Raw genomic sequence first — 97,171 nt, 5'->3', positions numbered from 1 at the left:
CAGGCGCCACAGATCCTCGGGCGAGGCCACCCCGCCCGGATAGCGGCAGGCCATACCCACGATCACGATCGGATCGTCCGCCACGGCCGCCGTGCGCTGTACGGCCTCCACCTCGACCTCGGTGCCGAGGAGTTCGTCCAGGATGTACGAGGCCAGGTGGCTGACCGTCGGGTAGTCGAAGACGAGAGTGGCGGGCAGGCGCAGTCCGGTGACCGTGTTCAGGCGGTTGCGCAGCTCGACGGCGGTGAGGGAGTCGAAGCCCAGCTCGCGGAAGGCGCGGCCGGCGTCGATGTCGGCGCCGGTGGCGTGGCCGAGCACCAGGGCGACCTGGCCGCGGACGAGGTCGAGAACCAGTTCGTCGCGGCTCTCGCGGTCCAGGCGGGCCAGGCGCTGGGCGAGGCCGCCGGCGGTGGCGGACCCGGCGACGGCGGCGCGGCGGGAGCGACCGCGGATGAGGGAGCGCAGCAGGGGCGGTACATCGCCCGCGGCGCGCAGGACGGAGAGGTCCAGGCGGACGGGGGTGAGCGCGGCGTCGTCGCCGTCGAGGGCGGCGTCGAAGAGAGCGAGGCCCTGCTCGACGGTGAGGGCGGGGGTGCCGATGCGGGCCAGGCGGCGCAGGTCGTCCTCGGAGAGGTCGCCGGTCATGCCGCCGGTCCGCTCCCAGGGGCCCCAGGCCAGCGACAGACCCGGCAGGCCGGCCGCACGACGGTGCTCCATCAGGGCGTCCAAGAAGGCGTTGCCCGCCGCGTAGTTGGCCTGACCCGCATTGCCGAAGACACCGGCGACCGACGAGAACACCACGAACGCGTCCAGATCCAGACCACGCGTCGCCTCATGCAGATTCCACGCCGCATCCACCTTCGGACGCAGCACGGCGGACAGCCGCTCCGCAGTAAGAGACGCGACCATACCGTCGTCCAGCACACCCGCCGAATGCACCACCGCCGACACCGGATACGCGGCCACCAACTCGGCCACCGCCCCACGATCCGTCACATCACACGCCACCACCGTCGCCCGCGCACCCGACTCCGCCAACTCCGCCACCAGCTCGGCCGCACCCACGGCCTCACCACCACGACGACTGACCAGAACCAGCTCACGCACCCCGTACCCGGCCACCAGATGACGCGCCACCACCGCACCCAGACCACCAGTACCACCCGTCACCAACACCGCACCCTCCCCACCGAACACCCGAACGGCCTCGGCAGTGGAAGCGGGACGACGGACCAGACGGGCGGCACGGAGCTCGTCACCGCGCACGGCGAGCTGCGGCTCCTCGGAGGTGAGCGCGGCGGCCGGGAGAGCGGGCAGGTCCTGCTCGGCGTCGAGGTCGACGAGGAGGAAGCGGCCGGGGTTCTCGGACTGCGCGGAACGCACCAGGCCCCAGACCACGGCGGCGGCCGGGTCGTGGCCGGTGGTGGCGCCCCGGGTGACCAGGGCAAGCCGGGAGGCGGCGAACCGCTCGTCCTGCTCGTCGAGCCAGGTCTGTACGGCGGCGAGGGCGTCGGTGGCGGCGCGGTGTGCGGCGGTGACGGGGTCGGCGTCCGGGCCGGTGCCGGTGAGCGGCAGCAGCACGGTGTCCGGGACGGCGCCGTCGGCGGCGGCGAGGGCCGCGAGGTCCTCGTGGACGGCGAGTTCGCCGAACTGCGGCAGGGCGCGCAGGCCGAAGGGGTCCTCGCCGACGAGGGCGGCGGTGCCGGAGGCGGCTACGGCCGTGACGGGTACCCAGTCGAGGCGGAACAGGGCGTCGCGGACCAGCGCGGCGGCGGCGTCGATCTCGCGGGCCGCGACCGCGCGCAGGATCAGCGAGTCGGCGGACAGGACGAGCTGTCCCGCGTCGTCGGCGACGGCGATCGCGACGGCGTCGCCGGCCGCCGGTGCGAGCCGCACCCGCAGCGTGGTGGCGCCGCTCGCGTGCAGGCTGACGCCTTCCCAGGAGAAGGGCAGTCCGCCGGCGGCGCGCTCGTCGAGGTCGACGAACGACGCCGCGTGCAGGGCGGAGTCGAGGAGCGCGGGGTGCAGGCCGAAGGACTGGGCGTCGGTGTGGCCGGACTCGGGCAGGACGACCTCGGCGAACACCTCGTCGCCGCGGCGCCAGGCGGCCCGCAGGCCCTGGAAGAGCGGGCCGTAGCCGAAGCCGCCCTCGGCGAGCCGGTCGTAGAGGCCGTCCACGGGGAGGGCCTCGGCACCGGCCGGGGGCCAGACGGTGGCGTCGAAGTCGGTGGCGGCGCGGGAGGGCGAGAGCACACCGGTGGCGTGGGACGTCCAGGGGGCGTCCTCGTCGGCGTCGGGGCGGCCGTAGATCGTGACGCTGCGGCGGCCGGACTCGTCCGGGTTGCCGATCCACAGCTGCACCTGGACACCGCCCTGTTCGGGCAGGACGAGCGGTGCCGCCAGAGTCAGTTCGTCGACCCGGTCGCAGCCGACCTCGTCGCCGGCGCGGACGGCCAGCTCCAGAAAGGCGGTGCCGGGCAGCAGGGTGGTGCCGCGGACGGTGTGGTCGGCGAGCCACGGGTGGCTGAGCAGGGAGATCCGGCCGGTCAGCAGGGCGCCCTCGGAGTCGGCGAGGGAGACCGCGGCGGACAGCAGCGGGTGGTGGGCGGCGCCGAGTCCGACGGAGCGCAGGTCGGCGGCGCCGCCCTGGACGGCGCGCGGCCAGTAGCGGCGGCGCTGGAAGGTGTACGTCGGCAGGTCGGTGCGGCGGGCTCCGATGCCGGTGAAGCAGGCGTCCCAGCGCAGCGTGGTGCCGTGGGTGTGCAGCGCGGCGAGCGCGGCGGTGAAGGTGTGGTCCTCGGGGCGGCCCTCGCGCAGCGCGGGCACGGTGACGGCATCGGAGCCGGCGGCGTCCAGGCAGTTCTGTGCCAGGGCGGACAGGACGCTGTCGGGGCCGAGTTCGAGGAAGGCGGTGACGTCGTGCCGGGCGAGCCAGTCGATGCCGTCGGCGAAGCGGACGGCGTGGCGGACGTGGTCGACCCAGTAGTCGGGCGAGGTGAGCTGGGCGACGGTGGCCGGCTCACCGGTGACGTTGGAGACGACGGGCAGCAGCGGGCTGTGCAGCGTGAGGCCTTCGACGACGCTCCGGAACTCGTCGAGCATCGGTGCCATGAGCGGCGAGTGGAAGGCGTGCGAGACGCGCAGCCTGCTCGTCCTGCGTCCGTCGGCGGCCAGGCGGGCCGCCAGCTCGGTGACGGTGGTCTCGTCGCCGGAGAGGACGACGGCGGAGGGGCCGTTGACGGCGGCGAGGGACACCAGGTCCTCGTGGCCGGCGAGCAGCGGGGCGACCTCCTCCTCGCTCGCCTGCACGGCGACCATCGCGCCGCCCTCGGGCAGCGCCTGCATGAGACGGCCGCGGGCGGCCACCAGGGTGGCCGCGTCGTCGAGGGAGAGCACGCCGGCGACGTGCGCGGCGGCGATCTCGCCCACGGAGTGGCCGGCCAGGTGGTCCGGCTTGACCTCGAAGGACTCCAGCAGACGGTAGAGGGCGACCTCGACGGCGAACAGCGCGGGCTGCGCGTACTCGGTGCGGTCGAGGCGGGCGGCGTCCTCGCCCCACAGCACCTCGCGCAGCGGCACGTCCAGGTGGGGGGTGAAGGCGTCGAGGGCGGCGTCCAGGGCGGCGGCGAACACCGGGAAGCGGGCGGCGAGTTCGCGGCCGGCGCCGAGGCGCTGGGCGCCCTGTCCGGTGAACAGGACGGCGAGGCGGGTCTCGGTGCGGGCGGTGCCGGTGACGGTGTCGGCCAGGGCGGCCGGGTCGGTGCCGTCGGCGATCGCGGTCAGCCGCTCGGTGAGGCCGGGCAGGCTCGCGGCGAGCAGGACGGCCCGGTGCTCGAACGCGGTGCGGGTGGTGGCGAGCGAGTAGGCGGTGTCCGTCAGCGCGGGCGGGGTGCCGGTGCCGAGGGTGGTGAGCAGGGCGGCGGCCTGGGCGCGCAGCACCTCGGGACCGCGGCCGGAGAGCAGCACGGGCACCACGCCGGTGACGGCGGCCGGGGTGTCCGGGGTGTCGTCCTCGGTGTCGGCGGGCTCCGGCTCGGGGGCCTGCTCGACGATGGTGTGGGCGTTGGTGCCGCTGATGCCGAAGGAGGAGACGGCCGCGCGGCGGGGGGCGCCGGTGGCGGGCCATTCGGTGTTCTCGGTGAGGACGCGGACGGCGCCCTGCGACCAGTCGACGTGACGGGTGGGCTCGTCGGCGAGGAGGGTGCGGGGCAGCACGCCGTGCCGCATCGCCATGACCATCTTGATGACACCGGCGACACCGGCGGCGGCCTGGGTGTGGCTGATGTTGGACTTCACCGAGCCGAGCAGCAGCGGCTTGTCCTCGTCACGGTTCTGCCCGTAGGTGGCGAGCAGCGCCTGTGCCTCGACGGGGTCGCCGAGGGTGGTGCCGGTGCCGTGCGCCTCGACGACGTCGATGTCGCCCGCGGAGAGCCGGGCGTTGACGAGGGCCTGCTCGATGACCGCCTGCTGCGAGGGGCCGTTGGGCGCGGTGAGGCCGTTGGAGGCACCGTCCTGGTTGACGGCGGTGCCGCGGACCACGGCGAGGATCTCGCGGCCGTTGCGGATCGCGTCGGAGAGGCGTTCCAGGACGAGGATGCCGACGCCCTCGGCCCAGCCGGTGCCGTCGGCGGTGTCGCCGAAGGAGCGGCAGCGGCCGTCGGCGGACAGTCCGCCCTGGCGGCCCATCTCGATGAAGGTGCCGGGGCCGGACATGACGGTGACGCCGCCCGCGAGGGCGAGGGTGCACTCGCCCGCGCGCAGCGCCTGGGTGGCGAGGTGGAGGGCGACCAGGGAGGAGGAGCAGGCGGTGTCGACGGTGACGGCGGGACCGACCGTGCCGAAGGTGTACGAGATGCGGCCGGACAGCACGCTGCCGGTGTTGCCGGTGAGCTGGAAGCCCTCGGCGCCGTCGGCGGGGCCGACCCGGTAGTCCTGGGCCATGGCACCGATGAAGACGCCGGTGCGGCTGCCCTTGACCGAGGTGGGGTCGATGCCGGCCCGCTCGAACGCCTCCCAGGCGGACTCCAGGACGACCCGCTGCTGCGGGTCCATGGCGACCGCCTCGCGCGGTGAGATGCCGAAGAAGTCCGCGTCGAAGTCCGCTGCGTCGTGCAGGAATCCACCGCGGGAGGTCGGCGAGGAGGCGAGCGCCTCCATGTCCCAGCCGCGGTCGGCGGGGAACGGGGTGACGCCGTTCTCGCCGGCCTCCACCATCCGCCACAGGTCCTCGGGGCTGCTGACGCCACCGGGGTAGCGACAGGTCATGCCGACGATGGCGATCGGTTCCTGGGCCGACGACTCCAGCTCGCTCACACGCCGCCGCGCGCGTCGCAGATCGGCGGTCGCCAGCTTGAGGTAATCCCGGAGCTTCTGTTCGTTGTCCATCTCAACCCATCCCGACGGCCGACGGCCGTACACGCATCGCCGAAATCTCTGCGCCGTGCTGCAGAACACCGACTCGCCACATGGCACTCCCCTTCGGGAGAAGCCATGAGGCGAGTCTGGAGGGAGGCCCGGCAGGAAATCCCTAGAACTTGGAGGGGCTTTCGCCCGTTACCAGCTGTGCGCCAGCAGAAGGTCGTCGAGTTCGTTCTGCCGGGAAACGAGCGCAAGGTCGGCGTCGACCATCATCCGCATGAGTTCCGGGAAATCGACACTCGGCTTCCAGCCCAGCTGGGCCTGCGCCTTGGAGCTGTCGGCGCACAGCACCTCGACCTCGGCGGGCCGCACGAGGTCGGGGTCGATGACGACGTGGTCCTCCCAGTCGAGGCCCACGTGCTCGAAGGCGTAGCGGACCGCGTCGCGCACGGTGTGCATCTCTCCCGTGCCGATCACGTAGTCGTCGCCGGCGTCCTGCTGGAGCATCAGGTGCATGGCGCGGACGTAGTCGCCCGCGTAGCCCCAGTCACGGACCGCGTCCATGTTGCCGAGGGCCAGTTTGTCCTGGAGCCCCAGCTTGATGCGCGCGACCGCGAGAGAGATCTTGCGGGTCACGAACTCCTGGCCACGACGGGGCGATTCGTGGTTGAACAGCATTCCGGAGACCGCGTACATACCGAACGACTCGCGGTAGTTGCGGGTGATGAAGTGCCCGTACGCCTTGGCCGCGCCGTAGGGACTGCGCGGGTGGAAGAGCGTGGTCTCCCGCTGCGGCGTCTCGGCGACCTTGCCGAACATCTCCGAGGAGGACGCCTGGTAGAACCGGATCTGGCCCTCGGGACCCGCGGTGCGGGACATGCTCAGTCCGCTCACCATGCGGATGGCCTCGAGGACGCGCAGCACGCCCATGCCGTTCACCTCGGTGACCAGCTCGGCCTGCTGCCAGGACATCGGCACGAACGAGATCGCGCCGAGGTTGTACACCTCGTCCGGCTGTACTCTGTCGACCGCCGAGACCAGGCTGGCCTGGTCCATGAGGTCGCCGTCCACGAAGGACAGTTCCGAAACGAGCCGGCTCACCCGGGACTTGCGGGGGTTGGCCTGGCCACGGATGAGACCCCACACCTGGTACCCCTGCGACAGCAGGTGCTCCGCCAGATAGGACCCGTCCTGGCCGGTAATTCCGGTGATCAGTGCGCGCTTGGGCATTTCATTCCCATCTCAACCGCAAAGAGACCGTCCAAACGCTGCGCTCGGTCGACGACCTGGCCTCGAGAAAGCTGTCCGGACGATAGACACCGGCACGTTCCCAAGCGGCGGAAGTCAATGTCAACGCTTCTCGAACTTACTAGGGAATTCCCGGGTGGGCCGATGCGGAGGGGGCGAACACTAGGGAAATCCGGGTGCGGTGCGGGATCCAATGACCGGGTCGGCGTGCCGGCCGACTCCGTTCCAACGGGCGGCTCCTGGCCGCCGTCAACCGGGGTGTCATTCCGTGCTGTTGAGACTCATGCGCACACGACTGCGCCCCTACGCGGGTTCCGTCGTCGCTCTGGTCGCCCTGCATCTGGTGCAGATCCTCGGCACGCTGCTGCTGCCGACGCTGGGCGCCGCGCTCATCGACGAGGGAGTCGTCCGCAAGGACAGCGATCGCATCGGCGCCATCGGCGCGGCGATGGCGGTGGTGGCGCTGGTGCAGATCGGCGCGGCGCTGGGTGCCGCGGCCCTGGGCGCGCGCACCTCCACCGCCCTCGGGCGGGACCTGCGCTCCGCGGTCTTCCGCCGCGTGCTGGACTTCTCCGCCCGTGAGATCGGCCGCTTCGGCACCCCGTCCCTGCTGACCCGCTCGGTGAACGACGTGCAGCAGGTGCAGAACCTCGCCCAGTCCGGGCTCGGCATCTTCGTCGCGGCCCCGCTGATGTGCCTGGGCAGTGTGGTGCTCGCGCTGCGCCAGGACGTGCCGCTGGCCCTGATCCTCGTCCCGATGGTGCTGGTGGTGGGCGTCTGCTTCGGTTTCCTGCTGGCCCGTATGGCCGCGCTGTACGCCCGGCTTCAGCGGACGCTGGACCGTCTGGGGCGGCTGCTGCGGGAGCGGATCACCGGGGTGCGCGTAGTGCGTTCCTTCGCCCGGGACTCCTACGAGAGCGAGCGTTTCACCCGCACCAACGAGAAGCTCTTCGGCCTGTCCCTGGGGGTGGGCCGGCTCATCGCGGTGATGCTGCCGTCGGTTCTGCTGCTGATGAACCTCTTCACCCTGGCGCTGCTGTGGGTGGGGGCACGGCGGATCGACGCGGGCAGCATGCAGATCGGCTCGCTCAGCGCCTTCCTCAGCTATCTGTCGCTCATCCTGATGTCCGTGGTGATGCTCGCCTTCGTGTTCCTGAACGTGCCGCGGGCCCGAGTGTGCGCGGAGCGGATCACGGAGGTCCTGGACGCGGAGACCGACGTCGTCCCGCCCACCGCGCCGCGGCCCATGACGGGTCCCGCCGGGCAGGTCGAGCTGCTGGACGCCGAGTTCCGCTACCCGGGCGCCGAGAACGCCGTGCTGCGGGACCTGTCGCTGACGCTGAAGCCCGGTGAGCGGGTCGCGGTCCTCGGCAGCACCGGCTCCGGCAAGACCACGCTGCTGCACCTGATCCTGCGGCTGGTCGACGCGACCGCGGGCGAGGTGCGGATCGGCGGCACGGACGTGCGCGAACTGGACCCGTCGGTGCTGGCCGGCGCCGTGGGCTACGTGCCGCAGCGGCCGTACCTGTTCGCCGGGACCGTCGCGACCAATCTGCGCTTCGGCCGACCGGACGCCACGGACGAGGAGCTGTGGGAGGTGCTGCGGGTCGCCCAGGCGGACGACTTCGTGGCCCGGCTCGGCGGCCTCGGCGCGGAGATCGCCCAGGGCGGCACCACCGTCTCCGGCGGCCAGCGCCAGCGGCTGGCGATCGCACGGGCGCTGCTGCGCCGCCCCGCCGTCTATCTCTTCGACGACTCCTTCTCCGCGCTCGACCAGAGCACGGAGGCGGCGCTGCGGGAGGCCCTGGTCCCCCACACGGCGGGCGCCACCGTGATCACCGTGGCGCAGCGCGTGGCCTCCGTGCGCGACGCCGACCGGATCGTCGTCCTGGACCAGGGCGGCATCGCCGCCACCGGCACCCATGACGCGCTGCTGCGCGACAGTCCCACGTACCGCGAGATCGCGCTCTCGCAGCGCACCCGAGAGGAAACCGCTCATGGCGCCGGACGTTCCTGAGGAGCACGAAGAGGCGCGAGAGGAGGAGGCGCGAGAGGAGGAGGCGCGTGAATCGGACCGGCCGGTCCGCCGGCTCGCCGGTCTGCTGCGCCCGCACCGCCGGTCCGTGGGCCTCGCCCTGGCGGCGGGTGTCGTCGGCATCCTCCTCAACGCGTTCGGTCCGCTGCTGCTGGGCCGCGTCACCGACCTGATCGCCGACGGCGTCCTCGGACACGGCGGACCGGCCCCGGGCGTCGACTTCGGGGCGCTCGGCAGGCTGCTGCTGATCCTGCTGGTTCTGTACGTGACGGCGTCGGTGTTCATGCTGGTGCAGAACTGGCTGGTGGCCTCGGTGGTCCGCCTGCTCATCCACGACCTGCGGCACCGGGCGCAGGAGAAACTGGCGCGGCTGCCGCTGCGCCACTTCGACCGTCAGCCGGCGGGCGAGACGCTCAGCCGCAGCACGGACGACGTCGACAACCTCCAGCAGACCCTCCAGCAGACCCTGACCGATCTGATCAGCTCCGTGTTCTCGCTGGTCATCATGCTGTCCCTGATGCTGATCATCTCGCCTTCGCTGGCCGGGGTGATGCTGCTGAGCGTCCCGGTGTCGGGGCTGCTCGCCGCCTGGATCGCCAAGCGGGCCCAGCCGCGGTACGCCGCCCAGTGGGCCGCGAGCGGCACACTGACCGCGCACGTCGAGGAGATGTGCGCCGGGCACGCGCTGGTGAAGGCCTTCGACCGGCGGGCGGAGGCCGAACGGCGCTTCGACGAGCGCAACGAGGCGGTGTACCGGGCGGGTTCGGGGGCACAGTTCGCGTCCGGCGCGATCGAGCCCGTGATGATGTTCGTCGCCAACCTCGGCTATGTCGCGGTCGCCGTCGTCGGTGCCTGGAAGGTCGTGGACGGCTCGCTGACGCTGGGCGATGTGCAGGCGTTCATCCTGTACGCACGGCAGTTCAGCCAGCCGATCGTGGAGATCGCCTCGGTCGCCGGCCGCCTGCAGTCCGGGGTGGCCTCCGCGCAGCGGGTGTTCACGCTGCTCGACGCGCCGGAGCAGGATCCCGAACCGCGCCGCCCGCTCGCTGTGGAACGCGCCGAGGGCCGGGTGGAGTTCCAGGACGTGTCGTTCCGCTACTCCCCCGACGTGCCGCTCATCGAGGGGCTGTCACTGTCCGTGGAACCCGGCAGCACGGTGGCGATCGTCGGCCCGAGCGGCGCCGGCAAGACCACGGTCGCCAACCTGCTGATGCGCTTCTACGAGATCGACTCGGGCCGCATCCTCCTGGACGGCACCGACATCGCCGCGATGAAGCGCGACGACCTGCGCTGCCGCTTCGGCCTCGTCCTCCAGGACACCTGGCTGTTCAAGGGAACCATCGCCGAGAACATCGCCTACGGGACCCCGGGCGCGACCCGCGCGGACGTCGTCGAGGCGGCCCGCGCCACCTGCGCCGACCGCTTCATCCGCACCCTGTCGCAGGGGTACGACACGGTCCTGGACGACGAGTCCGGCGGTGTCAGCGCCGGGGAGAAGCAGCTGATCACGGTCGCGAGGGCGTTCCTCGCCCGGCCCGCCGTGCTCGTCCTGGACGAGGCGACCAGCTCCGTGGACACCCGCACCGAGCTGCTGATCCAGCGGGCCATGAACACCCTGCGGGCGGGCCGGACGAGCTTCGTGATCGCGCACCGCCTGTCCACCATCCGGGACGCCGACGTCATCGTCGTGATGGACTCCGGCCGCATCGTGGAACAGGGCACCCACGACCAACTCCTCGCGGCCCAGGGCGCGTACGCCCGCCTCCACGCGTCCCGGGCCGACGCGCCGACGGCCGAGGCGACGATCGGCTGACCGGCTGACCGCGTTCACAGCCCCGGGAACCGCCGCCTGCGTTCGTCGCAGTAGTCGCGCAGGCCGTCCACCAGGGCGTGAAGGGCGGTACGGGCATAGTGCGAGGCGTCCCACCCGGCATACAGCGGGACCGTCAGTGGCCCGTCGGCGGTCCGCACGACCAGTTCCGCGAGGCCGAAGCGGGCGTCGTCCGTGACCAGGCACGCCCCTCGGCCCGCCGCGGCGAGCGCCTGCGCGAAGGCCGAGGAACCGGTCTCCGACACCCCGGCGGGCGTGAGGCCCGCACGGCTGATGGCCTCGTCCACCACGAGGCGGGCCACATTGGAGCGAGTCATCAGAATGAGCGGTTCGGTGACCAGCTCGGCGAGAGTGATCGTGGTGCGCTCGCTCCAGGGGTGACCGGACGGCACCTGCGCGATGACCGGCGTTCGGCCGAGGAACGCCGACTCCAGCGGCGCCGGCGCCGGAGTCGTGGAGATGCCGAGGTCGGCGTCGCTGCGCATCAGCGTGTCGAAGACCTTGCTCGGCTCCTCCTGAAGGGCGTCCCGCAACGTGGGCCCCGCGGTGGCGCCACCGGCCATGAACGGGGCCAGGAGATAGGCCACCGTGGAGGGGGAGGCGACCACGGTGAAGGCCGCGCCCTCACCCTGCCCGGCGGCCGCCATCGTCTCGGCGGCCTGCTCGGCACGGCGCACCAGGTCCTGGGCGATGGGCCGAAAGCGGCGGCCCGCGGCGTTCAACGTCAGGGAACCGGGGCGGCGCGTGAACAGCGAGACGCCCAGGTCCTTCTCCAGTGCGCTCAGTTGGCGCGACAGGGAGGGCTGGGCGACATGCACCTTGCGAGCCGCGGCAGTGACCGAGTCGGACTCGGCGACGGCGAGGAAGTAGCGCAGCACGCGCAGCTCCATGTTTGACCTCCGGGCCTTCGCGGGCTTCCATGCCTCAGAGGCATGGGGACCTTGCCCATCAAGTATTAGACGGCATGAGTGGCCGAATTCAAACTGAGGGCACGTCCTGTTCACCGCCTGGCCCGTCCGCCGGAGGCCCCATGAACGTCCCGTCCCCCGCCCTCGGGAGATCCCGTACTTCGAGCCGGGCCCGCCGTGCGGGTCTCGCCTCGTTCGTCGGCACCACCATCGAGTGGTACGACTTCTACATCTATGGAACGGCCTCCGCGCTGGTCTTCGGCAAGCTGTTCTTCCCCGACGTGTCGCCCGCCGCGGGTGTGCTCGCCTCGTTCGCCACCTTCTGGGTCGGCTTCCTCGCCCGGCCGCTCGGCGGGATCATTTTCGGCCACTTCGGCGACCGCATGGGCCGCAAGGGCACCCTCGTCACCACGCTGCTCCTGATGGGAGTCGCCACCTTCCTGGTCGGCGTGCTGCCCACGCACGCGCGGATAGGGGTCGCGGCACCCATCCTGCTCGCTCTCCTGCGCGCGGTGCAGGGCATCGCGGTGGGCGGTGAATGGGGCGGCGCGGTCCTCATGGCGTCCGAGAGCGCGCCCAGGGGACGGGCCTCCTTCTTCGCCATGATGGTGCAGCAGGGCTCGCCGGCCGGCGCGATCCTGGCCACCCTCGTCTTCCTCGCCGCGGGCACCCTGGACGACGCGGCCTTCCTGGCCTGGGGCTGGCGTGTGCCGTTCCTGCTCTCGGGACTGCTCGTCGTCGTGGGCCTCCTGATCCGGCTGAAGGTCGAGGAATCGGACGACTTCGCACAGGTCAGGGAGCGCGGCGACGTGGTGAAGCTCCCGATCGCCGAGGTGCTGCGCACCGGCTGGCGCGTGGTGCTGCTCGGCATCGGCGCCTCGGTCATGGGCATCTCCGCCGCGTACTTCACCAACACGTTCGTGCTCTCCTGGACCACCAACGAACTGCACATGAACCGGCAGACGATGCTCTACATCCTGCTCGGGCTCTCCGTGGTGCAGTTCGTGTGGCAGCCGATCGCCGCGCTGATCTCCGAACGGGTCGGCGAGGCCCGGTTCATGGTGTGCTCACTGCTCGCCAATGTCGTCGTCGCCGCCCCGATGTTCCTCATGATCGAGACGGCGCGGCCGCTCCTGGTGTTCCTCGGCATCGCGCTCGCCATGATCAGCGGCTCCGGGTACTACGCCGTCCTGGCCGGATTCCTCGCCCGTGCCTTCCCGTCCCGCGTCCGCTACACCGGTATCTCCCTCTCGTACCAGCTGTGTTCGACGCTCATCGGTGGCACGACCCCGCTGGTGGCGCAGGCCCTGCTGACGTCCGGCGGCGGCTCCGTCTGGCCCGTGGTCGCGTTCTACGCCGTCCTGCTGCTGCTCACCACGGCCTGCGTCGCCGTACTCGCCCGGGTCACCGACCGGCGGGCACCGCAGCCGCAGGCAGCTGCGGCGCCGGCCGCCTGACCCACCGACGTACCTCCTCCTGTCCTCTCCCAAGGAGTTGATCCCCGTGCGCCTCGACGCCCTGTTCCGCAACGGACGCTTCACCACCCTCGACCCGGACCGCCCCACCGCCACCTCGCTCGGCGTCTTCGGCGGCCGGATCGTGGCCCTCGACGAGGAGTTGGCGGGCTGTACCGCCGACACGGTCGTCGACCTCGGCGGCGCACACGCGGTTCCCGGCTTCAACGACGCGCACCACCACCTCAGTTACGTCGGCAAGGGGCTGCGCGAGCTGGACCTCTCGTACGCGGCCGCGCCCAGCCTGGACGCGCTGTACGCCGCGGTCGCCGAGCGGGCCGCGGACCTGCCCGAAGGCACCTGGGTGCTCGGCGCGGGCTACGACCAGAACAAGATCGGTGCCCACCCGACCGCCGAGGCCCTCGACAGGGCGGCCGGAGGCCGTCCGGTCTGGCTGGTACACACCTCCCACCACATGGCTGTCGCCAATACGGCGGCCTTCGCGCGGGCCGGACACACCGACCTGTCCGCGGTGCCCGACGTGCCCGGTGGTCATGTCGTGCGCGACGCGGAGGACCGGGCCGAAGGACTGCTCCAGGAAACCGCGATGCGCCTGGTCGAGCGGGTACTGCGCCCGGAGCCGGCCGAGGAGTGGATCGCCCACATCGCCACCGGCGCGCGAGCGGCCCTCGAGGTGGGTCTGACCAGTGTGACGGAGCCGGGCATCGGCGCCATCGACGGCATCGGCAACGGGCCCGCCGACCTGGACGCCTACCTCCGCGCACGCGAACGGGGCCTGCTCGGCGTGCGGATGACGGTCATGCCGTACATCACCACGTTGCACGACTGCGGCGCCTTCGAGCCGGGCGCCACCTGGTACGGCCTCGACCTCGGCCTGCGCACCGGGCTCGGCGACGAGTGGCTGCGGATCGGACCGACCAAGATGATGTCGGACGGCTCGCTCATCGGCCGGTCGGCGGCGATGTGCTGCGACTACCACGACGCGCCCGGCAACAGCGGACTGCTCCAGCACGAGCCCGAGGAGATCCGCCGTCATATCGTCGAGGCGCACCGCTGCGGCTGGCAGATCGCCACGCACGCCATCGGGGACGCCGCCCTCGACGTCGTACTCGACGCGTACGAGGAGGCACAGCGGCTGCACCCGCGCGCCGATGTCCGCCACCGCGTCGAGCACGCGGCCGTGACCAGCGACGCACAGGTCGCCCGCATCGCCGAGAACGGCCTGATCCCAGTACCGCAGGGCCGGTTCCTGTCCGAGACCGGCGACGGGCTCCTCGCGGCGCTCGGTCCGGTCCGCAGTCAACTCCTCTACCGTATGCGGTCGTTCCTGGAAGCGGGCGTGGTGCTTCCCGGCTCGTCGGACGCCCCCGTGGTCGCCTCCGACCCGCTCCTCAGCATGGCCGACATGGTCAACCGCCGCACCGCGTCGGGCGCTCCGATCGCCCCGCACGAGGCGGTCACGGCACGTCAGGCGCTGCACGCGTACACGGTCGGCTCGGCCCACGCCGTCCACGAGGAACACATCAAGGGCACCCTGGCCCGTGGCATGCTCGCCGACTTCGCGGTCCTCAGCGACGACCTTCTCGGCGTGGCCCCGGACCGCATCGCGGACCTGACGGTCGGGGCCACGGTCGTCGGCGGCCGGGTGGCGTACGACGCGGGGGCGCTGAAGGTCGTGGCCTGAGCACGCCCGGAGAGCAGCGGGAGGCGGCACCTCCCTGGGACTGCTGGTGGTGCGCCGGACGGAAGTTCCTCTGTGACGCAGATCGCCGCGCTCGCCTCCGCGCTCGCGGTCCTGGCGTTCACCCGGGTGTGGCACGCCGAGGAGACGTACCAAGAGAGCGACGAGGACGACGGTCTCGGCGGTGACCTCGGCGGTGTCGGCGGTGACTCCCGCCGGCCGAGGACCCCCGGCAACGAGGCGGACGCGGGCAACGGCGAGTCCGTGGACGCCCGGGTGCTGACCCGCGCCCGCGCGGACGCCGACCGCGACACGCACGACGGGCCGCTGGACGTCTTCAGGGCATACGCGCCCTACTTGGCCATCATCGTGGTCTTCGTGCTGGCCACCCGGGTCCCGGCGATCACCGGAAAGGCGCCGGCCAAGGTCGGCACGACCGGTACCGGACTGGAGTCGGTGACGCACATCGTCAGCTGGCCGGGCCTGCACAACCTCAAACCGAACGGCGACCCGGTCCGCGGTCCTACTTGATGAATCCGTCAGTATCGAATCTCGATGAGGCGGCCCTCCACGTCCGGCTCGGGCACCACGGGAACCCGCTCAGCGATCCCGAGCGCGATCCGGTGCGCCGACCAGGCGGCGGCAGCGGCGTCGAGTACATCGTCCACGGCGACGCGATCGGCCTCTCCGAGCTCGTCCGGGAGCACGAGTCCCGCCTCGGCCAGAAGTGCGCGGCGCAGGTTTTGGCCGCGCCAGGTCTTCTTGGCGTACGCCAGCGGCACCCCGTCGGCCAAGGCATAGAAGGACACCTCGGGGTGCACCTCGTGAATGCGCTCATCGGCAAGCCAGCACGTCCGAGCCTCGAGGAGTTTCGGTGCCAGCGCCCACGCCTGCTGGCTCAGCCGACTCCCGGTGAGCTCCTGGCACCGGTTTGCGGCTGCCGGATAATCAATCTCCTGCCATGCGGGTCTTGGCGCGATGAGGAAAACGCTGCTACGTCGCGTTCCCAGCAGCGCCTTGGCCGCGAGATCAGCGGCACGCCAGCCCTTCTCGCCAAGACCCAGCGGCATGTCCACCGCGATCGCCTCTACCGCACCGGCACGCTCGATCAGCGTAGCGAGGGATACGGCCACCAGACTTCCCGCGTACGCGCCGCCAGTGAGCCGGATACCCACCCACCCCTGCTTACCGCAGGCGTCGATCCCCAGCACGTCCATCCCATCCCCAGACCAACTCGGACCGAAAGGTACTGACCCGTCCACTGTCGGCAGCGGACGGGACGGCAGCTGTGGCAGGTCGAACACGCTGGCAGCACCGTCCAGCCGGCCAGACCAGCGACAGACCCGGCCCGGTCGCGGCACGGGACTCCCCTGCCGTTGCCTGCACGCCCATGGGCCTAGTTTGTACGGGACCCGTAGTCCGCCGAAGCCGACCGGCCGGGCGGGCCGCCCTGTGATGGGAGACCGCCCGGCCGGACTGCGTGGTTACCGCACGTCGTAGGCGCGCTTGATGGTCTGGGTGACCGCGTTGCCGTTGGCGTCGGTGAAGGTGGCCTTCATCGTGACCTGCTTGCCGGAGGCGCCGGTGTGGTCGAGGACGGCTGTCCACTTGCCGTCCTGTTGCTCGGTCGGCGCCTCGGTCCAGGTGATGCCGTCGTCGTAGGAGTAGGACAGCGAGGCTTCCTTGATCGCGCCCGGGGTGTACCCCGCGTGGCCCTCGACCGACAGGCCGACCCTGATGCCGCTCCGCGCGGGCAGGGTGTTCAGGCCGTCCACCGGCATGTCGTACGCCGGGAAGAGGATCGGCAGGCCGCGCGAGTAGACGTCCGGCTCCCGGTGGGAGCGGAAGCTCCAGGTGGTGGTGACGGCGGTAGAGCGCAGCCAGTTCCGGTCCGAGGACGGGATCTTCTCCAGGTTCTGCGTGAGCTCGTACGCGGAGTCCTCGTCCGGCACCGTGAACACGCCGTCCGGCCAGGCGCTGGTGGCGATCTGCTCACCGTTGCGCTTCAGCCTCAGGTTGCCGAGGTCGCCGAACGAGCCGCCGGAGGACCAGTGGTCGCCGGAACCGTCGAGCCAGAGTGCGGTCTGGATGCCGATCAGGTCGCCCTGCCGCTCGGCCGCCAGCATCAGGTTGCCGGCTGCATCACGTTGCGCGGCCGGCCGCAGGGGGCCGCCGTACCACTCCTCGGAGCTGCGCTGTCCGGCCTGGTAGGTGCGCTCGTGGTCACTCATGAACGCGGCGAACGGGAAGCTGGTCATCGCGCTGTGGTACCAGGCGCCGTCGCCGGTCGTGTAGTAGGCCGTGCGGGTACCGGGCACGTGGACCGTGCCGAACGGGCTCACGGGGAGGTAGGCGTTGCCGCTCCAGGAGGGGCGGATGAACATCGCGTCGAGGTAGTCGCCCTCCTTGCCCATGGCCTTCCACGTCTCGGTGACCTGGGCCAGCTCGGAGTCCTTGGGCTTGTAGACCTGGTCGGACTGCAGCGGACCCTGGGTCGGGAACGACAGGTTGTAGACGTAGGACGAGCCGTTCTCGGAGCCGGTCGCACGCCAGGTGGGCCGGAACTCGAAGGTGCCGTGCTTGGCACGTCCCTGGACGTCCGCGTAGAACTTCTGGACGGTGTTGGCGGCCGTGAGCGATCCACTGATCTGCCAGGTGTTGTCCCACGTGCGGGCGTAGCTGAACGTGGTGTTGTTCACCGTCGAAGGGCGGTCGGTGTGCAGGCTCAGCCGGTGGGCCTTGCGGGCGTCGAGGACGACGGTGGTGTCACGGGTGATCCGAAGCTGCGGGTGCGCGAGGTAGCTGACCGATTCGGCTGCGTTGTTCGTGTCGTACGTCGCCACGAAGCTGCTGAGGGCGTAGTCGCCCGGTCGCACCCGGTACGTCTGGTCGGTCGCACCCGAATTGCTGCGGCGCTCACCCTTGTTGATGTCGAGGCTCACGAGGTCCAGGGAGGAGGTGCCGTTCGCGGGCTTGCCGTTGCGGTCGATGGCCTCGACCCGGAGGGTGACCGTCTCCGGCTGGACGTAGAGCGTGACGGGCACGGAGACGTGCACATCGCCGCCGGTGGCCAGGATCCGGCCGGTGACCGCACCGTACTGGGCGTCCTTCAGACGGGCGGTGGGGTCGATCCGCAACGGCACCTGAGCGGTGGCCCCCGCGGGGACCCTCACCTTGCCCTCCTCCAGCTTGACGATGCCGGAGTTGACGTCGCTGCCGTCGTTCCCGTGCACGCCGCTGACCTTCAAGTTCAGGGTGAGGTCGCTGCCGCTGGTGTTGGTGAAGGGCACCTGCACGGTGGTGCGGTCCGAGGCATCCTGCGGCCAGTTGTAGCTGCCGGCCTGGACGGCGGGCGCGGAGAGCACCTTCTGGTTCACCGCGCCGAACACATCGAGGACCCCACCGCCGGTCTGGTCGGCGCCGGCGACCTTGCCGCCGGTGCGAGCTGAGGAGACCAGGGCGGCCTTGATCTGCTGCGCTGTCCAGTCCGGGTGGGCCTGGCGGACGACGGCCGCGGCGCCTGCGACATGCGGGGTGGCCATGGAGGTGCCGGACATCGTCTGGTAGGCGTAGATGCCGCGGCCGCCTGCGTTGGCCGCCGAGATGTCGACGCCGGGGGCGGCGATCTCGGGCTTGAGGGTGTGGGTGACGGCCACGGGACCGCGGCTGGAGAACCACGCGGTGGTGTCGTCGCGGTCGACGGCACCGACGGTCAGCACGCCGGGCACGCAGCCGGGCGAGGAGACGGTCTCGGTGTTCGAGCCGGCGTTGCCGGCGGCGATGACGAACAGGGTGTGGGTGTTCTGCGAGAGCTGCTTCGTGGCCTGGGCCATCGGGTCGCTGCAGTCGCCGATCGTGGGGTTGCCCAGGCTCATGGAGACGACGTCGGCCTGCTGGTCGACGGCCCACTGCATCCCCGCGATGATCCAGGAGTCCAGGCCGTAGCCTTGGTCGTTGAGGACCTTGCCGATGAGCAGGGAGCTACCGGGGGCGACCCCCTTCTTGCGGCCGTCACTGGCCGCTCCGGACCCACCGACCGTGGAGGCGGTGTGGGTGCCGTGGCCCACCCGGTCGTCGGTGGTCTTGGAATCCGTGAAGTTCTGCGAGGCGGCGACCCGGCCCACCAGGTCCGGGTGCTCGGCGTCCACCCCCGTGTCCAGCACGGCGACCTTGGTGCCCTTGCCGTCGTAGCCGGCCGCCCAGGCCTCCGGCGCGTGCACCTGCGCGGTGGACCGGTCCAGCGTGGCCTTGACCTTGCCGTCCAGCCACAGCTTCTTCACCGTGGAGCCTGAACGTGAGCGGGTGTTGGTGATGTCCTGCCAGAAGGTGGCGGCGGTGTCCTTGCCTGCCCTGAGCGCGACGCCGTCCACAGCCGGGAGGCTCAGGCCCCGCTCGGCCCCGCGAGGAGCCGCCGGCGCGCTGTCCGCAACGTTCACACTGTTCCGGTAGGTGGCGATGAGCGGCAGCGTGTCGGTGTGTGTGTCGTCGTACCCCTGGCGGATGAGCCCAGTGACGTTGAACAACTGCTCGTCGACCTTGCCCTCGGCGATCGCCTGGGCGGCGTCCTCCGGGTAGACGTAGAGGTCCTTGCCCATCTGATAGGTCTGGGCCATCGGTTGCGTACCGTCCTCGCGGGGCAGCACCGCCGCCGAACTGCGACCCGACCTGTCCGTGGTCACCAGTACCTTGTCGCCGGTGACGAGCGTGACCGTCACCTGACTGCCGCCCGTCGCTGCGGTCCCGCTGCCGATGACGGGTCTCTTCCCCGAGGTCCCGTCAGGCGGTGTGTCCACGGCCCCGGAAGGCGCGACCGCGGTGACGGCCAGGACGCCGGCGGTCGCCGAGCCCAAGGCCATACGCGTTATGAGGCGCATCGAATCTCCTATTTGACACTGTGAACATGCGCTGCTGCGGGCTGCACTCTGGCAGACATGCGGATTGCGTGGGGATGCCACGCGTGACGGGTTTCCCGCATGACGGATTTCCGTCACGCGGTCACATCAGCTGGCTCGTCGGCTCGGTGAGGCTTCGGGCCTGGGCGGTGGGGATACGCCCGGCCGACCCGACGTTCGCCCGGATGATCTCGCCGAAGAAGGCGCGAGCGCATTCAGACTCGGACCACGGGCCCGCCGGCGGTGAAACCGGAACCCGTCAGGAGTTGGCGACACCCCTCGCAGGTGATCACCAACGGACGAAGACTCCTCGGCCCTCGGGCCGAGGAGGTCAAAGCCAGCCGGCTCGGGCCGCATGCCACCCGAGTTGCAGGCGCGAATCCGCTCCGGCAAGGTCCATCAGACGGCGTGTCCTCCGCTCCACGGTGCGTATGGAGAGGTCGAGTTGAGAGGCCACCCGCCGGTCGGAGAATCCTGCCAACAGCAAGGAGAGCACTTCCAGTTCGCCCTCGGTCGGCTGCTGATCAACTGTCGGCTCCGCGTGCACACCCGTGTTGGTGGTGTGCAGCGGCCGGGCCTCGGCCCACTCCTTTTCGAAGAGATGGACCAGGGCCGTCAGCAGGCCGCTGCGGTGCACCACGATCGCGCTCGGCTCGCCGCCGGAGTCCATGTCCAGTGGCACCATGGCGCGCTCCCGGTCCGAGACGACCATCTTCAACGGCAGCGAGTCGACCAGGCGGAGTTCGACGCCTGCCGCGATGGCTGCCCGCACATCCCTCGCTACATCGGGACCATCGAGGTAGTCCTTGGCCGCCACGACCCGGAAGTCGACTCCGCGATCCAGCGCGAAACTCTCCGACATGTCGGCGTCATCGCGCGGCACCGCGACGGGCGCGCCGACGAGGAAGACGAGCAGCTCCCGCTGGGCCCCCCGCTCCAGTTGATGGAACCGGTGGGCGACCTGCTCCACGCCTACGACGACCTCCACGACACCGCCCGCGGAGTGAGCAGCGGTACTGCGGTACTGCTCGACGAGCATCGAAAACGCGCTCTCGGCCTGGTGCAGCGCATTGCGCTGCTCAACCAGGAACGGGGCCAGTGCCACCGAGGGCGGTGTGAGCCGGTAGCGGGCGGGCTGGAGGCCGGCCCCACAGTCAGCCGAGTCGGATGCCCCCCTCTCGGCTTCGGTGGCGACCGCCACCAGGCCGCGTGTCTCCAGGTCAAGCAGGATGCGGGCGGTTTCGGCCTGCTCGAGTCCGGTCTGCCGGGCGAGTTCCTGCGAGGCTGCCGGTCGGGCCAGCAGCGCCGTGTAGATGACCTCTTCGGCTGGCCCCAATCCCAGTGCCTGCAGCATCCAACTCCTCCTCGGGCGAACACCATGTCCGGCCCTGGCGCCGCTCGCATGGACCGAGCGGAATTCCCTCGGTCGAACCCTAACCCGCTGCCGAGTTGGTGCTCTGGGGGGCGGACCGGACCGGCCGAACAGTCTGCCTTGGCGAACTTGACCCGGATGTATCCCGCTCCTCCTCGAGAACCCCGGCGCGGAACCGGTCCCGGGCCTCAAGGTGAAATCGCCCGGTGCCCCGGCAGAGCCAGTCGATCTCGGAACTGCGGGTCGTCGTCACCGCCGGGACCCGCTCGGGCTCGAACCGGCGCGTCACAGTGCACGCTGAAGCTCAACACTGGTGCGTGCAACTGCCGTTGGCTTCGCTACTCTCCTTGCTGTGATCAGGAAGGAGTGCCATGAGCAGCAGTGTGCACACTGTTGAGGTTCCACTGGGGCAGGATGGCGGGGACGTCATCAGAGTGCAGATCCGTGAAGTGGACGAGTCCCTGGTGAGGGTCGGCAGGGGTGGGGGTCCGGCCGCACGGGCCTCGCGGACGTTCGGGGAGATGCTGGACACCGTGCGGCCCGTGGCGGAGAGCTTCGTGGGGAGACTGAGCGGACTGGCGAACGCCCCGGACGAGATCACGCTTGAGTTCGGGGTCTCCCTGTCGGCGGAGGCCGACGTCGTCATCGCCAGCACCGCGACGGAGGCCAATTTCTCCGTCAGCCTCACGTGGAACCGGAGTGACCGGCAGGGCGTCACGAATGATACAGCGCAAGAGAGTTGACCTCATGTGAGGGGCATGAGGACGGTTCGGCAACGGGGGCTCGATAGTGTTCGACACGGCGGCACACTCCAGAAGCCCTGAGACGGCCCTCGCGGCGGCGGTGGTCCGGGTGTCCGGGGCCGACGGGGGCACGGGCGGAGCGGGCTTCGTCATCGCTCCCGACCTGGTGCTCACCTGCGCGCACGTCGTCGCGGATGCCCTGAACCGGCCGCGGGGCGAGTCGCCGGCACCGGGTGCCGAGGTCCTGGTGGAGCTGGTGCTGGCCGGCGGTGCCCGATCCCGAGCCACGATCGAGCACTGGGTCCCCGTCAGGGACGACGGCACCGGGGACATCGCCGTACTGCGTGTGCGGACCCCGCTCCCGCGTGCGGAACCGGTGCGGATGGCGGGACCCGAGACCGCGTGGGGCCATGACGTACGGGTCTTCGGCCTGCCGGACCACTCCCCGGGCGGGATCTGGCATGTGGGTCGACTGCGTGGCGGGACCGCCGAGGGATGGGTGCAGCTGTCGGCCGCCGATGCGCAGGGGGCACCGATCGACCGAGGCTTCAGCGGCAGCCCCGTATGGGACGAACAGACCGCCGCCGTCGTGGGCATGGTCTTCGCCACTCAGCTGTCGGGATCCCAGCAGAGCTTCCTGATCCCCACCAGGACCCTGGTCGAGGAGGTTCCCACCCTCGCGAGCGTACTTCACCCCCCGTCGCCCTTCCGCAGTCTCGTCCCCTTCCAGGAAGCCGACGCGGGCGTCTTCTTCGGCCGTGATGCCGAGGCCGAGGCCGTCACCGCACTACTCGCGGGTCACGCCGATCACCCCTGCGTGACCCTCGTGGGTCCATCCGGCTGCGGCAAGTCCTCCCTCGCCCTGGCAGGGGTGGTGCCCAGACTTCGGGCCAGGGGATACGAGGTCATCACCCTTCGAGCCACGGAGTCCGGTTCGCTTCGGTCCGCCCTCGCCGCGGCGCAGGCGCGTACCGGCCGCACGGACGACCCGGATCACGCAGGCGGCACGAACGGCTCGGACCGCGAGGAGGGTCCGGACCGCACGGGCGACCTCGCCCCGCTGCTCCTCGTCCTCGACCAGGCGGAAAGCCTCCTCGCACGCACGGATCGGGACATGGGGGAGGCCGTGCGGTTCCTCTTCCCGGAGCACCGACGTCCTGGTGTGCAGGTGCTGCTCACGCTCAGATCCGACTTCCTTGAGACGGCGCTCTCCCATCCGGTCATCGGCCCCGCGCTCGGCCGCGGCGCGATGAGCCCGCTCGCCCCGATGAGCCGGGCACAACTCACCCAGGCCGTCAGCAGGCCGATCGAGGCCTTGCCGGCGGTCGACTATGATCCCGGGCTCGTTCGGCGCATCGTCGACGACGCCGACAACCAGCCCGGGGTGCTTCCGCTACTCGGCTTCGTGCTCGGCCGGCTTTGGGACGATCAGTCCGTCGGACGGTTGCGGTTCGCGACGTACGAGGCCACCGGCGGCGTCGGCGGTGCGCTGGGGCGGCACGCGCAGAACGTGTGGGACACGGCGGTCGGCGAGGGTGACCGGGACGATGCACTGCGGCTGCTGACCGCTCTGGTGCGGGTGCTGCCCGGCGGAGAAGCACCGCTGCGGGCCGTGCTCACCCGGGCGGAGACGGGCCCGGAGAAGTGGCGCATCGCCGATGCGCTGGCCCGCGGGCGGATCCTCGTCCTGGGCACGGACCCGGAGCACGGGCGGACCGTCGAACTCGCGCATGAGGCGCTGATCACCGTCTGGCCGACCCTGGCGGACCAGGTTGCCCGGAACAAGGAGTTCCTGGCCTGGCGAGCGGGGCTGCGGCACGCCATCGACAACTGGCGCAGCGCCGGACAGGAGACGGAGCAGCTCCTCGCCGGAGAGCGACTCGAAGTAGCCAGACGCATGCTGGACGAGCGGCCCGGTGAACTCACGCCTGATGAACGGAAGTTCGTCGAGGAGAGCGAGCGGCGGCGGGCGGCTGTGGCGCGAGCCGAAGCGGTGAACCGGCGGGTCAAGCGTGCACTGACCGGACTTCTGGCAACCGCCACCGCGATCGTGCTGGTCATCGCGCTCCTGTACGTCACCAAGAACAGCGAGCTCGACTCGCAGTTGCGGCAGGCAGCCTCCGAGCAGTTGGCCACACGCGCCGAAGAGCTCGACGACGTATCGCTGATCACCTCGGGGCTCTTCGCCACCGCGGCCTACGAGACCGCGGACGGGGCCGAGTCCAGGTCCGCCCTGGTCGCCCAGTACCTGAGGATGCGGAACGTCGACGACGTGGTACTCGAAGGCCGCGGCGAGGTTCAGGACGTCGTCGTGAGCGAGGACGGCAGACGGATGCACGCCCTGCTGCGCAGCGGCGAGACGATCGATCTGGATCTGGACGACAAAGGCGTGCAGACCGCCATGCGCTCGCTGGTGAAGGGCAATGGCACCGACCTGCTGGCGATCTCGCCCGACGGATCTGTCTCCGCCCGTGCCTCGAGCTGGGGCCATGTGTCCCTGGGCGTCCATGAGGGGGAGAAGAAACCTTGGCGCAACATCACCCTGCGCGGCAACGAGGACGTTCGCCGCAACCCCCGCGAGGCCACCGATCTGCGCTTCGACGCCACGGGGCGGCGCATCCTGGCCGCCGTCAGCGGCGAGGGGGTTCTCGTCTGGCGGACCGAGGACGGCCGGCGCCTCGGCAGGACCCTCACCGCCCCCGGCGGCTGGAAAGTGGCCCAGGCGTGGTTCGGCAGCGACGACGACACCGTCATCGGCCGACTCACACCGCAGAACGGAGGAGAGGACGCGGGTGCCCGACTGGTGACGTGGCAGCTGGACAGCGCGCGCCGGCAGACACCTTGGGGCACGGGGACGACCGGTCCCGTCACGGTCAGCGGCGACGGCACGACGCTCGTCCGGTGCACACCCCAAGGGGCTCTGGAAGCATGGCACCTCTCGGGGACGCCGAGGGTGTGGCGCTCCTACAGCAACCGGCAGTTCGGGTTGCTGTGCCCGCTGTACGCACCCCGCCTCGACCACACGGGCCGTTATCTGCTCAATCCCGTCCGGCGCGTCGGGACGAAGCTGGGCCGGTACCAGTTCTTGGTGCTCGACATCGACAAGGGCCGACCCCGGCTCCTCGACTTGCCCGCGCCCGCTCCGCAGGACCAGGCCGTCACCGGTCAGGCACAGCTGCCCGCCTTCGCGTTCACCGGGCCGCCGAACGCGCTGCGGGCCGCGGTGGCGATGGGAGGCAGCGTCGTCACGGTGCGAGTTCCCGTACCGACGGTCTTCGACAGCGACATGCTGCTGAGCCCGGTCAAGACTGTCGATGCCGACCACCGTCGCATCGCTTCGGTCAGCGCGGACGGCAAAAGCCTGCGCCTGTGGGACCTGACTTCGCACCGCTTCCTCGGGCAGGCACGTCCTTCGCGTCCCCTGGCACGGCAGTACGCGTCGTTCACGCCGGACGGCAGGCGGCTGCTGACCCTGTCCGCCGACGGCCGCTCCGTGCTCGTGTGGCGGCTGGCGGACGGCTCCGGGAACCCCGTCCTCGCCGAGGACGGCCGGCTCGATCTGCCGATGCCCCCGGGCATCGGCCCGGCCGGCCCCGACGAGAGGACCGGCCTCACCCCGGCCTGGGTGAACGTGTCCTTCCAGGACGACGACCACGCCGTGATCTCCGCGATGTCGTACGTCAGCCGATGGCGGCTGTCGACCGGGCGGATCGACGGTGCGGTGTACCGTCCAGCGCTCCAGGAGCCGGCCGAGGTCGCGAACGCCGCGGCGAACACGTTCGCATCGGCGCGTCCTGGACATGCACAGGCCGCGATCCGCACCGCGGGCGATGGACGGATCGAGATCTGGGACTTCGACAAGGGCGAGTCAGTCGAGACAATCCACAGGAAGCGCGGATACCGCTCGATCAAGCAGATTGATTTCGCGCCCACCGGAGACCTGCTGGCCGTCCTGGAATACGGCGGCGTGGTCGAGCTGTGGGACATGCCCAGGAAAGAATGGCGCCAACCCCTGACCTACGAGGGCGCTTACTGGCTCGGCGGCTTCTTCTCCGCGGACACCCTGGGCACGCAGGGTCAGACGAACGAGTTCACCGTGTGGGACGTCCGCAGCCGCAGCGAGCGGTACCACTTCATGCCCGGCTACGCTGCGACCAGCGACCTGACCTCGAACGGCGGACGGCTCGCCTTCGTCGACGGCGGCGACGCCCGGTTGATGTCCCTCGACCCCGGCGACTGGATCGACCGCCTGTGCGCACTCGCTGGCCGCGAACTGTCCTCGAAGGAGAAGGAGTTGGCGCCGCCAGGCAGCAGGTTGGACAACCTCTGCGACCGCGACCGCTGACAATGCGAGCGCTGCGAATTCAAAGACCAGGAAGCCGCTCGGGTGTGTGAGTCTCTGCGGTGCTTGCTGCGGCGCTTGCGAGGGTGAGTGGACGACTTGCCCGCTACCAAGAAGCAGCTCTCGAAGCCGGAGCCGACCCCTCGTCGTCACCCAGTGGATCAATGAGGCGCAGGAAGACAAGGATGCAGCGCGGAGAAAGAACTCGACGCGCCCCCACCCTCACTCCGAAGAAGGAATCCCCACTCGACGAACAACCGATCCGAGAGATCACTGAGAGTCTTGGAGGCATTGCACAGCGCATCCACGCAGCCGGCGCCGACAAGAAAGGCCCACCCTACGAAGCCCTGCGCATCACAATCAGCCACGAAAACGCAACAGGGACCCCGACCATAAGGCCGAGGTCCCACGCGATGGTGTCCGAGGGGGCAGTTGACCGCTGACGATACGCTCGCGGTGGCGCAAGGACGGCTCTGGTAAACACGGTCCACCCGCCCGGCCAGGTGGCGCGAGGCGAGGACAATGCTCACACGCCGGCTCCGCGCGTACCCGGGCCGCCATGCCGGTGTGGTCCGCGGGTCGGGCCCGCGGACTTCGGGGCCGGTGGTCCTGTCCCTACACCGTCGCTCTCACCTCCATGCCCAGTTCGCGTCGGGCGCGGGCGGCGGCGCCGACCGGGACGGCGTCGGAGGACAGGGCGGCCCGGACCAGGCGGACGGGGTGGCCGCTGACCGGGGGTTCGACGGCGAGGGCAGACAGGATGACGGGCTCCAGGAGGGGCCAGGCGCGGCTGACTCCGCCGCCGACGACCACCGTGGTGATGTCGACGACGCCCGCCGTGATCACGATCGCGCGGGCGATGCCCGCTCCCGCGGCGCGGTACACCGCGAGAGCGTCCTCGTCGCCCAGGGCTGCGGCCTCGGCGACCTCGCGGGCGGTGAGGTGGTTGCCAGTGCGGTCGGCGTAACGAGCCCCGATGGAGCGGCCGGAGGCCAGCGTCTCCAGGTGGCCGCGCCCGCCGCAGGAGCAGCGCAGGTCACCGAAGCCGGGGATGTGCCCGATCTCGCCGGCCGCGCCGTGCGGACCCGCGTACAGGGCGCCGTTGGTCCACAGAGCGCCGCCGACGCCGGTCCCCAGGGTCATGCCGAGGACATCGGCCTCGCCGCGCACCGCTCCGCCGCAGACCTCCCCGTAGAGGAAGGCGTTGACGTCGTTGTCCAGGAAGGCCGGGACGCCGAGGGCCTCCTCGACGGCGGCGGTGACGGCGAAGCCGGCCCAGCCGCGGAAGGAGTCGCTTGCGACCAGGATGCGGCCGTTCGCGGAGTCCACCACCCCGGCGGCGCCGATTCCGGCGCCCACCAGACGGCCCGGGGTGCGGGCCAGCAGCGGGGCGAGCGCGTCGAGCGCGGCGTCCACCATGGCCCGGCCGCCCTCGAGCGCCGGGGTGGCGGTCTCCGCGCGGTCGAGGACGGTCAGGTCGTCCGAGCAGAGCACCACCTGGGTGGTGGTGCCGCCGATGTCGATGCCGGCGAACAGTGGCCGGAGGGTGGTGGGAATGGCAGGGTCCTGCGGGGCGTAGGGAAAGAGAAGAGGTCCGGTCACGCCTGGGCCTCCGTACGGCCGGCCGCGAGGGTGGCCAGGCGTTCGGCCCTGCGGCCCCGCTGCACCACCGGGTCGGGCACCGGCACGGCGGCCAGCAGACGGCGTGTGTAGTCGGTCTCCGGACGCAGCAGGGTCGTCCCGGTGGAGCCCTGCTCCTCGATGCGGCCGGCGCGCATCACGACGACGCGCTGCGCGAAGTGCTGCACGACGGCGAGGTCATGGGAGACGAACAGGCAGGCGAAGCCGAGTTCGCCCTGGAGTTCGGTGATGACCTCCAGGACCGTTTCCTGCACGCTCACGTCGAGGGCGCTGGTGGGTTCGTCGGCGACCAGCAGCCGGGGTTCCAGGATCAGCGCTCGGGCCAGGCTGACCCGCTGGCGTTGTCCGCCGGAGAGTTCGCGGGGCGCGCGCCGGGCGAGTTCGCGTGGCAGCCGAACCCGGTCGAGGACGGCGGCGACCTTGGCCTGCCGGTCCTTGGCGGACAGGCCGCGACGGTGGACCCGGAGGGGTTCGGCGATGCACTCGCCGACGGTCATCCGGGCGTCGAGGGAGGCCACTGGGTCCTGGAGGACGACACCGATACCGGCCCGCAGGGCGCGGCGGGCCCGGGCGCGGGTGCGGCCGAGGTCGGCGCCGAACAGGGAGACGGTGCCGGAGGTGGGCGGGATCAGGCCGAGCGCGACCCGGGCGGCGGTGGACTTGCCGGAGCCGGACTCGCCGACCAGGCCCAGGGTCTCCGCCGGCCCGACCCGGAACGACACTCCGTCGAGGGCGCGTACGGCGGCCTTTCCGCGGCCGAACACCACGTTGATGTCACGCAGTTCGACCACCGCTTCGCCCTCGGGGCCGCCGGGCCCGGCAGGCGGGGCCGACGGCTCGGCCGCGGAACGGTGCGTCCGGGCCGGCACGGACGCGGCAAGCCGGCCGGTGCCGTCCGCGGCCTCGGCGACGGACAGCCGGGGCACCGCGGCCAGCAGGCGCCGGGTGTAGTCGTGGGCGGGGCGCAGCAGGACGTCCTCGACCGATCCGGTCTCCACGATCTCGCCGTGGTACATGACGGCGACCCGGTCCGCGAAGTCGGCGACGACGCCCATGTTGTGGGTGACGAGCAGCACGCCGGTGCCGGTCTCGACAGCGAGCCGGCGCAGCAGGTCGAGGATCTCGGCCTGCACGGTCACGTCGAGGGCGGTGGTCGGCTCGTCGGCGATGAGCAGGCCTGGCTCGTTGGCGATGGCCATGGCGATCACGACCCGCTGACGCTGTCCGCCGGAGAGCTGGAACGGGTAGGCGTGGGCGCGCTTCTCCGGTTCGGGGATGCCGACCCGGCGCAGCAGTTCGACGGCCTCGGCGGCGGCGTCCTTGGCGGACACCTCGCGGTGGTTGCGGATCACCTCGGTGATCTGCTTCCCGATCCGGGTGAGCGGGTCGAGCGCGGTGGCCGGCTCCTGGAACACCATGGAGACGGTCTTGCCGCGCAGCGCCGCGAGGCCGTTCTCCGAGGCGCCGACGATCTGGGTGCCGGCGATGACGGCGCTGCCGGTGGCGCGGGCGTTCCCGGCGAGCAGGCCCATCGCGGCGAGCGCGATGGTCGACTTGCCGGAGCCGGACTCGCCGACCAGGGCCAGCGTCTCGCCCGGCTCGACCTGGAGGGACACGCCCCTGACCGCGGGTACGTCGCCGGTCTCGGTGGTGAAGACGACGCCGAGGTCGTCGAGTTCGAGGATCGGGCCGGACGCCGCGGTGCGGGCGGCGGAGCCCTTGGTGGTGGCGGTCATCCGCGTCCCCTCACATCGAATGCGTCGCGGAGTCCGTCCCCGATCGCGTTGAACGCCCACACCACCAGGATGATGGCCAGGCCGGGCGGCAGGATGAGCCACCAGTAGCCGGAGTAGGCGGCGGTGAGACCTGCGGAGAGCATGCCGCCCCAGTCGGTCTGCGGCGGCCGGACTCCCATGCCCAGATAGGAGACGTAGGCGACCAGCAGGATGGCGTCGGCGACCTGGAAGGTCGCGGCGACGATGATGGTGGAGACCGAGTTCGGCAGGATGTGCCGCAGGATCGCCCGGGCGTGCGTGCCGCCGATGGCGCGCAGGGTCAGGACGTAGTCCCGGTTCTTCAGGGTCAGCGTCTCGGCGCGGACCAGCCGGGACGGCACCAGCCAGGACACCAGGCCCAGGATGAGGACGAGACCGGTCAGGCCGGGCGTGGTGATGGCGGAGACCACGAGCAGGATGAACAGCGCGGGGATGGCGATGCCGGCGTCGACGATCCGCATCATCACGGCGTCGATCCAGCCGCCCGCGTAGCCGGCGGCGGCGCCCCACAGCGTGCCGATGACGGTGGCGAGGACGCCCGCGGCGAGGCCGACGATCAGGGAGACCTTGCCGCCGTACATCAGTCGGCCCAGCTCGTCGTGGCCGACGGCGTCGGTGCCGAGCCAGTGCGCGCCGCTGGGGGCGAGGTTGACCTGCTGAAGCATGGTGTGGGTCTGGTCGGTGGAGTACACCAGCGGACCGGCGAAGCAGAACAGGAAGAAGAGGACCACGACGGCGAGTCCGACGACGGCCAGCTTGTTGCGCAGGAAGCGGCGGACGGCGAGTCGTGCGCCGGAGGCCTCGCGCGGCTCGGCGGCCTTCGTCGGGGCCATGTCCGGCTGGATGACGGCGCTCATGCCCGGCCTGCCTTCACTCGGGGGTCGATGATCCGCTGGACGATGTCGGCGAGCAGGGTGCCGACGACGGTGGCGACGGCGATCACCAGGACGCAGCCCAGCAGGACCGGGTAGTCGGAGGACTGCGCGGCGGTCCAGAACAGCAGCCCCATGCCGGGGTAGTTGAAGAGCTGCTCGACGACCAGGGCGCCGCCGAAGAGCACCGGCACGTAGTAGCCGAGCATGGCGACCACGGGCGTCAGCGAGTTGCGGAACACGTGCCGCCACAGGATGGCGCGGGCGCGGGAGCCGCCCGCCCTGGCCGTGCGGACATAGTCCTCGGAGAGGTTCTCCAGGGTGGCCGCCCGCATGTAGCGGCTGAACACCGCGACCATGGAGGCCGCGCCCGCGACCACCGGCAGTACCAGGGCCTGCGGTTCGGAGAACACCTGGCCCAGCGTCTCGCCCTGCGGAGCCTGCGACGGGAACCACGCCAGCGCCTGGCTGAAGACCAGTACCAGGATCAGCCCGAGGAAGTACACGGGCGTGGAGTAGGCGATGAAGCTCAGCGTGGTGATGACGTAGTCCACCGGCTTGTTGCGGCGCACGGCCTGCCACATGCCCATCGGGATGGCGAGGACGAGGCCGACGAGAGCCGACAGCACGGTGAGGACCAGGGTCTTCGGCAGCCGCTCGGTGATGAGCTGGGAGACCGGCTCGTTGAGGGTGTACGAGGTCCCGAGGTCACCGTGCAGCAGTTGGCCGAGGTAGTAGAAGTACTGCACGGGCAGGGGCTTGTCGAGACCCTGTTCGTGGTTGAAGTGGGCGATCTGCTGTGCGGTGGCCTGCGGCCCGAGGATCCCGCGCGCCGGGCCTCCGGGCAGGGCGTGCAGCAGGCCGAAGACGACGATCGTCACGATGACGATCACCGCGACGGCCTGGAGGACACGTCTGATCAGGTACGAGGAAGTACTCATGTGCTTTCCGGTCGCTTCGTGTCTGTGGCGCGCGCGGGCGTCACCTGGACATGGACGTCACTGGGACGTGGGTGCCGGCGTGGCGGGTGCCGGTGTGGCGCCGGCGCGCGAGGGGTGCGCGCGGGTCCCGGGGCGGCCCGGCCGGGTGGCCGGGCGGCTCCACAGGCCCGCGCGGGCACCGACCGGGCTTACTTGGTCCACTTCCACATGGCGGGGTGGAAGTTGGCGAGGGAGTCCTGGGCGAAGCCGCCGAGGCCGTCCTTGACCACGGAGATCTGGTAGTCGGGCTCCGGCAGCCAGACCACGGGGAGGTCCTTGGCGAGCGCGGCGCTGTACTTCTGCACCGCCTCGTTCGAGGAGGACGTGGTGGTCTCGGTGATCAGCTTGTCGACCTCGGCGTTGGAGTAGTTGCCGAAGTTGGAGCCGCCGCCGGTGGCGAACAGCGAGTCACCGCTCGGGTAGGCGGGGAAGTACCAGCTGCCGGCGGTGCCGAAGAAGGACAGCTGCCACTTGCAGCTCGACTGGTCGGCGGTGCACTGGCCGGCCTGCGACAGGACGGAGTTGACGGGGGCGGTCTTGATGCCGAACTTGATGCCGGTCTTCGCGAACGACGACTGCAGCGCGCTCATCATGTTGTCGGTCACGGTGGAGCCGGACTGGGACAGCACCTCCATCTCGAACTTGGTGCCCTTGTCGACGCCCGCGCCGCACTGGTTGTCGCCGGTGCCGGGGCTGGTGCACACCATGGTGCCGCCCTGCTCGGTCCAACCGTGGTCGGTGAGCAGCTTCTTCGCCTTGGCGGTGTCGAAGGGGTACGGGTTGTTCTTCTGCTCCGGGGAGACGAAGGACGAGGCCTGGCCCTGTGGGATCGGGCCGTAGGTGGAGACGGCGGTGCCGTTGAAGACCACCTTGGAGAGCGTGGTCTGGTCCACCGACATCTGGATCGCCTGGCGGGCGTACAGCTGCTTGAACACCGGGCCCATGGTGGGGTTGTTGAAGTTGTACGGCAGATAGGTGATCGCCCAGCCGGTCCACGGCTTCACCGAGTAGCCCTTGGCCTTGAAGGACGACTCCTGGCTCAGGTCGGTGGCGTTGATGTAGCCGTAGTCGACGGTGCCGGCGCGGAGGGCGTTCACCTCGGCCTCGGTGGTGGTGAACGGCAGCAGGTTGACGTTCTTGATGTTGGCCTTGCCGCCGCCGTCGTACTTCGCGTTGGCGGTCAGCTCGACCTTGCCCGCGGTGGAGAACGACTTGATGGTGTACGGGCCGCTGACCGTCTTCCACAGCGGGTCGGTCGCGTAGCCGCTGATCTTCTTGGCGGCGTTGTTGAGGTACGTCCAGACCTTCTTGGCCCCGGCGGCGGTGCGGTCCAGGTCGGAGACGGCGCCGGAGTCGCTGGTCTTGTCCCAGACGTGCTGCGGCATCGTGCGGATCATGCTCAGCTCGTTGGCGAGCATCCACTCCTGGTTGTACGCCTTGTCGAAGGTGATCGTGAAGTGCGTGTCGTCGATCGTCTTGAAGGAGGTCCAGTTGTCCGGCGCCTTGCCCGGGCTGTAGCTTGCCCAGTCCGCCTTGTTGGCCTTGACCAGGTTGAACCAGAACTCCACGTCGCGCGAGGTGATCTGCTTGCCGTCGCTCCAGTGACGATCGCCGAGGGTGATCGTCACGCTCTTGCTGTCCGCGGCGAACTTCGCGTCGGTGGCCAGCGAGTTGTCCTTGTTCCAGCCGACCTTGCCGGTGGAACCGTCGTACGCGATCAGCGGCTCCCAGACGGCCTGGGATATGGAGGAGTTGTTGGTGTTCAGGTGCGAGGCGGTGCCGACCGGGAGGATCCAGTTCGGCGTGAAGTTCGCCGGGAGGGCGTAGTTGATGGTGTCCGACGACGCCGAGCCCGAGGACGAGGTACCACCGCCGGAACAGCCGGTGAGCAGCGCGCCAGTGGTGACGGCGGCACCCGCGACGAGGGCCCAGCGGCGGCCGGCCGCCGTGTGAGCAAGGAACATGGCTCTCCTCAGAGTGAAAGGACCCGTCCCGGGAGACCGGGTCGGCGCCGCGGGGTCGGCGCTGTGTACGGCGACAGTCAACGACGGACGCGCCGAACAAACAAACAAGAATTAGTAAAAAGTAAGGTCCTGCGGACTCGATAAAAGTCACATCCATCCACTCCAGACGCCTCAGCCGATGTCTATGTGTCAATTTGAGGCGATTTCACCTGCTTCAACACTCTCCACTTTCTTCATGGAGCTGTTCCCCGCCCACCTGATCGGGCGTACTGTCTCCGTCACACCCACCGTTGCGGAAGTTACTTCGTACATGACTGAAATAAGTGCACGGGACCGCAAGACCACCAAGGGCGTGTTCCCGAAGGGCACGACCACCCTCGCCACGCGGGTCCTCGAACTCGTCGCCTCGGGCCAGGCGTCGTCCCGCGCCGAACTCGCGGAACTCCTCGGCACGGCCGCCTCCACCATCTCCCTGACCGTGGCTCAGTTGGTCGAGCGCGGGCTCATCGCCGAGGAGGGCACCCAGTCCTCCACCGGCGGCCGCCCCCGCAGGGTCCTCAGGGTGGGCAGCAACGACGAGTACGCCGTCGCCGCCGACGTCGGCGGCCGCCATGCTCGGATCGGTGTGGTGCTCCCTGGCGGCGGTGTCCGTGATGTCGCCAACGTCCCGTTCGAGGTCGCCGACGGTCCCGAGGCCGCCCTGCCGAGGCTCGTCGAGCACCTGGAGTCCCTCGTCGAGCAGCGTGGACGCGACGGGCTCCGGGGCGTCGGGCTCTCCCTGCCCGGGCCGGTGGACGTCGCCTCCGGCGCCGTCGTCCTGCCCTCCCGGATGCTCGGCTGGAACCGCTTCCCGGTCGCCGCTTGGCTGGAGGAGCGCTTCGGGGTCCCGGCCGCCGTCGACAACGACGCCAACTGCATGGCGGTCGGCGAGCAGAGCGTCAGGCCCGCCGAACACCGGCAGTCGATCATGGTGAAGATCGGCTCGGCGATCGGTGCCGGCGTCATCGCCGACGGTCGCCTCTACCGGGGCGCCACCGGAGCCGCCGGCGACATCACCCACATCCGCATCGACGGCGGCGCCGACATCCCCTGCTCCTGCGGCAACACCGGCTGCCTGGAGACGGTGGCGTCCGGCGCCGCGCTCGTCCGCATCCTGCGCGAACGCGGTCTCGACGTCGCCGGCCTGGAGGACGTGGTACGGCTCGCCACCGACGCCGACCCGGAAGCCACCCGCGCCGTCCGCAGGGCAGGCGACCACCTCGGCCAGGTGCTCGCCGCCAACGTCAACTTCTTCAACCCGGACGCCGTCTACCTCGGCGGCATCCTCTCCACCCTCGAACCGTTCGTCGCCGCGGTGCGCAGCAAGCTCTACGAGAGCTGCCACCCGCTGGTGACCCAACACCTCACCATTGAGCGGGCCAGTCTCGGCGCCGACGCCGGCCTGGTCGGCGCCGGACTCTTCGCCCTGCAGCGTGCCCTGACCCGCGCCCTCGGCGACATCGGCCGCACCACCCCCGGCGCCGACCGGCAGCACACCGCCGCGGGCCGCGGAGGGATCTGACGCCACTGCAAAAAGCCTGACAGTCACGGAAATTACTCCGCGCACGCGGCGACATACCTGCCCGGGAACCGCGGCCCGTACTCCGGCTCCCGGGCGATCCCCCGGTCCCGGCCCCCGAGCCCTGAAACCCAGGGACCTGTCCCGGGGCCACTCCACTCCCGAAGTCCCCGCACCCGCTTGGATACCGACGTCCGCGGCACGCCCCCTCGTGGCGGGCCGCGCAACGAGCCTCACGCACCACACCCCGTCCGAGGAGCCATGTCGCACACCCGCACCCCCGCCGCCCGCCCGGTCATCGCCGTCGCCGGGCTCGGCATCGAGTCCTCCACCTTCTCCCCCGCCCGCACCGAGGCCCCCGCCTTCCACCCCTCGCGCGGCGCCGAGATCTTCGACCGGTACCCCTTCCTCGCCCCTGGCGAGGAACTGCGTGAGGCCGCCGAATGGCACGGCGCTCTGGTCGGCAAGTCGCTGCCCGGCGGCACTGTCACCGCCGCCGCCTGGACCGCGCTCACCGAGGAGCTCATCGAACGCCTCGCCGCGCTGCCCCGGTTGGACGGCCTCTGGTACGACATCCACGGCGCCATGACCGTGGAGGGGATCGACGACGCCGAGGCCGTGCTGCTGGAGCGGATCCGCGCCACCGTCGGCCCCGACGTGATCGTCTCCACCTCGATGGACCTGCACGGCAACGTCTCCCGCGAACTCACCCACCGCAGCGACCTGATCACCTGCTACCGGATGGCCCCGCACGAGGACCACATGGAGACCAAGGAGCGTGCCGTCCGCAACCTGGTCGACCTGCTGGCGTCCGGCGCCCCCCGCCCGGTCAAGGCGTGGGTCCCGGTCCCGGTGCTGCTGGCCGGCGAGCAGACCTCCACCCGGATCGAACCCGCGAAGAGCGTGTACGCGGCGGTCGACGAGGTCGAGGCCGCCGACGGCGTGACGGACGCCGCCATCTGGGTCGGCTACGCCTGGGCCGACGAACCCCGCAACCGCGCCGTCGTGGTCGTCACCGGCGACGACACGGCGGCGGTCTCGGCCGGGGCCGAACGACTCGCCCGGGGCTTCTGGAACGCCCGCCACGACTTCGACTTCGTCGCCCCGACCGGCACGTACGACGATCTCCTCGACGAGGCCCTCGCCTCCGACCAGCGGCCGTACTTCATCAGCGACACCGGCGACAACCCCACCGCGGGCGGCGCCGGTGACGTCACCTGGGGCCTGACCCGGCTGCTGGAGCGCCCCGAGTTCCAGAAGGAGGACGGGCCGACCGTCATCTACGCCTCGGTACCCGGCCCTGCCGCGATCGAGACCGCCGTCGCCGCCGGGGTCGGCGCCACCGTCACCGTCAGCGCCGGCGCCGAGGTCGACGACCGGCACGCCGGTCCCGTCACCCTCACCGGCGTGGTCCACGCGATCCAGCACGGCGACCGGGACGCCGGGACCGAGGTCGTCATCCGGGTCGGCAGCGTGTACGCGATCCTCACCGGGCTGCGCAAGCCGTACCACCACGAGCACGACTTCACCGACCTCGACCTCGACCCGCGCTCCGCCGACATCGTGATCGTCAAGATCGGCTACCTGGAGCCCGAGCTGTTCGACATGTCGGTCGGCTGGAAGATGGCCCTCACGCCCGGCGGTGTCGACCAGGACCTGGTACGCCTCGGCCACCGCCGCATCCGCCGCCCGATGTTCCCCTTCGACCGCGACATGGCCGACCCGGACCTGACAGCCCGTATCATCCCGGCCTCCGACCAGCCGCTCACCGGGGACGACGAATGACCGACCACACCATCCGGCCCCTCGGCCCGCCCCGGGCCGGCGGCGCGGGCCGGGCCCCGGCACCGGTGGCGGCCGACGATGTTCCCGGACTCGGGCGGCCCGGCCCAGCCGGACCGGTCCGCCGGCCCACACTGGAGATCGCCGTCACCTCACCGGCCGGTGCCCGTGTCGCCCTCGACCACGGAGCCGATCGCGTCGAACTCTGCACCGGCCTGGAACTGGGCGGTCTGACCCCGTCGGCCGCCCTCGTCGAGGCGGTCGCCGCCGTAGGCCTGCCGGTGCAGGTCCTGGTCCGCTGCCGACCGGGCGACTTCGTCCACGACGCCGAGGAGATCGCCCTGATGGTCGCCGAGGTGCGGTCCGTGATCGACTCCGGCGCCTCCGGCGTGGTCGTCGGCGCGCTCACCGCCGACGGCGGCCTCGACACCGACGCCGTCACCCGCCTCGCCGCGGCGGCTCATGACACGGGCCGCCCCGTCGAGGTGACCCTGCACCGCGCGATCGACCTGTCCGCGGACCCGGTCGCCACCGCCGCGCTGTTGCCCGCCCTGGGGCTCACCCGGGTGCTCACCTCCGGCGGCGCCCCGGCCGCCGGAGAGGGACTCGCCGCGCTCGCCGCCATGGTCGAGGCCGCGCCCGGCGTACAGGTGATGGCGGGCGGCGGGGTGCGCCCCGCCGACATCCCGGCCCTGACCGCCGCCGGTGTCGCCGGCGTCCACCTCTCCGCGAAGCGCCGCGCCGAACCCCGGCGCGGGGGCGCGTGGATCCCCCTCGGCGCCTCCAGCGCCTCCGCCGAGCAGGACACGCACTTCGTCACCGACCCGGCGGTGGTCGCCGAGGCCAGGAGAATGCTGGAATCCCGGGCAACGGGCTGACCGGCCGTGCGCTCGCCTGCCGGAGCACGTCGCCCCGAGAGTCCGCGGTTCGCGTCGGACCGCGGACTCTCGGGGCGGGACATTCCGACCGATCCGTTCAGAGCCTCTGTCGTCTGAGTTTGCGTCCGCACCGCACTGGTGGTCGCAGAACAGACCTGCCTCGCCCGCCACGGGGCCGCCCTCACCGCCGGGGCCGGCCCCGCCATCGTCACCCAGTGGATCAACGAAGCCCAGAACGGCAAATGAACCGCCTTGGCAAAGCTCAAGGAAACCGAGGCGCAGCCGAGCAGCGCGCCGGAGGAGGAGCCACTCGCCAAAAAGGAGATCCTCAAGCTCGCGAAGAACCTCCACGAGGTCGCACAGCGCCTCCAGAGCGCCGATCCGAGCACGAACGCCTCACTCTACGAAGCCCTCGGCATCACAATCAGCTACGAAAACGCCACGAGGACCGCGACCGTTAGGTCGAGGCCCTCGATTCCGTATCGCTATAGCGAGTGCGAGTTGCGAGTTGCGAGTGTCCGAGGGGGGACTTGAACCCCCACGCCCGATAAAGGGCACTAGCACCTCAAGCTAGCGCGTCTGCCATTCCGCCACCCGGACCAGGTGTCTGCCGCCTGACCGGGGGTGTTCCCCGCGGCGACATGGACAACAATACCAAGGTTTCGGGGTGCGTTTCACCTGCGTATCCGCCCCCGGGAGGGGCCCCGGGGGCGCGACGGGATCATGCTCCTCGGGCCAGTTCCGCGGCGCGGCTCGCGGCCGTCTCCATGGTGGCGGCCTGTTCGAGCAGGGGGTGGGCGCGCTCGTCGAGGATCGTGCGGCCGCGGGCCGCGTTGTTGCCGTCGAGGCGTACGACCAGCGGTCGGGTGAGCCGGACGGTGTCCAGGGCCTGGACGATGCCCTCGGCGACGGTGTCGCACGCGGTGATCCCGCCGAAGACGTTGACGAGGACCGACCGCACGGACGGGTCGGAGAGGACGACGGACAGCCCGTCGGCCATGCGCCGCGCGGAGGCCCCGCCTCCGATGTCCAGGAAGTTGGCGGGGCGGGCGCCACGGTCGGCGACCATGTCCAGTGTGGACATGACCAGGCCGGCGCCGTTGCCGATGACTCCGACCTCGCCGTCCAGCTTGACGCAGGTGAGGCCGCGGGCCGCGGCCGCCGCCTCCAGCGGGTCGTCGTGCTCGGTGTGCTCCACCCCCCAGCGGGCCTGGCGGAACCGGGCGTTGCGGTCGAGGGTGATCCTGCCGTCGAGGGCGACGATCCGGCCCTGCCTCGTGCGTACCAGTGGATCGACCTCCACCAGCAGGGCGTCCTCGCGGACCAGGACCCGCCAGAGCCGGACCAGGGTGTCCACGGCCTGCGGAGGCAGGCCCGCCGCCGCGGCGATCCCGGCCGCCTTCGACGAGGTGACGCCCTCGGCCGGGTCGACGGGGACGCGCGCCACCGCCTCGGGACGGCTCGCGCCCGCCTCCTCGGGCTCCGTGCCGCCCCGGGCCGAGGCGATGGCGAGGAAGCCGCCCGTCGAACGGTCGAGGGCGTAGGAGACGCGGAACTCCTCGGCGGTGTCGACCGGTTCGGCCAACATCACCGTGCGCACCCGGTGACCCTTGATGTCCATGCCGAGGATCTGGCGAGCCGTCAGTTCGGTGGCCGCGGGGTCGGCGGCGAGTTTCACTCCGCCCGCCCTGCCCCGCCCGCCCGTCTTCACCTGGGCCTTGACGACGACCCGGCCGCCGAGCCTGCGGGCGATCTCACGGGCCTTCTTGGAGGAGTCGGTGACCTCGGCTCGTGGCACCACGATGCCGTACTCCTCGAAGAGTTGTCTTGCCTGGTGTTCGTAGAGGTCCATTCCGGCTCCCCTGCGGGACGGCTCCTGGCTGAGAAGTGCTGCGCAACCCCTGGACATCTTTGACGGGATGCGGGATAAGAAACTTCATACAGTATTCGTCGACTGTATGCAATGAGCGGGTCGGCGAGCAGATCGAGTCCGGGAACGGCCGGTGGTGGGCGCGGGCCGTCCCTGGACCGTACGCGCGACCGCACAGGCTGCACCGGACCCGCCCCGCGCCGTACCGGCGCTGTTCCGCAAGACTCCGGGCCGATCGAACGCCCGGCGCATCGTCCCCGATCCCCACCGACACGGCGAGGAGATGGCCAGACATGACCGCGGATCCCCTATCGACCAGAAGTACGCCGGGCGACACCCGCACGGCGCACGGCTCGTATCGCGAAGTGACCGACTCCCGGGGGCGGGTCTACCGCATCGGTGAGACCGACATCGACATCATGGGGCGTCGCCGCAGGTGGATGGTCATCCTCCCCTGGGTGGGCATGATGGGCATCAGCTCCGCCGAATACGCGTTCACCTCGGCGGAGGAGACGCTCCACAAGGCCCATCTGTGGAGCAGTGGGCACATCTTCTGGCTGATGGGCGTCTGGGTGTTCTTCCAGGCGGCCGTGGCCTTCCCGGCCGGACAACTGCGGGAGAGCGGCAGGCTCCCCGCCCGTTCAGCCATGCTGCTCGGCGCGGTCGGCACACTGCTGGGCTATCTGTCGCTGGCGTACGCGCCGCACGTGATCGTGGCGTACTTCGGCTTCGGCATGTGCAGCGGCATCGGCGCCGGTCTGGTGTACGCGACCTGCGTGAACATGGTCGGCAAGTGGTACCCGGAGCGCAAGGGCGGCAAGACGGGCTTCGTCAACGGCGGATTCGCCTACGGCTCCGTGCCGTTCGTGTTCCTGTTCACCTCGTTCATGGACCTGAGCAACTACCGGACGGTGCTCGCCTGCGTCGGTGCCGGACTGTGCCTCATGGTGGCGACGGCCGGCTGGTTCTTCCGGGACCCCCCGAAGAACTGGTGGCCCGCTCACGTCGACCCGCTGAAGCAGACCGACGACCCCAAGATCCGCCGGGCGCTGGCGAAGAACCCGCCGGCGGTCAAGCAGTACACCCCGGGCGAGGCCGCCCGTACACCCGTCATGTGGATGATGTGGTTCTGTCTGCTGTGCACTGCCGGCATCAACATCTTCGGCATCGCCTTCCAGGTGCCGTTCGGCAAGGACATGGGGTTCGCGGGCGGGATCGTGGCGACCGCGATGTCCCTGAAGGCGATCGTCAACGGCACCGGGCGCGGTGTCATCGGCTGGATCTCCGACCAGTGCGGGCGGCGCAGCACCCTGATCATCGTGTGTCTGGTGCTCGGCACGGCGCAGTTCGGTGTGCTGGTGTCCGGGCAGATGGGCAGCATGCCGTTCTTCCTGTTCTGCTCCATGGTGTCCGGGTTCGGCGGCGGAGCGATCTTCCCGCTGTTCGCGGCCATGACGGCCGACTACTTCGGGGAGAACCACAACGCCGCCAACTACGGCATCGTCTACAGCTCGAAGCTGATCTCCGGGCTCGTCGGTTCGGGTCTCGGGGCGGTCGTCGTCGCGGCCTGGGACTACAAGGGCGCGTTCGTCCTGGCGGGTTCGATCGGGCTGGCCTCCGCGGTGCTGGCGCTGTTCCTGAAGGCTCCGGGCAGGCCGCAGCCCCGGCGCGGTATCGCCGCCAACCCCCGGCCCCTGGGCGAGGACATGGCGTGAGCGTGTGAACCGCGTGCCGAGGGCCTCCCCGTGGATCTCCGGGGAGGCCCTCGGCGAGTGTGCGTTACTTGCGGCGCAGCGCGGCCATGTTCCGGCAGCCGATCCGCGCGTGCTCCAGCGACTGGCCCGGGTCGGTGGAGCTCGGGGCGTTGTCCTGCTCGACCATCGGGTTGTGGTAGTTCGGACTGCCGACCCGGGAGAAGAAGGTGGTGTAGTCGATGACACCGGTGCCGAACGGGACCATGTCGTAGCCCTGTCCGTTGGTGTTGTTGATGACGCCGTCCTTGGCGTGGAACAGCGGGTAGCGCTTGTCGTGGCGGGTGACGAGGCCGGCCGGGTCGAAGATGTTCTGCCGGGTGGCGCCGTCGTGGTCGGTGTAGGTGCGGAACTTGTACTGGGCCACGTGCGCCCAGAAGATGTCCATCTCCAGCCAGATCAGCTTGGGGTCGGTGATGGACAGGAAGTACTCCAGCTTGCGGATGCCGGAGCTGCGGGTCGGGCGGCCCTGGGCGTCGAGCGGGCCGCCGTCGAGCAGGAAGCCGTAGGCCGCGTCGTGGTTGTGGGTGTAGAGCTTGATCCCGGCTCTGCGGGCGATCTCGCCGAGGACGTGCCACTTCTCGGCGGCGACGTCCCAGTCGGCCTTGTAGTTGCTGCCGGTGGGGTCGTTGCCGGTCCCCATGTGCTGCATGCCGAGGATGTTGGCGATCTCCAGGTGCTTCTTGAAGGTGTCCAGGTCCCCGGTGGTCAGCGGCCACGAGCCCGGGATGAAGCCGTGGTTGCCCTGCGCCCGCAGCCCGTACTCGTCCAGCCAGCCGCGCAGCAGCCGGGCGCCCTCGACGGACTCCAGGTTGGCGCCGCCGGGGGCGTTGGCGTGCTGGCCGTAGCCCGCGAACTCGACCTGCCGGTAGCCGAATCGGGCCAGTTGCTCGAACACGGCGCGGAAGCCGGAGGGCAGGCTGGTGGAGAACGGGTCGCGGCCGGTGGCGTCGCGCACCGTGTAGAGGATGATGCCGCGCTTGTCCTCGGGGACGAGCAGGTGGCCCTTGGCCTTGCCGTTGGACTCGGCGGGGGCCGCCTGCACGGGGGCCGCGCCGAGGACGGGAGCGGCGATCGCCCCGGCCGCGACGGCGCTGCAGGTGCTGAGGAAGCCGCGGCGGCCGATGCCCAGGCTGCGGCGCAGCAGTTCGTCGGGGCCGTGGTCGGTTGCTTGGATGTCGTTCACGGGTGCCTCTCTTCGGGCTTGTGGTCTGCTTGGCCGAGACCGGCGAGGTGGAGCAGGAGGGACTTCACGTCGGTGGCCGCGATGCGGTCGCCGACGGCGCGGGGGGTGGAGCACAGGAGGAGCGGACCGTCGTCGTCGCTCGCGGGCAGGCGGCCGTGGCTGCCGCGGATGGGTGAGGCGTCGAGGGGTACGACCGCCATGCGGTAGCGCATCCCGAGTTTCTTGCGGGCCACCGCGGTCGCCGCCTTGACCTTCACATAGGGGTCGTGCGGGTCCATGAAGAGCTCGACCGGGTCGTAACCGGGTTTGCGGTGGATCTCGACCAGCTGCGCGAAGTCGGGCGCGCGCTCGTCGTCGAGCCAGTAGTAGTACGTGAACCAGGCGTCCGGTTCGGCGACGGCGACGAGTTCGCCGGAGCGCGGGTGGTCGAGGTGGTGGGCCTTCTTGCCCTCGTCGTCGAGGAGTCGCTCGATGCCGGGCAGTCCGTCGAGGGCGGCCCTGGTCGCGTCCATGTCCTCGGGGCGGCGCACGTAGACGTGGGCGATCTGGTGGTCGGCGACGGCGAAGGCGCGCGAGGCCATCGGGTCGAGGTACTCCATGCCGTCCTGGGTGTGCACTTCGAGCAGGCCGGCCCGGCGCAGGGCGCGGTTGATGTCGACGGGCCGGTCGGCGCGGGTGATGCCGTACTCGGACAGCGCGACGACGGTACGGCCCTCCGCACGCGCGTCGTCCAGGAGCGGGGCCATGGCGGCGTCGAGGTCGGCCGCCGCTTGCAGGGAGCGCGGGTCGTCGGGGCCGTAGCGTTGCAGGTCGTAGTCGAGGTGGGGCAGGTAGCAGAGCGTCAGGTCGGGTCGGCGGGTGCGCTGGATGTGGCGGGTGGCGTCGATGATCCACTGGCTGGAGACGAGGTCGGCGCCGGGGCCCCAGAAGTGGAACAGGGGGAACGTGCCGAGTTTCTCGGTGAGTTCGTCGTGCAGGGCCGGGGGGCGGGTGTAGCAGTCGGGTTCCTTGCGGCCGTCGGCGTAGTAGACGGGCCGCGGGGTGACGGTGATGTCGGTGTCGGCGCCCATGGCGTACCACCAGCAGATGTTGGCGACCGTGTAGCCGGGGTGGACGCGGCGGGCGGCGTCCCACAGCTTGTCGCCGGTGACGAGGCCGTTGTGCTGCCGCCACAGCAGGACGTCGCCGAGTTCGCGGAAGTACCAGCCGTTGCCGACGATTCCGTGCTCGGAGGGCATGGTGCCGGTGAGGAAGGTGGACTGGGCGGCGCAGGTGACGGCGGGCAGGACGGTGCCGAGCGCGGCGCGGGAGCCCGACTGGCCGAGGGCCTTGAGGCGGGGCATGTGGTCGAGGATGCGCGGGGTGAGACCGACGACGTCCAGGACGAGCAGGGGTGTCGGTCCCTGGGGCCGGGTCATGGCAGTTCCTTCAGGCCGAGGTCGGTCAGCAGGTCGCGGGTGAGGGCGAGTTCGGCGGCGATGCCGTCGGCGAGCCGGCCGCGGTCACGGGGGCGCAGCTCGGACGGGAGCGCCTGCCAGGTGTAGGTCTCGACCTCCAGGTGGCGGGTGAGCGGCCGCGGGCCGCCGACGAGCCGGGTCAGGGCGGCCTTGAGGACCGGGAGGGTGGAGGTGAGGGGCTCGGCGGGGGCCGCGTGCAGGGGGACGTGGAAGTGGGAGCGCCAGGGCGCGGCGTCGGGCAGGACGTCTCCGCCCAGTGCTTCCCCGAGGTCGTCGGTGCCGCGCAGGCCGGCGGCGGTGACGGTACGGGTCTGGTGCAGGAAGCGGGGTTCGTCGAAGGCGGCGAGGGCGTCGCGGACGTCGGGCAGGTGGGGGTGCTCGGCGTGCAGGGCGGCCGACAGCTGGGACTTGACGATGGGGACGCCGGCCTCGGTGAGGGCGTCCAGGGCGGTGTGCGGGTCCTCGAAGGAGGTGGCGAGGTGGCACGTGTCGACGCAGATGCCGATGCGGTCGTGGGCGATCGCGGTCAGCGGGGCGATGGCGTCGTGCGTGGTCTCGACGACACAGCCGGGTTCGGGTTCCAGGCCCACCCGGATGGAGCGGCCCGTCAACTCCTCCAGCGCGTCGAGGCGTTCGGCGAGGATGCGCAGGGCGGTACGGGCCCGCTCGGCGCGGGAGTCGTCGTACGCGGTGCGCCAGGCCAGGGGCAGGGTGGAGACGCTGCCCTCGCCGACGTCGTCCGGGAGGAGGCCGGCGAGGATGCGGGCGAGCGCGGTGGTGTGGTCGAGGCGTTCGGCGTCGGCCCAGTCCGGCTTGTAGACGCGGTACTTGACCTCTTCGGCGCCGAAGCCCTGGTAGGGGAAGCCGTTGAGGGTGACCACCTCCAGGCCGTGCCGGTCGAGTTCGGCGCGCAGGGCGCGCAGCGCTGACGGGTCGGTGTCGAGGGTGCGGGCGGCGTCCCGGGCGAGCCACAGGCCAATGCCGAGGCGGTCTCGGCCCAGGCGGCGGCGGACGGGCTCGCAGTGGTCGCGCAGTTGGGCCACGACGCCGTCGAGGGTCTCGGCGGGGTGGACGTTGGTGCAGTAGGCGAGGTGGACGGTGGAGCCGTCGGGGTGCCGGAAGCGCATCGATCACTCCCCGCCGCGCAGGATGCTGTTGCCCTCGTGGGTGGCGCCGGTCGCGGCGACGTCGAGGCTCAGCCGGCCGCTGAGACCGTAGAACTCGACGGGGTTGCGCCACAGCACGCGGTCCACCTCGTCCTCGGTGAAGCCCTCGGCGAGCATGAGGTCGGCCACCTTGCGGGTCTTGAGGGGGTCGCTTCTGCCCCAGTCGGCGGCGGAGTTGACCAGGACCCGTTCGGGGCCGTGGGCGCGCAGGATCGCGACCATCCGCTCCTCGTCCATCTTGGTGTCGGGGTAGACGGAGAAGCCGAGCCAGCAGCCGCTGTCCTTGGCCTCCTTGACGGTGGTCTCGTTGAGGTGGTCGACCAGGACGCGGTCCATGGCCAGCGCCGACTCCCGTACGACGTCGAGGGTGCGGCGCAGCCCGGTGAGCTTGTCGCGGTGCGGGGTGTGGACGAGGGCGGGCAGCCCGTGGTCGGCGGCGAGCTGCAACTGGGCGGAGAGGGCCGTGTCCTCTTCGGGGGTCATCGAGTCGTAGCCGATCTCGCCCACGGCGACGACCTGGTCCTTGACGAGGTAGCGGGGCAGTTCGTCGAGGACGGGCAGGCAGCGCGGGTCGTTGGCCTCCTTGGGGTTCAGGGCGATGGTGCAGTGGTGGGCGATGCCGTACTGGGCGGCGCGGAAGGGTTCCCAGCCGATCAGGGAGTCGAAGTAGTCGAGGAAGGAGGCGGCCGAGGTGCGGGGCTGGCCGAGCCAGAAGGCCGGTTCCACGAGGGCGCGGACGCCTGCGGCGTACATGGCCTCGTAGTCGTCGGTGGTCCTGGACGTCATGTGGATGTGGGGATCGAAGATGCGCATCAGGACTCCTTGCCGTGGGGGTCGACCGGGCCGTGCGGCGCGGTGTCGGGCTCGGACAGGGCCAGGACGCGGTGCAGGTCCTCGGGGACCTGGCGGCCCGCGGCGGTGCGCTCGGCGGCGTAGTCGCCGAGCATGCGGGCGAGTTCGGTGTCGCCGCGGGCGCGGCGGCCCAGGTCCGCGACGCTGTCCACGGGCACGCCGGTGAACAGGCACTTCAGCACGGCGTGCCGCCATGCGTGAGCAGCCAGGTGCCCGGCGGCGTACGGGCCCACGGCGGCGGCGAGCAGCCGGGTGTCGTTGGTGCGCAGCGCGTCCTCGACGAGCGGAAGGGCGTCGGGGCCGGCCACGAGGTGGGGCAGGGCGCGCAGGACGGCGCGGCGTTCGTCGGCGGTGCCCTGGCGGTAGACCCGGGTGAGGGCGTCGAGGTCGGCGCGGGCCGCGTGCAGGATGAGGACGCGGGCGGCGTCGGCGTGGGCGGGGCCGCAGCGGCGGCCCGCCTCGGCCAGGCGCAGCTCCCACACGGAGATCGGCCCGTGGGTTCCGGGGTGGGCGGCGGCCTCGTCGAGCGCCTGGTCGAGCCAGGCCCGTGCGGCCGGTGTGAGGCCGGTGTCCGTACGGGCGCGCAGCTCGTCCGTCGAGGTCGGAGCGGGGTCGGTGCCGGCCGCGGGGGTGCCCGCGGTGCCGGTGCCGTGCGGGTGGGTCATCGGGTGCTCCCTTCTGGGGTGACCGGATGCTCGGGGGCTGGAGGCGCGGAGGCGGGAGGCGCGGAGGCCGCGGGAGCCGGGGGCTCGCCCGTGGACGCGGCGTCGGCGGCCGCTCGGCGGAGGAAGGGCAGGGAGAGCTCGGCGTGGTGCGGGCCGGCGTGGGAGTGCCGGGGCAGTTCCACGACGGTCAGGCCCTGATAGCCGGTGGCGGCCAGGGCCGCGAGGACGGGCGGGAAGTCGATCTCGCCGTCCCCGAACGGGAGGTGTTCGTGCACGCCGCGGCGCATGTCCTCGATCTGGACGTGCCGCAGCCAGGGCGCGGCGGCGCGGACGCACTCGGCCGGAGGGAGGGGTTCGAGGCACTGACAGTGGCCGATGTCGAGGGTGAGGCCCAGGTTCTCCGGGTCGCCGAGGGTGCGGCGCAGGTGGTGGAAGTCGGCGAGGGTGGCGAGGAGGTGGCCGGGTTCGGGCTCCACGGCGAGGGGGACGCCGGCGGCGGTGGCGGCCTCCAGGACGGGGCCCAGGGACTCGGCGAGCCGCTTCCACGCCGTGTCCCGGTCGGTGCCGGGCGGGGTGATGCCGCTGAAGCAGTGCACGGCGTGGGCGCCGAGGTCGGCGGCCACCCGCACGGCCCGCAGCAGCAGGTCGGCGCGGCGGGCGCGGTCCGCCGGGTCCGCGTCCAGGAGGGAGGGGCCGTGCTTGCGGCGCGGGTCGAGCACATAACGGGCGCCCGTCTCCACCGTCACCCCGAGGCCCAGCGCGTCCAGCCGGTGCGCGACCCGGCGGGTGCGGGCGGCCAGGTCGGGGGCGAGCGGGTCGAGGTGCATGTGGTCGAGGGTCAGTCCCACGCCGTCGTAACCGAGGTCGGCGAGCAGGCCGAGGGCGTCGTCGAGGCGCAGGTCCGCGAGGCCGTTGGTGCCGTAGCCGAAGCGCGGGGCCGCGGCGGGGTCGGGGCTCATGTCACGCTCACCTTCCTCGCGAACCTTCGGGCCAGGGGGGCCAGAGCGGCCGTGCACAGGGCGGTGAGCGGTGCGCCCGCGCGGGCGGACAGCGCGGCCTGGAGCGGGATCATGGCGCGGATGCCGCCACCGACGGCCCTCTGGGTGAGCGGGGGCGAGGAGTTGAGGACGGCGTGGGCGAGGGGGCGGGCGACGGTGGCGGCGTAGCCGAGCGCGAGGGCCGCACGGAGCGCACCGACCGGTGCGGGGGTGAGGCCCGGCGGACCGAGGGGGGCTGCTCCACCTCGGTCCGCCGGGAGTCTGAGGGCCACGGCGGGCGGGGTCAGTGCGTACGCGACGCCGGAGGTGACCGCGAGGGCCGCGAGCGGGACGGCGGTGGAGCCGCCCTGGGTCTCGCGGCGCGATACGGCGGTGACGGCCAGGGTGTGGGCGCCGAGGGCGGCGGCGGACGGTACGGCGTCGCGAACCCGGCCGCCGCTCGCGGCGGCGCCGAGCACGAGGTCGAGGCTCCGGGCCGCCGCCATCACCGGCGGGCCCGCCCAGTTCCGCTTCAGACCGAGGTCGTACGCCCAGACCGTGGCGGCGAGCGGTACGGCGACGGTGAGCGCGGGCCGCCCGGCGCGGGCGGCGAGCGCGAGGCCCAGGGCGGTGAGCGCGCCGGCCGCGGCGAGCGCGGCGCCGGGGGCGATCCGCCCGGACGGGAGCGGCCGGTGCGGGCGCTCCACGGCGTCCTCGGCGCGGTCCGCCCAGTCGTTGAGCGCCATGCCCGCCTGGTAGAGGCACAGGGACGAGCCGATGGCCAGGAGGGTACGGGTCCCGGGGGCCCGCCCGGCCACCGCGGCCCCTGCGAGGGCGTCGCCGGGGACGGTGAACAGGGCGGGCAGCCGCAGCAGTTCGACCCAGTCGGCGGGGGTGCCGAGAGCTGGGCGGCGGGGTGGGAGCGGGGTGGAGGTGGGCGCGAGGGCCGGGTCCGTGGCGGTGGAGGCGACGGGATCGCCATCCGCCCGCGCCGGCCGGGGACCCCCCTCCGACGGCCCGGCCCCCGCCGGCTGTCCGGCGCAAGCCACGGGCGCGGCGGGGGTTGCCGTGGGGTTCTCCCCCGCCGGGCCGGTCGGATCCGCGGATCCGGCGGGTCTTGCGTCCGACCGCGTCCCCTGCTCCGCCTGCGGCGGTGGTGACGCGTGCTCCTCCTCCCGGCGCGGGCGGCCGCGGGACGCGGATCCGCGCGCTCCGACGACGGCGGCGACGGTCACCGCCAGGGCGACGGCCACCAGACCGTGGCGGGTCGTCACTGGTCCCCCAGCCGTCGGCCGAAGTCCAGGAGCGCCGCGTACTGCTCCCCCAGCGCGGCGGGGGCGCCCGGGTCGGGATCCTTGAAGTAGAAGCCGAGTTCGGGGCGCGGCCCGGTCAGTCCGCGTTCGTGGGCGCGGGCCAGCAGCCGGGCCAGGTCGAGGACCAGGGGCGCGGCGAGCGCCGAGTCGCAGCCCTGCCAGGTGGTCTGGAGGGTCATCCGGGAGCCGAGGAAGCCGTCGAAGGCGATGTGGTCCCAGGCGGTCTTCCAGTCGCCGAGCGCGGGCACGTCGTCGATGTGCACCTCTCCCTGGGGAACCGTGCCCAGGGTGTCGGCGAGGACCCGTTCCTTGCCGGAGTTCTTCGCCGCGGCGGCGGCGGGGTCGGCGAGGGCGGCGCCGTCACCGCCGCCGAGGAGGTTCGTTCCGGACCAGGCCAGCACTCGCAGCGCCCGCTGCGTGAACATCGGGCCGAGCACGGACCGCAGCAGGGTCTGCCCGGTCTTGCCGTCGCGGCCCGCGTACGGCAGGGCGGCCGTCTCGGCCTCGGCGGCGAGCGCGGGGTGGTGCAGCCCGGTCGACGGGGTGAAGTTGACGTACGGGCAGCCTGCCCGCAGGGCCGCTGCCGCGTAGAGCGAGCTGGCGGGCAGGGCGGTGCCCTCGGGGGCCGGTTCGGTGGAGGCGACGTTGACGACGACGGTGCGGGCGAGGTTGTGGCTGCGGGTGAAGTCTCGGATGTCATCGGCGAGGGCGTCGATGAGAACGTCCTCGCTCCGGGTGTCTCCGGGCAGCGGACCGCCTGGCCTGATCTCCCCGTCGGCGGTGGCGAGTTCACTGTGGACGGCGGACGGCAGGCCGTGCGGCAGGACACCGCCGGCGGCGAGGCTCTCGGCCCGTTTGGGCAGCGGGCAGTCCACGGTGTCGTGCCCGCCGAAGACGAGGGAGGACAGGGCGGGCAGGCCGCTCGCGGCGAAGGGCTCCGTCTCGGTGACGAGGCCGGCGGCGGGATGCAGTCCGGCGGCGACGGCGGCGCATCCGGTGATGGCGGTGGTGGCGACGGAGCCTCTCGCGCCGATCAGCCAGACGCCGGTGCGGGAGGGGGAAGCGGAAGGTTCGGCGGACATGGGCAGCCTCCTTGTCGTACGCGAACCGGAAGCCGGACGGGTGGTCGGGCGCCGGGCGGCCTGCGGGATACCGCCGCGGGTACCTGCGCCGGGTCTCCGGCCGGGCAAGGTCCCGACCTGAGCCGAAACCAAGCCCGGGACCGGATCCAGGACCTGGTCCCTGGGCCGGAGCCGGGACCGGATCCCGGACCGGCCCCGGAGCCCGGAGCGGACTCGCGGCCCGGACCGGACCCGGAGCCCGGAGCGGACTCGCGGCCGGAATCGGGATCCGGAACCGGAACCGGGATCCGAGACCGGAGTTGGAGCAGGGGTCCGGCGCCGCCGGCTCCGCCTTCCCGCCCCAGGTCGGGTTTCGGCCTGGGCCGGGGGCGGGGTGCCGGCGAGGGTGGGCCGGGGTCGTCGCGCCCCCGGTCGGGGGCCCGGGCCGGCCCGGTTGGGTTGGGGACGGCGGGCGGGAGTCCGGCGTCTCCCGCCCGCCGCCGTCTCAGGCACCCTCGGCGGGCGGCTCTCCTTGGATCAGGCGGTGCGCGGCTTGCAGTCGGCCTTCTCCTGGCCGGTGACGTACTTCAGCCCACCGAGCAGGTGACTGCGGAAGCCGTCCTCGGCGTAGGACTCCTTCGTGTGGCCGAGGCCGGTGTAGAAGGAGCGCCCGCCCTGGTAGGCCTGGCACCAGGCGATCGGGTGGTCGCCGTTCATCGTGCCGCCCTGGTAGGTGCTCTCGTCCAGGGTGGCCAGGACGCGGGCGTGGTCACGCGGGTTGGAGCGGTAGTTGTACCACTCGTCCGTGCGGTCCCACGCGTCGTCGAGGCCCTTGGTGGCCGGGTGGTCGTGCTCGGGGACCCGGACGGTGGCCTTCTGGATCTGCGGGTGCGAGTCGAAGTACGCGCCGACCAGGCCGCCGTAGAACGGCCACTCGTACTCGGTGTCGGCGGCCGCGTGGATGCCCATGTAACCGCCGCCGCCGGCGATGTACTTCTCGAACGCCTGCTTCTGGTCGGCGTTCAGGACGGTGCCGGTGGTGGAGAGGAAGACGACGGCGTCGTAGCGGGCGAGGTTGGCGGTGGTGAACTGCTTGGCCTCCTCGGTGGAGTCGACGGTGATGCCGCTCGGCCCGCCGAGGTCCTTCAGGGCCTGGACGCCGGTCTCGATGGAGTCGTGGCGGAAGCCGGCCGTCTTGGAGAAGACGAGGACCCGCTTGGCGTTCTTCGCCGGCTTCTTGTCCGAGATCATGAAGTCGTCGACGTCGTAGAGCGCTCCGTCACCGCCCTTGAAGACCAGGTACAGCTCGGTGGTCTTCTTCGGCAGCTTGCTGAGCGGGATGTCGATGTTCTGGAAGGTCTCCCAGCCGCCGGTCACGGGGACGACCCCGGAGCCGTGCAGGGTGCCGTTCGGCCCTCCGGTGCGGACCTCCAGGTACCCGCCGGCGCCACCGGAGGAGACCCGGGCGGTGAGCGTCTGGGCGCCTTCGAGGTTGTACGGCTTGAACGAGATCCAGTCACCGTTGTCGATGTCGCCGACGGTCTTGCCGCCGTGCGCCTCGGTCTTGTCGTAGGTGCGGATGCCGCTCTGGGCGTTGAAGTGCTCGGCCTGCCGGTGGCGGGGCTGGAGCACGATCCGGGCGTGGGTGGTCAGTGCTTCCTGGCCACCACCGCCGTTGTCGGTGTACTCGGCGTCGAGGACCCCGAAGATGTTGGCGTTGGGGTCGTGCTCGCCGTCGGCCGGCACGGCGAGGGTGCCCTCGCAGCCGTTGGCCGAGGTGATCGGGTGACCGTGGCTGTCGTGGCCGAGGATGTAGCGGACGGTGACCTTGGAGCAGTCGATCTTCTTGTCCTCGGCGTCGGTGACCTTCACCTTGAACGGGATGGTGTCACCGAACTCGAACAGGGCGCCGTCCGCCGGGTTCTGGAAGGTGACGATGGGCGCGGTGTTGCCGACGACCACGTGGACGTTGGCGGTGGCGGTGTAGCCGCTCGGGTCCGTCACGGTGACGGTGGCGGTGTACGTGCCGTTGGCGCGGTAGGTGTGCTGGGGCTTCGCGCCGGTGCCGGTGGTGCCGTCACCGAAGTCCCAGCTGTAGGTGAGCGCGTCGCCGTCGGCGTCCTCGCCGGTCGCGGAGAAGGACACCTTCAGGGGCGCCTTGCCGGAGGTCTTGTCCGACGTGGCGGTCACGGTCGGCGCGTGGCCGTTGGTGACGTTCTCGATGCGGTAGAGCGCGGAGTTCTCGTCGCCGCCGAACCAGGACAGGCCGTAGTCCAGGACGTAGAGGGCGCCGTCCGGGCCGAAGGCCATGTCCATCACCTGGGTGCCGGACCAGGGGAAGGGGTTGATGGACTTGACGGTGCCGTCGTCGTCCTGCTCGATCCGCTTGATCCACCGGCGGCCGAACTCACCGGCGAAGAAGTCCCCGTCGTAGGCCTCGGGGAACTTCGCGGCGGAGTTCAGGTCGGGGTCGTAGCGGTAGACCGGGCCGCCCATCGGGGACTCGGAGCCGGTGCCGAACTCGGGAATGGAGCCGCCGTCGTAGTCGATCCAGGCCGGCTGGGCCGGCGGGAGGTCGACCAGGCCGGTGTTGTTCGGCGAGGTGTTCTTCGGCGCCGAGCAGTCGAAGGCCGCGCCGGACTGCTTGGTGGCGAAGTCGTACTTGATGTACGCCTCGTTCTTGCCGACGCAGTAGGGCCAGCCGTAGTTGCCGGGCTTGGTCACGCGGTTGAACTCGACCATGCCGGAGGGGCCGCGGTTGGCGTTGGCGGAGCCGGCGTCCGGGCCGTACTCGCCGATGTAGATGGCGCCGGTGGGCTTGTCGATGCTGAACCGGAACGGGTTGCGGAATCCCATCGCGTAGATCTCGGGACGGGTCTTCGAGGTGCCCGGGGCGAAGAGGTTGCCCTCGGGGATGTCGTAGGAGCCGTCCGGCTTGACCTTGATCCGCAGGATCTTGCCCCGCAGGTCGTTGGTGTTGCCCGAGGTGCGCTGGGCGTCGAACGCCGGGTTCCGGGTCGACCGCTCGTCGATCGGGGTGTAGCCGTCGGAGGCGAACGGGTTGGAGTCGTCGCCGGTCGACAGGTAGAGGTTGCCGTCCTTGTCGAAGTCGATGTCACCGCCGACGTGGCAGCACATGCCGCGGGACGTCTTGACCTCGAGGACGTTCTTCTCGCTGGCCGTGTCGAGGGTGCCGTCCTGCTTCAGGACGAAGCGGGAGAGCCGGTTGACGCCGTCGAAGGGGGCGAAGTCGGCGGCGGTGCCGTTCTCGGGGGCGTCGCCGGGCGGGGTGTTCAGCGGCGGCGCGTAGTAGAGGTAGACGAAGCGGTTCTCGGCGAAGTCGGGGTCGATCCCGATGCCCTGGAGCCCTTCCTCGTCGTGGTCGTAGACGGCCAGCTTGCCCGCGACGGACGTGCTGCCCTGCGCGTCGGTCAGGCGCAGGGTGCCGTCGCGGGAGGTGTGCAGCACGCTGCGGTCCGGGAGGACGGCCAGCGACATCGGCTCGCCGACCTCGGGGGCGCCCTTGGCGAGGGTGACCTGCTGGAAGTCCTCGGCGGCCGCGGCGGCCGGCTTGGCGGCGCCGGGGTCGGCGGCGCTCGCCGGCGGCGCGGCGAGCGCGAGCGAGCTGCCCGCGAGGAGTGAACCGGTAAGAAGTGCGAGTGCCTTGTGGAATCTGGGACGTTTCCTGTGCACGAAGATCCCTCCGGGAGGGTGGGGGTCGTACGGGGCGGTTGCGATGTGTCGGGGTGCGCCGTCACCCCGGAGATGTGCGTGACCTGTACAACTCCGGGACCGTAGCTGGCTTTGTCGGAGTCGGATAGCCCTTGCACAACAGAGAAGTTGAACTTTTTCCAGCATCAGGACAAAGCGGTTTTCGGGCATGCCGAACCGACGGGTGGCGCCCCGCGCCACCCCCGAGGGGGCGCGGGGAACTGCGCGACCAGCCACAACGGACCCGCAGCCGCCGACGGACAAAGCCCGAAACGGCGCTCCGCTCCGCCGGCCGGCGGAGCTACTCGCTGCCGAAAGCCGCGTCGAACGACGCGCTCGGCGGGTCGAAGTCGAACTCCCTGAGCCTCCGCAGCGCCTCGGGGGCGCCCTGGAGCCGGTCCATGCCGGCGTCCTCCCACTCCACCGAGACGGGGCCGGTGTAGTCGATGGACCGGAGCATGCGGAAGACGTCCTCCCACGGGACGTCACCGTGCCCGGCGGAGACGAAGTCCCAGCCGCGCCGGGGGTCGCCCCACGGCAGGTGCGAGCCGAGGCGGCCGTTGCGCCCGTCGAGGCGCTTGCGGGCCTCCTTGCAGTCCACGTGGTAGATCCGGTCCCGGAAGTCGTACAGGAAGCCGACGGGGTCGAGGTCCTGCCAGACGAAGTGGCTCGGGTCGAAGTTCAGCCCGAACGCGGGCCGGTTGTCCACCGCGTCCAGGGCCTGCCGGGTGGTCCAGTAGTCGTACGCGATCTCGCCGGGGTGCACCTCGTGCGCGAAGCGGACGCCCTCGGCGTCGAACACGTCGAGGATCGGGTTCCACCGGTCGGCGAAGTCCTGGTAGCCGCGTTCGATCATGCCCGGCGGCACCGGCGGGAACATCGCGACCAGGTGCCAGATCGAGGAGCCGGTGAACCCGATGACGGTGTCGACGCCGAACGCCGCCGCCGCCCGCGCCGTGTCCTTGAGCTCGGCGGCGGCCCGCTGCCGTACGCCCTCGGGCTCCCCGTCGCCCCAGATCCGGGCCGGCAGGATGCCCCGGTGGCGCTCGTCGATCGGGTGGTCGCAGACCCCCTGGCCGACCAGGTGGTTGGAGATGGCCCAGCACTTGAGGCCGTACTTGTCGAGCAGCGCGCGCCGCCCGTCGAGGTAGGCCGGGTCGGCCAGCGCCTTGTCGACTTCGAAGTGGTCTCCCCAGCAGGCCAGTTCGAGTCCGTCGTAGCCGAAGTCGCGGGCCAGCCGGCAGACCTCCTCCAGCGGGAGGTCGGCCCACTGGCCGGTGAACAGGGTGAACGAGCGTGACATGACCGGGCCTCCCTAGACCGGGACGGGCGTGTAGAGGGAATTCTTCGCCGCGCTCTCCTCGACGGCGGCCAGGACCCGCTGGACCTGGAGCCCGTCGGCGAAGGACGGTTCGGGCGCGGTGCCCGCGGCGATCGCGAGCACCAGGTCGCGGGCCTGGTGGACGAAGCTGTGCTCGTAGCCGAGTCCGTGGCCCGGCGGCCACCAGGCCTCGAGGTAGGGGTGGTCGGGTTCGGTGACGAGGATCCGCCGGAAGCCGGCGCTGACCCCGGGTTCGGTGTGGTCGTGGTACGAGAGCTCGTTGAGCCGTTCCAGGTCGAACGCGAGCGAGCCGTCGGCCCCGTTGAGTTCGATGCGCAGCGCGTTCTTGCGGCCGGAGGCGAACCGGGTCGCCTCGAAGGAGGCGAGCGCGCCCGAGCCGAACCGGGCGGTGAACAGGGCCGCGTCGTCGACGGTGACCTCCCCCCGGCCGCTGCCGCCGATGCCGCTGAGCCCGGCCGCCGCCCCGGCCGGCAGCGGACGCTCCCGGACGAAGGTCTCGGTGACCGCGGACACCCCGGTGATCGGCTCGCCCGCGAGGTACTGGGCGAGGTCGACGATGTGGGCGCCCAGGTCGCCGAGGGCGCCGGAGCCCGCCGAGTCCTTGCGCAGCCGCCAGGTCAGCGGGAACTCCGGGTCGACGAGCCAGTCCTGGAGGTAACTGACCCGTACGTGCCGCAGGGTGCCGAGGCGGCCCTCGGCGACCATGCGGCGGGCCAGGGCGGTCGCGGGCAGCCGCCGGTAGTTGAAGCCGACCATGGCGACCTGACCGCGGGCCCGCGCCCGCTCGGCCGCCTCGGTCATCTCCCGTGCCTCCTCGACCGAGTTGGCGAGGGGCTTCTCGCAGAGCACGTGCTTGCCCGCCTCCAGGGCGGCCACGGCGATCTCCGCGTGGCTGTCGCCCGGGGTGCAGATGTCGACGATGTCGACGTCGTCGCGGGCGATCAGAGCGCGCCAGTCGGTCTCGGCGTCGGCCCAGCCGAGCCGGGCGGCCGCGCCCCGCACGGCCGCCCCGTCACGTCCGGCGACGACGGCCAGTACGGGCCGGTGCGGCAGGTCGAAGACGCGGCCCACGGTGCGCCATCCCTGGGAGTGGGCGGCGCCCATGAAGGCGTAGCCGACCATGCCGACACGCAGCGGAGGCTTTCCGGCCGCGGGCTCGCTCTCGGCCTGCTCCGACTGTCCCTTCAGGCCCATACCGATAACTCCTTCTCGTAAACGTTCGCAGCGGCGTTCCCGACGCCGTGATTGCGATGTGGGGGGTTGGCAGCGCCCATCACTTGAAGCCGGTGGGCATGTACTGGTCGATGTTGGTCTTGTCGACCACGGCCGAGTACAACGTGATGGACGCCGGGATCTCGAACTCCGCCATGCCGGACACGCCCTTGCCCTGGCCCAGCGCCCGGGCCAGGTCGATCGCGGACGCGGCCATGGTGGGCGGGTACAGCACGGTGGCCTTCAGAACGCCCTTGTCCTGCTTGATCTCTTCGAACGCGGAGAGCGCGCCGGCGCCGCCGACCATGAGGAACTCGTCGCGCCCGGCCTGCTCGATGGCGCGCAGCGCGCCGACGCCCTGGTCGTCGTCGTGGTTCCACAGCGCGTCGATCTGCTTCTGCGCCTGCAGGAGCTGGGCCATCTTCGACTGGCCGGACTCGACGGTGAACTCGGCGGCCTGGCGGGCCACCTTGGTGATGTTGGAGTAGTTCTTCAGCGCGTCGTCGAAGCCCTGGGTGCGCTGCTTGGTCAGCTCCAGGTTGTCGAGGCCGGCGAGTTCGACGACCTTCGCGTTCGACTTGCCCTTGAGCTTCTCGCCGATGTACTGCCCGGCGTTGAAGCCCATCCCGTAGTTGTCGCCGCCGATCCAGCAGCGGTACGCCTGCGGGGAGTTGAAGACCCGGTCGAGGTTGACGACGGGGATGCCCGCGCGCATCGCCTTCAGACCGACCTGGGTGAGTGCCTTGCCGTCGGCGGGCAGGATCACCAGGACGTCGACCTTCTTGTTGATGAGGGTCTCGATCTGCCCGATCTGCGCGGCGGTGTCGTTGGAGCCCTCGGTGATCTCCAGGGTGACGTCGGAGTACGTCTTGGCGCGGCTCTTGGCGTTCTCGTTGATCGCGTTGAGCCAGCCGTGGTCGGCCTGCGGGCCGGCGAAGCCGATGGTGACGGCCTTGCCGGGGGTGTTGTCGGCGGCGGGCTTGTCGTTCACCGCGGGCTTGTCGTTCTTGGGCTCGTTGCTGGTGCAGGCGGCGAGGAAGGCGGTGGCGCCGACGGCGGCGCCGCCGAAGAGCAGACCTCTGCGGCTCGGTATCTGAGGCATGGCGATGGCCTTTCCGTTGAGGGCCGTACGGAGCGGGCGGTTCGACTGGGCTACGTGGTGGAGGCGGTGCGCCGCTGCACGAGGACGGCGGCGACGATGATGGCGCCCTTGGCGATCTGCTGGACGTCGCTCTGGAGGTTGTTCAGGGCGAAGATGTTGCTGATCGTGATGAAGATGAGGACGCCGAGGACGGAGCCGACGATGGTGCCCCGGCCGCCGCTCAGCAGGGTCCCGCCGATGATCGCGGCGGCGATGGCGTCGAGTTCGTACAGGTTGCCGTTGGTGTTCTGGCCGGAGCCGGCCAGGACGATCAGCAGGAAGGCCGCGATGCCGCAGCACAGTCCGGACAGCAGGTAGAGGTAGAGGCGCTGGCGGCGGACGTCGATGCCCGCCAGGCGGGCCGCCTCCGCGTTGCCGCCGACGGCGACGGTGCGCCGCCCGAACGTGGTGCGGTTGAGCACGAGCCAGCCGATGACGGTGACGGCGGCGAAGACGAGGACCAGCGGCGGCACGCCGAGGACGTAGGAGTCGCGTTCGCCGAGGCTCAGGATGCCGTCGATGGTGACGATCTGGGTCTTGCCACCGGTGATCTGCAGGGCGAGTCCGCGCGCGGAGGCGAGCATGGCGAGGGTGGCGATGAACGGGACCATGCCGCCGTACGCGATGAGGACGCCGTTGACGAGTCCGCAGCCGACGCCGACGAGCACCGCCGTGAACAGCACGCCCACGAAGCCGTACTCCTGGGTGGCGACGGTGGTGGCCCACACGGAGGCGAGGCCGACGATCGCGCCGACGGACAGGTCGATGCCGCCGCTCATGATGACGAAGGTCATCCCGACGGTGACGACGCCGATGATGGACGCCTGGGTGAGCACCAGTTGCAGGTTGCGGGTGTCCAGGAACTGGTCGGGTTTGGTGATGCCGCCGATGAGGACGAGGACGGCGAGCACGCCGAGCAGCGACAGGGTGCGCACGTCGGCGCGCGCCCACAGGACGCGCAGCGGGCCGGCGCCGCCGGCCGGGGCGTCCGCGCGGGCGGTGGGGGGCGGCCCGGCGTCGGGTCCGCCCTGCTGGGCCGGGGTGGCGGGCTGCGTCATGACGTCGCGCTCCCTTCCTCGGTTACGGACTGCGTGGACACGGGGCTTCCTTCCATGACCAGGTCGAGTACGCGGTGTTCGTCCAGTTCCCGGGCGGGTGCCGTGTGGACGACGCGCCCTTCGCGGAGCACCAGGACGCGGTCGGCGAGGCCGAGCACCTCGGGCACCTCGCTGGAGACCAGGAGGACGGCCAGGCCCTCGTCGGCGAGTCGGCGCACCACCGCGTACAGCTCGGCGCGGGCGCCGACGTCGACGCCGCGGGTGGGTTCGTCGAGGAGCAGGACGCGGCAGCCGCGCAGCAACCAGCGGGCGAGGACCGCCTTCTGCTGGTTGCCGCCGGAGAGGGTGCGCACCGGGGCGTCGGGGTTGTCGGGGCGCAGGGAGAGTTCGCGGGTGGCCTGCCGGGCCGCGTTCCGTTCGGCGCGCCGGTCGAGCCAGCCGCCGCGGGCGAAGCGCGACAGCGTGGAGACGCTGACGTTGCGGGTGACGGACTCCAGCATCAGCAGGGCCTGGGCCTTGCGTTCCTCGGGGGCGAGCCCGAGTCCGGCGCGGACGGCGGAGCGCACGCTGCCGGGACGCAGCGGTGTGCCGTCGACGAGGACGCGGCCCGCGCTGGGCTTGCGGGCGCCGTAGATGGTCTCCAGGATCTCGGAGCGGCCGGAGCCGACGAGTCCGGCGAGACCGACGATCTCGCCGGGCCGCAGTTCGAGGTCGAGGGGGGCGAACTCGCCGTCACGTGCGAGACCTTCGACGGTGAGGACGGGCGCGGGGTACTCGGTGGAGAACGCGGGACGCGGCGGGAAGACGTACTCGACGTTGCGGCCCGTCATCAGGGAGACGATCTCGCGGGTCGGGGTGGATTCGGCGGGCAGGCCGCCGGCGACGGCGCGGCCGTCCTTGAGGACGGTGACCCGGTCGCCGATGCGGCGGATCTCCTCCAGGCGGTGGGAGATGTAGACGACGGCGACACCGTCGGCGGTGAGGTCGCCGACGATGCGGAAGAGGTTGTCGACCTCGTCCGGGTCGAGGGCGGCGGACGGTTCGTCCATCACGATGAGCCGGACGTCGTGGGAGAGCGCCCGGGCCATGGAGACGACCTGCTGCTGGGCCGCGGAAAGGTCGCCGACGAGCCGGGCCGGGTCGATCTCGGGGTGGCCGAGCCGCTTGAGGAGGCCGGCGGTGGCGGAGCGGGCCTCGCGGCCGCGGACGACGAAGCCGGCGGTGACGGGTTCGTGGCCGAGGAAGACGTTCTCGGCCACGGACAGGTGTCCCACCAGGTCGAGTTCCTGGTAGATGGTGGCGATGCCCAGGCTCATGGCCGCGATCGGGGACTTCAGGGTGATGGGCTCGCCCCGCCAGGTGATCTTCCCGTCGTCGGGCTGGTGGGCCCCGGCGAGGACCTTGATGAGGGTGGACTTCCCGGCGCCGTTCTGGCCGAGCAGGCAGTGGACCTCTCCGGCCAGGACCTCCAGGTCGACTCCGTCCAGGGCACGGACTCCGGGGAACGACTTGGTGATGCCGGACATGCTGAGCAGGGGTGGTTCTGGGGCCATGGTGGTTCCCCTCGGCGGATACGGCCGGTCTCAGGGCAGGGCTGACGTACGCGGGGCGTACCGGTGCCGGTGCGCGGTACGCGGCGTGTGCTGGGGTGTCGGGGTACGGAGAGGTGCGGGTACTCGGGGGTGTGCGGGGCTGGGGTACGCGGGGTGCGGGCGCGCCGATCGACGTGATGCGTGCCGGTGCTCGGAACGCGCTGGTGGTGTGCGGACGTAATGGTGCGCGGACGTGCTGTCCGCGGGACGTGTCGGTGGTGCCGAGGTGCGTGCTCTGGTGGTGCGGGACGTGCCGGTGGTGCCGTGCTGTGTGCCGGTGGTGCGGGACGTGCCGGTGGTGCGGGGTGGTGCGCGCCGGTCAGGCCGGCGAGAACAGGTGGTCGCTGATGAGCCGGGCCGCGCCGATGACTCCGGCGGCGGGCCCCAACTCGCCCAGGACGATGGGCAGGTTGCCGGTCGCCAGGGGCAGCGACTGGCGGTAGACCTGGGTGCGGATCGCGGCGAGCAGGGTGTGACCGAGGCCGGTGACCCCACCGCCGATCACCACCAGGCCGGGGTTGAAGAAGGAGACCAGTCCGGCGATGACCTGGCCGGTGCGGGTGCCGCCCTCCCGGATCAGGCCGAGCGAGGTGGCGTCGCCCGCGGCGGCCGCGGCGGCCACGTCGGCGGCGCTGAGGGTGCCGTTCGTCTCCAGCCGGGCCGCCAGTTCGGCCGACAGGCCCTGCTGGGCCGCCTCCAGCGCGTCACGGGCCAGGGCCGCCCCGCTGAAGTGGGCCTCCAGGCAGCCCCGGTTGCCGCAGACACAGGGGCGTCCGTCGGGCACGGCCTGGATGTGCCCGATGTCGCCCGCGCTGCCGGTCGTTCCGCGGTGGACCTCGCCGCCGACGACGATGCCGCAGCCGATGCCGGTGCCGATCTTGACGCAGAGGAAGTCGCCCACGGAGCGGGCGACGCCCGCGTGCTGCTCCCCCATCGCCATGAGGTTCACGTCGTTGTCGACCATGACCGGGCAGCCGAGTTCCTGGCTGAGCGCCTCCCGTACGGGGAAGCCGTCCCAGCCCGGCATGATCGGGGGTGCCACGGGGACGCCCTGGGGGAAGCGGACGGGACCGGGGACGCCGATGCCGGCGCCGTCGTAGCCCTCCGCGAGCCCCGACATCCGCAACTTCGCCGCCATGGCGAGGACTTGCTCGAAGACCGCGACGGGCCCCTCGCGTACGTCCAGCGGCTGGTTGAGGTGTCCGAGCACTTCCAGTTCGGCGTTGGTGACCGCGACGTCGACCGAGGTCGCGCCGATGTCGACGCCCAGGAACCGCAGTTCGGGGGCGAGCCGGACGTTGTGGGAACGGCGGCCGCCGCGCGAGGCGGCGAGTCCGTCGGCGACGACCAGTCCTGTCTCCAGGAGCCGGTCCACCTCCACGGCCAGCTTCGACCGGGACAGCTCGACGCGGTCGCCGAGCTGTGCCCGGGAGCTGGGTCCCCCGTCGCGCAGCAGCTTCAGCAGCCGGGCCTGGTGTGTGTTGGCGGGTCGTGCCGTCATACGTCTCACATGCCCCTCCCCGCCTCAATTCGGCCTGTGCGCAAGGGATTCCGGCCACTTGGCCGCTTGCTTGAGAGAGGAACGTAGCAGCGACTGCCAGAACTGGGAAGAAGTTGCGCATGGATTGCCGCCAACTTTCCCCACCGACAGGACAAAGTTGGCGGCGTCGAGCGGGACCCCGGGCCGGCCCTCATGAGGTCGGGGCGGGGCTCGTCGGGGCAGGGCGCGGCCCGTGGGATCAGGGCTCGACGGGTGGGGTCAGGGCTTGGCCTGGCCGTGGTACGAGCTGCGGGTGTGCTCCGTGTGCTCACGCATCAGACGGGTCGCGCGCTGCTCGTCGCGATCGGCGATCGCCTCGATGAGCTCGCGGTGCTCGACCCAGGACTGGCGGCCGCGCTGCCGGGCCACCGGCGTGTAGTACCAGCGCACCCGGCGGTCGACCTGGGCGGCCAGCTCGGCGAGCACCGCGTTGCCGGCCAGCTCCACGATCTTGGCGTGGAAGCGGGCGTTCAGGGCGACGGCCGTGTCCACGTCGTCGGCGGCGACGGCCTCGAACCCCTGCGCCACCAGCTCCTCCAGGGCGGTGACGCCGTCGCGGTCCGCGTTCGCGGCGGCGAGGCGGGCCGCCTCGGCCTCCAGGAGCATGCGCACACCGAGGAGCTGGTCGGCCTCCTCCTCCGTCGGCTCGTGCACGAAGGCGCCCTGGGCGGGCCGCAGATCGACCCACCCCTCGGTGTTCAGCCGCTGGAGCGCCTCGCGCACCGGCTGCCGGGAGACACCGAGGTGCCCGGCGAGTTCGCTCTCGACGAGGTGCCGGCCCGGCTGGAGGGCGCGGGTGGTGATGAGCTCCAGCAGGGCTTCGTAGACGCGCTCACGCAGTGGGCCGGGGCGCTCGAGCCTGGGCACCGCCCCCTGCGGCAGTCCTGTCGACACCATCGCGGTCCCCTCCTCGGCCGGGCGCGCGCAGCGGGCGGACACCCGGGTCCTTGACACTCGGGCGGAGCATCGATCGCCGTTCGTCTACAGTCTACGATGCACAGTCGCCACGGTCGGCGGATGTCGCGCGCGTCACCCCCACGCGCGACGCACACACGCGCGTGAGGCCCGCGCGCGTGAACCCCTCCCACCCACCGGGCGAGGACGGGGTCGCCGTTCACGGGCAGCGCACGACCTGCCCGGCGTAGGACAGATTGCCGCCGAAGCCGAACAGCAGCACCGGGTCGCCGGTGGTCACCTCGCCCCGTTCGACGAGCTTGGACAGGGCCAGCGGGATGCTCGCGGCCGAGGTGTTGCCGGACTCGCTGACGTCGCGGGCGACGACGGCGTTGACGGCCCCCAGCTTCGCGGCGAGCGGCTCGATGATGCGCAGGTTGGCCTGGTGCAGGACGACCGCGGCGAGTTCCTCGGGCGCGAATCCGGCCCGCTCGCAGGCCTGCCGGGCCAGTGGCGGCAGCTGCGTGGTGGCCCACCGGTAGACGCTCTGCCCCTCCTGCGCGAACCGCGGGGGCGTGCCCTCGATCCGCACCGCGTGCCCCATCTCGGGCACCGAGCCCCACAGCACCGGCCCGATCCCGGCCTCCTCGCCCGGCCGGCAGGCCTCGACGACGACGGCCCCGGCCCCGTCGCCGACGAGCACGCAGGTCGTGCGGTCGGTCCAGTCGGTCACATCGGTCATCTTGTCGGCGCCGATGACCAGGGCGCGGGTCGCGGCACCGGCGCGCACGGTGTGGTCGGCGGTGGCCAGGGCGTGGGTGAAGCCCGCGCACACGACGTTGACGTCCATCGCGGCCGGCCGCGGCACGCCGAGCCGCGCGGCGACGCGGGCGGCGGTGTTCGGGGAGCGGTCCGTGGCCGTGGAGGTGGCGACCAGCACCAGGTCGATGTCGGCGGGCGCGAGGCCGGCCGCCGCGAGCGCCTTGGCGGCGGCGTGCGCGGCGAGCTCGTCGACCGGCTCGTCGGGCGCGGCGATGTGCCGGGTACGGATGCCCACCCGGCTCCTGATCCAATCGTCGCTGGTCGCCACGATGCCCTCCAGGTCCTCGTTGGTGAGCACCTTGGCGGGCTGGTAGTGACCGACGGCGGTGATGCGCGAGCCGTTCATGGGTGATCCCCCTCGTGGCCGTGGGTAGCGGGATTCACCAGTCTGATCAGTGACTCACGGGTAACGCGGCAGGTGAAGTCACAGGATTGACGGTCCCCGCTTGTCGGCTTCTGTCAGAGGGACGCCCGCCCTCACGGCCGGGGGCCCTTGCCCCGGTGGCCACGTGCGGCAGACAATACATCGTCGACAGTATTCAGGCGGCTCTTTGGAGAGGTCACGGCCGCCATGGGCGGGGGCGGGGTTCTCCCGCCGAGATCCCCTGCCGCGCGTGCAGGACAATGAGATCGTCGGGGCCGCTTCGGCCGGAGAGCGCACAGAACCGGGGCTGATCAGGACATGGGACGAGTCACGGAACGACGCAAGGTGATCCGCATCCGGGACGGAGCCGTCTCGTCCCGTCCCGACACGCTGGTCGCCGAGGAGCCGCTGGAGATCCGGCTGAACGGCAAGCCGCTCGCGATCACCATGCGCACACCGGGCGACGACTTCGCGCTGGCGGCCGGTTTCCTGGTGAGCGAGGGCGTGCTGGCCGCCACGTCCGACCTGGTGAACATCGTGTACTGCGCGGGTGCGACGGCGGACGGCTCGAACACGTACAACGTGGTGGACGTGAAGACCGCGCCGGACGTCGTCCTGCCCGACATCACCCTCGAACGCAACGTGTACACGACCTCGTCGTGCGGCCTGTGCGGCAAGGCGAGCCTGGACGCGGTCCGTACGACGGCCCGCTGGCCGATCTCCGACACGCCTCCGCTGCGGGTCGGGCCCGAGCTGCTGGCGAGCCTGCCCGACCGGCTGCGGGCCGCCCAGCGCGTCTTCGACCGCACCGGCGGACTGCACGCGGCGGCCCTGTTCACCGAGGACGGCGAACTGCTGGACATACGGGAGGACGTGGGCCGGCACAACGCGGTCGACAAGCTGATTGGCCGCGCCCTGCAGAACGGCGACCTGCCCCTGTCCCGCAGGATCCTGCTGGTCTCCGGTCGCGCCTCCTTCGAGCTGGCCCAGAAGGCCGTCATGGCCGGTATCCCGGTGCTGGCGGCCGTCTCGGCGCCGTCGTCCCTGGCGGTGGACCTGGCCGCGGAGACGGGACTGACGCTGGTGGGCTTCCTGCGGGGCAGCTCCATGAACGTGTACGCGGGCGCGGAGAGGATAGCCCTGCGGGAGGCGGCCGCCCACGGCTGAGCCGCCCCGCGGTCGACAACGGAGACCTGTCAACGGGAACCTGTCAACGAGGACCTGTCAACGAGGACGGGTCGCCGTGCCGACCGCGGTGCGTGACGCCGCCGACGGCGCCCGCTCGGCGCCCTCCTGCCGCGCCTCGGGGTCCCGCGCCCGGCGCTTGGCGATCACCGCGCACACCATGAGCTGCATCTGGTGGAAGAGCATCAGCGGCAGCACGGCGAGCGAGGCATGGGCCCCGAACAGGACGCTCGCCATGGGCAGCCCGGAGGCCAGCGACTTCTTCGAGCCCGCGAACTGCACCGCGATGCGGTCCTCGCGGGAGAAGCCCAGCGCCCGTGTGCCGTACCAGGTCAGGGCGAGCATCACGGCGAGCAGCAGGGCCTCGACGACGAGCAGCCCGCCGAGCCGTACGGGACTGACCTGGTGCCAGATGCCGCGCACCATGCCCTCGCTGAACGCGGTGTAGACGACGAGCAGGATCGAGCCGCGGTCGACCAGCCCGAGGACCTTCTTGTGCCGGGCGACGAAGCCTCCGATCCACGGCCTGAGGACCTGCCCGGCGACGAACGGCACGAGCAGTTGCACCACGATCGTGACCAGCGAGTGCCCGGAGAAGCCACCGCCGCTGTTGCCGAGCAGCGCCGCCGCGAGCAGCGGGGTCAGGATGATGCCGACCAGGGAGGAGAAGGAGCCGGCGCAGATCGCGGCGGGCACGTTGCCGCGGGCGATGGAGGTGAACGCGATCGACGACTGGATGGTCGACGGGACCAGGGTGAGGAAGAGCAGGCCCTGGTAGAGCGGCTGGTTCAGCAGCACCGGGACGAGTCCGCCGGCGGCGAGGCCGAGCAGCGGGAAGATCAGGAAGGTGCAGGCCAGGACCGTGACATGCAGCCGCCAGTGCTTCAGGCCGTCCAGCGCCTCACGGGTGGACAGCCGGACGCCGTAGAGGAAGAACAGCAGGGCGATCGCGGCGGTCGAGGCGCCCGAGGCCGCATGGGCGGCCGTGCCGCGGGCCGGGAGGAGTGCCGCGATGCCCACCGTCGCCAGCAACAGGACGATGTACGGGTCGATCGGCAGCCGGTTCGTCCTGCGCAGGCGTTTCACGGTGCTCCACTTGCTCGTGCTGTTCGGTTCGGTACGGGCGCCGTCGCGCCCGTGCGGCCCGTTTCACAGGCCGACGGATCCCCTCTCCATCGTGCTCCCTCCGAGATCGATCGGGAATCCGTCATACCGCTCTGACTGTCATCGCGTTGTGCGATAACCGCGATAACCTGTGCCTCGTGTACGACCCCGCCCAGCTGCGCACCTTCCTGACCGTGGCCCAGACCCTCAGCTTCACGGGGGCGGCCCGGCGGCTCGGGCTGCGCCAGTCGACCGTCAGCCAGCACGTGCGCCGTCTCGAGGACGCGACCGGCAGGCTGCTGTTCACCCGCGACACCCACTCGGTGGAGCTGACCGAGGACGGCGAGGCCATGCTGGGCTTCGCGCGCCGGATCCTCCAGGTGCACGAGCAGGCGACGGCGTTCTTCACCGGCGCCCGGGTGCGCGGCCGGCTGCGGTTCGGCGCGTCGGAGGACTTCGTGCTGACCCGGCTGCCGGAGATCCTGGAGGGCTTCCGCTACGAGCATCCCGAGGTCGACCTGGAGTTGACGGTGGAGCTGTCGGGCACCCTGCACGAGCAGCTCGCCGCCGGAAAGCTCGACCTGGTGCTGGCCAAGCGGCGCCCCGAGGACCCGCACGGCGAGCCGGTCTGGCGCGACCGCCTGGTCTGGATCGGCGCCGAGCGGCTGCGCCTGGACCCCGACCGCCCGGTGCCGCTCATCGTCTACCCGCCGCCGGGCATCTCCCGGGCCCTCGCCCTGGAGGCCCTGGAGCGCCAGGGCCGGCCGTGGCGCGTCGCCTGCACCAGCGGCAGCCTCAACGGGCTGGTCGCCGCCGCCCGCGCGGGCCTCGGTGTGATGGCCCACTCCCGTGGCCTGATCCCGCCGGGCCTGGCGCGCGTCCCGGACCGCGCGGGCCTGCCGGAACTGGGCGGAGTCGACTTCGTCCTCGTCCACGGCCGCCGTCACGACACGCCCCACCACGCGGCCGACGCCCTGGCCACGGCCATCCTGACCAGCGGCGACCGCCTCCACCGGCGCGGAGTCGGCTAGTGCTGTGACCGGAAAGGTTCACCGGCTCGCGACGCCCGGCACGGCACTCCCCCAGCCTTCGGCCGGGGGTACCCCCACGCCGCGTTGTCGCATCACCCGAGTACATCCAGTACGCGGGCAATGCTCCGCCTCGCGAGGCTCCCCCACAGCCTGAACGGCGTGGGAGGTGCCCCCAGCACCGGACGCCGCGAGCTTCCCGGCAAACCTTCCCGGCCACAGCACTAGACCGCGATCGGTCCGGGTCGGCGACGGCCGTCGCCGCGACCGGCGCCTGGCTTGTTCACGGCGGTCGCCGCGGCCGTCGGGCCGGCCGGTTCCGAGGGCCGTAATCGGGCCGTACAGATTCGGTGGAGATAACGGCACCGAAACTTACTGTTCCGTAGGAAATCCTGTCCGACCCTTCCCCTTGTGAGCGCATTTTCCGGCGTCCCCCGAGGCGCTGCCCGCCTTCGCGGGCCCTCCCGTCCCCCGCCGCGCTGGGGTAGCTTTCACGGCGCTGTGCGGAGCGTCACAAGGAACGGGAGCGGGGTTTGCGCGAGTTCACCAGCCCTCCGTCGACGTTGCCACCGCCGGTGGGCGGACTGGCCGACGTCGTCTTCCAGCATGCGCTGGACGACCCGCTCCACATCGCGCTCGGCCGCAAGGACGAGTTCGGCAGGTGGCGGGATGTGACCTGCGCTGAGTTCCGCGACGAGGTGCTCGCCCTCGCCAAAGGCCTGCTCGCCCAGGGCATCCGCTTCGGCGACCGCGTCGCGATCATGTCCCGTACCCGCTACGAGTGGACGCTGTTCGACTTCGCGCTGTGGACGATCGGCGCCCAGGTGGTGCCGCTCTACCCCACCTCCTCGGCCGAGCAGTGCTTCTGGATGCTGTACGACGCGGAGGTCACGGCGGCGGTCGTGGAGCACGAGGAGCACGCGATGACGATCGCCACCGTCATCGACCGGCTCCCGCGGCTGCGCCAGCTGTGGCAGCTGGACACCGGCGTCGTGCAGCAGCTGTACGACGCGGGCGGGCACATCGACGACGACGTGGTGCACCGGCACCGGGAGGCGGTGACCCCGGACTCGGTCGCGACCGTCATCTACACCTCCGGCACCACCGGCCGGCCCAAGGGCTGCGTGCTGTCGCACGGCAACTTCATGTACGAGTCGGACACGGTGATCGAGCGCTGGGAGCCGGTGTTCCACAGCAGGAAGGGCGACGAGGCGGCGACGCTGCTGTTCCTGCCGCTCGCCCACGTCTTCGGCCGGATGGTGGAGGTCGCCGCGATCCGCGGCAAGGTCCGTTTCGGCCATCAGCCGCAGCTGAGCGCCTCCGCGCTGCTGCCCGACCTCCAGGCGTTCCGGCCGACGTTCATCCTGGCGGTGCCGTACATCTTCGAGAAGGTGTTCGGCGCCGCCCGCCGCAAGGCGGAGAAGGAGGGCAGGGACGGTCCGTTCGAGAAGGCCGTCGAGGTCGCCGTGAAGTACGCGGACGCCGTCGAGGCCAAGGCGTGGGGCATCGGCCCCGGCCCCTCGGCCGGACTGCGGATGCAGCACCAGTTCTTCGACAAGTTCGTGTACTCCAAGGTGCGCGCCGCCATGGGCGGCAGGATCCGCAACGCGATGTCCGGCGGCTCGGCGATGGACCGCCGGCTCGGCCTGTTCTTCGCGGGCGCCGGAGTGCAGATCTACGAGGGCTACGGGCTGACCGAGTCCACCGCGGCGGCCACCGCCAACCCGCCCGAGCGCACCCGCTACGGCACGGTGGGGCAGCCCATCCCGGGCAGCACCGTGCACATCGCCGACGACGGTGAGATCTGGCTGCACGGCGACAACGTCTTCCAGGGCTACCTCCACAACAAGAAGGCCACCGACGCGACCCTGCACGACGGCTGGCTGGCCACCGGCGACCTCGGCTCCCTCGACGAGGACGGCTATCTGACGATCACCGGCCGCAAGAAGGAGATCCTGGTGACCTCCGGCGGCAAGAGCGTGGCGCCGGGCGTGCTGGAGGAGCGGGTGCGCGACCACCCGCTGGTCTCCCAGTGCATCGTCGTCGGCAACGACCGCCCCTATGTCGCCGCGCTGGTCACCCTCGACACGGAGGCCGTCGAGCACTGGCTCCAGATGCGCGGCAAGCCGCGGATGCCGGCGGCCCGGCTGGTGCACGACCCCGACCTGGAGACGGAGGTCCGCCGAGCGGTGGTCGCCGCCAACACGCTGGTCTCCCAGGCCGAGTCGATCCGCACCTTCCGTATCCTCGCCCAGCCGTTCACCGAGGAGCACGGCCTGCTGACCCCGTCCCTGAAGCTCAAGCGCAAGGCCATCGAGAACGCGTACGCCGACGAGGTGGAGGCGCTGTACCGGATCTGAGCGGGACCGCACCGCCCCAGCCGCCCGGCCGTTTCCAGCAGGTTCCGGCAGGTTCCAGACGGTTCCGGCCGGAACGGCCGCTCAGGAATGCGATCAGGCTCGTGATCGTTGACGATGGGACCGACACACGACGACAAGCGAAGGATCGAGAAGCTCGTGAGCAGCAAGGTCCCCCCGATCATCCTCAACAACGGCGTCGAGATGCCCCAGCTGGGCTTCGGCGTCTGGCAGGTGCCGGACGACGAGGCGGAGCGGGCCGTCGCCACCGCGCTGGAGGCCGGGTACCGCAGCGTCGACACAGCGGCGATCTACGGCAACGAAGAGGGCACCGGCAAGGCCATCGCCGCATCCGGCATCCCGCGCGAGGAGGTCTTCGTCACCACCAAGCTCTGGAACAGCGACCAGGGATACGAGTCCACGCTGCGCGCCTTCGACGCGTCGCTGTCCAAGCTCGGCCTGGAGTACGTGGACCTCTACCTGATCCACTGGCCGACGCCGGCCCGGGGGAAGTTCGTCGACTCCTACAAGGCGTTCGAGAAGCTGCACGCGGCTGGGCGCATCCGCGCGATCGGCACCTCCAACTTCCTTCCGGAGCATCTGGAGCGCCTGATCGCCGAGACCTCGGTGATCCCGGCGGTCAACCAGATCGAGCTGCACCCGCACCTCCAGCAGCACGCCGCCCGCGAGTACCACGCGGAGCAGGGCATCGCCACCGAGGCCTGGTCGCCGCTCGGCCAGGGCAAGGGCCTCCTGGAGGTCCCGGCGATCGTGGCGATCGCACAGAAGCACAACCGCACACCCGCCCAGATCGTGCTGCGCTGGCACCTCCAGCTCGGCAACGTCGTGATCCCGAAGTCCGTGACGCCCTCCCGGATCCGGGAGAACATCGAGGTCTTCGACTTCAGCCTGGACGACGAGGACCTCGCGGCGATCAGCGCCCTGAACGAGGACCGGCGCCTGGGCCCGGACCCGGCGAAGTTCGACATGGCCTGACCCGGCCGGCCCACGGCGCGCCTCGGACCACTGCCCGGCGGTTCCGGGGCGCGCCGCGCTTCGTCGCTGTTGGAACGCACCTCCCGGTAAGGAAACTTTCCTGACAGAAGGAGCCCGCAGTGCACGTACGAAGACCGCCCCTCGCCACCGCCCTGAGCGCGGCCCTGCTCACCACTGGAATGCTCCCCGCGCACGCCGCCGGCGCCACCGGACCCCGGTCCGTACGGGAGGGCTCGGTCGGCGCCGCCGACCTGCTCGCCAAGGTGAGGACCTGCCGGCAGATATCCAACGGCAAGTACCGCACGGACGCGGGCGCTTCGGCCACGGTCCCCGTGTGCGGCAAGAACGGTGCGGTGTTCTGGAAGGCCGACATGGACATCGACTGCGACGGCCAGCGCACCACCCACTGCAATGAGAAGATCGACCCCTGGTTCCAGAACGACACGGCCTTCCACCAGTCCGACGGCCGGCCGCTCAAGTCCGAGTCGCTGCCGTACGTCGTGGTCCCGAGCCCGAGCGGCATCTGGAACTACGCCGGATCCGGCATCAGGGGCGGCAGCGTCGTGGCCGTGATCCACAACAACAGGGTCGAGTACGCGGTCGTCGGCGACACCGGCCCCTCGAAGATCATCGGTGAGGCCTCGTACGCCACGGCCAAGGCCCTCGGCATCAACCCGGACCCGGTCACCGGCGGCGTCGACTCCGGCGTGACGTACATCCTGTTCAGGAACTCCCGGGCCTCGCCGATCGAGAGCCACAGCGCGGCGGTCGCGCTCGGCGAGCGGCTGGCGAGGGAGTTCATCGCCGCCAACTGAGCCAGGAGGGCCGGAGGGGCGGCTGAGTCGGGCCGGCCTCGGGGTCACCACCCCCACGCCCCTGCCGGCCGGCACGATCCGCCCCGGCGAAGTCACGGAGCCGCCGCTCGCCGCGTCCGGCGACGGCCCCTCGGTGCCCGGCGCCGAGCAACTGCCGTGCCCCTGCGGCTCAGCCGGTCCGCACCCCCGTGTACACCGTGTACGCCTTGAGCACGAAGAGGTCGCTCCTGCGGTGCACACTGGCCTCGTCCTCGGGGTCGAGGAGCCGGTCGAGGGTGGCACGGTCCTCGTCGTCGATGCCGCTCTCCAGGGACTCGCGGAGCCGGTTCAGATCGGCGGCGACATAGGCGCGGGCCGGATCGGAGACCGGGGCGGGCAGGTCGAGCAGGAAGCTGCGGGTGCCGCTGGGCCTCAGTCCCGCGGACGCCAGCAGCGCCGGCCAGTCCTCGGTCTCGGCGACCGAGCCCGGCAACTCCGCCCGCATGCGCGCGAACCAGTCCTCCTGCACCACGTCGAGACGCGCCTGGAGGCCCGGTCGGCCGATGCCGAGGTCGCGGGGCAGGAACCGGGCGGGCAGACCGCCCTCCAGCAGGGCGAGCGTGCCGCCGGGCGCCAGCCGCTCGGCGAACACGGCGAGGGCGGCCCGTTGGTCGCCCAGGTGGTGCAGGCTGTTGCCGGCCCACAACAGATCCGCCGGGTACTCCAACTCGTCCAGTACGTCGGGGAGTTCACCGGTGAGAGTGCCGAGGCGATCGGCCAGGCCGAGGCGGGCGGCCCGGGCCCGGGCCCGCTCCAGCAGCGGCTCGGAACCGTCCACCGCGACGACCCGCGCACTCGGGAACGCCTCGGCGAAGAGGCCGGAGATCACACCCGGCCCGCTGCCGGCGTCGACGACCAGGCCGGGCTCGGGCGCCTGCTCCCCCAGCCACGCCATGACCTTCCCGTACAGGGGCGCGAACAGCTCCGCCTGGGCTTCGAGCAGCGGAGCCATGACGGCCCAGTCGATGTCGGTGTGACCGTGGCCGTGGCCGTGGTGGTCGTGCCGGCCGGGGTGAGCCCCCTCGTGATCGTGGTGTCCGCGGGGTTGGTGCGCCATGTGATCAGCCTCTCTTGTCCGGTGCGGCCAGCCTGCGCCGCCGCACCGGGAGAGGGCCACTCCTGTTGCCGAGGCGGCAAAACGGCCGGGGGCAGGTGCCCCCCGGCCGCGGGGAGGAGCCGTTCACCGCCCGCCGGGGCCGCCCGGCAGGGCCGGCCCCGGCGGATCGCCTCAGATCACAGAGCCGGGTACGCGTTCTTCATCAGCTCCTGGAACTGGGCGGAGAACCAGTGCCCGGAGACCGGAGCGTTCGGCAGCGCGCCCGACGCGCTGTTGCCGTTGCGGGCGTTGCCACCGTAGGTCGGGTCGCACATGCGGTCGAAGCCCTTGCCCTCGTCGTTCGAGATGGCCGAGCTGGAACCGTCGGACTCCCCCGGGGGCTTCATCCACACGTAGGCGTCGATGCCGGCGGCCGGGGCCGCCTTCGGACGCTCACCGAGACCGGCGCCCGCCTGGTTGCACCAGTTGCCCATGTGCACGCGGCGGTCGTAGCGCCCGCCGTCGACATAGGTGTCCACGCTCGTCTTGGCGCCCGGACCGGCCGGACGCGCCGATCCGCCCCAGCCGTTCCTGGAGGTGTCGATCAGCATGCCGATGTTGGAGTTGAAGCCGACCGAGACGAGCTTGTTGCGGAAGGCCTGCGCGAACGACAGCTCGTCGACGTACTGGTTCCAGTCCACCCACTTGGACTGGCGCACCGAGACGCCGTTCACCTGGTCGGTGATCGAGAAGTTGTTCTCCTTCAGGGCACTGTAGTTGGCCGTGTTGGTGATGAAGCCGGCCACGTCGTTGACGGACGCGCCCTCACTGGTGGCCGCCTGCTTGAAGATGTCGGCCGACGGGCCGAAGTTGTCGTCCCAGCCGATCCAGCCGTGGTGTCCGGCGTCGATGTAGTTGTAGACGTTCGGGATCTTGCCGAGCTTGGCCAGTGCGTAGCCGACGCCCTTGACGTAGTTGCCGTTGGCCTTCATGGTGTCGCACTGCGGTGTGGCGGTGGCGCGGCCGCTGGTGTTGGTGACCAGGTTCGGCAGCGAGTCGATCTCGATGGTGGTGACGATCCGCAGCGAGGAGTACTTGGAGTCGCCGAGGATGGCCGCGATCGGGTCGATGAACTGCGTCTTGTACTTGTCGATCTCCGTCGGGCCGAGCTCGCCGTTGGAGGCGAGGGCCGCGCAGTCGCGTCCCGGCAGGTCGTAGACGACGACCTGGACGACCTCCTCGCCGGTGCCCTTCTGCTTCAGGGCCTCGTCGAGGTGGGCGCGCAGGCCCATGCCGCCGTTCACGCCGTTGATCGCGGCGATGCGGTCGAGCCAGACGCCGGTCGGCTGGTTGGACACCCTGGTGCCGCCGGGCTCGGCGGCGGCCTTCTTGGACCACTCCGGGTTCACGTACACCTTGGCGCCGACGTACGGGTTGTCGACCCGGCTTCCGTTGCCGCCGCCGGGGTCGCCGCCGCCCGGGTCACCGCCGCCGGGGTCGCCGCCGCCGCTGTCGACGTTGCAGGTGACACCGTCGAGGGTGAAGGCGGCGGGGATCGCGTTGGTGCCGCTGTAGGTGCCCTGGAAGCCGAAGTTGACGGAACCGCCCGTCGGGAGGCTGGCGTTGTAGGTCTCGTTGGCCGCGGTGACGTTGGCACCGCTCTGGCTGACCTTCGCGTTCCAGCCGCTGGTGACCTTCTGGTTACCGGCGTAGGTCCACTTCAGCGACCAACTCGACTTGGCGGCGCCGTTGTTCTTGACGGTGACATCGGCGGTGAAGCCGCTGTCCCACTGGTTGACCTTGTAGTCGACGGTACAGGGGACGGCGGCACTGGCGGGTGCGGCGGTCAGCGCCGTCCCCGTGGCCCCGGCCACCAGGGCCATGGCGGCGAGTATCGATGTTCTGGTGCGGCTCATGAGTGCGAAGTGCTCCTTCTTTCGAACGTGACTTGCGGATGGGGGGCTTTCGGACTTTCGGCCTTTCGGACTCTCGGAAAGAGACGTGCGGACTCGGGGTTGTGGACGTGGAGTTGCGGACTCGGACGTGCGAGGAGAGACTCAGGGGGTGAGGGCGCGCAGGTGGTCGCGCAGCCCGGCACCGAACGCCGTGGGCGTACCGTCGTAGGCGGAGATCAGGGACGGCCCGGAGGAGCAGTCCCAGGTGTTCCAGGTCCAGCCCAGGTAGGACAGGCCACGGTCGTCGAACCACTTCATGACCTGGTCGATGAATCCGTGCGAGCAGGTGTTCTCGCCGATCTCCCCGGCCACCAGCGGCACCTGGGCCGCGACCGGGGCGAGGGTGGAGTTCCAGCAGCTCGCGCTGGAGCAGGTGTTGAAGTTGTAGACGTGGTAGGAGGCGCCCAGATTGCCGGTCGGGTCGCTGGGCCGGTAGGTGAGCCACTGGCCGAGGTCGTTGGAGTACGCGAGACCACCGGCGAGGATGACGTTCTTGGCCCCGGCACCGCGGATCGAGTCGACGAGGCTCTGCATGCCGGCGACCTGGTACCCGATGCCCGGACAGGTGCCGCCGTCGCGCCAGCACTTCCAGGCGTCGGTGAGACTGGAGGTCGCCCGGTCCGGATAGGGCTCGTTGAACAGGTCGAAGACGACGGCCTGGTCACCCTTGAAGGTGCCGGCGACCGAGGACCAGAACGACGGGGTGTACTGGGCGTCGGGCATCGGCTTCTGGCAGGCGGCGTGGACGTCGGAGCAGCCCGCCGAGTTGCCGGTGTACTGGCCGTAGGTCCAGTGCAGTTCGACGATCGGGGTCATGCCGTGCGCCTCGACCCGGGCCACCAGCTCCTTGACCGCGTTGATGTAGTTGGCGCCCGCGTACTGCGGTTTGATGTTGGAAAGACCCAGCCAGCACTCCTCGTTGAGGGGGATACGGACGGCGTTCGCCTTCCAGTCGGCGATCGCCTTGATCGCGGCGTCGTCCACGGGGCCGTCCCAGATGCCGTAGCCCTGGACGCACATGAACTCGCCGCCGGAGCGGTTGACCCCGAGCAGCCGGCGGTTCTTCCCGGCGGCGTCGACCAGCTTGCTGCCGGAGACGTGCAGGGCGGGTGCCTTGCCGTCACCGGTCGGCGGCGGATCCGTCGGAGGTGTGGACGGCTCCGAGTCGACGTTGCAGGTGGTGCCGTTGAGCTTGAAGGCCGTCGGCACGGGATTGCTCCCCGACCTGGAGCCGAGGAAACCCGCGCTGACACTCGCGCCGGTGCCGAGCGAACCGTTGTAGCTCTCGTTGGCGGCGGTCACCGTCGTACCGGACTGGGACCACTTCGCATTCCAGCCCTGGGTGACCTTCTGACCGCCCGCGAAGTCGAAGGTGAGACTCCAACTGCTCATCGGAGCCTGGTTGTTGGTTATCTTCACGTCGCCCTGGAAGCCGGCGTCCCACTGATTGGTGACGGTGTACTCCACCGTGCACGCGGGTGCGGCTCCGTGCGCCGTGACGGCCGGCACGACCACGCTCCCGACGAGCGCGACCGCACCGGCGATGGCTAAAAGGACTGAACGCGGGGGGTGTCGCATGAGCGACTCCTTGCAGCTCTGGCGCGCCGTGACGGCCGCGTCGACTGATGGAATCGCTCCCACTGGTTCGAGTGAAGGTAGCGGCAAGTGACGGCGAAGGACAGAGGGGGCGCGAACTTTTGTCGAACTTCCTCAACTCAACACCTTTTAAAGGAGGTTGACCGGCGTCGAATCTTTTCGACTCTTCAAGGACCTTGACCCCCTGGACACCCGTCCGCACTATGGGAGCGCTCCCACTGGTTCACGGCTTGACGCTCCTCCCCCACCTCCCCCGAGCCGCAAGGAGGAACCAGCACATGCATCCCCGACGCAGACGCCGCGGCGTGCGGCGGCTGTGGACCGCCATCGTGGCGGCCCTCGCGCTTCCGCTCACCATGCTGTCGACGGGGTCGACCACCGCGCACGCGGCGGCCCTGCAGTGCAGCGTGGACTACAAGACCAACGACTGGGGCTCCGGCTTCACCGCGGATCTGACCATCACCAACCGCGGTACGGACGTCATCAACGGCTGGACCCTGACCTACGGCTACTCGGGCAACCAGAAGCTCAGCAACGGCTGGAACGGCATCTGGTCGCAGTCCGGCCAGACGATCACCGTGAAGAACGAGTCGTACAACGGGACGATCGCCGCCGGAAGCGCCGTGAACACCGGTGCCCAGTTCAGCTACAGCGGCACCAACACCGCGCCGACGAGCTTCGCGGTCAACGGCACCACCTGCGCCGGCGCGCATCAGCCCCCGGTGACGGTGCTGACCAGCCCGTCCGCGGGCGCGGTCTACAGCCAGGGCGCCGCCGTACCGCTCGCGGCGACCGCGGCGGCGGCCGACAACGCGAGCATCACCAAGATCGAGTTCTACGACGACAAGACCCTGCTGGGCACGGACACGAGCGCGCCCTACTCGCTCTCGGTCTCCAATTTGAGCGTGGGCAGTCATTCGCTGGTGGCGAAGGCGTACGACAGCCTCGGCGCCTCCGCGGAGTCCACGCCGGTCGGCATCACGGTCGCCTCCGGTCCCGCGGTGGTCGCCTCGCCCACCCAGCTGGGTGTCCAGCAGGGCAAGTCGGGGACCTTCGACGTCAAGCTGTCGGGCCAGCCCAGTTCCAATGTGACGGTCGGGGTGACCCGTACGTCCGGCAACACGGGCCTGTCGGTGACCGGCGGTTCCTCGCTCACCTTCACACCGGCCAACTGGAACACCGCGCAGAAGGTGACCATCACCGCGGACTCCTCGGGCACCGGTTCGGCGGTCTTCACGGCCTCGGCGACCGGCTACACCAAGGCCACGGTCACCGTGACGGAGTTGGCCGCCTCGAAGACGTACGACGCCCGCTTCCTGGACCTGTACGGGAAGATCACCAACCCGGCGAACGGGTACTTCTCCCCCGACGGCATCCCCTACCACTCGGTGGAGACGCTGATCGTGGAGGCGCCCGACCACGGCCACGAGACCACGTCGGAGGCGTACAGCTACCTCCTGTGGCTCCAGGCCATGTACGGCAAGGTGACGGGCGACTGGTCCAAGTTCAACGGCGCCTGGTCGATCATGGAGAAGTTCATGATCCCCACCCACGCCGACCAGCCGACCAACTCCTTCTACACCGCCTCCAAGCCGGCGACGTACGCGCCCGAGCTGGACACGCCCAACCAGTACCCGGCGAAGCTCGACTCCGGGGTGTCGGTGGGTCCTGACCCGATCGCGTCCGAGCTGAAGTCCGCCTACGGCACGGACGACATCTACGGCATGCACTGGATCGAGGACGTCGACAACGTCTACGGCTACGGCAACACGCCGGGCGGTCAGTGCGAGGCCGGCCCCACGGCCAAGGGACCGTCGTACATCAACACCTTCCAGCGCGGCGCCGAGGAGTCGGTCTGGGAGACGGTGCCGCAGACCACCTGCGACGCCTTCAAGTACGGCGGCAAGAACGGCTATCTGGACCTGTTCACCGGTGACGACTCCTACGCCAAGCAGTGGAAGTACACCGACGCCCCCGACGCCGACGCGCGCGCCGTCCAGGCCGCGTACTGGGCCGATCTGTGGGCCAAGGCGCAGGGCAAGGGAGCCGATGTGTCGGCCACCGTCTCCAAGGCGGCGAAGATGGGCGACTACCTGCGGTACTCGATGTACGACAAGTACTTCAAGAAGATCGGCAACTGTGTCGGGCCCTCCTCCTGCCCCGCCGGCACCGGCAAGGACGCCTCGCACTACCTGCTCTCCTGGTACTACGCCTGGGGCGGGGCGACCGACACCTCGGCGGGCTGGGCCTGGCGCATCGGCTCCAGCCACGTACACGGCGGCTACCAGAACCCGCTCGCCGCGTACGCGCTGAGCAGCAACGCCGCCCTGAAGCCCAAGTCGGCGACGGGCGTGGCGGACTGGAGCAAGTCGCTCCAGCGGCAACTGGAGTTCTACCGGTGGCTCCAGTCCTCCGAGGGCGCCATCGCGGGCGGCGCGACCAACAGCTGGCAGGGCCGCTACGCCACCCCGCCGGCCGGTACCTCGACCTTCTACGGCATGTACTACGACTGGCAGCCGGTCTACCACGACCCGCCGTCCAACCAGTGGTTCGGCTTCCAGGCCTGGTCGATGGAGCGGGTCGCCGAGTACTACCAGCAGACGGGTGACGCCGCCGCGAAGACGGTGCTCGACAAGTGGGTCAAGTGGGCGCTGTCCAAGACCACGGTCAACCCCAACGGCACCTTCCAGATCCCCTCCACGCTCCAGTGGTCGGGTCAGCCGGACACCTGGAACGCGTCCTCCCCCGGCTCCAACAGCGGGCTGCACGTCACCGTCGCCGACTACACCAACGACGTCGGTGTGGCCGCCGCGTACGCCAAGACCCTGACGTACTACGCCGCCAGGTCCGGGGACGCGCAGGCCAAGTCGACGGCGAAGGCGCTGCTGGACGGCATGTGGAGCAACAACCAGGACAGCCTGGGCATCGCCGTCCCGGAGACCCGCACCGACTACAGCCGGTTCGGCGACAAGGTGTACGTGCCCAACGGCTGGACCGGCACGATGCCGAACGGCGACAAGATCGACTCCTCGTCGACGTTCGCCTCGATCCGTTCCTTCTACAAGAACGACCCGGCCTGGTCGAAGATCGAGTCCTACCTCAAGGGCGGCGCGGCCCCGGTCTTCACCTACCACCGGTTCTGGGCGCAGGCGGACATCGCCCTCGCCATGGGTTCGTACGCGGAGCTCCTCGAATAAGTCCCCGCTGAACGCTCCGTGTACCGGGGCCCGTCATCCGCCGACGGGACCCCGACCGGGCGGCTCCCTCACGGGGGGAGTCGCCCGGTCGTCACGTCCTTCCCGCTCCTGTCTCCTGTCTCCTGTCTCCTGTCTCCTGTCTCCTGTCTCCTGTCTCCTGCCTGCTTCTCCCCCTGCCTCCTGCCCTCCGTCGAGAGGAGCCCCACCGTGCGAAGAACCCCCCGCACCGCCCGTGTCCTGACGGCCGTGTTCGCACTCGCCGCCGGACTGCTCGCCGGCGCCCCGTCCGCGGTGGCCCGGCCCGCCGCACCGACCGCGGTCGCGGCGGACACGTACACCTGGAAGAACGCCCGCATCGACGGGGGCGGCTTCGTCCCCGGCATCGTCTTCAACCGCAGTGAGAAGAACCTGGCCTACGCCCGCACCGACATCGGCGGCGCCTACCGCTGGCAGCAGTCGACGAAGACCTGGACCCCGCTGCTGGACTCGGTCGGCTGGGACGACTGGGGCCACACCGGCGTCGTCTCGCTCGCCTCCGACTCCGCCGCCCCCGACCGGGTGTACGCCGCCGTCGGCACGTACACGAACAGCTGGGACCCGGGCAACGGCGCCGTGCTGCGCTCCACCGACCGGGGCGCGAGCTGGAAGAAGGCCGACCTGCCGTTCAAGCTCGGCGGCAACATGCCGGGCCGCGGGATGGGCGAGCGGCTGGCGGTCGACCCGAACAAGAACAGCGTGCTGTACCTGGGCGCGCCCAGCGGCAAGGGCCTGTGGCGGTCGACGGACTCGGGGGTGACCTGGTCGCGGGTCACGAGCTTCACCAACCCGGGCAACTACGCGCAGGACCCGAGCGACACGTCCGGCTACGCCAGCGACAACCAGGGCGTCGTCTGGGTCACCTTCGACGAGTCCACCGGCACCTCGGGCAACGCGACGAAGACCGTCTACGCCGGGGTCGCCGACAAGGACAACGCGGTGTACCGCTCGACGGACGCGGGCGCGACCTGGCAGCGGCTGCCGGGGCAGCCGACCGGGTACCTGGCCCACAAGGGCGTCCTGGACGCGAAGAACGGCTACCTGTACCTCGCCTACAGCGACACGGGCGGACCGTACGACGGCGGCAAGGGCCAGTTGTGGCGGTACGCGACCGCGACCGGCACCTGGACCAACATCAGCCCCGTCGCGGTGGCCGACACCTACTACGGCTTCAGCGGTCTGACGCTCGACCGGCAGCACCCCGGCACGGTCATGGCGACGGCCTACAGTTCCTGGTGGCCGGACACGCAGATCTTCCGCTCCACCAACAGCGGCGCGACCTGGACGCAGGCCTGGGACTACACGTCGTACCCGAACCGCTCCAACCGCTACACGATGGACGTGTCGTCCACGCCCTGGCTGACCTTCGGCACGAACCCCTCACCGCCCGAACAGGCCCCGAAACTCGGGTGGATGACGGAGGCGCTGGAGATCGACCCGTTCGACTCCAACCGGATGATGTACGGCACGGGCGCGACGATCTACGGCACCGAGAACCTCACCAAGTGGGACAGCGGCGGCCAGTTCGCGGTGCGCCCCATGGTGCAGGGCCTGGAGGAGACGGCGGTGAACGACCTGGCCTCCCCGCCCTCCGGAGCACCGCTGCTCAGCGCGCTGGGCGACCTCGGCGGTTTCCGGCACACGGATCTGGCGAAGGTCCCGTCGATGATGTTCACCTCCCCCACCTTCACCACGAGCACCAGTCTGGACGTCGCCGAGACGAACCCGAACACGGTGGTGCGGGTGGGCGACACGGACTCGGGCGCGCACATCGGGTTCTCGACCGACAACGGCGCCAACTGGTTCGCCGGCACCGACCCGTCGGGCGTGAGCGGCGGCGGGACGGTCGCGGCCGCCGCGGACGGCAGCCGGTTCGTGTGGAGCCCGGCGGGCACGGGCGTGCGGTACACGACGGGCTTCGGGTCCTCGTGGTCGGCGTCGGCCGGGATCCCGGCGGGCGCCGTCGTGGAGTCGGACCGGGTGGATCCGAAGACCTTCTACGGCTTCAAGTCGGGCAAGTTCTACGTGAGTTCGGACGGCGGCGCCACCTTCACCGCCTCGTCGGCCACGGGTCTGCCCAGCGGTGACAGCGTGCGCTTCAAGGCGCTGCCGGGCACGAAGGGCGACATCTGGCTGGCGGGCGGCGCGAGCGACGGCGCGTACGGGCTGTGGCACTCGACCAACAGCGGCGCGTCCTTCACCAAGCTGGCGGGCGTCGAGCAGGCCGACACCATCGGCTTCGGCAAGGCGGCGAGCGGCGCCTCGTACCAGACGCTGTACACGAGCGCGAAGATCGGCGGGGTGCGGGGCATCTTCCGCTCCACCGACAAGGGCGCGAGCTGGACCCGGATCAACGACGACGCCCACCAGTGGGGTTGGACCGGCGCGGCGATCACGGGCGACCCCCGGGTCTACGGCCGCGTGTACGTCTCCACCAACGGCCGCGGCGTGATCTACGGCGACACCTCCGGCACCGGCGGCGGGGACACGGGCGGAGGAGACACGGGCGGTGGGGACTCGGGCGGAGGCACGACACCGCCGCCGGCCGGCCCCTGCGCGGTGACGTACAAGGTCACCAACCAGTGGACCGACGGCTTCCAGGCCGACGTCCAGCTGGCCAACACCGGCTCCACGACCTGGAACGACTGGTCGCTCACCTGGTCCTTCCCGAACGGGCAGAAGGTGACCCAGCTGTGGAACGCCGACTACTCCCAGTCGGGCGCGTCGGTGACGGCGCGGAACGTGAGCTGGAACGGCACCGTGGCGGCCGGTTCCTCGGTGGGCTTCGGCTTCACGGGGAGCTGGTCGGGGACCAACGGCAGACCGGCCGCCTTCACGGTCGGCGGCCAGGCCTGCACGGTCTCCTGACGGGGGGAGGGGCGCGTGCCGGACGCGGCACGCGCCCCTTCGTGCGGGCCCGCCGGCTCACTGCTCCTTGCTTCCCCTCGTAGACACTCCCCCTCGCGCCCCTCCCCCTCCCTTACTCCTCCTTGCGGAACGCCCGCAGGGTGAAGACCGGGTCCGGGCGGCGGCGGTCCTGCTCGGGCAGGGCCGCCAGCCGTGCGGCGAAGGCGTCGGCGAGGGGTTCGCCAGGCGGCAGCGTGACGAACCAGCCGCGGCGCAGGTCGGCGATGGTGCTGCGGGGGCTGCGGCCCTGGTCGCGGCCCGGGAAGAGGGCCTGTCCGGCCGGGACCAGGCCGTACGCGATGGCGTACTCGGTGACGAGGCCGGCGTCGTCGCGGGCCGGGCGGCGGGGCCGGGAGGCGAGTACGGCGTCGATGTCGCTGCCGACGTTGTGCGCGGCGGCCTTGTCGACCGTGGTGACGTACATCCCGCCGGGCCGGAGCACCCGGGCGCACTCGGCGACGATCGCCCGCGCGTCCTCGGGGCCGGGCGCCAGGTGCAGCAGCCACACGCTGGTGACGGCGTCGAACCGACCGTCGGGGAAGGGCAGGCTGCGGCTGTCGGCGAGCACGACGGCACCGGGCAGGCGTGCCCCGGCCTGCCGGGCCATCGCGGGTGCCCGGTCGACTCCGGTCACCCGCAGGCCGACGCGGGCGGCGGCGAGGCGGCGGGTCACGATGCCGGTGCCGCAGCCCGCGTCGAGCAGTTCGCGCGTCTGCCGCGGCACGAAGCCGAGGACGGCCTCCGCCGCGGCCTGCGCTCTCGGTTCGCCGCCGCGCGAGGCGTCGTAGCGCTCGGCTTCCTCGTCGTAGTCCAGCACGCGGATCCCCCCACCCCGTCCCGGCGGCGGCTCAGCTCGCCCCGTGTCCCGGTGCGAGGTCCTGCACCCGGTGGGCGAGTTCGAAGTCCTTCTCGGTGACGACGCCGCCCGCGCTGTGGGTGTTCACGCTGAGCGAGACCGTGTTGTACCCCAGGGTCAGGTCGGAGTGGTGGTTGAGCTCCTCCTGCACCTGGGCGACGTGCACGACCATCGCCGTCGCCGCGAAGTGCGAACCGAGCCGGAAGGAGCGGGTGAGGCGGTCCCCGTCGACGGACCAGCCGGGCAGTTCGGCCAGCCGGTCCTCGATCTCCTTGGGCGACAGCGGTGCGACGGGCATGGGACCGGCTCCCTTCCTGGACCTCTCCTGGACCTCGCGCTCCCGTTCAGACTGCCACAGGAGGGCCGCCGCGTCCCGGGCCGGAACCGGCCCTCGGCTCAGCCGGCCACGCACTCGGCCGCGAGGTCGTCCGCCAGGGCGGCGATCCTGGCGCGGCCCTCGACGTGTTCCACCCAGGCGTGCGGCAGGCCGTGGTCGCCGTGCCGGGCGCCGAGGATGTTTCCGCAGATGGAGCCGGTGGAGTCGCTGTCACCCGAGTGGTTGACGGCGAGCAGCAGGGCGTCCTCGACGGTCGGGGCGGCCAGGGCGCTGTAGACGCCGATGGCGAGGGCCTCCTCGGCGACCCATCCGGCGCCGAGCCGCTGAAGTCTCTCGGGCGTCGGAGTGCCCTGCGCGGCCAGGTCCAGGGCCTGCTCCAGGGCGGCACTGGTCTCCTCGTGCCCGGGGTTGGAGGTCCCCCCTGTCCGTGCGGAGCCGTGAGCTTCGGGGCGGGCGAGCAGCCGCAGCGCGCGCAGGACCGCGCCCTCGACGGAGTCCCCGGACACGAGGTACGCGACGATCGCGGCGAGCGCGCCGGCCGCGTAGTAACCGGTGGGGTGGCCGTGGGTCGTCTGGGCGCACCGGGCGGCCATGCCGAAGGCGGTGGCGGGGTCGGTGCGGGTCAGCCCGAAGGGCGCCGAGCGCATCACGGCGCCGCAGCCCTTGGAGTCGGAGTTGACCGGGCCGGGCGGGCCGAGTTCGGCCGCCGGATCGGGCACGAAGTCCTGGGCGAGCCCGGACAGGCAGGCGTTTCCGGGGGCACGGCGGGCGTACAGCCACCGTTCGGTGATCAGTCCGCCGCGCGGACCCTCGTAGGAACCCCCGGAGAGCCCGGCCATCTCGCTGTCCTCGGGGCCCTGCCTGCGCTGGGTCTCCAGCCAGCGCTCGTAGGCCCAGCGCACCAGGCGGGGCCAGCCGCCGCCGATGCCCCGCAGCCGCTCGCGCTCGTGGGCCTGGCGCAGGCCCTCCACGGTGAACAGGGTCATCTGGGTGTCGTCGGTGATACGACCCACCACGCCGTCCCCGTCGGGCACCAGGCCGGTCACGCCGCGCGGGCCGTGCACGGCGCGGATCCGGTCCAGGGAGTCGAACTCCACCGGATTGCCGAGGGCGTCCCCGACGGCGCCGCCCAGCAGGCAGCCGCGCACTCTGGCGCGGTACACCGCCGTCGCCTCCCAGGACGGCTTCCACGGCTCGGTCATACGCCCCCTCCTCGACTACGGTCGTGCGTATGGCCATTGTCGCGTCCGGCACCACCGCGTCCCCCACCGCCCCCGCGGCCCGGGGCGTGGGCCCGCTGCTGCGGTCCTGGCGGGAGCGGCGGCGGATCAGCCAGCTCGAACTGGCGCTGCGCGCCGACTCCTCGGCCCGGCACATCAGCTTCGTCGAGACCGGACGGTCCCGGCCGAGCGAGGAGATGGTGCTGCGGCTGGCGGAGCACCTGGAGGTGCCGGTGCGGGAGCGCAACGCCCTGCTGCTGGCCGCCGGTTACGCCCCGAGGTACCGGCAGACCCCGCTGGACGACCCGGCGCTCGGCCCGCTGCACGAGGGCCTGGAGCGGCTGATCCGGGGATACGAGCCGTATCCGGCGCTGGTGGTCGACGCGACGTACGACGTGGTGAGCGCGAACCGGGGCATCACGATGCTGCTGGAGGGCATCCCGGAGCGGCTGCTCGCCGCGCCGCTGAACGCGATGCGGCTGACCCTGCACCCGGACGGTCTGGCGCCGCGCATCCGCAATCTGCGCGAGTGGCGCGCGCATCTGCTCGCCCAGATGGAGCGGCAGGTCGCGCTGCACCGCTCGGCCGCGCTGTGCGAACTGTACGACGAGGTGGCGGCCTACCCGGTGCCGCGGAGCGCTCCGGAGACGGCGGAGCCGTCCGGGCGGGCACCGTACTTCGCGCTGCCGATGCGGATCGAGCACGACGGGCGGGTACTGTCGTTCGTCTCCTCCATCTCCACCTTCAACACGCCCATGGACGTGACGGTGGCGGAACTGGCGATCGAGACGTTCCTGCCCGCCGATCCGGACACCGTCGAGTACCTTCACTCGTCGTGGGCGGGAAAGAGCCGGGAGGCGTGGCGTGAGTGAGCGGCGGGCGGCGCCCACCGTGGGCCAGGTGGTGCTCGGCAGACGGCTTCAGGAGCTGCGGGAGAAGGCCGGGCTGGGACGCGAGGCGGCCGCGCGCGTCCTGCGGGTGGCCCCCGCGACGGTACGGCGGATGGAGACGGCCGAGGTCGCCCTGAAGATCCCGTACGTGCAGATGCTGCTGAGCGCCTACGGGGTGGGCGACGAGGCGGCCGCCGCGTTCGTCGCGCTGGCCGAGGAGGCCAACGCGCCGGGCTGGTGGCAGCGGTTCCACGACGTGCTGCCGGAGTGGTTCAGCCTGTATGTGAGCCTGGAGGGCGCCGCCCGGCTGATCCGCTCCTACGAGCCGCACTTCGTGCCGGGACTGCTCCAGACGGAGGGCTACGCGCGGGCGGTGCTGGAGGCGGGGACGGTCGGGCAGCGCAGCCCGGACGCGGTCGAGCGGCACGTGTCCCTGCGGATGGCCCGGCAGCAGCTGCTGGAGCGGGCCGATCCGCCGCACCTGTGGGTGATCATCGACGAGACGGTGCTGCGGCGGCCGGTGAGCGACCGCCCCGAGGTGATGCGCGAGCAGCTCGACAAGCTGCTCCACTACACCGAGCGGGACCGGGTGACGGTGCAGGTCGCCGAGTTCGCGCGGGGACCGCACGCGGGGACGTACGCGCCGTTCTCGCTGTTCCGCTTCGCCGAGCCGGAGCTGCCCGACCTGGTCTACACCGAGTACCTGACCGGCGCCCTGTACCTGGACTCCCGCACGGAGATCTCCGCGCACCTGGAGGTCCTGGACCGCATGACGGCCGCCGCCGCCACGGCCGAGCAGACCCGCGAGCTGCTGCGGAAGTACCGCGAGAACCTGTGAACCGCGCCGCCGTCGACCCGTATTCCTAAGCGGCTCCGCCCCTGGTGTCGCGTTCGTCGTCGACGATCTCCGCGTCCACCACCGTGTCCTCGTCGGGCGGTGCCGTCTGCTGTCCGGTGCTCTCCGTGCCGCTCTGCTGGGCCTGGGCGTACATCGCCTGGCCCATCCGCTGGCTGACGGAGGCCAGTTTGTCGATGGCCGTGCGCAGCGCGGGGGTCTCCGCCTGCTGCTCCAGGAGGGCCTTCACCTCGGCGGCGGCGGCCTCGACCTCCGATTTGGTGTCGGCGGGCACGCGGTCGCCGTTGTCGCGGAGGAAGTTCTCCGTCTGGTAGACGAGCTGCTCGGCCTGATTGCGGGTCTCGGCGGTCTCCCGGCGCTTGCGGTCCTCCTCGGCGTACTGCTCGGCCTCCCGCATCATGCGGTCGATGTCGTCCTTGGGCAGCGCGGAGCCGCCGGTCACGGTCATCTTCTGCTCGCGGCCGGTGGCGAGGTCCTTGGCCGAGACGTGCATGATCCCGTTGGCGTCGATGTCGAAGGCGACCTCGATCTGCGGCACTCCGCGCGGGGCGGGCGGCAGACCGGTGAGGTCGAAGACGCCGAGCTTCTTGTTGTACGCGGCGATCTCACGTTCGCCCTGGTAGACCTGGATGCCGACCGAGGGCTGGTTGTCGGTGGCGGTGGTGAAGATCTCCGAACGCCGGGTCGGGATCGTGGTGTTGCGCTCGATGAGCTTGGTCATGATGCCGCCCTTGGTCTCGATGCCGAGGGACAGCGGGGTGACGTCGAGGAGGAGGACGTCCTTGACGTCGCCGCGGATCACGCCCGCCTGGAGGGCGGCGCCCACGGCCACCACCTCGTCGGGGTTGACGCCCTTGTGCGGGTCCTTGCCGGTCAGCTCCCGCACCAGGTCGGTCACGGCCGGCATCCGGGTGGAGCCGCCGACGAGGATCACGTGGTCGACGGCCGGGAGCTTGATGCCCGCGTCCTTGACGGCCTGGTGGAAGGGCTTGCGGCAGCGGTCCAGCAGATCGGCGGTGAGCTCCTGGAACTGGGCCCGGGTCAGCTTCTCGTCCAGGTGCAGCGGGCCCTCGGCGGAGGCCGTGATGTAGGGCAGGTTGATCGTCGTCTCGGAGGACGACGACAGCTCGATCTTGGCCTTCTCGGCGGCCTCGCGCAGCCGCTGCACCGCCATCTTGTCCTTGCCGAGGTCGACGCCGTACTGGCCCTTGAACCGCTTGACCAGGTGCTCGACGACCCGTTGGTCCCAGTCGTCGCCGCCGAGGTGGGTGTCGCCATTGGTGGCCTTGACCTCGATGACGCCGTCGCCGATCTCCAGCAGGGAGACGTCGAAGGTGCCGCCGCCGAGGTCGAAGACGAGCACGGTCTGCTCCTCGCCCCGGTCCAGGCCGTAGGCGAGCGCGGCGGCCGTCGGCTCGTTGATGATCCTCAGGACCTTCAGTCCCGCGATCTCCCCGGCCTCCTTCGTGGCCTGCCGCTGGGCGTCGTCGAAGTACGCCGGCACGGTGATCACCGCGTCCGTGACGTCCTCGCCGAGGTAGGCCTCCGCGTCCCGCTTCAGCTTCTGCAGGACGCGCGCGGACAGCTCCTGCGCCCGGTAGCGGGTGCCGTCGACGGAGCCCTGGTCCGGGAAGCGCCAGTTCGCGTCCCCCATGTGGCGCTTGACCGAGCGTGCGGTGCGCTCCACGTTCGTCACCGCCTGCCGCTTGGCCACCTCGCCGACGAGTACCTCGCCGTTCTTGGCGAACGCCACGACCGACGGCGTGGTGCGCGCGCCCTCGGCGTTGGCGACGACGGTGGGGTCGCCGCCTTCCAGCAGGGCCACCACCGAGTTCGTCGTCCCGAGATCGATCCCGACCGCACGTGCCATCTTCGTCCCCTTCCGGGCGCCTCCTGCTCTCCAGCACAAAACTTGAGTGCGCCGTTGTCAATGCCGCGTACCCGCCGGCTGCCGCTCTACCCGGGAACACCGATGCCGCGCCCGGGACGAGGGGCGCGGCACCGTCGGACGTGGGTCTCGCCTCAGGCGAGCTTCGCGTCCAGGGTGATCGTCGTACCGGTCAGGGCCTGGCTGACCGGGCAGTTCTTCTTGGCTTCCTCGGCCGCGGCGACGAACGCGTCGTTGTCGATGCCGGGGACCGAGCCCTCGACGCTGAGGTGAATGCCCGTGATGCCCTCGCCCGGCTGGAAGGTGACGTCCGCCTTCGTCCGCAGGGTGGTGGGCGGGGTGCCGGCGCCGGCGAGGCCGTGCGACAGCGCCATGGAGAAGCAGCTGGAGTGGGCGGCTGCGATCAGCTCCTCGGGGCTGGTCTTCCCGTTCGCCTGCTCGGCGCGCGACGGCCAGGACACCGGCTGCTGGCCGATGCCGGAGGAGTCGAAGGTGACGACGCCGTTGCCCTCGAGCAGGTTGCCTTCCCAGACGGTGTGAGCGGTGCGCGTGGTTGCCACGGTTGGTTCCATACCTTTCGCCAGGGTTCCCGTTGCCGGGGTTCCGTAACCGCCATCCGATCACATCCGCGCCGCGCACAACCACCGAGCGGGCCGCGACCTGCCGGAGAAGGTGTGTGAATCGCCTGCCGGACGGCGGGGGTAGGCCCTACAGTCCGTTTCATGGTCGAACTCTTCCAAGTCCTCGGGGGAATCGCGGGATTTGGTGGGGTCGCTCTCGGTGTCCTGTACCTGCTCTACCGGGACCTCGTGCGCGACATCATCCGCAGGCGGATGTTCCGGACGCTCACGTCGGCGCAGGCGACCGCCCTGTTCGGGGCCGTGGTCGTGCTGGCCTTCGCCGTGGCGATCCTCGGGATCTTCGCCACCCTCGCCGAAAGCACGGGTGTCCGGCAGTTCCTGGTCCTCGTGGGCATGCTGCTGCTGTTCCTGCTGGCGGTGCTGTTCCTCGCGGTGCGCGTGGTCACCGGCCCGGCCGCCCGCGCGAAAGCCGGCGGCGGCAGCGGTGCGGAGCGCAGGCTCACCACGGTGCGCCGGTACGTCGAGAGCGGGGAGGCCGACCAGGCGGAGCGCGCCCTGGAGGCGTCCCGGCTGGACCGCGAGTCGTCCGTGTTCTGGTACTGGAAGGCCAGGATCGCGCTGGTCCGGTCCAACCTCGACGTGGCGTACGGCTATGTCGAGGAGGCGCTGAAGCTGGACGGCCGGGACCCGTACTGCATCGCGCTGAAGATAGAGCTGCTTCTGCTGGCGGGCGACCCCGACCGGCGTGACCGGGCCGCGCGGCTGTCGGTGGAGAGCACCGGCTTGAGCCGCGAACTCGACGCGTGGCTGCGTCAGTTGCGGGCCGAGGGAATGTTCGACGGTGGGGTGCGCACCCGCACGGAGCTCGAGGCGCGGTGCCCGCTTCCCACCCGTACCACGGAGGATGCCCATGCGGAGTGAGCGGAGCAGGCACGGGGAGCGGCGGAAGGCGGTCCTCTTCCTCCCGCGGACCACCGCCGCCGGCGGGGACGCCGAGGGTGGGGGCGCCGGCGGTGGGGGCGCCGGCGGTGGGTCGTATGGGCCGTACCACGAACCGGAGGAGGCGCTGAGGGAGGCGCTGACCGCCGCGGCCGAGGCGGACCTGCTCCCGGTTTCTCCGCCGACCCGCTCGGCGGAGGAGGCCGACGCGCTCCTCGCCCGGCACCCGGACGCGGTGCTCCTGATCCACCCCGGCGGTCGTATCCCGCGCGACGCGCGCCCCCGGCCGGGCGGCGCGCTGTGGCAACTCCTGCGCTGTGGAGCAGGACTTCGGCTGTGCGAACCGGCCACGGCGGCGGAGGCCTCTTTACCGGAAGGCTCGTTGCGCCCCGACGGGGCCTCTCGCGTGGAGGGTGCCTCGTCGGCGGCGGGGACGTCGTCCTCGGAGGAGTCGTCGCTCCCACCGGGTGCCCCGCTTCCGGGCGGCCCGGCCGCGCCGGGGCCCATGGGCCCGGACGACGAGGACCGGCTGGCGCTGCTGGTGGTGGAGCTGCCACGGGAGGGGGCTCCGGCCGCGGCCGGGCGGGCGGTACAGGCCGAGCGTGCGCCGCTGTGCCGGGACTTCGCGGCCCGCATCGGACTGCCGGCCGGGCCGGTGCTCGGGGAGAGCGCCGAGGACTGGGCGGTGGAGCTGCACAGGGCCGTGCTCCGGAACCTGACACTGACGGCGGTCGTGCACCCCGGGATCGTCCCGCCCGCCCCGGACGGCCCGGACGCCCTGTTGTGGGGATGGCTGCGGGCGGGTCGCGAGATCCGGTCGGCGTTCGCCCCGCTCGACGGGCGGTTCTCCCTGCGGCGGTCGGGGGCGGCGTCCTACCGGGAACTCGGCAGCACCTACCTCGGCCGTCTGAGCGCTCCGCCTCCGGACGCGGACGAGGCCGACCGGCTCTTCCCCGCCTCCCTCGACAGGGAGATCCGAGCACCCGGGCAGCACGCCGCGCAACCTCCGCCGGGCTCCCGCGAGCCCACCGGGCCACCGCCGTCCGGCGAGGACCACACGTTCGTCCACCATCCCGGCCCCTTCCAGACGGGCCCCGAATCGGCGGCGGCCGATTTTCTCGGTACCGCCGCGCAACGGCGCACCATCAGCCATGACGCCCAGCCGGCCGGCCGTCGCCCGCCCCTGTTCCGCCGCACCGGCCGGCCCCTCCCCCACGACGGACTCTTCATCCGCCGCAACAGCGCCTTCGGCACCCGTTCCCCCCTCGGCGTGCGGGATCTCATCGAGCAGGGCCTGATCATCGGGCAGGAGCAGATCCGGTTCGACGACTTCGTGGCGGCCCGCACCGAGCAGGTGCCCGGTCCCCCGCCCGGCCGGGCCGTCGGCGTCAGCCACGGGCTGGCGGCCGCGCAGGGCGAGTTCAGGGCCGACGAGGCGACGACCCACTTCCTGGAGATCACCCTCAAGGCGGGCGAGGCACCCCCGGAGGACGCCCCCGCCGAGCCGCTTCCGGTGAACTTCGTCTTCGTGGTGGACACCAGCGGCTCGATGCACGGCGAGAAGCTCGACTGCGTCAAGGCGGCCCTGCAGACCCTCTACGACCGACTGCGGCCGACGGACTGCCTGGGCGTCATCACCTTCGAGCACCACGTCCGCACGGTGCTGCCCGCCACCGCCAAGCGGGAGCTGCCGCGCGAGCGCTTCGCCCAGGTGGTGGCCGGGCTGAGAGCCGGCGGCGGCACGGACATCAACCTCGGTGTGCAGTACGGCATCGACGAGATCGGCCGGAACGCCCTCGGCGGGCGCACGGTCAACTGCCTGTACCTCTTCTCCGACGGCGGCCCGACCTCCGGCGAACGGGACTGGGTCCGGATCCGCACGAACATCGCGGCCAAGCTCCGCGGCGACCTCACCGTGTCGTGCTTCGGCTTCGGCTCCGACGCCCGGATGCCCGAACTGGCGGCGCTGGCCGGGCTGGCCGGCGGTCACGCGACGTTCGTCACCCGTCCGGAGCAGGTGGGCGCGGACCTGCTCGCCGACCTGAAGCGACGCGACCATCTGGCCGCCATCGACATCCAGCTCCGCCTCGACATCGCCCCGGACGTGGAGATCCGCCATCTGTACGGCCACGACCTGATCACCGACCCGCGCGCCCGGGCGGCGGTGCTGCGGGAGGCGGCCCAGGCGGCCGAGCGCGCACGGCAGGACTACGGCGCCGAGGCCCTCCCGGACCTCATCGCCGAGGAGACCGGCATCCGCATCTTCGCGCCCGACCTCGCGTTCGGGGAGACGTACTGGATCGTCCTCGAACTGACCGTGCCGCCGGGCCGCGAGCCGCACCCCCTGGGCACCGGGGCCGTGCAGTACGTCGACACCGTCACGCGCGAGGGGCACCGGCACGCACTCGGGCTGGCCGCGGACCTCACCCTCACCGAGGAGACCGTGGCCGTGCACGCGATGGGCCTGTGGACCAGCGAGGTCACCTTCCACGCGCTGGACGACCTGTACGACCGCGACCGCGACGCGGCGACGAAGCGCCTGAAGCAGCACATCCAGGTGCTGCGGGCCGCGCACAGCCGGCTGCCGGCGCGGGAGTTCCGCGACGACCAGGTCACCCTCCAGAAGCTGATCACGCTGACCGGCTCGCTGGACACGGTGGTGTCGTTCAGCGACCAGCCGCACGGACCGAGCGGCATGGCGCCCGCGGTCATGATGATGAGCGACTTCGGCCGGGTCCGCTCGGGCTTCTGGCCGCACCACTGACCGGCGGCACCGGGGGTCAGGCGGCCCGTTCCTCCGGTTCCGCGGTGAGCGGCGCCCCGGTCCCTGCGGCCTCGTGCAGCCAGCGCCGCAGCACGCGGTGGACGTGCTCGGCGCCGACGAGGTCCTCGCCCTCTCGGACCGGCGGGGAGCAGTCGAGCGGCGACAGCAGGAACGGGCGACCCTGCGCGCCGCCGAGGCCGCCGTGGGAGCCGATCTGCTCCTCGAAGGCGAGGACCTCTCCGTCGGCCGGGTCGTGGCTGGAGTTGACCATGATGTCGGCGGTGTGCGGGAAGGAGTGGGTGCGGCGTACGGCGTCGGCGGCGCCGGGACCGAAGAGCGCCAGCGGGCCGGGGTCGGTGTCGAGTTCGGCCAGCGGTATCCGTACGCCGCGCGCGCCGAGCACGACACCGCCGTGCTCCTCGCTGCGCACGAGCAGGAAGCCGACGCCCGGGTGGTCGGCGAGCGTGGACAGCAGCGCGGGGTGGCGGGCGTCGATCTCCTCCTGGCTCATGCGGTGCGGCACGTCCGGGAAGGAGACCAGGCCGAGGTTGCCGGAGGCCAGCACGACGGGCTCCGAGCGGCGGGAGGGGCGCCGGTCCTCACCGCTCTCCTCGACCGGGCGGCCGAGCGCGGCCCGTACGGCGGCCCGCGCCTCGGCGCCACTGCGCGTCCTTCCCGCCCGGCGCGGCACGGGCAGGCCGCAGCCGGCCCGGACCAGGTCGCCCAGGGTCAGACCGTAGCGGGAGCGGAAGGTCTCGCCGGGGCTCTGTCCGTGGTCGGACAGGAGGACGAAGCGGTACGCGCGCGGGGCGTGCTCGGCGACCTTCTCGATCAGCGCCAGCGAGCGGTCCAGACGCCGCAGCACCTGCGCCGCGTCACGGCTGTGCGGCCCGGAGTGGTGGGCCACCTCGTCGTACGCCACCAGGTCGGCGTAGACGGCGGTGCGCCCGGCGAGCAGGTCGCCCATCACCGCGGCCACGACGACGTCCCGTTCGACGACCGTCGCGAAGGCGCGGATCAGCGGGTACAGGCCGCCGCGCGAGACACGCGGGCGCTCCTCGCGGAGCCGGGCCCGCAGGGACTGGCCGATCTCGCGGCCGGCGTCGGCGACGAAGGACAGGAAGGTGCGGACGGCGTTGGCGGGGTCGGAGAAGTAGGCGAAGTAGCCCGCGCGGGAGCGGCTGGCGCGGTCGCGACGGGCCGCGACCGACAGGACGAGCGCGAGTTCGCCCGCGCCGCCGCCGAAGAGGTTGCCGCGGCTGGCCCCGTCGGCGGTGAGCAGCCCGCCGTCACCGGTGCGCCGTACGGCGCGGCGCTGGAGTTCGACGGCGCTGCTCGGGCGGTTGCAGACCATCACCTCTCCGGTGTCCTTCTCGTACCAGCGGAAGGCGGGGACGTCGTGGTTGGTTCCGTGCAGGATGCCGAGCTGGCTGGCGCCGGTCTGGCTGGACCAGTCGGTGCGCCAGGGGGTGAGCCGGTGGGTGGCCTGCCCCTCGTCGGCGCCGAGCCATCGGGCGACGGTCGGCATCAGACCCTCGTCCACCGCGTCCCGCAGCACGTCGTGACCGACGCCGTCGAGTTGGACGACGACGGTGCCGGGGGTCGACGAGCAGGGTGCCAGCCGTCTGCGGCGGCGGTCGGCGAGCCGGTGGAGCCGTCGCCGGTAGGCGTCGTCGTCGCGCACGGCGAGGGCTGCGCCGGTGGCGGAGGCGACCGCGGACATCACCGCGGCCACGATGACGGCGGTCTCGGGGGCCGCCTCGGCCTGGCCGGAGGGGGTGATGCGCAGGGCCAGCAGGAGCAGTGAGCCGTTGAGGAAGAACACCAGCAGCCCGAGGACCAGCGCGGGCACGAGCAGCAGCAGCCGGACGAGCAGCGGCCACACCACGGCGGACAGCACACCGAAGGCTCCCGCGCCGAGCGCGGCGGTCACGGCGACGGTGGTGGCGCTGTCGCCGTCGGGCGACTGCAACCGGAAGTCCGGCAGGATCCCGGCGAGCACGAGCAGGGTGACCGTGGAGACGGCCCACACCGCGACACTGCGCCCGACCTGACTGGCGACCCGCCGCCACCGCCGCCCGCCACCCATGCCGGCACATCCTCCGTTCCCGCCCCCGCCCCGCGCCTCCACGCGGACCGACTCCAGCTTGTCATACACCCCCACAAACCCCCGTGACCTGCGGTAACACCCATCAGTACGGACCCGCCGCCGGTGTTCGCCGACGCACCCGCCCTCGGCCCCGCCGCGCCGACGGCGCCGAGCGGTCGGACGCGCCGGATCCCCAGCCCGCCGGAGCCTGCCACTCCCCCTTCGCCGCCCTGGCCCGCACCGCACGACCGCCCCGCTCGCACGACCGCCCCGCTCACGGCACCGGCGTACGACGGAGCCGACCGGCTGGTGCGCGGCCATCGGCCCGTGTGGCCGGGCCGTCGTCGGTGGACGGTGGGGGCCGGGGGGCTTGGTCAGCGGCCGTCGTAGCCGGCGGTCGGCATGGAGAGGCGGCGGTGCACGTGGGCCTTCATCTGGGCGTCGTACGCCGGCTCGGCCTGGCCCACCGTCTCCACCCGGACCCCGCGTCGCGCGCACTCTTCGGTGAACTCCTCCACGGAGGACAGCGCCCGCTCCAGCACCCGCCGGCTGGGCGCGACGAACAGGTCCACACCCGGGCGCACTCCCTCCCACAGGGCGCAGTGGTCGGCCCGCAGCCCCCGGACGAGCAGTTCCCGTGCGATCACGTAGCCGCGCTCGGCCGCCCAGCGGGCGCACATCGCGTGCTGGCTGCGCGAGTCCACCAGGAAGGGGTCGTCGTTCAGCTCCTCCAGGGGTGTCAGGCTCGCGATCGCCGTGACGCGGACGGCCGCCGGAGCGCCCCCGCCGAGGGCATCCCGCACTTCTCCCATGGCGTCCCCCTCACCTCCGGGTTTCCGCCGCCGACCCTACTCCTGCCCGTAGGCTCAGGGGGAGTCGCACGAAGGAGGCAAAGGAGTGCCGGTGGAGATCACCTGGTGGGGTCACGCCACCTGCACGGTCGAGGACTCGGACGTCCGCGTGCTGACCGATCCCCTGTTCGCCCGCCGGCTCGCGCACCTGCGCCGCCGCCGCGGCGCGCCGCCGCCGCCCACCGCCTGGCACGCGGACGTGGCCCTGGTCTCCCATCTGCACGCCGACCATCTGCACGTACCCTCGCTGGCCCGGCTGGAGCCGGGCACGCGCCTGCTGGTACCCCGGGGCGCACTCGGGGCGGTCGCGAGTCTGCGCCGGCTCGCCCACCTGCGGATCACCGAGGTGACGCCCGGTGACCGGGTCGAGGTCGGCGGTGTCGTCGTACGGGCGGTGCCGGCCCGGCACGACGGGCGGCGGCTGCCGGTCGGGCGGCACCGCTCGCCGGCGCTCGGCTACGTCGTCGAGGGCGAGGCGCGGACTTACTTCGCCGGGGACACCGGCCTGTTCGAGACGATGGCCGAGGAGGTCGGCCCGGTCGACGCGGCGCTGCTGCCGGTGGGCGGCTGGGGACCGTACCTCGGCGCGGGGCATCTGGACGCGGGACGGGCGGCGCAGGCGCTGGCCCGGCTGGCGCCGGGGAGCGCAGTGCCGGTGCACTACGGCACGTACTGGCCGATCGGGATGGACGCCGTGCGCCCCCATGAGTTCCATGCGCCGGGTGACGAATTCGCGCGCCTCGCCGCCGAGCGTGCGCCGGGGGTCGCGGTGCACCGGCTCGGGCACGGGGAGAGCGTGCGCCTGGAGGGCGCCCGGTGATACGGATCGCCGCCGCCGTGACCTCGGTGGTGCCGCCGGAGTCCACCCAGCAGGCGCTCGGGTATCCCTCGCTGTTCCTGCTGGTGCTGATCGGGGCGCTGGTGCCGGTGGTGCCGACGGGCGCGCTGGTCAGTTCGGCGGCGGTGGTCGCCCTGCACCAGACGGCGCCGTTCTCGCTGGCGCTGGTGTTCCTGACGGCGTCGCTGGCCGCGTTCCTCGGGGACGCGTCGCTGTACTGGCTGGGGCGGCGCGGACTGGGATCGAGGAACGGATCGCGCTGGCTGGAGGCGATCCGCACGCGCGCCCCGGAGGACCGGCTGGCGCAGGCGCAGCGCAAACTGACCGAGCACGGGGTCGCGGTGCTGGTCCTGTCCCGTCTCGTCCCGGCGGGCCGCATACCGGTGATGCTGGCCTGCCTGCTGGCGAAGTGGCCGCTGCGCCGCTTCTCCCGCGGCAACCTCCCCGCGTGCCTGGCCTGGGCGGTGACGTACCAGCTGATCGGCATCCTCGGCGGCTCCCTGTTCGCGGAGCCCTGGGAAGGCGTGGTCAGCGCGATCGCGCTGACCTTCCTGCTGGGCGCCGCACCCTCCGTCTGGCGGCGCCTGCGCCGGCTGATCCCGGTCCACCGCTCGCACTGACCTCGGCGGGGGCCGCGAGCCGCCCCCGCCCCGCCGCTACTCCAGGACCCGGGAGGCGCCCACCGGCAGGTCCCACAGCCGTTCCCGGGGAAGGCCGGCCTCCTGCCAGGCTCTGCGGACCCGGGTCAGGGGTTCCAGGAGGGGTTCGGCGGAGAGGACGAAGGTGCCCCAGTGCATGGGCGCCATGTGCCGGGCGCCGAGGTCCTGCACGGCCTGGACGGCTTCCTCCGGGTCGCAGTGGACGTCGCTGAGCCACCAGCGGGGGTCGTAGGCGCCGATGGGGAGCAGGGCCAGGTCGATGCCGGGGTAGCGGCGGCCGATGCGGGAGAACCAGTGGCCGTAGCCCGTGTCGCCGGCGAAGTACACGCGCTGCCCGTCGGGGTCGGTGAGCACCCAGCCGCCCCACAGACTGCGGCAGGTGTCGGTGAGGGTGCGCTTGGACCAGTGGTGGGCGGGGACGAAGTCGAGGCGGACTCCGGACAGTTCGGCCGCCTCCCACCAGTCCAGTTCGGTGACGTTGGTGAACCGGCGCCGCTGGAACCAGCGGCCGAGTCCGGCCGGCACGAACACCGGGGTGTCGCGCGGGAGTCGGCGCACGGTGGGCGCGTCCAGATGGTCGTAGTGGTTGTGGCTGACGACGACCGCGTCGACGGGCGGCAGCGCCTCCCAGGCCACGCCGACGGGCGTGACCCGGGCCGGGGTGCCGATGATGCGGCGGGACCACACCGGGTCGGTCAGCACGGTCAGCCCGCCGATCCGGACCACCCAGCTCGCGTGCCCCGCCCAGGTGACGGCGACGGTACGGGTGTCCACGCGGGGCAGCTCGGCGGGCCGGTACGGCAGCAGCGGGATGTCGGCGAGGGCCTCCTTGTCCGGCCGCAG

The 97,171-nt window shown here is 71.5% G+C and carries 66 protein-coding genes, 1 tRNA gene and 1 pseudogene (1 of these 68 only partly in view); 25 read left to right on the top strand and 43 right to left on the bottom strand.

Annotated elements, in window-relative coordinates; all coding sequences use genetic code 11:
• The coding region (locus tag ACIQMV_RS11380; protein WP_402592450.1) for an SDR family NAD(P)-dependent oxidoreductase at positions 1 to 5,385 on the bottom strand (5,385 nt) is incomplete at its 3' end.
• Positions 5,386 to 5,553: 168 nt separating this feature from the next.
• Entirely contained in the window at positions 5,554 to 6,588 is a 1,035-nt protein-coding gene (locus ACIQMV_RS11375) for a GDP-mannose 4,6-dehydratase (RefSeq protein ID WP_141356607.1), read from the bottom strand.
• Between the two features lie 286 nt (positions 6,589 to 6,874).
• On the opposite strand from ACIQMV_RS11375, the gene ACIQMV_RS11370 reads away from it, so the two are divergent.
• Positions 6,875 to 8,623, top strand: a complete 1,749-nt coding sequence (locus tag ACIQMV_RS11370) for an ABC transporter ATP-binding protein (protein ID WP_402592449.1) — start codon at positions 6,875 to 6,877, stop codon at positions 8,621 to 8,623.
• On the top strand, positions 8,604 to 10,454 hold the full coding sequence (locus ACIQMV_RS11365; protein ID WP_402592448.1) for an ABC transporter ATP-binding protein: 1,851 nt from the start codon (positions 8,604 to 8,606) through the stop codon (positions 10,452 to 10,454). The genes ACIQMV_RS11370 and ACIQMV_RS11365 overlap by 20 nt, the downstream gene beginning before the upstream one ends.
• 14 nt (positions 10,455 to 10,468) lie before the next feature.
• Here ACIQMV_RS11365 and ACIQMV_RS11360 read toward each other — a convergent pair whose 3' ends face one another.
• A complete protein-coding gene (locus ACIQMV_RS11360) occupies positions 10,469 to 11,362 on the bottom strand; it encodes a LysR substrate-binding domain-containing protein (protein WP_402592447.1) in 894 nt (297 codons plus the stop codon).
• A 140-nt stretch (positions 11,363 to 11,502) separates the two neighbouring features.
• Here ACIQMV_RS11360 and ACIQMV_RS11355 point away from each other — a divergent pair, with 140 nt between their 5' ends.
• From ACIQMV_RS11355 to ACIQMV_RS11345, 3 genes are all read left to right on the top strand, one after another.
• Positions 11,503 to 12,837 (top strand): MFS transporter, encoded by a 1,335-nt coding sequence (locus ACIQMV_RS11355; protein ID WP_402592446.1) that lies wholly within the window; start codon positions 11,503 to 11,505, stop codon positions 12,835 to 12,837.
• A 46-nt stretch (positions 12,838 to 12,883) separates the two neighbouring features.
• Positions 12,884 to 14,539, top strand: coding sequence for an amidohydrolase (locus ACIQMV_RS11350; RefSeq protein ID WP_402592445.1), 1,656 nt, complete (start codon positions 12,884 to 12,886; stop codon positions 14,537 to 14,539).
• 72 nt (positions 14,540 to 14,611) lie between these two features.
• The gene (locus ACIQMV_RS11345) at positions 14,612 to 15,067 is read left to right on the top strand and encodes a hypothetical protein (protein WP_402592444.1); all 456 of its coding nucleotides are present in this window, start codon (positions 14,612 to 14,614) and stop codon (positions 15,065 to 15,067) included.
• 8 nt (positions 15,068 to 15,075) lie between these two features.
• Here ACIQMV_RS11345 and ACIQMV_RS11340 read toward each other — a convergent pair whose 3' ends face one another.
• The 4 genes and pseudogenes from ACIQMV_RS11340 to ACIQMV_RS11325 all read right to left on the bottom strand — a co-directional run.
• Complete coding sequence (locus ACIQMV_RS11340; protein WP_402592443.1) at positions 15,076 to 15,753, bottom strand: DUF429 domain-containing protein; 678 nt, start codon at positions 15,751 to 15,753, stop codon at positions 15,076 to 15,078.
• Between the two features lie 267 nt (positions 15,754 to 16,020).
• On the bottom strand, positions 16,021 to 19,410 hold the full coding sequence (locus ACIQMV_RS11335; protein ID WP_402592442.1) for a S8 family peptidase: 3,390 nt from the start codon (positions 19,408 to 19,410) through the stop codon (positions 16,021 to 16,023).
• Positions 19,411 to 19,759: 349 nt separating this feature from the next.
• On the bottom strand, positions 19,760 to 20,782 hold the full coding sequence (locus tag ACIQMV_RS11330; RefSeq protein WP_402592441.1) for a helix-turn-helix domain-containing protein: 1,023 nt from the start codon (positions 20,780 to 20,782) through the stop codon (positions 19,760 to 19,762).
• Positions 20,783 to 20,954: 172 nt separating this feature from the next.
• Positions 20,955 to 21,071 (bottom strand): annotated as a pseudogene (locus ACIQMV_RS11325) (prolyl aminopeptidase); the annotation flags it as partial.
• 100 nt (positions 21,072 to 21,171) lie between these two features.
• Between ACIQMV_RS11325 and ACIQMV_RS11320 the strand changes: the two are divergent.
• Positions 21,172 to 21,543: a CU044_2847 family protein gene (locus ACIQMV_RS11320; protein WP_402592440.1), complete on the top strand. Its 372-nt coding sequence runs from the start codon at positions 21,172 to 21,174 to the stop codon at positions 21,541 to 21,543.
• A gap of 109 nt (positions 21,544 to 21,652) precedes the next feature.
• Positions 21,653 to 25,888, top strand: a complete 4,236-nt coding sequence (locus ACIQMV_RS11315) for a trypsin-like peptidase domain-containing protein (protein WP_402592439.1) — start codon at positions 21,653 to 21,655, stop codon at positions 25,886 to 25,888.
• A 612-nt stretch (positions 25,889 to 26,500) separates the two neighbouring features.
• Here the strand turns inward: ACIQMV_RS11315 and ACIQMV_RS11310 are convergent.
• From ACIQMV_RS11310 to ACIQMV_RS11290, 5 genes are all read right to left on the bottom strand, one after another.
• Positions 26,501 to 27,421 (bottom strand): ROK family protein, encoded by a 921-nt coding sequence (locus ACIQMV_RS11310; protein WP_402592472.1) that lies wholly within the window; start codon positions 27,419 to 27,421, stop codon positions 26,501 to 26,503.
• A 62-nt stretch (positions 27,422 to 27,483) separates the two neighbouring features.
• Positions 27,484 to 29,262, bottom strand: a complete 1,779-nt coding sequence (locus ACIQMV_RS11305) for a dipeptide ABC transporter ATP-binding protein (protein WP_402592438.1) — start codon at positions 29,260 to 29,262, stop codon at positions 27,484 to 27,486.
• The gene (locus ACIQMV_RS11300) at positions 29,259 to 30,158 is read right to left on the bottom strand and encodes an ABC transporter permease (RefSeq protein WP_401770632.1); all 900 of its coding nucleotides are present in this window, start codon (positions 30,156 to 30,158) and stop codon (positions 29,259 to 29,261) included. The genes ACIQMV_RS11305 and ACIQMV_RS11300 overlap by 4 nt, the downstream gene beginning before the upstream one ends.
• Positions 30,155 to 31,114, bottom strand: a complete 960-nt coding sequence (locus ACIQMV_RS11295) for an ABC transporter permease (RefSeq protein ID WP_141356626.1) — start codon at positions 31,112 to 31,114, stop codon at positions 30,155 to 30,157. Before ACIQMV_RS11295 ends, ACIQMV_RS11300 begins: the two co-directional genes overlap by 4 nt.
• Positions 31,115 to 31,302: 188 nt before the next feature.
• Positions 31,303 to 33,117 carry a peptide ABC transporter substrate-binding protein gene (locus ACIQMV_RS11290; protein WP_402592437.1) on the bottom strand — a complete coding sequence of 605 codons (1,815 nt, stop codon included), beginning with the start codon at positions 33,115 to 33,117 and terminating at the stop codon, positions 31,303 to 31,305.
• Between the two features lie 310 nt (positions 33,118 to 33,427).
• On the opposite strand from ACIQMV_RS11290, the gene ACIQMV_RS11285 reads away from it, so the two are divergent.
• From ACIQMV_RS11285 to ACIQMV_RS11270, 4 genes are all read left to right on the top strand, one after another.
• On the top strand, positions 33,428 to 34,678 hold the full coding sequence (locus ACIQMV_RS11285; RefSeq protein ID WP_402592436.1) for an ROK family protein: 1,251 nt from the start codon (positions 33,428 to 33,430) through the stop codon (positions 34,676 to 34,678).
• Positions 34,679 to 34,936: 258 nt separating this feature from the next.
• Positions 34,937 to 36,460 (top strand): M81 family metallopeptidase, encoded by a 1,524-nt coding sequence (locus ACIQMV_RS11280; protein WP_402592435.1) that lies wholly within the window; start codon positions 34,937 to 34,939, stop codon positions 36,458 to 36,460.
• Positions 36,457 to 37,335: a copper homeostasis protein CutC gene (locus ACIQMV_RS11275; RefSeq protein ID WP_402592434.1), complete on the top strand. Its 879-nt coding sequence runs from the start codon at positions 36,457 to 36,459 to the stop codon at positions 37,333 to 37,335. The genes ACIQMV_RS11280 and ACIQMV_RS11275 overlap by 4 nt, the downstream gene beginning before the upstream one ends.
• A gap of 252 nt (positions 37,336 to 37,587) precedes the next feature.
• Positions 37,588 to 37,869 (top strand): hypothetical protein, encoded by a 282-nt coding sequence (locus ACIQMV_RS11270; RefSeq protein WP_402592433.1) that lies wholly within the window; start codon positions 37,588 to 37,590, stop codon positions 37,867 to 37,869.
• Here ACIQMV_RS11270 and ACIQMV_RS11265 read toward each other — a convergent pair.
• Both ACIQMV_RS11265 and sucC read right to left on the bottom strand, forming a co-directional pair.
• Positions 37,851 to 37,935: transfer RNA gene (locus tag ACIQMV_RS11265), tRNA-Leu, on the bottom strand. The genes ACIQMV_RS11270 and ACIQMV_RS11265 overlap by 19 nt on opposite strands.
• 121 nt (positions 37,936 to 38,056) lie before the next feature.
• Positions 38,057 to 39,187, bottom strand: coding sequence for an ADP-forming succinate--CoA ligase subunit beta (gene sucC / locus ACIQMV_RS11260; RefSeq protein WP_402592432.1), 1,131 nt, complete (start codon positions 39,185 to 39,187; stop codon positions 38,057 to 38,059).
• 311 nt (positions 39,188 to 39,498) lie between these two features.
• On the opposite strand from sucC, the gene ACIQMV_RS11255 reads away from it, so the two are divergent.
• Entirely contained in the window at positions 39,499 to 40,920 is a 1,422-nt protein-coding gene (locus ACIQMV_RS11255) for an OFA family MFS transporter (protein ID WP_402592431.1), read from the top strand.
• A 64-nt stretch (positions 40,921 to 40,984) separates the two neighbouring features.
• On the opposite strand, the gene ACIQMV_RS11250 is transcribed toward ACIQMV_RS11255, so the two are convergent.
• The 17 genes from ACIQMV_RS11250 to ACIQMV_RS11170 all read right to left on the bottom strand — a co-directional run bounded on the left by ACIQMV_RS11250 (position 40,985) and on the right by ACIQMV_RS11170 (position 63,291).
• Positions 40,985 to 42,142, bottom strand: coding sequence for a sugar phosphate isomerase/epimerase family protein (locus tag ACIQMV_RS11250; protein WP_402592430.1), 1,158 nt, complete (start codon positions 42,140 to 42,142; stop codon positions 40,985 to 40,987).
• Complete coding sequence (locus tag ACIQMV_RS11245; RefSeq protein ID WP_402592429.1) at positions 42,139 to 43,560, bottom strand: nucleotide pyrophosphatase/phosphodiesterase family protein; 1,422 nt, start codon at positions 43,558 to 43,560, stop codon at positions 42,139 to 42,141. Before ACIQMV_RS11245 ends, ACIQMV_RS11250 begins: the two co-directional genes overlap by 4 nt.
• Complete coding sequence (gene eboE, locus ACIQMV_RS11240) at positions 43,557 to 44,726, bottom strand: metabolite traffic protein EboE (RefSeq protein ID WP_402592428.1); 1,170 nt, start codon at positions 44,724 to 44,726, stop codon at positions 43,557 to 43,559. Before eboE ends, ACIQMV_RS11245 begins: the two co-directional genes overlap by 4 nt.
• A 3-nt stretch (positions 44,727 to 44,729) precedes the next feature.
• The gene (locus ACIQMV_RS11235; RefSeq protein ID WP_402592427.1) at positions 44,730 to 45,578 is read right to left on the bottom strand and encodes a TatD family hydrolase; all 849 of its coding nucleotides are present in this window, start codon (positions 45,576 to 45,578) and stop codon (positions 44,730 to 44,732) included.
• A complete protein-coding gene (locus ACIQMV_RS11230) occupies positions 45,578 to 46,282 on the bottom strand; it encodes an EboA domain-containing protein (RefSeq protein WP_402592426.1) in 705 nt (234 codons plus the stop codon). Before ACIQMV_RS11230 ends, ACIQMV_RS11235 begins: the two co-directional genes overlap by 1 nt.
• Positions 46,279 to 47,241 (bottom strand): sugar phosphate isomerase/epimerase family protein, encoded by a 963-nt coding sequence (locus tag ACIQMV_RS11225; protein ID WP_402592425.1) that lies wholly within the window; start codon positions 47,239 to 47,241, stop codon positions 46,279 to 46,281. Before ACIQMV_RS11225 ends, ACIQMV_RS11230 begins: the two co-directional genes overlap by 4 nt.
• A complete protein-coding gene (locus tag ACIQMV_RS11220; protein ID WP_402592471.1) occupies positions 47,238 to 48,134 on the bottom strand; it encodes an SCO3242 family prenyltransferase in 897 nt (298 codons plus the stop codon). Before ACIQMV_RS11220 ends, ACIQMV_RS11225 begins: the two co-directional genes overlap by 4 nt.
• Before the next feature lie 395 nt (positions 48,135 to 48,529).
• Positions 48,530 to 49,654 (bottom strand): inositol-3-phosphate synthase, encoded by a 1,125-nt coding sequence (locus ACIQMV_RS11215; RefSeq protein ID WP_402592424.1) that lies wholly within the window; start codon positions 49,652 to 49,654, stop codon positions 48,530 to 48,532.
• Between the two features lie 516 nt (positions 49,655 to 50,170).
• Positions 50,171 to 53,326 (bottom strand): ThuA domain-containing protein, encoded by a 3,156-nt coding sequence (locus ACIQMV_RS11210; RefSeq protein WP_402592423.1) that lies wholly within the window; start codon positions 53,324 to 53,326, stop codon positions 50,171 to 50,173.
• Between the two features lie 319 nt (positions 53,327 to 53,645).
• Positions 53,646 to 54,647: a sugar phosphate isomerase/epimerase family protein gene (locus ACIQMV_RS11205; RefSeq protein WP_402592422.1), complete on the bottom strand. Its 1,002-nt coding sequence runs from the start codon at positions 54,645 to 54,647 to the stop codon at positions 53,646 to 53,648.
• A 12-nt stretch (positions 54,648 to 54,659) separates the two neighbouring features.
• Positions 54,660 to 55,880 (bottom strand): Gfo/Idh/MocA family protein, encoded by a 1,221-nt coding sequence (locus ACIQMV_RS11200; protein WP_401770666.1) that lies wholly within the window; start codon positions 55,878 to 55,880, stop codon positions 54,660 to 54,662.
• Positions 55,881 to 55,959: 79 nt separating this feature from the next.
• Positions 55,960 to 57,000, bottom strand: a complete 1,041-nt coding sequence (locus ACIQMV_RS11195; RefSeq protein WP_402592421.1) for a substrate-binding domain-containing protein — start codon at positions 56,998 to 57,000, stop codon at positions 55,960 to 55,962.
• 50 nt (positions 57,001 to 57,050) lie between these two features.
• Positions 57,051 to 58,097: an ABC transporter permease gene (locus tag ACIQMV_RS11190; RefSeq protein WP_141356659.1), complete on the bottom strand. Its 1,047-nt coding sequence runs from the start codon at positions 58,095 to 58,097 to the stop codon at positions 57,051 to 57,053.
• Positions 58,094 to 59,650, bottom strand: coding sequence for a sugar ABC transporter ATP-binding protein (locus tag ACIQMV_RS11185; RefSeq protein ID WP_402592420.1), 1,557 nt, complete (start codon positions 59,648 to 59,650; stop codon positions 58,094 to 58,096). Before ACIQMV_RS11185 ends, ACIQMV_RS11190 begins: the two co-directional genes overlap by 4 nt.
• Before the next feature lie 358 nt (positions 59,651 to 60,008).
• On the bottom strand, positions 60,009 to 61,190 hold the full coding sequence (locus ACIQMV_RS11180; RefSeq protein ID WP_401770673.1) for an ROK family protein: 1,182 nt from the start codon (positions 61,188 to 61,190) through the stop codon (positions 60,009 to 60,011).
• A gap of 258 nt (positions 61,191 to 61,448) precedes the next feature.
• A complete protein-coding gene (locus ACIQMV_RS11175; RefSeq protein WP_402592419.1) occupies positions 61,449 to 62,126 on the bottom strand; it encodes a GntR family transcriptional regulator in 678 nt (225 codons plus the stop codon).
• 217 nt (positions 62,127 to 62,343) lie between these two features.
• Entirely contained in the window at positions 62,344 to 63,291 is a 948-nt protein-coding gene (locus tag ACIQMV_RS11170) for a beta-ketoacyl-ACP synthase III (RefSeq protein WP_402592418.1), read from the bottom strand.
• A 336-nt stretch (positions 63,292 to 63,627) separates the two neighbouring features.
• On the opposite strand from ACIQMV_RS11170, the gene fdhD reads away from it, so the two are divergent.
• On the top strand, positions 63,628 to 64,476 hold the full coding sequence (fdhD, locus tag ACIQMV_RS11165; RefSeq protein ID WP_141356669.1) for a formate dehydrogenase accessory sulfurtransferase FdhD: 849 nt from the start codon (positions 63,628 to 63,630) through the stop codon (positions 64,474 to 64,476).
• A 57-nt stretch (positions 64,477 to 64,533) separates the two neighbouring features.
• Here the strand turns inward: fdhD and ACIQMV_RS11160 are convergent, their stop codons facing one another.
• Positions 64,534 to 65,553, bottom strand: a complete 1,020-nt coding sequence (locus tag ACIQMV_RS11160) for a bile acid:sodium symporter family protein (protein ID WP_402592470.1) — start codon at positions 65,551 to 65,553, stop codon at positions 64,534 to 64,536.
• Positions 65,554 to 65,756: 203 nt separating this feature from the next.
• Between ACIQMV_RS11160 and ACIQMV_RS11155 the strand changes: the two genes are divergently transcribed.
• From ACIQMV_RS11155 to ACIQMV_RS11140, 4 genes are all read left to right on the top strand, one after another.
• On the top strand, positions 65,757 to 66,629 hold the full coding sequence (locus tag ACIQMV_RS11155; RefSeq protein ID WP_141356673.1) for a LysR substrate-binding domain-containing protein: 873 nt from the start codon (positions 65,757 to 65,759) through the stop codon (positions 66,627 to 66,629).
• A 530-nt stretch (positions 66,630 to 67,159) separates the two neighbouring features.
• Positions 67,160 to 68,986, top strand: a complete 1,827-nt coding sequence (locus ACIQMV_RS11150; protein WP_141356675.1) for a long-chain fatty acid--CoA ligase — start codon at positions 67,160 to 67,162, stop codon at positions 68,984 to 68,986.
• Positions 68,987 to 69,142: 156 nt separating this feature from the next.
• On the top strand, positions 69,143 to 69,979 hold the full coding sequence (locus ACIQMV_RS11145) for an aldo/keto reductase (RefSeq protein ID WP_402592417.1): 837 nt from the start codon (positions 69,143 to 69,145) through the stop codon (positions 69,977 to 69,979).
• Positions 69,980 to 70,158: 179 nt separating this feature from the next.
• Positions 70,159 to 70,794, top strand: coding sequence for a glycoside hydrolase family 75 protein (locus ACIQMV_RS11140; RefSeq protein ID WP_402592469.1), 636 nt, complete (start codon positions 70,159 to 70,161; stop codon positions 70,792 to 70,794).
• Positions 70,795 to 70,963: 169 nt separating this feature from the next.
• Here the strand turns inward: ACIQMV_RS11140 and ACIQMV_RS11135 are convergent, their stop codons facing one another.
• The 3 genes from ACIQMV_RS11135 to ACIQMV_RS11125 all read right to left on the bottom strand — a co-directional run bounded on the left by ACIQMV_RS11135 (position 70,964) and on the right by ACIQMV_RS11125 (position 75,402).
• A complete protein-coding gene (locus ACIQMV_RS11135) occupies positions 70,964 to 71,890 on the bottom strand; it encodes a class I SAM-dependent methyltransferase (protein WP_402592416.1) in 927 nt (308 codons plus the stop codon).
• 176 nt (positions 71,891 to 72,066) lie between these two features.
• Positions 72,067 to 73,785, bottom strand: coding sequence for a glycoside hydrolase family 6 protein (locus tag ACIQMV_RS11130; protein WP_402592415.1), 1,719 nt, complete (start codon positions 73,783 to 73,785; stop codon positions 72,067 to 72,069).
• Positions 73,786 to 73,926: 141 nt separating this feature from the next.
• On the bottom strand, positions 73,927 to 75,402 hold the full coding sequence (locus tag ACIQMV_RS11125; protein WP_402592414.1) for a cellulose binding domain-containing protein: 1,476 nt from the start codon (positions 75,400 to 75,402) through the stop codon (positions 73,927 to 73,929).
• Positions 75,403 to 75,698: 296 nt separating this feature from the next.
• Between ACIQMV_RS11125 and ACIQMV_RS11120 the strand changes: the two genes are divergently transcribed.
• On the top strand, positions 75,699 to 78,617 hold the full coding sequence (locus ACIQMV_RS11120) for a glycoside hydrolase family 48 protein (RefSeq protein ID WP_402592413.1): 2,919 nt from the start codon (positions 75,699 to 75,701) through the stop codon (positions 78,615 to 78,617).
• Between the two features lie 207 nt (positions 78,618 to 78,824).
• Positions 78,825 to 81,521 carry a cellulose binding domain-containing protein gene (locus ACIQMV_RS11115; RefSeq protein WP_402592412.1) on the top strand — a complete coding sequence of 899 codons (2,697 nt, stop codon included), beginning with the start codon at positions 78,825 to 78,827 and terminating at the stop codon, positions 81,519 to 81,521.
• A 112-nt stretch (positions 81,522 to 81,633) separates the two neighbouring features.
• Here ACIQMV_RS11115 and ACIQMV_RS11110 read toward each other — a convergent pair whose 3' ends face one another.
• From ACIQMV_RS11110 to ACIQMV_RS11100, 3 genes are all read right to left on the bottom strand, one after another.
• Positions 81,634 to 82,377 (bottom strand): class I SAM-dependent methyltransferase, encoded by a 744-nt coding sequence (locus ACIQMV_RS11110; RefSeq protein WP_402592411.1) that lies wholly within the window; start codon positions 82,375 to 82,377, stop codon positions 81,634 to 81,636.
• A 31-nt stretch (positions 82,378 to 82,408) separates the two neighbouring features.
• Entirely contained in the window at positions 82,409 to 82,714 is a 306-nt protein-coding gene (locus ACIQMV_RS11105) for a 4a-hydroxytetrahydrobiopterin dehydratase (RefSeq protein WP_401770699.1), read from the bottom strand.
• A gap of 98 nt (positions 82,715 to 82,812) precedes the next feature.
• Positions 82,813 to 83,955, bottom strand: coding sequence for an ADP-ribosylglycohydrolase family protein (locus ACIQMV_RS11100; RefSeq protein WP_402592410.1), 1,143 nt, complete (start codon positions 83,953 to 83,955; stop codon positions 82,813 to 82,815).
• A gap of 29 nt (positions 83,956 to 83,984) precedes the next feature.
• Here ACIQMV_RS11100 and ACIQMV_RS11095 point away from each other — a divergent pair, with 29 nt between their 5' ends.
• Together ACIQMV_RS11095 and ACIQMV_RS11090 are read left to right on the top strand one after the other, a co-directional pair.
• Complete coding sequence (locus ACIQMV_RS11095) at positions 83,985 to 84,845, top strand: helix-turn-helix domain-containing protein (protein WP_402592409.1); 861 nt, start codon at positions 83,985 to 83,987, stop codon at positions 84,843 to 84,845.
• Positions 84,838 to 85,701 carry a helix-turn-helix domain-containing protein gene (locus tag ACIQMV_RS11090; protein WP_402592408.1) on the top strand — a complete coding sequence of 288 codons (864 nt, stop codon included), beginning with the start codon at positions 84,838 to 84,840 and terminating at the stop codon, positions 85,699 to 85,701. The genes ACIQMV_RS11095 and ACIQMV_RS11090 overlap by 8 nt, the downstream gene beginning before the upstream one ends.
• A 25-nt stretch (positions 85,702 to 85,726) precedes the next feature.
• Here the strand turns inward: ACIQMV_RS11090 and dnaK are convergent, their stop codons facing one another.
• A complete protein-coding gene (gene dnaK, locus ACIQMV_RS11085) occupies positions 85,727 to 87,589 on the bottom strand; it encodes a molecular chaperone DnaK (RefSeq protein WP_402592407.1) in 1,863 nt (620 codons plus the stop codon).
• A 152-nt stretch (positions 87,590 to 87,741) separates the two neighbouring features.
• Complete coding sequence (locus ACIQMV_RS11080) at positions 87,742 to 88,167, bottom strand: OsmC family protein (protein ID WP_401770710.1); 426 nt, start codon at positions 88,165 to 88,167, stop codon at positions 87,742 to 87,744.
• 162 nt (positions 88,168 to 88,329) lie between these two features.
• On the opposite strand from ACIQMV_RS11080, the gene ACIQMV_RS11075 reads away from it, so the two are divergent.
• Both ACIQMV_RS11075 and ACIQMV_RS11070 read left to right on the top strand, forming a co-directional pair.
• Complete coding sequence (locus ACIQMV_RS11075; RefSeq protein ID WP_402592406.1) at positions 88,330 to 89,109, top strand: type IV pilus biogenesis/stability protein PilW; 780 nt, start codon at positions 88,330 to 88,332, stop codon at positions 89,107 to 89,109.
• Positions 89,099 to 91,891: a VWA domain-containing protein gene (locus ACIQMV_RS11070; RefSeq protein WP_402592405.1), complete on the top strand. Its 2,793-nt coding sequence runs from the start codon at positions 89,099 to 89,101 to the stop codon at positions 91,889 to 91,891. The genes ACIQMV_RS11075 and ACIQMV_RS11070 overlap by 11 nt, the downstream gene beginning before the upstream one ends.
• Before the next feature lie 16 nt (positions 91,892 to 91,907).
• Here the strand turns inward: ACIQMV_RS11070 and ACIQMV_RS11065 are convergent, their stop codons facing one another.
• Positions 91,908 to 93,980, bottom strand: coding sequence for a phage holin family protein (locus ACIQMV_RS11065; RefSeq protein ID WP_402592404.1), 2,073 nt, complete (start codon positions 93,978 to 93,980; stop codon positions 91,908 to 91,910).
• Between the two features lie 374 nt (positions 93,981 to 94,354).
• Positions 94,355 to 94,792, bottom strand: coding sequence for a hypothetical protein (locus ACIQMV_RS11060; RefSeq protein ID WP_402592403.1), 438 nt, complete (start codon positions 94,790 to 94,792; stop codon positions 94,355 to 94,357).
• 85 nt (positions 94,793 to 94,877) lie between these two features.
• Here ACIQMV_RS11060 and ACIQMV_RS11055 point away from each other — a divergent pair, with 85 nt between their 5' ends.
• Positions 94,878 to 95,651, top strand: coding sequence for an MBL fold metallo-hydrolase (locus ACIQMV_RS11055; protein ID WP_402592402.1), 774 nt, complete (start codon positions 94,878 to 94,880; stop codon positions 95,649 to 95,651).
• On the top strand, positions 95,648 to 96,289 hold the full coding sequence (locus ACIQMV_RS11050; RefSeq protein ID WP_402592401.1) for a DedA family protein: 642 nt from the start codon (positions 95,648 to 95,650) through the stop codon (positions 96,287 to 96,289). Before ACIQMV_RS11055 ends, ACIQMV_RS11050 begins: the two co-directional genes overlap by 4 nt.
• 36 nt (positions 96,290 to 96,325) lie before the next feature.
• Here the strand turns inward: ACIQMV_RS11050 and ACIQMV_RS11045 are convergent, their stop codons facing one another.
• Positions 96,326 to 97,171, bottom strand: partial view of an MBL fold metallo-hydrolase gene (locus ACIQMV_RS11045; RefSeq protein WP_402592400.1) — the 3' portion only. The gene runs 225 nt beyond the window's last position; 846 of the gene's 1,071 nt are visible here — the last part of the coding sequence; the start codon falls outside the window, past its right edge; its stop codon occupies positions 96,326 to 96,328.

The organism is Streptomyces sp. NPDC091412 (genome assembly GCF_044756885.1).
Classification (GTDB): Bacteria; Actinomycetota; Actinomycetes; order Streptomycetales; family Streptomycetaceae; genus Streptomyces.
Note: the sequence above shows the minus strand (reverse complement) of the source record. Positions and strands in the feature narration are given on the sequence as shown.

Excerpts from the sequence above, each read along its gene's own strand:
- ACIQMV_RS11375 (WP_141356607.1), bottom strand. The coding sequence starts at position 6,588 with ATGCCCAAGCGCGCACTGATCACCGGAATTACCGGCCAGGACGGGTCC.
- ACIQMV_RS11365 (WP_402592448.1), top strand. The coding sequence starts at position 8,604 with ATGGCGCCGGACGTTCCTGAGGAGCACGAAGAGGCGCGAGAGGAGGAG.
- ACIQMV_RS11360 (WP_402592447.1), bottom strand. The coding sequence starts at position 11,362 with ATGGAGCTGCGCGTGCTGCGCTACTTCCTCGCCGTCGCCGAGTCCGAC.
- ACIQMV_RS11355 (WP_402592446.1), top strand. The coding sequence starts at position 11,503 with ATGAACGTCCCGTCCCCCGCCCTCGGGAGATCCCGTACTTCGAGCCGG.
- ACIQMV_RS11340 (WP_402592443.1), bottom strand. The coding sequence starts at position 15,753 with ATGGACGTGCTGGGGATCGACGCCTGCGGTAAGCAGGGGTGGGTGGGT.
- ACIQMV_RS11335 (WP_402592442.1), bottom strand. The coding sequence starts at position 19,410 with ATGCGCCTCATAACGCGTATGGCCTTGGGCTCGGCGACCGCCGGCGTC.
- ACIQMV_RS11330 (WP_402592441.1), bottom strand. The coding sequence starts at position 20,782 with ATGCTGCAGGCACTGGGATTGGGGCCAGCCGAAGAGGTCATCTACACG.
- ACIQMV_RS11320 (WP_402592440.1), top strand. The coding sequence starts at position 21,172 with ATGAGCAGCAGTGTGCACACTGTTGAGGTTCCACTGGGGCAGGATGGC.
- ACIQMV_RS11305 (WP_402592438.1), bottom strand. The coding sequence starts at position 29,262 with ATGACCGCCACCACCAAGGGCTCCGCCGCCCGCACCGCGGCGTCCGGC.
- ACIQMV_RS11300 (WP_401770632.1), bottom strand. The coding sequence starts at position 30,158 with ATGAGCGCCGTCATCCAGCCGGACATGGCCCCGACGAAGGCCGCCGAG.
- ACIQMV_RS11295 (WP_141356626.1), bottom strand. The coding sequence starts at position 31,114 with ATGAGTACTTCCTCGTACCTGATCAGACGTGTCCTCCAGGCCGTCGCG.
- ACIQMV_RS11290 (WP_402592437.1), bottom strand. The coding sequence starts at position 33,117 with ATGTTCCTTGCTCACACGGCGGCCGGCCGCCGCTGGGCCCTCGTCGCG.
- ACIQMV_RS11285 (WP_402592436.1), top strand. The coding sequence starts at position 33,428 with ATGACTGAAATAAGTGCACGGGACCGCAAGACCACCAAGGGCGTGTTC.
- ACIQMV_RS11280 (WP_402592435.1), top strand. The coding sequence starts at position 34,937 with ATGTCGCACACCCGCACCCCCGCCGCCCGCCCGGTCATCGCCGTCGCC.
- ACIQMV_RS11275 (WP_402592434.1), top strand. The coding sequence starts at position 36,457 with ATGACCGACCACACCATCCGGCCCCTCGGCCCGCCCCGGGCCGGCGGC.
- sucC (WP_402592432.1), bottom strand. The coding sequence starts at position 39,187 with ATGGACCTCTACGAACACCAGGCAAGACAACTCTTCGAGGAGTACGGC.
- ACIQMV_RS11255 (WP_402592431.1), top strand. The coding sequence starts at position 39,499 with ATGACCGCGGATCCCCTATCGACCAGAAGTACGCCGGGCGACACCCGC.
- ACIQMV_RS11245 (WP_402592429.1), bottom strand. The coding sequence starts at position 43,560 with ATGACCCGGCCCCAGGGACCGACACCCCTGCTCGTCCTGGACGTCGTC.
- eboE (WP_402592428.1), bottom strand. The coding sequence starts at position 44,726 with ATGCGCTTCCGGCACCCCGACGGCTCCACCGTCCACCTCGCCTACTGC.
- ACIQMV_RS11235 (WP_402592427.1), bottom strand. The coding sequence starts at position 45,578 with ATGCGCATCTTCGATCCCCACATCCACATGACGTCCAGGACCACCGAC.
- ACIQMV_RS11230 (WP_402592426.1), bottom strand. The coding sequence starts at position 46,282 with ATGACCCACCCGCACGGCACCGGCACCGCGGGCACCCCCGCGGCCGGC.
- ACIQMV_RS11225 (WP_402592425.1), bottom strand. The coding sequence starts at position 47,241 with ATGAGCCCCGACCCCGCCGCGGCCCCGCGCTTCGGCTACGGCACCAAC.
- ACIQMV_RS11215 (WP_402592424.1), bottom strand. The coding sequence starts at position 49,654 with ATGTCCGCCGAACCTTCCGCTTCCCCCTCCCGCACCGGCGTCTGGCTG.
- ACIQMV_RS11205 (WP_402592422.1), bottom strand. The coding sequence starts at position 54,647 with ATGTCACGCTCGTTCACCCTGTTCACCGGCCAGTGGGCCGACCTCCCG.
- ACIQMV_RS11200 (WP_401770666.1), bottom strand. The coding sequence starts at position 55,880 with ATGGGCCTGAAGGGACAGTCGGAGCAGGCCGAGAGCGAGCCCGCGGCC.
- ACIQMV_RS11195 (WP_402592421.1), bottom strand. The coding sequence starts at position 57,000 with ATGCCTCAGATACCGAGCCGCAGAGGTCTGCTCTTCGGCGGCGCCGCC.
- ACIQMV_RS11190 (WP_141356659.1), bottom strand. The coding sequence starts at position 58,097 with ATGACGCAGCCCGCCACCCCGGCCCAGCAGGGCGGACCCGACGCCGGG.
- ACIQMV_RS11185 (WP_402592420.1), bottom strand. The coding sequence starts at position 59,650 with ATGGCCCCAGAACCACCCCTGCTCAGCATGTCCGGCATCACCAAGTCG.
- ACIQMV_RS11180 (WP_401770673.1), bottom strand. The coding sequence starts at position 61,190 with ATGACGGCACGACCCGCCAACACACACCAGGCCCGGCTGCTGAAGCTG.
- ACIQMV_RS11175 (WP_402592419.1), bottom strand. The coding sequence starts at position 62,126 with ATGGTGTCGACAGGACTGCCGCAGGGGGCGGTGCCCAGGCTCGAGCGC.
- ACIQMV_RS11170 (WP_402592418.1), bottom strand. The coding sequence starts at position 63,291 with ATGAACGGCTCGCGCATCACCGCCGTCGGTCACTACCAGCCCGCCAAG.
- fdhD (WP_141356669.1), top strand. The coding sequence starts at position 63,628 with ATGGGACGAGTCACGGAACGACGCAAGGTGATCCGCATCCGGGACGGA.
- ACIQMV_RS11140 (WP_402592469.1), top strand. The coding sequence starts at position 70,159 with ATGCTCCCCGCGCACGCCGCCGGCGCCACCGGACCCCGGTCCGTACGG.
- ACIQMV_RS11135 (WP_402592416.1), bottom strand. The coding sequence starts at position 71,890 with ATGGCGCACCAACCCCGCGGACACCACGATCACGAGGGGGCTCACCCC.
- ACIQMV_RS11130 (WP_402592415.1), bottom strand. The coding sequence starts at position 73,785 with ATGAGCCGCACCAGAACATCGATACTCGCCGCCATGGCCCTGGTGGCC.
- ACIQMV_RS11125 (WP_402592414.1), bottom strand. The coding sequence starts at position 75,402 with ATGCGACACCCCCCGCGTTCAGTCCTTTTAGCCATCGCCGGTGCGGTC.
- ACIQMV_RS11120 (WP_402592413.1), top strand. The coding sequence starts at position 75,699 with ATGCATCCCCGACGCAGACGCCGCGGCGTGCGGCGGCTGTGGACCGCC.
- ACIQMV_RS11105 (WP_401770699.1), bottom strand. The coding sequence starts at position 82,714 with ATGCCCGTCGCACCGCTGTCGCCCAAGGAGATCGAGGACCGGCTGGCC.
- ACIQMV_RS11100 (WP_402592410.1), bottom strand. The coding sequence starts at position 83,955 with ATGACCGAGCCGTGGAAGCCGTCCTGGGAGGCGACGGCGGTGTACCGC.
- ACIQMV_RS11095 (WP_402592409.1), top strand. The coding sequence starts at position 83,985 with ATGGCCATTGTCGCGTCCGGCACCACCGCGTCCCCCACCGCCCCCGCG.
- dnaK (WP_402592407.1), bottom strand. The coding sequence starts at position 87,589 with ATGGCACGTGCGGTCGGGATCGATCTCGGGACGACGAACTCGGTGGTG.
- ACIQMV_RS11075 (WP_402592406.1), top strand. The coding sequence starts at position 88,330 with ATGGTCGAACTCTTCCAAGTCCTCGGGGGAATCGCGGGATTTGGTGGG.
- ACIQMV_RS11070 (WP_402592405.1), top strand. The coding sequence starts at position 89,099 with ATGCGGAGTGAGCGGAGCAGGCACGGGGAGCGGCGGAAGGCGGTCCTC.
- ACIQMV_RS11065 (WP_402592404.1), bottom strand. The coding sequence starts at position 93,980 with ATGGGTGGCGGGCGGCGGTGGCGGCGGGTCGCCAGTCAGGTCGGGCGC.
- ACIQMV_RS11060 (WP_402592403.1), bottom strand. The coding sequence starts at position 94,792 with ATGGGAGAAGTGCGGGATGCCCTCGGCGGGGGCGCTCCGGCGGCCGTC.